At 44.1% G+C, this 115,343-nt stretch carries 101 protein-coding genes and 1 riboswitch (2 of these 102 only partly in view); of the genes, 17 read left to right on the top strand and 84 right to left on the bottom strand.

The genetic code is table 11. From position 1 onward, the window contains the following. From MKY54_RS21545 to MKY54_RS21590, 10 genes are all read right to left on the bottom strand, one after another. Positions 1 to 21: the beginning of a stage V sporulation protein AB gene (locus MKY54_RS21545; RefSeq protein WP_036676132.1), read on the bottom strand. 405 nt of this gene lie to the left of the window's left edge; 21 of the gene's 426 nt are visible here — the first part of the coding sequence; it begins with the start codon at positions 19 to 21; its stop codon lies off the left edge, out of view. A 2-nt stretch (positions 22 to 23) separates the two neighbouring features. After that, positions 24 to 680 carry a stage V sporulation protein AA gene (locus MKY54_RS21550; RefSeq protein WP_036676129.1) on the bottom strand — a complete coding sequence of 219 codons (657 nt, stop codon included), beginning with the start codon at positions 678 to 680 and terminating at the stop codon, positions 24 to 26. A gap of 225 nt (positions 681 to 905) precedes the next feature. Then, positions 906 to 1,949, bottom strand: coding sequence for an arabinogalactan endo-1,4-beta-galactosidase (locus tag MKY54_RS21555; RefSeq protein WP_339187864.1), 1,044 nt, complete (start codon positions 1,947 to 1,949; stop codon positions 906 to 908). A gap of 5 nt (positions 1,950 to 1,954) precedes the next feature. Beyond that, positions 1,955 to 2,833 carry a carbohydrate ABC transporter permease gene (locus MKY54_RS21560; RefSeq protein ID WP_036676128.1) on the bottom strand — a complete coding sequence of 293 codons (879 nt, stop codon included), beginning with the start codon at positions 2,831 to 2,833 and terminating at the stop codon, positions 1,955 to 1,957. A 27-nt stretch (positions 2,834 to 2,860) separates the two neighbouring features. Beyond that, positions 2,861 to 3,751 carry an ABC transporter permease subunit gene (locus tag MKY54_RS21565; protein ID WP_036676126.1) on the bottom strand — a complete coding sequence of 297 codons (891 nt, stop codon included), beginning with the start codon at positions 3,749 to 3,751 and terminating at the stop codon, positions 2,861 to 2,863. Between the two features lie 234 nt (positions 3,752 to 3,985). Then, a complete protein-coding gene (locus MKY54_RS21570) occupies positions 3,986 to 5,704 on the bottom strand; it encodes a sugar ABC transporter (RefSeq protein ID WP_339187867.1) in 1,719 nt (572 codons plus the stop codon). Between the two features lie 107 nt (positions 5,705 to 5,811). After that, a complete protein-coding gene (locus tag MKY54_RS21575; RefSeq protein WP_339187869.1) occupies positions 5,812 to 7,452 on the bottom strand; it encodes a response regulator in 1,641 nt (546 codons plus the stop codon). A gap of 18 nt (positions 7,453 to 7,470) precedes the next feature. Continuing rightward, entirely contained in the window at positions 7,471 to 9,216 is a 1,746-nt protein-coding gene (locus MKY54_RS21580) for a histidine kinase (RefSeq protein WP_076127421.1), read from the bottom strand. 139 nt (positions 9,217 to 9,355) lie between these two features. Further along, complete coding sequence (locus MKY54_RS21585) at positions 9,356 to 12,877, bottom strand: glycosyl hydrolase 53 family protein (protein ID WP_339187870.1); 3,522 nt, start codon at positions 12,875 to 12,877, stop codon at positions 9,356 to 9,358. Positions 12,878 to 13,122: 245 nt separating this feature from the next. Further along, the gene (locus MKY54_RS21590) at positions 13,123 to 14,079 is read right to left on the bottom strand and encodes a DMT family transporter (RefSeq protein WP_076104422.1); all 957 of its coding nucleotides are present in this window, start codon (positions 14,077 to 14,079) and stop codon (positions 13,123 to 13,125) included. A 126-nt stretch (positions 14,080 to 14,205) separates the two neighbouring features. Continuing rightward, positions 14,206 to 14,354: riboswitch (FMN riboswitch) on the bottom strand. Between the two features lie 209 nt (positions 14,355 to 14,563). Between MKY54_RS21590 and MKY54_RS21595 the strand changes: the two genes are divergently transcribed. Next, complete coding sequence (locus MKY54_RS21595) at positions 14,564 to 15,736, top strand: substrate-binding domain-containing protein (protein ID WP_076281418.1); 1,173 nt, start codon at positions 14,564 to 14,566, stop codon at positions 15,734 to 15,736. 206 nt (positions 15,737 to 15,942) lie between these two features. Beyond that, complete coding sequence (locus MKY54_RS21600; RefSeq protein WP_076192328.1) at positions 15,943 to 17,445, top strand: N-acetylmuramoyl-L-alanine amidase family protein; 1,503 nt, start codon at positions 15,943 to 15,945, stop codon at positions 17,443 to 17,445. Positions 17,446 to 17,493: 48 nt separating this feature from the next. On the opposite strand, the gene MKY54_RS21605 is transcribed toward MKY54_RS21600, so the two are convergent. From MKY54_RS21605 to MKY54_RS21620, 4 genes are all read right to left on the bottom strand, one after another. Further along, positions 17,494 to 17,898 (bottom strand): VOC family protein, encoded by a 405-nt coding sequence (locus MKY54_RS21605; protein WP_076127416.1) that lies wholly within the window; start codon positions 17,896 to 17,898, stop codon positions 17,494 to 17,496. Between the two features lie 23 nt (positions 17,899 to 17,921). Then, complete coding sequence (locus tag MKY54_RS21610; protein WP_076278362.1) at positions 17,922 to 19,394, bottom strand: carboxylesterase/lipase family protein; 1,473 nt, start codon at positions 19,392 to 19,394, stop codon at positions 17,922 to 17,924. A gap of 19 nt (positions 19,395 to 19,413) precedes the next feature. Then, entirely contained in the window at positions 19,414 to 20,568 is a 1,155-nt protein-coding gene (locus MKY54_RS21615; RefSeq protein WP_076127413.1) for an AI-2E family transporter, read from the bottom strand. A gap of 243 nt (positions 20,569 to 20,811) precedes the next feature. Then, a complete protein-coding gene (locus tag MKY54_RS21620; RefSeq protein WP_076127411.1) occupies positions 20,812 to 21,171 on the bottom strand; it encodes a (2Fe-2S) ferredoxin domain-containing protein in 360 nt (119 codons plus the stop codon). A gap of 149 nt (positions 21,172 to 21,320) precedes the next feature. Here MKY54_RS21620 and MKY54_RS21625 point away from each other — a divergent pair, with 149 nt between their 5' ends. The 3 genes from MKY54_RS21625 to MKY54_RS21635 all read left to right on the top strand — a co-directional run bounded on the left by MKY54_RS21625 (position 21,321) and on the right by MKY54_RS21635 (position 24,400). After that, positions 21,321 to 22,907, top strand: a complete 1,587-nt coding sequence (locus MKY54_RS21625; RefSeq protein ID WP_339187878.1) for an AraC family transcriptional regulator — start codon at positions 21,321 to 21,323, stop codon at positions 22,905 to 22,907. 103 nt (positions 22,908 to 23,010) lie between these two features. Beyond that, complete coding sequence (locus MKY54_RS21630; protein ID WP_339187880.1) at positions 23,011 to 24,027, top strand: ABC transporter substrate-binding protein; 1,017 nt, start codon at positions 23,011 to 23,013, stop codon at positions 24,025 to 24,027. A gap of 142 nt (positions 24,028 to 24,169) precedes the next feature. Further along, the gene (locus MKY54_RS21635; RefSeq protein WP_076127617.1) at positions 24,170 to 24,400 is read left to right on the top strand and encodes a hypothetical protein; all 231 of its coding nucleotides are present in this window, start codon (positions 24,170 to 24,172) and stop codon (positions 24,398 to 24,400) included. A gap of 6 nt (positions 24,401 to 24,406) precedes the next feature. Here the strand turns inward: MKY54_RS21635 and MKY54_RS21640 are convergent, their stop codons facing one another. The 9 genes from MKY54_RS21640 to MKY54_RS21680 all read right to left on the bottom strand — a co-directional run bounded on the left by MKY54_RS21640 (position 24,407) and on the right by MKY54_RS21680 (position 36,279). Continuing rightward, positions 24,407 to 25,504, bottom strand: a complete 1,098-nt coding sequence (locus MKY54_RS21640) for a GerAB/ArcD/ProY family transporter (protein WP_076127405.1) — start codon at positions 25,502 to 25,504, stop codon at positions 24,407 to 24,409. A gap of 37 nt (positions 25,505 to 25,541) precedes the next feature. Further along, positions 25,542 to 26,747, bottom strand: coding sequence for a Ger(x)C family spore germination protein (locus MKY54_RS21645; RefSeq protein ID WP_076184080.1), 1,206 nt, complete (start codon positions 26,745 to 26,747; stop codon positions 25,542 to 25,544). Continuing rightward, positions 26,744 to 28,255 (bottom strand): spore germination protein, encoded by a 1,512-nt coding sequence (locus MKY54_RS21650; RefSeq protein WP_076184083.1) that lies wholly within the window; start codon positions 28,253 to 28,255, stop codon positions 26,744 to 26,746. Before MKY54_RS21650 ends, MKY54_RS21645 begins: the two co-directional genes overlap by 4 nt. Positions 28,256 to 28,414: 159 nt before the next feature. After that, on the bottom strand, positions 28,415 to 29,440 hold the full coding sequence (locus MKY54_RS21655) for an iron-hydroxamate ABC transporter substrate-binding protein (RefSeq protein ID WP_339187884.1): 1,026 nt from the start codon (positions 29,438 to 29,440) through the stop codon (positions 28,415 to 28,417). 132 nt (positions 29,441 to 29,572) lie between these two features. Continuing rightward, positions 29,573 to 31,198 carry a helix-turn-helix domain-containing protein gene (locus tag MKY54_RS21660; protein ID WP_076192280.1) on the bottom strand — a complete coding sequence of 542 codons (1,626 nt, stop codon included), beginning with the start codon at positions 31,196 to 31,198 and terminating at the stop codon, positions 29,573 to 29,575. A gap of 144 nt (positions 31,199 to 31,342) precedes the next feature. Continuing rightward, complete coding sequence (locus MKY54_RS21665) at positions 31,343 to 32,383, bottom strand: NAD(P)/FAD-dependent oxidoreductase (RefSeq protein ID WP_076129508.1); 1,041 nt, start codon at positions 32,381 to 32,383, stop codon at positions 31,343 to 31,345. Positions 32,384 to 32,425: 42 nt separating this feature from the next. After that, positions 32,426 to 34,141 (bottom strand): ABC transporter ATP-binding protein, encoded by a 1,716-nt coding sequence (locus MKY54_RS21670; protein WP_339187885.1) that lies wholly within the window; start codon positions 34,139 to 34,141, stop codon positions 32,426 to 32,428. Positions 34,142 to 34,183: 42 nt separating this feature from the next. Further along, positions 34,184 to 35,221, bottom strand: coding sequence for an iron ABC transporter permease (locus MKY54_RS21675; protein WP_076129507.1), 1,038 nt, complete (start codon positions 35,219 to 35,221; stop codon positions 34,184 to 34,186). Beyond that, positions 35,221 to 36,279, bottom strand: coding sequence for an iron ABC transporter permease (locus MKY54_RS21680; RefSeq protein WP_076129506.1), 1,059 nt, complete (start codon positions 36,277 to 36,279; stop codon positions 35,221 to 35,223). Before MKY54_RS21680 ends, MKY54_RS21675 begins: the two co-directional genes overlap by 1 nt. 213 nt (positions 36,280 to 36,492) lie before the next feature. On the opposite strand from MKY54_RS21680, the gene MKY54_RS21685 reads away from it, so the two are divergent. Continuing rightward, positions 36,493 to 37,500 carry an ABC transporter substrate-binding protein gene (locus tag MKY54_RS21685; protein WP_076276692.1) on the top strand — a complete coding sequence of 336 codons (1,008 nt, stop codon included), beginning with the start codon at positions 36,493 to 36,495 and terminating at the stop codon, positions 37,498 to 37,500. An 88-nt stretch (positions 37,501 to 37,588) separates the two neighbouring features. Here the strand turns inward: MKY54_RS21685 and MKY54_RS21690 are convergent, their stop codons facing one another. The 13 genes from MKY54_RS21690 to MKY54_RS21750 form a co-directional block, all read right to left on the bottom strand. Further along, the gene (locus MKY54_RS21690; protein ID WP_042190339.1) at positions 37,589 to 37,810 is read right to left on the bottom strand and encodes a hypothetical protein; all 222 of its coding nucleotides are present in this window, start codon (positions 37,808 to 37,810) and stop codon (positions 37,589 to 37,591) included. A 46-nt stretch (positions 37,811 to 37,856) separates the two neighbouring features. Continuing rightward, the gene (locus MKY54_RS21695; protein WP_339187889.1) at positions 37,857 to 39,833 is read right to left on the bottom strand and encodes an ABC transporter permease; all 1,977 of its coding nucleotides are present in this window, start codon (positions 39,831 to 39,833) and stop codon (positions 37,857 to 37,859) included. Next, positions 39,823 to 40,590, bottom strand: a complete 768-nt coding sequence (locus MKY54_RS21700; protein WP_339187891.1) for an ABC transporter ATP-binding protein — start codon at positions 40,588 to 40,590, stop codon at positions 39,823 to 39,825. The genes MKY54_RS21695 and MKY54_RS21700 overlap by 11 nt, the downstream gene beginning before the upstream one ends. A 133-nt stretch (positions 40,591 to 40,723) precedes the next feature. Beyond that, positions 40,724 to 42,139, bottom strand: a complete 1,416-nt coding sequence (locus MKY54_RS21705; RefSeq protein ID WP_339187893.1) for an MFS transporter — start codon at positions 42,137 to 42,139, stop codon at positions 40,724 to 40,726. Between the two features lie 199 nt (positions 42,140 to 42,338). Continuing rightward, entirely contained in the window at positions 42,339 to 43,343 is a 1,005-nt protein-coding gene (locus MKY54_RS21710; protein WP_076129500.1) for a helix-turn-helix domain-containing protein, read from the bottom strand. A gap of 165 nt (positions 43,344 to 43,508) precedes the next feature. Further along, entirely contained in the window at positions 43,509 to 44,612 is a 1,104-nt protein-coding gene (gene cheB, locus MKY54_RS21715; protein ID WP_076220075.1) for a chemotaxis-specific protein-glutamate methyltransferase CheB, read from the bottom strand. A gap of 41 nt (positions 44,613 to 44,653) precedes the next feature. After that, positions 44,654 to 46,252, bottom strand: coding sequence for a methyl-accepting chemotaxis protein (locus MKY54_RS21720; RefSeq protein WP_076129498.1), 1,599 nt, complete (start codon positions 46,250 to 46,252; stop codon positions 44,654 to 44,656). Positions 46,253 to 46,460: 208 nt separating this feature from the next. Continuing rightward, on the bottom strand, positions 46,461 to 47,123 hold the full coding sequence (locus tag MKY54_RS21725; RefSeq protein ID WP_076278374.1) for a response regulator transcription factor: 663 nt from the start codon (positions 47,121 to 47,123) through the stop codon (positions 46,461 to 46,463). 37 nt (positions 47,124 to 47,160) lie between these two features. Further along, positions 47,161 to 50,091: a PAS domain S-box protein gene (locus MKY54_RS21730; RefSeq protein WP_339187898.1), complete on the bottom strand. Its 2,931-nt coding sequence runs from the start codon at positions 50,089 to 50,091 to the stop codon at positions 47,161 to 47,163. Positions 50,092 to 50,187: 96 nt separating this feature from the next. After that, entirely contained in the window at positions 50,188 to 50,943 is a 756-nt protein-coding gene (gene sigF, locus MKY54_RS21735) for an RNA polymerase sporulation sigma factor SigF (protein ID WP_036676059.1), read from the bottom strand. A gap of 11 nt (positions 50,944 to 50,954) precedes the next feature. Continuing rightward, positions 50,955 to 51,410, bottom strand: coding sequence for an anti-sigma F factor (gene spoIIAB / locus MKY54_RS21740; RefSeq protein ID WP_036676058.1), 456 nt, complete (start codon positions 51,408 to 51,410; stop codon positions 50,955 to 50,957). Then, positions 51,407 to 51,760 carry an anti-sigma F factor antagonist gene (gene spoIIAA, locus MKY54_RS21745; RefSeq protein WP_036676057.1) on the bottom strand — a complete coding sequence of 118 codons (354 nt, stop codon included), beginning with the start codon at positions 51,758 to 51,760 and terminating at the stop codon, positions 51,407 to 51,409. Before spoIIAA ends, spoIIAB begins: the two co-directional genes overlap by 4 nt. A 175-nt stretch (positions 51,761 to 51,935) precedes the next feature. Then, positions 51,936 to 53,072, bottom strand: coding sequence for a D-alanyl-D-alanine carboxypeptidase family protein (locus MKY54_RS21750; protein ID WP_235219379.1), 1,137 nt, complete (start codon positions 53,070 to 53,072; stop codon positions 51,936 to 51,938). A gap of 374 nt (positions 53,073 to 53,446) precedes the next feature. Between MKY54_RS21750 and MKY54_RS21755 the strand changes: the two genes are divergently transcribed. Next, complete coding sequence (locus tag MKY54_RS21755) at positions 53,447 to 54,460, top strand: serine hydrolase (protein ID WP_076310281.1); 1,014 nt, start codon at positions 53,447 to 53,449, stop codon at positions 54,458 to 54,460. Between the two features lie 110 nt (positions 54,461 to 54,570). Here the strand turns inward: MKY54_RS21755 and MKY54_RS21760 are convergent, their stop codons facing one another. The 9 genes from MKY54_RS21760 to MKY54_RS21800 form a co-directional block, all read right to left on the bottom strand. Continuing rightward, a complete protein-coding gene (locus MKY54_RS21760) occupies positions 54,571 to 55,902 on the bottom strand; it encodes a pyrimidine-nucleoside phosphorylase (RefSeq protein WP_036676056.1) in 1,332 nt (443 codons plus the stop codon). A gap of 161 nt (positions 55,903 to 56,063) precedes the next feature. Beyond that, positions 56,064 to 56,882 carry a purine-nucleoside phosphorylase gene (locus MKY54_RS21765; RefSeq protein WP_036676055.1) on the bottom strand — a complete coding sequence of 273 codons (819 nt, stop codon included), beginning with the start codon at positions 56,880 to 56,882 and terminating at the stop codon, positions 56,064 to 56,066. Positions 56,883 to 56,931: 49 nt separating this feature from the next. Further along, a complete protein-coding gene (gene deoB / locus MKY54_RS21770) occupies positions 56,932 to 58,110 on the bottom strand; it encodes a phosphopentomutase (RefSeq protein WP_076276683.1) in 1,179 nt (392 codons plus the stop codon). A gap of 242 nt (positions 58,111 to 58,352) precedes the next feature. After that, on the bottom strand, positions 58,353 to 59,246 hold the full coding sequence (xerD, locus tag MKY54_RS21775; RefSeq protein WP_339187903.1) for a site-specific tyrosine recombinase XerD: 894 nt from the start codon (positions 59,244 to 59,246) through the stop codon (positions 58,353 to 58,355). Positions 59,247 to 59,405: 159 nt separating this feature from the next. Next, positions 59,406 to 59,639: a DUF4227 family protein gene (locus tag MKY54_RS21780; protein WP_339187905.1), complete on the bottom strand. Its 234-nt coding sequence runs from the start codon at positions 59,637 to 59,639 to the stop codon at positions 59,406 to 59,408. A 163-nt stretch (positions 59,640 to 59,802) separates the two neighbouring features. Beyond that, on the bottom strand, positions 59,803 to 60,267 hold the full coding sequence (locus tag MKY54_RS21785; protein WP_036676051.1) for a Fur family transcriptional regulator: 465 nt from the start codon (positions 60,265 to 60,267) through the stop codon (positions 59,803 to 59,805). Positions 60,268 to 60,357: 90 nt separating this feature from the next. Next, the gene (spoIIM, locus tag MKY54_RS21790) at positions 60,358 to 61,008 is read right to left on the bottom strand and encodes a stage II sporulation protein M (protein ID WP_036676050.1); all 651 of its coding nucleotides are present in this window, start codon (positions 61,006 to 61,008) and stop codon (positions 60,358 to 60,360) included. 82 nt (positions 61,009 to 61,090) lie between these two features. Beyond that, complete coding sequence (locus MKY54_RS21795; protein ID WP_339187908.1) at positions 61,091 to 62,290, bottom strand: endonuclease Q family protein; 1,200 nt, start codon at positions 62,288 to 62,290, stop codon at positions 61,091 to 61,093. Next, positions 62,281 to 62,853 (bottom strand): NUDIX hydrolase, encoded by a 573-nt coding sequence (locus MKY54_RS21800; protein WP_076308426.1) that lies wholly within the window; start codon positions 62,851 to 62,853, stop codon positions 62,281 to 62,283. The genes MKY54_RS21795 and MKY54_RS21800 overlap by 10 nt, the downstream gene beginning before the upstream one ends. A gap of 77 nt (positions 62,854 to 62,930) precedes the next feature. Here MKY54_RS21800 and MKY54_RS21805 point away from each other — a divergent pair, with 77 nt between their 5' ends. Continuing rightward, positions 62,931 to 63,104, top strand: coding sequence for a hypothetical protein (locus MKY54_RS21805; RefSeq protein WP_162636775.1), 174 nt, complete (start codon positions 62,931 to 62,933; stop codon positions 63,102 to 63,104). A gap of 1,720 nt (positions 63,105 to 64,824) precedes the next feature. Here MKY54_RS21805 and MKY54_RS21810 read toward each other — a convergent pair. Further along, positions 64,825 to 65,952, bottom strand: a complete 1,128-nt coding sequence (locus tag MKY54_RS21810; protein ID WP_339187911.1) for a tripeptidase T — start codon at positions 65,950 to 65,952, stop codon at positions 64,825 to 64,827. 94 nt (positions 65,953 to 66,046) lie between these two features. On the opposite strand from MKY54_RS21810, the gene prli42 reads away from it, so the two are divergent. Then, a complete protein-coding gene (prli42, locus tag MKY54_RS21815) occupies positions 66,047 to 66,148 on the top strand; it encodes a stressosome-associated protein Prli42 (RefSeq protein ID WP_094872112.1) in 102 nt (33 codons plus the stop codon). Between the two features lie 70 nt (positions 66,149 to 66,218). Here prli42 and lipB read toward each other — a convergent pair whose 3' ends face one another. The 5 genes from lipB to lpdA all read right to left on the bottom strand — a co-directional run bounded on the left by lipB (position 66,219) and on the right by lpdA (position 72,094). After that, entirely contained in the window at positions 66,219 to 66,938 is a 720-nt protein-coding gene (gene lipB, locus MKY54_RS21820) for a lipoyl(octanoyl) transferase LipB (RefSeq protein ID WP_076184128.1), read from the bottom strand. Between the two features lie 55 nt (positions 66,939 to 66,993). Then, the gene (locus MKY54_RS21825; RefSeq protein ID WP_076193183.1) at positions 66,994 to 68,364 is read right to left on the bottom strand and encodes a dihydrolipoamide acetyltransferase family protein; all 1,371 of its coding nucleotides are present in this window, start codon (positions 68,362 to 68,364) and stop codon (positions 66,994 to 66,996) included. A 145-nt stretch (positions 68,365 to 68,509) separates the two neighbouring features. Then, positions 68,510 to 69,496, bottom strand: a complete 987-nt coding sequence (locus MKY54_RS21830) for an alpha-ketoacid dehydrogenase subunit beta (protein ID WP_036676034.1) — start codon at positions 69,494 to 69,496, stop codon at positions 68,510 to 68,512. A 3-nt stretch (positions 69,497 to 69,499) separates the two neighbouring features. Beyond that, positions 69,500 to 70,531, bottom strand: coding sequence for a thiamine pyrophosphate-dependent dehydrogenase E1 component subunit alpha (locus MKY54_RS21835; protein WP_076184133.1), 1,032 nt, complete (start codon positions 70,529 to 70,531; stop codon positions 69,500 to 69,502). Positions 70,532 to 70,672: 141 nt separating this feature from the next. Further along, positions 70,673 to 72,094, bottom strand: coding sequence for a dihydrolipoyl dehydrogenase (gene lpdA / locus MKY54_RS21840; RefSeq protein ID WP_076278383.1), 1,422 nt, complete (start codon positions 72,092 to 72,094; stop codon positions 70,673 to 70,675). 167 nt (positions 72,095 to 72,261) lie between these two features. On the opposite strand from lpdA, the gene MKY54_RS21845 reads away from it, so the two are divergent. Beyond that, complete coding sequence (locus tag MKY54_RS21845) at positions 72,262 to 72,567, top strand: DUF2627 domain-containing protein (protein ID WP_076129486.1); 306 nt, start codon at positions 72,262 to 72,264, stop codon at positions 72,565 to 72,567. A 242-nt stretch (positions 72,568 to 72,809) separates the two neighbouring features. On the opposite strand, the gene MKY54_RS21850 is transcribed toward MKY54_RS21845, so the two are convergent. The 3 genes from MKY54_RS21850 to MKY54_RS21860 are packed head-to-tail and all read right to left on the bottom strand — an operon-like array spanning position 72,810 to position 76,631. Beyond that, positions 72,810 to 74,669 (bottom strand): ABC transporter ATP-binding protein, encoded by a 1,860-nt coding sequence (locus MKY54_RS21850; RefSeq protein ID WP_339187914.1) that lies wholly within the window; start codon positions 74,667 to 74,669, stop codon positions 72,810 to 72,812. Then, entirely contained in the window at positions 74,650 to 76,383 is a 1,734-nt protein-coding gene (locus tag MKY54_RS21855) for an ABC transporter ATP-binding protein (protein ID WP_076184143.1), read from the bottom strand. Before MKY54_RS21855 ends, MKY54_RS21850 begins: the two co-directional genes overlap by 20 nt. Before the next feature lie 17 nt (positions 76,384 to 76,400). Continuing rightward, entirely contained in the window at positions 76,401 to 76,631 is a 231-nt protein-coding gene (locus tag MKY54_RS21860) for a hypothetical protein (RefSeq protein ID WP_036676022.1), read from the bottom strand. A 136-nt stretch (positions 76,632 to 76,767) separates the two neighbouring features. On the opposite strand from MKY54_RS21860, the gene MKY54_RS21865 reads away from it, so the two are divergent. Further along, a complete protein-coding gene (locus tag MKY54_RS21865; protein ID WP_036676019.1) occupies positions 76,768 to 77,337 on the top strand; it encodes a thymidine kinase in 570 nt (189 codons plus the stop codon). Positions 77,338 to 77,401: 64 nt separating this feature from the next. Here MKY54_RS21865 and MKY54_RS21870 read toward each other — a convergent pair whose 3' ends face one another. Further along, entirely contained in the window at positions 77,402 to 77,920 is a 519-nt protein-coding gene (locus tag MKY54_RS21870; RefSeq protein WP_076184145.1) for a DinB family protein, read from the bottom strand. A 347-nt stretch (positions 77,921 to 78,267) separates the two neighbouring features. Between MKY54_RS21870 and MKY54_RS21875 the strand changes: the two genes are divergently transcribed. The 4 genes from MKY54_RS21875 (at position 78,268) to sda (ending at position 80,098) form a co-directional block, all read left to right on the top strand. After that, positions 78,268 to 78,723, top strand: coding sequence for a hypothetical protein (locus tag MKY54_RS21875; protein ID WP_339187915.1), 456 nt, complete (start codon positions 78,268 to 78,270; stop codon positions 78,721 to 78,723). A 504-nt stretch (positions 78,724 to 79,227) separates the two neighbouring features. Then, entirely contained in the window at positions 79,228 to 79,347 is a 120-nt protein-coding gene (locus MKY54_RS21880) for a cyclic lactone autoinducer peptide (protein WP_139330034.1), read from the top strand. A gap of 21 nt (positions 79,348 to 79,368) precedes the next feature. Beyond that, the gene (locus tag MKY54_RS21885) at positions 79,369 to 79,704 is read left to right on the top strand and encodes a LytTR family DNA-binding domain-containing protein (RefSeq protein ID WP_036676016.1); all 336 of its coding nucleotides are present in this window, start codon (positions 79,369 to 79,371) and stop codon (positions 79,702 to 79,704) included. 220 nt (positions 79,705 to 79,924) lie between these two features. Beyond that, a complete protein-coding gene (gene sda / locus MKY54_RS21890; protein WP_081393959.1) occupies positions 79,925 to 80,098 on the top strand; it encodes a sporulation histidine kinase inhibitor Sda in 174 nt (57 codons plus the stop codon). Positions 80,099 to 80,279: 181 nt separating this feature from the next. On the opposite strand, the gene MKY54_RS21895 is transcribed toward sda, so the two are convergent. The 4 genes from MKY54_RS21895 to MKY54_RS21910 form a co-directional block, all read right to left on the bottom strand. Then, on the bottom strand, positions 80,280 to 80,588 hold the full coding sequence (locus tag MKY54_RS21895; RefSeq protein ID WP_036676014.1) for a hypothetical protein: 309 nt from the start codon (positions 80,586 to 80,588) through the stop codon (positions 80,280 to 80,282). A gap of 122 nt (positions 80,589 to 80,710) precedes the next feature. Beyond that, complete coding sequence (locus tag MKY54_RS21900) at positions 80,711 to 81,370, bottom strand: helix-turn-helix transcriptional regulator (protein WP_036676012.1); 660 nt, start codon at positions 81,368 to 81,370, stop codon at positions 80,711 to 80,713. A 997-nt stretch (positions 81,371 to 82,367) separates the two neighbouring features. Then, positions 82,368 to 88,841 carry a phosphodiester glycosidase family protein gene (locus MKY54_RS21905; protein ID WP_339187920.1) on the bottom strand — a complete coding sequence of 2,158 codons (6,474 nt, stop codon included), beginning with the start codon at positions 88,839 to 88,841 and terminating at the stop codon, positions 82,368 to 82,370. 117 nt (positions 88,842 to 88,958) lie between these two features. Continuing rightward, on the bottom strand, positions 88,959 to 89,876 hold the full coding sequence (locus MKY54_RS21910) for a LysR family transcriptional regulator (protein ID WP_076281398.1): 918 nt from the start codon (positions 89,874 to 89,876) through the stop codon (positions 88,959 to 88,961). Positions 89,877 to 90,040: 164 nt separating this feature from the next. On the opposite strand from MKY54_RS21910, the gene MKY54_RS21915 reads away from it, so the two are divergent. Next, entirely contained in the window at positions 90,041 to 90,790 is a 750-nt protein-coding gene (locus MKY54_RS21915; RefSeq protein WP_076129478.1) for an SDR family oxidoreductase, read from the top strand. 78 nt (positions 90,791 to 90,868) lie between these two features. On the opposite strand, the gene MKY54_RS21920 is transcribed toward MKY54_RS21915, so the two are convergent. From MKY54_RS21920 to MKY54_RS21970, 11 genes are all read right to left on the bottom strand, one after another. Beyond that, positions 90,869 to 91,159, bottom strand: coding sequence for a MazG nucleotide pyrophosphohydrolase domain-containing protein (locus MKY54_RS21920; protein WP_036676004.1), 291 nt, complete (start codon positions 91,157 to 91,159; stop codon positions 90,869 to 90,871). Positions 91,160 to 91,265: 106 nt separating this feature from the next. After that, on the bottom strand, positions 91,266 to 91,586 hold the full coding sequence (locus MKY54_RS21925) for a cyclic-phosphate processing receiver domain-containing protein (RefSeq protein ID WP_339187924.1): 321 nt from the start codon (positions 91,584 to 91,586) through the stop codon (positions 91,266 to 91,268). 99 nt (positions 91,587 to 91,685) lie between these two features. After that, complete coding sequence (locus MKY54_RS21930) at positions 91,686 to 92,054, bottom strand: type II toxin-antitoxin system PemK/MazF family toxin (protein ID WP_339187926.1); 369 nt, start codon at positions 92,052 to 92,054, stop codon at positions 91,686 to 91,688. A 3-nt stretch (positions 92,055 to 92,057) separates the two neighbouring features. Beyond that, a complete protein-coding gene (locus tag MKY54_RS21935; RefSeq protein WP_175618933.1) occupies positions 92,058 to 92,216 on the bottom strand; it encodes a hypothetical protein in 159 nt (52 codons plus the stop codon). A gap of 308 nt (positions 92,217 to 92,524) precedes the next feature. Beyond that, positions 92,525 to 93,883 (bottom strand): LLM class flavin-dependent oxidoreductase, encoded by a 1,359-nt coding sequence (locus MKY54_RS21940; RefSeq protein ID WP_076278389.1) that lies wholly within the window; start codon positions 93,881 to 93,883, stop codon positions 92,525 to 92,527. 31 nt (positions 93,884 to 93,914) lie between these two features. Beyond that, entirely contained in the window at positions 93,915 to 94,727 is an 813-nt protein-coding gene (locus MKY54_RS21945; RefSeq protein ID WP_076129474.1) for an ABC transporter permease, read from the bottom strand. Continuing rightward, on the bottom strand, positions 94,724 to 95,575 hold the full coding sequence (locus MKY54_RS21950) for an ABC transporter permease (RefSeq protein WP_076129473.1): 852 nt from the start codon (positions 95,573 to 95,575) through the stop codon (positions 94,724 to 94,726). Before MKY54_RS21950 ends, MKY54_RS21945 begins: the two co-directional genes overlap by 4 nt. 37 nt (positions 95,576 to 95,612) lie before the next feature. Next, a complete protein-coding gene (locus MKY54_RS21955) occupies positions 95,613 to 96,623 on the bottom strand; it encodes an aliphatic sulfonate ABC transporter substrate-binding protein (RefSeq protein ID WP_339187928.1) in 1,011 nt (336 codons plus the stop codon). 43 nt (positions 96,624 to 96,666) lie between these two features. Beyond that, positions 96,667 to 97,443 (bottom strand): ABC transporter ATP-binding protein, encoded by a 777-nt coding sequence (locus MKY54_RS21960; RefSeq protein WP_076281395.1) that lies wholly within the window; start codon positions 97,441 to 97,443, stop codon positions 96,667 to 96,669. Between the two features lie 408 nt (positions 97,444 to 97,851). Beyond that, complete coding sequence (locus MKY54_RS21965; RefSeq protein ID WP_339187930.1) at positions 97,852 to 98,628, bottom strand: RNA ligase family protein; 777 nt, start codon at positions 98,626 to 98,628, stop codon at positions 97,852 to 97,854. Positions 98,629 to 98,948: 320 nt separating this feature from the next. Next, entirely contained in the window at positions 98,949 to 99,422 is a 474-nt protein-coding gene (locus tag MKY54_RS21970) for a hypothetical protein (RefSeq protein WP_076184159.1), read from the bottom strand. Positions 99,423 to 99,804: 382 nt separating this feature from the next. Here MKY54_RS21970 and MKY54_RS21975 point away from each other — a divergent pair, with 382 nt between their 5' ends. Next, entirely contained in the window at positions 99,805 to 101,547 is a 1,743-nt protein-coding gene (locus MKY54_RS21975; protein WP_076129468.1) for an ATP-binding cassette domain-containing protein, read from the top strand. A gap of 230 nt (positions 101,548 to 101,777) precedes the next feature. On the opposite strand, the gene MKY54_RS21980 is transcribed toward MKY54_RS21975, so the two are convergent. The 14 genes from MKY54_RS21980 to MKY54_RS22045 form a co-directional block, all read right to left on the bottom strand. Further along, positions 101,778 to 102,497, bottom strand: a complete 720-nt coding sequence (locus tag MKY54_RS21980; RefSeq protein WP_076278395.1) for a hypothetical protein — start codon at positions 102,495 to 102,497, stop codon at positions 101,778 to 101,780. Positions 102,498 to 102,749: 252 nt separating this feature from the next. Continuing rightward, positions 102,750 to 103,565: a sporulation transcription factor Spo0A gene (gene spo0A, locus MKY54_RS21985; protein ID WP_036682806.1), complete on the bottom strand. Its 816-nt coding sequence runs from the start codon at positions 103,563 to 103,565 to the stop codon at positions 102,750 to 102,752. 198 nt (positions 103,566 to 103,763) lie between these two features. Then, positions 103,764 to 104,876, bottom strand: a complete 1,113-nt coding sequence (gene spoIVB / locus MKY54_RS21990) for a SpoIVB peptidase (protein ID WP_081387083.1) — start codon at positions 104,874 to 104,876, stop codon at positions 103,764 to 103,766. Between the two features lie 138 nt (positions 104,877 to 105,014). Further along, positions 105,015 to 106,742 carry a DNA repair protein RecN gene (gene recN / locus MKY54_RS21995; protein WP_076129654.1) on the bottom strand — a complete coding sequence of 576 codons (1,728 nt, stop codon included), beginning with the start codon at positions 106,740 to 106,742 and terminating at the stop codon, positions 105,015 to 105,017. Between the two features lie 46 nt (positions 106,743 to 106,788). Further along, a complete protein-coding gene (gene argR, locus MKY54_RS22000) occupies positions 106,789 to 107,238 on the bottom strand; it encodes a transcriptional regulator ArgR (RefSeq protein WP_036682813.1) in 450 nt (149 codons plus the stop codon). A 31-nt stretch (positions 107,239 to 107,269) separates the two neighbouring features. Next, on the bottom strand, positions 107,270 to 107,743 hold the full coding sequence (locus tag MKY54_RS22005; protein ID WP_232061423.1) for a hypothetical protein: 474 nt from the start codon (positions 107,741 to 107,743) through the stop codon (positions 107,270 to 107,272). 331 nt (positions 107,744 to 108,074) lie between these two features. Continuing rightward, positions 108,075 to 108,977: a TlyA family RNA methyltransferase gene (locus tag MKY54_RS22010; protein WP_248548420.1), complete on the bottom strand. Its 903-nt coding sequence runs from the start codon at positions 108,975 to 108,977 to the stop codon at positions 108,075 to 108,077. A gap of 45 nt (positions 108,978 to 109,022) precedes the next feature. After that, positions 109,023 to 110,927, bottom strand: a complete 1,905-nt coding sequence (gene dxs, locus MKY54_RS22015) for a 1-deoxy-D-xylulose-5-phosphate synthase (protein WP_339187937.1) — start codon at positions 110,925 to 110,927, stop codon at positions 109,023 to 109,025. A gap of 99 nt (positions 110,928 to 111,026) precedes the next feature. After that, positions 111,027 to 111,974 (bottom strand): polyprenyl synthetase family protein, encoded by a 948-nt coding sequence (locus MKY54_RS22020; protein WP_339187940.1) that lies wholly within the window; start codon positions 111,972 to 111,974, stop codon positions 111,027 to 111,029. Beyond that, on the bottom strand, positions 111,961 to 112,218 hold the full coding sequence (gene xseB, locus MKY54_RS22025) for an exodeoxyribonuclease VII small subunit (RefSeq protein WP_036682818.1): 258 nt from the start codon (positions 112,216 to 112,218) through the stop codon (positions 111,961 to 111,963). The genes MKY54_RS22020 and xseB overlap by 14 nt, the downstream gene beginning before the upstream one ends. Beyond that, positions 112,196 to 113,575 (bottom strand): exodeoxyribonuclease VII large subunit, encoded by a 1,380-nt coding sequence (gene xseA / locus MKY54_RS22030; RefSeq protein WP_339187942.1) that lies wholly within the window; start codon positions 113,573 to 113,575, stop codon positions 112,196 to 112,198. Before xseA ends, xseB begins: the two co-directional genes overlap by 23 nt. Before the next feature lie 11 nt (positions 113,576 to 113,586). Beyond that, on the bottom strand, positions 113,587 to 114,444 hold the full coding sequence (gene folD, locus MKY54_RS22035; protein WP_036682821.1) for a bifunctional methylenetetrahydrofolate dehydrogenase/methenyltetrahydrofolate cyclohydrolase FolD: 858 nt from the start codon (positions 114,442 to 114,444) through the stop codon (positions 113,587 to 113,589). 42 nt (positions 114,445 to 114,486) lie between these two features. After that, a complete protein-coding gene (nusB, locus tag MKY54_RS22040) occupies positions 114,487 to 114,939 on the bottom strand; it encodes a transcription antitermination factor NusB (protein ID WP_036682824.1) in 453 nt (150 codons plus the stop codon). A 257-nt stretch (positions 114,940 to 115,196) separates the two neighbouring features. Then, positions 115,197 to 115,343, bottom strand: the 3' portion of a protein-coding gene (locus MKY54_RS22045) for a DUF2273 domain-containing protein (RefSeq protein ID WP_036682825.1). The gene runs 87 nt beyond the window's last position; 147 of the gene's 234 nt are visible here — the last part of the coding sequence; its start codon lies beyond the right edge, outside the window — the gene reads right to left on this strand; the stop codon is at positions 115,197 to 115,199.

Raw genomic sequence — 115,343 nt, forward strand, 5'->3', positions numbered from 1 at the left:
CAGTGCTATGGGTGCCGTCATCTTCAGTCCTCCGTATTCTCTGATTGGTTTTCACTGCGGCGCCTCATCTTGCTGTATTCCTCATTGATGACATATTGGTCGATGTTCTTCTGATACAGATACATTTCCACTTCCAGCGGAGTAGGCTCCTCATTCCACTTCTTTTTAAATAAATGGTTGAAAAAAATGACCATCCCAAACCCGATGCCCAGAGAATAAGCAATCTGAAATATATAGGGATGCTCATCCCGATGACCCGTTAGCATCTCCACAATTCGAATTTGTACCTCCAGCATATTTACATCAGCATGAAAGTTCATAATTGTCAGAGCAGACCCAAAGAAAAGCAGCAGCCAAACTAAAACAAACATCGCCACCGAAGGTTTCCGTCTCTCCACCTGACTCTCAATCTGCACAATCGTCCTCCCTTCACCGATCGGTTCAATGTCCGCATTCGGTATAAGTTCATATATCCGGGGGATAACCATCAACAGATCAATCAAAATCAGATTGCCGTCACTTTGCTCCGGCTTCATTAAGAGAATTGTCTCCAACGACTCTTTCAGTTCAGGCTCCGCTATCAAAAAAGCAATATCACCCAACGTGACACCTTTACCCTTGGGAACCATCACCCGATTTTTAAGCTGTATATAGATGGTGGGAGCAGAATGTTGTTTCATCCGCATTCCTCCTAAAGGTTATGGTGAAGCTCAGGTCCAAGATAACGGTAGTATGGGAGTAAAGCCTTATTTTTACTCTTGCTGCTCTGAATCAATTTCTTGAAATACTGAAATGTTGCTTGTTTATAGGTATCAGGAAAGGCTAACCCTTCTTCTGGAAATTAAAAAGAAGACAGCTCAAGGTAATTAACCTTAAGCTGTCTTCTTGTTTCAATCCTAAATACGTCAGAATTCGAGCGAATCCAATTTCCCTCCCGCAAAATCAAACAGGGTCAGATTGGACCAACCATTCTCATGTCCCACGGACCATTCCTTTTGCGAAGGAACCCAGGCTGGCTCCCAATAATAAAACCCGATACCTTTACCGTTAGGTATATTCTCAATAACACTAATAAAATCTTTCATATACTTAGTCTGTCCCTCTACTGTAGCCGGATAACCTTCATGCAGCTGCTTTTCCTCACTTACTATTAAGGGGAAACCTTCAGGTGCATTCAGCGTCCAAGGATAAGCTGTTTCAACAACAATAATATCCTTATTGTACCGCACCGCCAATTCATTCAGGTTAGATCGCAAGTCATCCAGCGTGCCGTGCCACCAAGAATAAAAAGATAATCCGATCACATCAAAATTTACGCCATGCTCGAAAAACAGATCATAAAAGTTACGGCTGGCTGGATGATCAGCACCACGGTCAATATGGATCATGATGGACAAATCAGAAGCAACAGCTTTTGCGCCCGCTATTCCTGCTTGAACCAGTGTAATGAACTGTTCCCATTGCTCCGTAGTATCCCACTCTCCATCCACCTTGCCTTCATTCCATAACATGCCTGGAGTAATCTCATTACCGATCTGCACCATGTCGGGCATAGTGCCTTGAGATTGCAAAAGCTCAAGAACCTCACGAGTAAACTCATACACGGCTGATGTTAAACCCGTAAAATCAAGATTCTCCCAAGCTTTTGGCTTCGATTGATTAGCAGGATCTGCCCATTTATCCGAATAATGAAAATCCAGCAGAAAGTTAAGTCCTGCTTCTTTAATTCGCTTAGCCATAATCAGCGTACGTTCTAGATTGCAGAAGCCGCCCGGAGGATCATTCCAAATCCGCAGCCGGATGGCATTCACGCCATTGTCCTTCAGAATGTAGAGCAAATCCTCAGCGTTCTCAACGGACTCTACAGCACCGCTGTAATACGCTCCTCCACCCTGCTCAATTTCATCCAGAAACGAGATATCCATTCCATTGATAAATGTGGTTGTCATCATTGCTACTCCTTTACAGAACCAAGTGTCATCCCTTTAACAAAATATTTTTGCAGGAAAGGATATACGATCAAAATTGGAGCGGCTCCGATAAATATTTGCGCGGCTCTCACCGTCGTCTGCGAGATCAGCTCCATTTCCTTTGGATTGATGCTCATGGAGCTCATATCCCGTTGAATGATAACCGTCTGCAGGAATGTCGCCAGTGGAAATTGCTTGGAATTATTCAAATACAATAGTCCATCGAACCAGGAGTTCCAATGGAATACCATGCTGAACAAGGCAATCGTAGCGATCGACGGCAGAGAAATCGGCAAGTAAATACTGAACAACGTACGGAAATGTCCGGCTCCGTCTATTAGCGAAGCCTCCTCCAGATCTTTTGGAATACCACGGAAGAAGTTCAGCATCAGAATCACCAAGAACGTATTTACCGCACCTGGAAGAACAAGTACCCAGAAGGAATCCATCAAACCAATCTTTTGAATCACAATGTAAAATGGAATCAATCCACCGTTGAACACCATACTGAAAACGAACAACCAAGAGTAAACATTACGGCCCTTGAAGGCTGAGTTTTCTTTGGACAACGGATAGGCTGCCAAAAAAGTAATTAAAAGTGTAAGTCCAGTCCCGAGTATGGTTCTTTGTACAGATACCCAGATGGAGTGTAGAAAGATCGGATTGTTTATTGTCTTTTTATAAGCTTCCAGAGAGAATTGCTTTGGCCATAACCCTACCAAATTGGCATCCGCTGCCGACTTCGCGCTAAAGGATACAGCCAGCACATGAATCAAAGGTACAATACACATCAGTGCGAGCAGGATTAGAAAGCAAGTATTAAACACGTTGAATATACGATAACCTCTTGTTTTGTAATACATAAGTTGTCTCCCTCTTCCTTTGGTAGATTAGAAAATGCGATATCCTGCCCACTTCTTAGCCAAACTGTACGAGACGAGAATTAGGATCATACTAATGGCCGACTTAAACAGTCCGATTGCCGTACCAAAGCCCATCTCACCATTCAGAATAGCCGTGCGGTACACGAAGGTATCAATAATATCGCCTTTCTGATAGACCAGTGGATTGTAGAGGTTAAAAATCTGGTCAAACCCTGCGTTCAATACATTTCCGAGAGCCAAGGTACCTACCACCACAACCATTGGCAATAGAGATGGCATTGTGATAAAACGTGTCTGCTTCCAGCGGTTAGCGCCGTCTATTTCAGCAGCTTCATATAATGATGGATTGATTCCTGCTAGAGCAGCTAAGAAAACGATCGTATTATAACCAAATTCCTTCCACACATCTGTGAGAATAACTGTGAACCGGAACCAGTTGTTATCGCCTAAGAAAAAGATTGGTTTGAAGCCCATGCTGCCTAAGATCTGATTGACAAAACCATCTGTAGCAAGCAAATCCAGCAATATCCCGCCGAGAATAACCCAAGATAAAAAGTGAGGCAAGTACACCAGTGTCTGAATAGTACGCTGTATGTATACCTTGCGAATCTCATTTAACAAAATGGCGAATACAAACGGTACAGCCAGATTGAAAATCATTTTTAGAACAGCAATAATCAATGTATTCCAAATGACCTGCATACTGTCATTACGTTCAAATAGATAACGGAAATTGTCCAATCCAACCCATGCCGAGCCTGAAATTTTCAGCCATGGCTTATAATCCTGAAATGCCATCACAATTCCGCCCATTGGAATAAAGCTGAAGATGATCAGGAATATCATCGCTGGCAATAACATCAAGTGAAAAGGCCATGTTTTTTTTAGTGTTCTCATCCTTGGTCCCCCATATCGTGTCAAGTTCTTCTGTAACCATACTCAAATTATAGCAACGCCCGAATTCCTCAAATAGCGGGCAAAACCAATATATATGGTACAAAAGCAATCTCTTTATCACATTGAAAAAAGAGGACTTCAAACGCAAACAGGGACCCTCCCTAAAGCCTAATGCTACGGCTGAAGAGACGGTCCCGTTTACTTCTTTTTACCTAGTCAAACTAAATCCAAACCTTATTTTACGCTGTCATACCATTCGTTAACTTCTTTAGTGATTTGATCGCCACCACCTGATTTCCAGGTTGCTACAAAGGAATCAAATGCATCCAGCGGTTTGTTGCCATAGATAATTTCATTAAACGTTTGGTTCTCAATTTTGTTCAGATAGTCCATCTTCGATTTCATAGTTTCGGTCGTAGGACCTGTGAACATATTCTTAAAGGATTTATCCTCTTGCGCCAGCAGAACTTTGGCAGCCGCAGGGGTATCTTTACCATAATTCACAGCTACGTCCTTCTCCAGACGGGTTGTTGGCTCTGCGCCATCTGCCAGGTTAAGGAGTGCTTTCATTTGGGCATCCGGGATCCGGGCACCGTCACGAACCAGCATATAACGAACACTATTCACATAACCGCCAGCAATTTTATCATTTTCGATCATCTTGCCGTTCGCGTCTAGCTCATAGTCATATCCTGCAAAAAGACCGTTATCCAGTTCACTGCCTGGCGTTGGATTAGCAAAGTTATCGAACAGATAGTTTTGATAAGTAAAGAAGGCTTCTGGATTTTTCATTTTCGTGCTGATCAAAGTTACACCGTTAGTGAATTGTGTGCCATGACGCATAACCTTTCCATCTGTACCCGCTGGAATTTCAATTGGAGCCCATACTGCATCTGGAGAGTTCTTCACGGTATCCTGAAGCGGCCAGCCGCTCATCCAGTAAGGACCCGGGAGAATCCCTGCTGTACCTGCAACTGCTGGTTCGGCAGTTTTGTTCTCATCCCAAAGAGCTGCTTCCTGAGGAATATAACCTTTCGCCAACCATTCCTTCAGTTTTTCAAGCCCTTGCTTCATGCCAGCATTTACTGAGCCGTATTCTAGTTTACCATCAGCATCTAGATTCCATTGCTGTGGCAAGGTTCCGTAAGCACCAAAGATCCAAGATGGATCGCCCATCCAAGTGTTCATTGTTGTTTTGAAGCCGATACTAAGTGGAGTTACCTTGTCTGGTGCCAAACCATCAGGGTTCTGATTCTTGAACGCATCCATCACTTTTTCCAGCTCATCGATCGTCTTAGGGGCTTGCATATTCAGCTTATCCAGCCAATCTTGGCGGATCCACAGAATGTAATCATGGTTATATGCATAATCGAGAACAGGCAGGCCCATTCTTTTGCCATCACGGCTGTATTGGTTCCAAACGTTAGGATCCTGTGCCATCGCTTCTTTCCAAGTATCTGAAGCATATTTATCAAACAAAGTTCCTACATCTGCATACATGCCGGAATCGATCAAATCCTGTGCAATAGTGTTGTCGGCTGTACCGATGGTTACGACATCAGGCATGTCCTGACCTGAAGACATGGATAAACGCAGCTTCGTACCAAATGCGCCGTTCGTATCTGTGATGGACCAAAGGGACTTAATGTTGATGCCGAATTTTTCTTTAGCCCATTTTGTAGCCACGTTATTCTCAATGCTTTCACCGTTTTTGAATTTAAGCTCAGGGTCCACGCCCCATGCGGTTGTAAATGTCACCTCAGGATCGTATTTATCCTTGTAGGCGTTTTCAGAATTGGAAGCTGTATTTGCAGTCGCTTCACCAGCTGCTTTATCTCCAGCAGTGTCTTTACTATTAGCAGCGTTATTGCCTGAACAGCCCGCAAGGCTACCCGCCAAAAGCATGCTCATGCACAGGAGCGGCAGCCATCTTTTTCTCTTCATCGCGCTCATTTTGTTCCCCCTTGGATTCCATAAGTGTTGGTTACTTTTTAATTATAGGGAACGACGCTGAGCCCGAATACGTCATTTAAACAAGGTTTCTGCACCTTTCTCAACCTCTATCCGTCCCGGAATTCATTTGGTGTCATATTGTAGTGTTTTTTGAACATCTTACTGAAATATTGCGGATTCTGATATCCAAGCTCAGAGGTAATTTCATAGATTTTTTTATTCGTATTTTTAAGCAGATAAAGTGCCCGTTCCATCCGCATCCGAATAATATAGTCCCCAAGTCCTTCCCCAGTCTCAGCTTTATAAATCTTGGACAAGTAGACTGGATGCAAATATACATGATCGGCAATGGTTTTGACGGACAGCTCATGCCCCGAATGGTTTCCTACCAGCTCATGCACCTGCTTGATAATATAACTTTTCGTATTCTGATCGCTTTCGGATAGCTCCTTCTGAAGCTTATCGAGCATATCAAACGCCCAATCTTTAAGCTTATCAAAAGAAACAATAATACTCTGCGTCAACAACGGATCTAAAGCGTATTGGTCGATCTTGGAGATGAACTGACCACTCTTATGCGCTATATACATAAATGCATTCGTTATCGATAGAAAGACCTCGTACAGATGTTCACTGGAAAACCGTGCATTCTCCATATCCCGGAACACGTCAGCAATTTTTTGCCTTGCTGTATCCCATTGTTTGGATTCCAGCAGATGAATGAGTGTAGGTGGACGATAAAGACATTCGAGCGATTTGATGCTGATCGTCTCCTGATGCTGGCGGTCATCCAAAAACAGCACGGAGCTGGATTCATCATGTGCTGCCAAATACATCGAGCTAAGACCGCTTCTATAGGCAGCCGTCATCCCCTCTGGAAAGGTGAACCACTCCGTTACAATCAGTGAAATCTCACCCTTGAGGTAATTGCTTACACTAATTCGGAAATTCGCGATCACCGCTTTTAGGATTTGCTGCCTTGCAGCTTCATAGTTAGCCATTTGCTCCAATTCCTGCTGTACTGCCGGCTTTAATTCAACAAGCAGAATCAAGCAATCATGCGGCGCTTTGCAGAACCAGACATGGAACTGTTCCTTAAAAATCTCCTCGGCAATGTTGCCGATCGCATATTCCATGAGAGAGACCGAATGGTGATCCATTGCGGCATAATGTTTACCCAGCTGAATCAGCAGCATCGCCGCTTCAGCATCCGGCTGGAAGGAGATTTCATATTCCTTCAGCTTAATGGCTAGTGTCCGCTCAGACAGCACCCTGCCGAGAAGCAATTCATGCATCAGATTAGCCCGCAAAACACTGTAATCGGCTTTGCGATTATACAGCAGCAAATGATATCTATCATGAGCTTCCCATTCGTCTTTCAAAGATTCAATCGCACTGGATACGCTTTTGATAAACTCATCATCACTTACCGGCTTCAAATTATAATCAAATGCCTGCAGTTGAATAGCTTTTTTCGCATATTGAAAATCGGAATAACCTGTCAATAAAATGGACCGAATATTTGGCCATTTCTCGCTCACGGCTTCAATTAATTGCAGGCCAGTCATTCCTGGCATTGAAATATCCGTAACCATAATATCTATAGCCTGCTGTTCCATAATTTGCAGAGCTTCAGCACCCGATGCCGCTTGATGCACCTGCTTTACCCCGATTTCAGCCCATGGAATAGTACGGGCTAAACTTTCCGTAACATAGGGCTCATCATCAACTAACAACAGCTCTATCATTCTTTCCCCTCCTAGATGTCATTCCATTTCATTGTCTGTGTAGGGCAGCAACCACTGCAGTGTCACCTGTAATCCTCCAAGCGGAGAAGGCGAGATGCGCAAGCCAGACGTCTCCCCAAAACGCAGCCGCATTCTCTGATGCACATTCCATAAACCGCAGCCCATTTCTTCATCCATCGCCCTGCTTAGTTTATTTTCCAGTTCTATAATTCTCTCTGGCGTCATGCCCTGACCATCATCCTCAACCGTAAGCGTCATTTCTCTGCCTGCACAGGAACCCGTAATCCGCACCAGTCCCTCTTTGGCGACGGGCTCAATTCCATGTATAACCGCATTCTCCACCAAAGGCTGCAGTACGAGCGGCGGAAGCTCTCTTTTGCGCATTTGCGGTGGGATATTGATCTCATAACGAAGTCTGCTCATCCTCATCTTCTGGATCTCCAGATAATGATTCACAAATTCCACCTCTTCAGACAGCGCAACCAAATCACGTTCCTGACGAGTGGTGTATCTGTAATATCGGGACAAATTATGCGACATCCCAACGACTGCCCCCATATTATCGAGCTTCGCCATACTTGTAATAAAGGAGAAGCAATTATAGAAAAAATGTGGATTTATCTGTGATTGAAGCTGCTTTAAGCGGGCTTCGCGAACATGGATTTTCTCCATCAGCACATTCTCGATCAGCATCTGAATCTGTTCTACCATACTGTTAAACCGGCCGGACAGGAAGCTGAATTCATTCTTCCCTTTAATCTCCACTCGCGCAGAATAATCCCCTTGCTTCAACCGTTGAAAGCCTCCAACCAATAACCTTATAGGCACCTGCACTTGAACATATAATAGATAGGCTACGAGACAGCTCATTAACAACAAAGCACTGATCGCAAAATAAAATAAACGATTAGAGGTCAGGATCGGATGTAGGATTTCAGTCAGCGGCATATAGTCGATCAAATACCAGCCCATTTTGTCCGAATAGACGATATTTACACTGTAGGATTCACCTTCTATTTTGACCGTGCGATTCTCACTAGGCTTCAGCTGGGTCTCTTCCAGCCTGTCTACCAATTCTTTAGCTAACACCTTGTCGGCACTGCGGTTAAAAATAAGTCCTGTTCCCTGCTTATAATAAAAAGGATCTCTTCTGCCATCACTTTTGAATTTATCCAGCATATCCTCTATGTTCCGGCTGTCGAACTCTACCTTCATAACCGTTTTGACTTTTTCCGGAGCGAATTCTGACATAAAAGGTGTAAAAGAAAACCATGAGAATACGAAGCGGTCACCCTCCTGCCCTTCAATCTTCTCCACATGCCAGCCCGACTTCACTTCCCGCTTCAGATCCTCATCTTCATATAACTTCGCATCATTTTCAGACACCATACGATGAATGGACGGGGAGTATAAATATAGCTTACTCTTCCAATTGGAGGAGCTTTCTTGAATGCTGATTTTGGTCTGAATCCGTTTGATCAGGTTTATCGTATCCAGATTCAAACGCCCTTTTTCCAGATAAGTATCCTTAAGGCTGAGGATATCAGGATCATGGATCAGCAGAATCGGCCACGAAGACAATAACTCCATATTACTTTCTACCTGATTCTGAAAAAAACTAAGCTGATTATTATTCGAAGTATTTAACTCCGTACGCAGCACATCCGTGGTCGTTTTATTGGAATAGAAGTAAAGGATGGTTATCGGGATCAGCATAATGACCATGATACTCACGATTTTGGTAAATAAATTATATCTATACACGTTCCTTCACTCTCCGGCTCAAATGTCATAGCCCCTATTGTACAAACAATCCCTACTTGCGAAAAGATAAATATCTAAAAAATGTGGTAAAGACAGGCCCTAACTGCCTTTTCGAGCACAGTTATTGCCTGTCTGCCTATTATTGCTGCAAAAGATTGAGTATGATGTAAGCCGCTTCAGCGCGTGTTGTATGGGCTTGCGGGCGGAAATTGCCATCTTCGAATCCATTGATAATCCCAGCCTGCGCAAGCGCTGTTATCCCTTCACTGGCATACAACGAGATCAGGTCTTTATCTTTAAAAGAAATAACGTTCACATCCGTCTGACCGTTCACTTTCTCCGCCAACTTAAGCGCACGGTATGAAATAGCTGCCATTTCTTCACGGGACAATTTATCATTCGGGCCAAAAGTGCCATCCGCATGTCCTTGTACAACACCCAATTTCCCAGCAGTATTCACAGCAGAGCTATACCACGCATCAAGGTTCACATCTTTAAAACTGCCTGTTCCTCTTTCTGCATTTAACTCCAGCGCGGACAGCAGCATGCTGACAAATTCAGCGCGTGTAACCTCCCCTTGCGGATTAAAGATCCCGTTTCCTATTCCTTGCACGATCCCTTTAGCCGTCAAGGATTCAATCGCTAACGTGGCCCAATCTGCTGCTTTTAAATCTGTGTACCCCACCTCTGCGTACCCCGCAGCATAAATGCTGAAATGACTTGGATTAAACACAATCTGTTCCGCGGTTGGGTTGTACCGCACAGCTTTGATAACTTCGAGTTTTCCATCAGCAAGTATCGAATAAACAGCAATCCGCTGGCTCTGCTCCCCGAGCTTCAGCTTGTAGTGGAAGGCTACCGATATTGCTCCTTTTTTGAAAACATCGATAGAAGTCCCGTCTACTGACACATGGATGTTATAGGCCGGGTAGTCTTTTGCTCCAGTTACCAATGGTGAAGGCAAGGTTGGCGTAGCTACCTGAACCAGTGAGAGCGTTAGTTCCTTAGCTCCCGTCTTAATAATTCCTGCACTAGCTTCCGTAGAAACCGTAACAGAGGCCGTCCCATATACAATTACTATTTGAGGATGTTTGCCCTGCTCTAGTATAGAACTCAACGGAAGATGAACGACTGCTCCCTTAAGCTCTCCCGTCGATGGCAGAACAGAAATAACCAGTTTTCCATCCGCCGGAAGCGTCGACAGCGCCTTATTGATATCCTCTATACTTAGCGTGATCTCAGCTATGCCGGAAATTCCTGCTTGTGCCTTCACCTGAAGTTGTCCTGCCGCTGTATGTTCGACCACTGCTTTATTTGCTGAATTTACAACGCTTGAATCTCTGACGGTGATGATAGGATCAGGATTAACCCCTGTTCCGGGTTCTTCACCAGTGCCAGGATTCCCTCCCGTTCCGGGTTCCTCACCAGTGCCGGGATTTCCTCCCGTTCCGGGTTCTTCACCAGTGCCAGGATTTCCTCCCGTTCCGGGTTCCTCGCCAGTGCCGGGATTCCCTCCCGTTCCGGGTTCCCCGCCAGTGCCAGGATTCCCTCCCGTTCCGGGTTCCCCGCCAGTGCCGGGATTCCCTCCCGTTCCGGGTTCCTCTTCGCCCCCCTCACCGGCCACCGGGGTTTTGAAGACATTTAATGAAGAGAGTGCATTCCCTGCAAAATCGAACATTGCCTGATTCTCCCAAGCATTTCCTTCGCCTACCTTCCAGCCTACACCTTGCACTGGAATCCAAGCTGGTTCCCAATAGAACAAGCCTGTTCCTTTACCATCGGGTACTTTGGACAATACATTCATTACTGTTTTGACCTCAGCCATTTGACCTGCAACCGTAGCTGGGAAGCCACTGCCGTCTAGCTGATCTTGGCGGGCGATGTTATTCTCAAAATTGTCGCCGTCCTCCAGCGTGTAAGGATACGCGGTTTCCGTCACAATCACTTCTTTACCATATCGTTTAGAGATATCGTCCAAGTTAAACTGCAGGCTATCCATCGTTCCGCTCCAATACGGATAAAAGGACGCGCCGATCACATCATAATCAAGATTCCGCTTCGTTAATTCGTCAAAGAACCAACGAAACATATCATTTTTGCCACCTTCAGCAAGATGGATCATAATTTTGATATCCTGACCTGCACCCTCGCTGTCTCTAACTCCCTTCACTCCGCTCTCCAGAAGCGGAACAACCTTCTCAAAAGCATTCTCTTGATCATAGGATTTGCCGTCAGGCCATAACAAGCCCCCATTAATCTCATTTCCGATTTGGACCATATCGGGTGAAGCTCCCTTTTCCTTTAGCTCATCCATAACATCTTTGGTATAGTCATATACCGCTTGCTTCAATTCATCATAGGAGTAATCCGCCCATGCTCCCGGCTTGTTTTGCTTTCCGGGATCAGCCCAGAAATCAGAGTAGTGGAAATCAAGCAACAGCTTAAAGCCTTTGGCTTTGACACGCTGCGCCATTTCCACAACATGCTCACGGTCATTATAGCCGCCAGCTTCCTGAGGATCATTCCATAAACGCAGCCGAATGTAATTTACACCCCGGCTTTTAAGAATATCCAGCAAATCCTTTTCTACTCCATTGTCGTAATACTTTCCACCGGCATCCTCAATCGCTTCCAGTGTGGAAATGTCCGCACCTTTTATGAACCCGGATTGCAGCACAAGCGGAGTAACCTGAATATCAGCTGTGGGTTGTAGGTCTGTCCCTGCAACTTTCCCCATTACGCTGTAAGTTCCTTCAACCGCGTACTCCGCTTCAGTAAGGTCATCCCAGGTTACAGGCAGCTGTTTGCTTGACCCATCTTCGTATATAGCCGTTACCGCTGATGGCAATAAAGCAGGCACATCCGTAATTGTGCTGACATTTATACTCTCAAATCCAACAATAGGCGTGCTGCTGTCACCTACTACTGTTACCTTCGCCACTGCCTTCTGCACAGTACCTGAGATAGAACCGCTTACTGTAAAGGTTCCGGGACGGGAATACTCTGCTGGAGGGATCACATCCCAAGCAACCTGAGCATCCTCCGTGTCAGAATTGCTATATACCACAGTTACAACACTTGGAAGCTCAGGGGCTTGCCCAATTTCCGTGTCCAACCGTACTGGCAGTACAGTTTGTATTTCACCCTGTGCCGGCTCATGCGGCGCGCTGGCTGCGGGAACACCCCAGACCTTCAGATCATTAATGGCTGCCCATTTTCCGCCGTTGATGCCGGTCAGGTTGACCCTTACATAAGAAACATTCCGCAGCTTAAAAGCATTGTACTGAGTTTGCTCTACACTGCTGCTCTGACTTTTGTCCACAACTGTTGTCCATACCTTATGATCACGTGATACTTCAATCGTATATTGATTAATGTAACTCCATGCATTCCAGATGACGGTTGCACCTGACAAATCATATGCACCTTGCAGATCTACTTCCAGCCAATGAGGAAAGCTCCCGTCATTCGCCGTCCAATGTGTGTTCCATTCATCGGAATCTACTGCGTTACCCGCTTCATATCCTGCAAGCTCACTATCGGATATAGCAGGCTTTCCTAGGGCAATATTCTCATCTCCTGCCGCTTGAGCAGACTGCCCAAACGTAAAAGGGGAAATAAGAAAGGTCAGAATCATAAATAATACAAATGATTTCTTCAATGTCTGCTTCCTCCTAAATAATTTAATCATGGATTATGTACTCAGCAGCACAGTCATTTTGTGCACTCCCTAATTGTAAACGCTTTATTAACTCTGCTATATGTTACGTTAGAAACATTTCAGCAGTTTTTGCAGTCGATTTGATCTAAGCAAGGAGTAAAATCACATACAAAAAAAAGATGATCCGAAAGCCATACGGCTTCGAATCATCTTTATATAGGTAGAACCATTCCACTTCAATCTGCTCAGAGCGTTTGTGGTTTGGACTGTTGATTAGATAAAAAGAATAAAGCGACCCAGATCAAGGCAAATCCGAGAATCTGCGGGATAGTGACCAGCTGTTGGAACACAATCCAGTTGATGATTACTCCCGTCATAGGAAAGCTGAGTTCAGCCAATGTGGCGAAGGAAGCTTTGGTCGTGCTAAGTCCTTTGTAATACAACAACATACTAAGAAGTCCTGGCAGCAAAGCTTGCAGCAATAGATTAACCGCAATAGCTGCCGATGCACCAAACCCGCCATGAATCTGCCACGGGGCACCTTCTAGCGTAGTAATAACGAAAAGTAAAGGAAGCGCAAGGATAAACCGCAGCGAAGTCACTGTCTCATATTTCATAGAACCGAGCAGATAACGTCCCATGACTGTCGATCCCCCCCACAGTGCAGCTGCTCCCAAGGCCATCAGACTGCTAACCCCAATAAAGTTATTCACATGTCCGAAAGGGATACTCCAGCCAAAGGTCAGCAGATAGGTTCCTACCAGCGCCAACACAATGAGTGGTCCGAAATTTTTTGGCAAACGTTCTTTAAGAATTAAAGCAGCGAGACCGATAGCGAATATTGGCTGAAGCTTTTGCAGTAACAGCACCGCATTCAAATCCCCACTGGAAAGTGCCATCGTAAATAGGATCGTCGCCCCGGCAGAGCCTCCCCATGAAACAATCAATAAAGCACCAATCTGGCGAAATCCAATTCCTTTAAGCTCCGCCCGGTGACGCCAAAGAACAGGTGAAGCAGCCAAGAAAAGCACCACATGCTCCAGAAGAACAATTTGCGAGGAGGTTAAGGATTTTAACAGGATGATACGAAAGAGCGGATCAACGCCCCATAATGCTGCACCAATCACAACGAGCCAAAATCCACTGCGTAGCGCTGATGTACTGCCAACCTTAGTTGATGATGAAGCTGTAACATTACTCATAATTTCCTTCTCCTTGTCGATACAAACCCTCGATAAGAGACCAAAAACCCCCGAATTACCAAAAAGGTAAACTCGGGGGCATTATCAATAAAGACGTACAAGGATAGACTCCTAGCGTCTTTATCTTATGATCCTCTCCCATCCGGACTTTACCGTCGGCTCTGGATTTACACCAGATCAGTCACTTCTCTGCAAGCAGAACAAGTGAGTCGCGGGCTCAGTTCGCTTTGAACATTACCGCCGGTCGGGAATTTCACCCTACCCCGAGAATCTTGTATTCCGTTGTTTTTTTCACAATCTCAGAATAAACCTCTTCTTGCCATTCGTCCAGTACTTTATGAAAATGTACACATTACTTTCATGTTTCGCAGCATTTTATTACATGTTTGTTCGTAATTGTTCTACTGCTTCATCCAAAAAACTTCTGTATAATGAAATTATGTTGATTTTTCCATAGTTTAGTAATCATGTCGAGGAGGTTGTTATGAAAGAAGCATTCTGGACGAAATTATTGTTCTCCATTTTTGCCGTTGGAGGAATAGCTTTTTTAGGATTCATAGGTGCTATAATTACTGCGCTTTACGGAGGACTGCTGTTTTATACCCCACTTGTGGCGATCTTAGCGATCGTATTAGCCATCTATGTTGTACTCATCATATTTAATGTATTGTCCCGAAGAACAAGCAATATTGTATTGTTATCTATCCTCGGACTTAGTCTGCTCGCGACCGCAGGATATGAGATCAAGCAAGCGTACGTCAACAGAATTGCCATGGTCGATGATCGGGAGGTTAATCTGCTACAGTATGAACCCTTTGCTGAGAAGACCAAAGCAGTGAATCTGGACGAGCCTTCTTCCTATCATATCGATAGCGATCTCCCAAGATTGGACGGCGCAACCGCACTTTATCCACTGTATTCAGCTTTCGTTCAATCTACTTATCCTGAGGGTTATTATAATCCGTATGATTTTCAAACAAGTCAAGTAATTTGCAGCAGCACGCCTGAAGCTTACAAGAGATTAATTGAAGGAGAAACCGATATTATATTTGTAGCGGCTCCGTCAATTGCACAACAAAAAGAAGCTAAAAGAAAAGGTGTCGAACTGAAGCTTACGCCGATCGGCCGCGAGGCCTTCGTATTTTTTGTAAACAAACGAAACGACGTAACCGGACTGTCCACCGCTCAACTTAAAGATATTTACGCAGGCAAGGTCACAAATTGGAAAGATGTAGGCGGAGCTAATAACCGAATCCGTGCTTTTCAACGACCTGAAGATAGCGGAAGCCAGACGATGTTGCAAAAGTTTATGAAGGACACTCCACTCATGAAGCCGCCTCAAGAAGACGTAGCGGATATTATGAGCGGTATCATTCAACAAACCTCCAGCTATCGCAACTATAAAAATGCACTGGGCTACAGCTTCTTATTTTACGCCTCAGAAATGAATCGAAACGGGGAAATAGCCCTGCTGGCCATCGATGGTATCCAACCAGACAAGGAAAGTATTCGTAGTGGACAGTACCCTTTGGCAACAGAATTTTATGCAGTGACCGCGGGAAGCGACAACCCTAATATTCAGTCCTTTCTGGATTGGATTCAATCTGCTCAAGGTCAGAAATTGGTAGAGAAAACAGGTTATACATCGTTAAAATAAAATCTCTTTAGCAAATGAGAGCTATCCCAAATGTTTGGGAAGGCTCTTTTCTAATTTTATACCGAAAATTTTCCTTTTTATCTGTTGTAGAGCGCAACTTTTGGAAACTATTGTCGTTTATACTTTATACGAGCCTTAAACGGCATCAAAGGAAGAAAAAGTAAGAATTGCTAGAGACCAATAAACGGGGATGGTAGGGATTGCAGATGAAAAAGTTTGGTTTTTTGGCGTTACTGCTGCTTTTGTTGGTGCTGGTTCATCCAGGAACTGGTTATGCCGGCTCTGCGGAAACACACATCAACCTAGACGGCAACGATCTTAAGATTTCAAAAGAAGCACAGGTACAAATTGTAAATGGCAGTGTAATGGTTCCTCTTCGTGTTGTTGCGGAACAGCTTGGTTATACCGTGAAATGGGATAATGTGACCAAGACGGCGATCATTGAGCAAAAGGGAACTACTTTAAAGCTGATCGTGGATAATACGATGGCAGAAGCTTCAGGGAAACAAGTCAAACTGGACAATCCTCCGTTTCTCAGTGGCAGCACAACCCTTGTTCCTTTAAGATTTGTTGGGGAACAGACAGGAACTACTGTCGGTTGGGACAATGTAACCAAAACCGTATATTTAACCTCTCCAGTACCTGAGATTGGGGGAAGCGATCCGGAAATTACGGTTCCACAACCCACTCCAACAGCACCTTCAGACAACGGATCAAACGGGAATACAGCAAATGAAGGGAATAGCTCAGTAGCTACAGTCACCAATCTAAGCTTCATCGATAACCAGCTGGTTATTGCAGTGAACGGCAGTATAAAACCTACCGTGTTCACTATGACAGACAAAGACCGAATTGTCGTGGATTTACCGAATACTGGCTTTGGAACCGACTTCCATCAGAATCTGTCCGTAGGAAAGAACCAAAGCGGACAGTTAACGGTTACTGACTATCCTAATGTCTCTGCCGTTCGCTATTCATTATTCAGCAGTTCCCCATCTACCATTCGGATCGTAATTGATCTAAACAGCGCTAATAGCTACAGTCTGATAAATGCTAATGATGGACTTATTATTGTGGATCTTAATGGGACTAGCGTTACGCTTCCTGAAACCACCTTACCAGAAGTACCGGTTATAACTCCTCCACCTTCTACCGGCAACACAGACAAGAAGATAATCGTCATCGATGCAGGACATGGTGGGAAAGATCCAGGGAGTTCAAGTGTTAACAAGCTTAAAGAGAAAGATTTCACCTTACCGACAGCACTGAAAATTGCAGAATTACTAAAGAAAGAACCAAATATCGAGGTTATACTCACGCGCAGTGGCGATACATACCCAACTCTACAGGACAGATCTAACCTCGCCAACAATGTAAAAGCCGATCTATTTATCTCTGTTCATGCCAATAGTATTCCGGCGGGCAGTAAAAGTAACCCTAGTGGCACAGAGACCTATTACACACGCAATGATAGCTTATTATTCGCTCAAACCGTTCACAAATACCTCGCAGTTGCTACAGGACTGCAGGACCGAGGGGTTCGTCAAGCTAACTATCATGTAACAAGAGAAACCAAAATGCCAGCAATATTATTAGAATGTGGTTACTTAAGCAATACCAAGGATGAAGCATTGCTGTTTACCCCGGACATCCAAAATAAAATAGCCGAAGCAGTAGTTTTAGGAATCAAAGAATATTTAGGTCGTTAAAAAAATGGGTGTCCCATTAGCCGTTTAGGCTGATAGGACACCCATCTTTTATTCAGTAGCAGTGTTCCAAACACTCATTCGTTCCCGCAGATTCGAGGTATGCAGCTCTAGCTGTATACCATCTGGATCTAGAAAATTGACCGTCCAGCCTATTCCCCGTTTGATTGGTCCTCTAATTATGGGCACATTCTGGGTTAGCAATCCTTGGACGGCTTCCTCAAAATGTTCCTCTGCAATACTAAAAGCAATATGGTCTACCCCAACCACATTATTTGCAATCGACATATAATCAGGCTTTTCAAGAAGACATATCCAGGCACTTCCCCATTCCAGATAAGCATCAGTTTTACCTCTATGAACTAGCTGAAGGCCCAGAATTCCTGTGTAGAAATTCAGGGAATTTGCTAAATTACTGACATTTACGGTCACATGGTTAAAACCTTCTACCTGCATCTTTATTCAGCCTCTCAATCTTCTTAAGCCAGCATAGTGACAATTCTTTTGCGTTTCTCTGACTCAGGATCATAAGCTACATGCGTATCTTCATCAAAGATCAAGGTAGCCCGTTCCTCCAGATTGTATTTCGGCCATACCCTCTCTGCTGTAGCCGGATTTCCTTGATGAGCGAAAGCAATCCAAGCGTCATGCATAACTTCAGCCAACTTCTGCATCGTTGGATTAATTTCTGCCCTAAGATGGGTTAGATGAGATAGATTATTAAAGGCATAAACGATTTCTGCACTATGCACAGCTTTATTTAACAAAGGATGACCTGGGATCGTGCCGTCAAAACGGTACATCCAGACTGGTGCATAATTCAATTGGTTTTCCGCCAGAGACACCGAGGTTGTCCAGAAGTAAAGATCCGTTAGAATTTCAGCTTGTCCCTCCCAGGTGGAAGAATAATGGTTAGCAATTTCCTTCAGACTCCCAGTACCCATCATCTGCTCCAGCGCCTTGAGTGATTCGTCAAAGTCTGCCTCAGGTGATTCTTCTCTGAAGAACAAGTTGCCCTCATCACGATTGGTTCCGATCAATAGCGGAATACCATGTGCCGATCCTTCTGCCACAGCCTGTGCAGGTTCTACAGGAAGTATATCCCCATCAATGACAGGCTGAAATAACATGCCAATTGAGCCACCCGTTAACTTTTTAGTCATTCTTGCGGCTGCATCGATAATTTGTTCAGAAGAAAATGTTTGCAGAAGACTGGCATCTCCATCTGGGGCAATCCCTAATTCAGCTAGCAGTGCAGCTGCAATGTACTTTCCTTGCTCGTTAGGCAGCGTCTGAGCAGCCCCACTTTGCATAATCGCGCCAGCGAACAACCCCTTCGCTGCTGGCATAGCCAAAAGGGCTGCGATACTCATACTCCCTGCTGACTCTCCGAATACAGTTACCCGCTGCGGGTCCCCGCCAAAAGCAGCAATATTCAGTTTTACCCATTCCAGCGCAGCAATTTGATCCAATAATCCTTGATTAGAAGCAAGCCCATGGCCAAATGGAGACAAATTCATGAATCCAAATGGACCCAGCCGATAGTTAATGGTCACTAAAATTACTTTGCCTCGCTCAGCGAAGCTTGTGCCGTCAAACTGCGGCTGACTTCCAGCCCCGGTCACAAACGTCCCCCCGTGAATCCAGAACATAACAGGCAGGGGCTCATCATGAACTGCTGGCGCCCAAATATTTAAATACAGACAATCCTCGGAATGAAGCGGCGTCTTGCCACCGAACCGAGTACCTCTCGTATCCGCTGGCTGATGACTAACTGGACCAAATTCAGAAGCATCTCTAATCCCATCCCAGGCCTCTGGTGGCTGTGGTGCACGAAACCGAAGTTCTCCAACAGGTGGGGCTGCAAAAGGGATCCCGCGCCAAATGTTCACGTCCCCCTCCTGTATTCCTTGAAGCTTACCGTAAGAGGTTACTGCTATTGGTCCTCCCATTACATTTCACCCTTCCACATTATTCCTTATTCTCTTCAATCTGTTTATATAAGCCGGATCGAAACCGGAACCATTCAAAAAGATGTGTAAATACCACCTTAAGTACCGCATAACCCGGAACTGCAAGGATAATCCCCAGAATCCCAAACATTTTACCTGCGAATATAATTACAAAAATAATGGTTATCGGATGAATCTTCAACGTCTTGCCCATGATCTGTGGTGAGATGAATTTTCCTTCAATCAGCTGAACAGCCGTCCACACGATAATCATCTTCAGCAGCATAAATGGAGAAGTGACCATCGCCACAATTAGGGCAGGTGTAATCGCGATTGCCGGGCCCAGATAAGGAACAACTGCTGTACAAGCAGCAGCAATAGCCAGAACCAGAGAGTACTCCAAACCAATGATTAAATAACCAATATAGAGCAGCAGACCAATACAGCAGCTGACTATAATTTGCCCGCGTATGTAAGAGGATACCTGACTGTTCATCTCCGACATGACCATACGAGTCTGCGGCTGCAGAGAAGTAGGTACAAACTTCAGAATATAATCCGGCAATTTTTTTCCATCGCGAAGCAAGTAGAACAAAATAAATGGCGTCGTTACAACCGCCAAGACAATCTCTGTAAGGGCTCCTACAAAGCTGCCAACACCTGTCAGGGCATTATTCAGAAAAGAACTGCCCCACGCCGTTATCTTAGATGTTATCTCACTAAGGTTCGTTCCGATACTATCTTGAACTTGCCCAAAGAACTCCGTTCCGGTCAGATCCATAAACCGTTCTTGAATTAATTCACTATACCTTGGAAAATTGTCGATCAATCCTGATAGCTGAGTCCGTATAATTGGAATGACCATAAACAAAACCAGCGTGATGATACCAGCAATCAACAAATATAGGATAATTATTGCATATACACGTTTTATTCGGGATCTTTTCTCCATCCGATCTACCAACGGATTCAGCAAATAATAAGCTATACCTGCCAGTAATAATGGTGCGGCCACGGTGTGCAGCAATACTGATATCGGCTTAAAAATAAACGGTATTTTGGAGAATACCAGAATATTAATTCCAACCAGCAGCATAATGAGCAGCACTACTACAAATTTATTATTCAGAAAAAATTTTTTGAACTTCTCTGGCCACACCTGCAGCCTCTCCATCGTACCCTCTCCCCTATAAACCATCATATATACTGTGTTATTTCATTCACTTTTTAATAGCATAGTCAACGTTAGCCCTGCAAGTCAAATTTGATGTCCTTAATTAAGCACACAGTCCTATTACGAGTCTGGTCATGATCCGATTCAATCATAATCCTCCCCTGTTTATAAATAAATAACCCTGCACGAGATATTCCTCTGTACAGGGTTAGAACCGCAGCTAAAAGGTACTCCCAAGCCTTGCTATTTTTTCTTTTTCCCTTTAGCGTCCTTTTCATTTGAAGCAATCAATTGTCCATCATAGGTGTATAACACGTGACCTTCAAGCTTCTCCCCCTGCAAATGTTTCCGCACTAATGATTTCGCCAGCTTAGGTGTAATCTCTTTGTACCACACACCTTCGGGATAAGCGATCACCACACAAGCATCTGAACATCTTCCATTACAACGGGTCACAGTCGTATGTATAAGACTTTGTGCGCCCTGCTTCTCAATCTCATCTTCTATCGCTTCAGCTACCTCTTCACCTTTGTGTTTCTTGCAGCTGCTACCGTTACATATTAATAAGTGACTTACAGTTCCTTGTAAATTCCAGGTCGTCATGGATGACTTCAACCCCTTCCTATCAGCTAACCCTATTCCGTTCGTGGATTATTTTAAACACTATCATAAGCATCATTATAGTCAATAGTAAGAAAGACTGTTATACTATAAATGAGAATGATTATCAATGAAAAGAAAGGGATTACTACATGCAGATCCAATCCGACGGGATGCCTTATTCATCCCATCCTTTTTATATGCCCCTTCGGGTCATCAGCTTATCGGGAATAACCAACTACACAGCCTCAAACATTTCTTCTACTAATTCCAGCCTTATGATAATCTGGGATGGGAAAGGTTTTCTTGAAATAGACGGTAAGCTACACAAGGTCATGGCCGGAAGCTTAATAGCCCTTAGTAGTTCTTCTTTATTGAAGATGGAACCTGAATTACAGTTAAAGGGGATATGGATTGAGTATTCCTCTATACCCCAGAGTAAAGATGAGGACATTTTTATAAATGACAACTCCCCTGTCCACCATGCCTCTACACGTTTGACAGCCTTGGCAGGTGAGCTTTACAGTGCTTGGATAGACGCTGATAAGCAAAAGCCGTTTAGGGTCCAGCAGCTATTCACCCAGTTCCTAGTGGAGCTTCATAGTGAACTGACATCCCGTAAAGAAAGATCAAGCAGTTGGATGGAGCAAGTGACGGAGTATATAGAAGCTCATTACAATGAAGATATCACACGGGATCAAATGGCTGCTTTAGCTGAAGTGAGCCCTGAGCACTTTTCGCGAGCCTTTCGCAAATCAATAGGTCTATCCTTCAGTGCTTATATTACACTCCTAAGAATCCGTAAAGCCCAGCAACGAATCCTGACCAGTTCCCCCAATCTGACAACACTGGCACATGAGGTTGGTTACGAAGAGGGAACTTATTTGAGCCGAAAATTCAAGCAGCTTGTTGGCGTTTCACCTACAGCCTACCAGAATAAGAATAAACGGGTCGTTGCCCTGAACTATAATCACACCGCTAGCCTGCGAGTACTGGAAATCATGCCTCAACTCGGGGTTTATTCCGAATGGCAACATAGCTTGGAACAAGTTCCCGCTTCCAAACAGCTTCAAATGAGCGAGGGCAAATTTTCATTACTCTATGACTCAGTAGCTGCGGTAAAGCCAGATGTCATTATCGGCTACAGTCTACCCGACAATAAGATTCTGACTCCTGTTGCTCCGGTTATTGAGCTGCCCTTTATGCAAATGAGTTGGCGAGAGCAATTTGCTCTGATTGCCGAGGTTGTGAATCGACGACAGCGTGCTGAACAGTGGCTAAGTCATTATGACAGACTTTGTCTTACTGCCAACGGGTTATTAAACCATGCAATAGGAATGGAGAGAGGTACGGCTATCGTGTGGGAGGTTAGCTCCCGATCCGCCTACTGTTTCAGTAGCAGCTTCGGCAGAGGTTGCCAAATTCTATACGGTGATCTTGGCTTCAAGCCCCCCTCCGTAATTATTGAAAAAGGGATCACCGATTCCGGCTATTTAGAGGCATCTATTGAGGATATCGTATCGTTTCCTGCTGACCATATTATTATCACCAGCATCCCTTCATCTTCTGAGGGAAGACAACGTTTTACTCGCCTACTACATTCTAAAGCCTGGAAGCAATTAGATGCAGTACGTAACGGACGGGTATATATTCTGAACCAAGGTGATATGTTCTACGGATTTGACCCACTGTCCTCACAGGCACAGCTTCAAGAATTGCTACGGGTAATGACATCATAAATTTGCATAAGCTGAGATCATATCCGTCCATAGTAAATACCCGGTGAAGCTTGTAAAGTTCTTATTGAGAATGATAATCAATATACATAGGAGGAATAACAAATTGCATAATCCAGGAAAAAATAGCACCAAACAATCCCATTGGCTTCTTTTTCCCCTCATGCTGGCATTAATTCTAGTCATATCAGCTTGCGGGAATTCCAATAATTCTGTGGGGAATACAGGCAGTAACACCAGCAACACATCATCGGCTACTACAGCACCTACCGAAACTAGTCAACCAACAGAAACTACGGAAACAGCTGCTCTAAAAAAGGTCACTACTATAAATGGTGATATTGAAATTCCTGTTCAACCTAAAAGGATTGTCGCTGAGGAATATCTGGGCAGTCTGATTGCGCTAGATACCATCCCTGTTGGTGCTCCCGGATTAACACTGGAGAATATGTATTTTAAGGAGGCACTTACTGGAGTTGCAGACACTGGAACTTACGGCAAAATGTCACCTGAAAAAATCATCGCACTTAATCCTGATTTGATTATTTCTGGACAAGCTGAAAGCTATGAAGCACTAAGCAAAATTGCTCCAACCATCGTTGTGCCATATGGTGATCTGAAAGATGCTCATGCCGAATTAACCTATTTCGGAGAACTCCTTGGTAAAGAAGAGGAAGCCAAAAGCTGGCTTGCAGATTACGACAAACGGATAGCTGAAGCTAAAGCCAAAGTAGACAAAGTACTCCCTGCAGATGCAACGTTTTCCATCATGGAAGACGGCGGCAAATCCATTTGGGCCTATGGCGATAACTTTGGCCGAGGCGGACAGCCTGTCTATCAGGCGCTGGGTCGCAAGCCCCCTACAGCTGTGGCCGCAGAAATTATGGAGAAGCAATGGGCGGAAATCTCTACAGAGGCACTCGCTAAATACGCAGGAGACTATATTATCTTAACTTCCAATAACCGTACAGAAACTGAATACAAAGCTGATCCAATCTGGAGTAGCCTACCCGCTGTAAAAAATGGCCATCTCTATGTATGGAAAGAAGAACGTTCCTGGTACTATGATCCAATTGCCGTGTTATCCCAGACCGAAGAGCTGGCTGCTTGGCTTACACAATAAAATGCGCTTAAATTAGAATCCCCTACTGCTTCCAACAACATTGGAGCAGTAGGGGATTTGTTATTTCTTTTGACTACAAAAACACTCAAGAGGTAATAATACATTTAGCCTAAGGTTAATCTAGCAAATGGAGTTGATCATTATGAAATTACTATCACTATATTTCATGCTTGCTTTTATGGGGTTGCTGATGGCAGTAATCATCGACCTTTTATCAGGAGAAACCCTCACCGCTTCAATGCGGACGATCTATGACTCCTTTGCAGCTACAAGCATACAGGAATCAATAACTATGCTCGTTTTTATCTCCTTACCTTTTGTTAATACAATTACATCCTCTATCCGAAATAGAAGCAATAAATCCATCAAATAAAATAAACTAACCTATGCTTCCTAATTTTCTGCGGATGTAATGAACGATAAACAAGAGAATAGGTACAGCGGCACAGAAATACGGCAAAATATATTTCAGAAATATCCTTCCTTCGTCCATATGTATCGGATAATTCGCTGAACTAATAAAAGCCCCGAACAAAACAACAATACCAACGGGAACGGCGAGCTTCCTGCTGTCTTGCACCTTGAATAGATCTGCAGTGACTACCATTGCAGCATAGCAATATACTGACATTTTAAAAAATACTCCAATGATTAAGGTTAAGAGCACAAGCGCGTCCAAACGTTGAATGAAATTAGCCAGGTTTACTAACGTTATCGTAGTGAACATCGGAAAATTGGCTCTACTGTAGATTTCTGTTCCTAGAACGGATATTTCGATGGCATGGGTAAAACTGAGTAATAATCCGCATAAAGTCATTGCGATGATTCCGGTTCTTTTTGCTACCTTGGTTTTTTTGATATGAGGTAAAATCGTAGTGAAACATACCATCTCCCCGAACGGAAATAGCCATATATTCAGATAGGCTGATTTTAATGCATTCTTCCAATCCGAGGCCTGTAACGGAAACAAGTTATCTAGTTTTACAAGTCCGGCGGCAATAACCAAAAAGCAACTGGTCAAGCCCAACAATATTATAATCAACATATAAATCTCAGCCGCCCGCGCAAACACCTCAATCCCCTTATTTAAGATGTAAATTACCGCAACAACCATCATTGCATAAATGATGAACACGGGTGTTCTGTCGTAAGAAGCAGCTATTAACAACTCACCTGATTCATGCAGATTTCGGGAGCCATTGAAGAGAAGGATTGGAATGTATGTTAAGCTTAACGGCCAGCCTATAACATTGCCCAGTATCTTTCTTGTATACCCGCTAATAATCATGCCCGGATATTGCCGGTATAAATAAACATAAATTAAATACAAAAGAAGTCCACCGGGCAAAGCTAACAGAATAGCAATCCAGACAGCATGGCCACTTTCAAGTCCAATCGGTACCACAAGGGCCGTTCCCAATTCAAACAAAAAAATCAAAGCAAATAATTGACTCGCGCTGATGGTTTCTTTTTTCATAAAGTGGCCTTCTCCCACCTTTCTCAACTAAACCCTGTCATTTTTCCTTTAACAATTGCGGCTCTAATCTCATTCCTACACTGCGAATATATGCCTCCACAGAAACGTCGACTTCCGCTTCCGCGAACACTGACTCCCAATCGTCCTTAACAGTCTCCCATGCTTTTGGATTTGTGCGCTTCAGTTCATTCCCAAAATTGAAAATATCGCATTTCATAGTTTGAGCAGCCTGTAAGGCTTGGGTTATTTCCTGTTTAGTTTTAAGAGCCACTTGTTGTTCCAATTGAACGATTACCTCTCTATCACTTAGCTCAATATAACTCTGAGTCTCATTAAGTGTCCCCTCTTCCACAACATTCACATGAATGACGGGTACTTTATTGCGGAGTTCAATCTTAATTTTTGTTTTTGAATAATTAATGTTCACAGCTATCGAATCTTTAGCCTCATCTGAATCTACATTAATACTGGTTTCATTAATCTCGTTCTGTACCCACAGTGCCCCCCGGGCAAGAGGTCCATCCAGCCATCCCTGAAGAACCCCTTTTTTCAATACGCTTAGCCCGCTCATTGTGACAAGTGCTTTTACTTGAGTTTGCTCCATCCCGGATTTTTTAGTTCCTTCTTCAGCGTCTCCAAGAATTCTGGCTCCGGATATCACCACTGACCCTTCCCCACTGATACCATTAATTAGCTCAAAAACATTGATATCCCGGCTTTCTCCATATATTCTAGCGGTATTTTTACTCTTTTTAATAATCCCAATTGCAGGCAGGCTTTCTACGGGAAGCAATAGTTTCAGAATAGAGGATGCTTCCGTATCTCTGGCTACAATAACATTCGTGTTGAGCCGCAGCTCATGGGACCTTTCAAAGATGTCAAAAATCCCATCAATACCGCTCTTCACTGTAGATTCGCCTAAAACTAATAGCTGCGTGTGTGCAAAAAACATCTGTCTTGCCGCCTTTTTTGAAGTCTTGCGAAAAGCGCCAAAGATCGTACGGTCCGTAGAAGAATAAATAGTGACCGTGGGTTGTCCGGTGCTAGCTCCTGCACTTGTAGCTGTTGAGGATGGATTCACAATCTGAAAAGTAACATGATATTCCTCTTTATTCGGCACTTTATCCACACCTATACCGGTCACAATGCCTAAATTGTTTAACTCCCGACTGTTCCAGCAGCTTGTCAGCAACATTAAGCAGCATATACAAATAAATGAACGCATCATCCATCCGACCTTCATTTGCCACTCCCCGGCTTTCCATCATTCACCTTAAGTCGAGTATTATTTTTTTGGCTAATAAGACGCGGCCGAGTTTTCATATATTTCAAGGGCACACGCAAGATCGCGTCCTTCTGATTCTCAGCGATAAAAGGACCAAACGGAGACATATAGGGAAAACCCAACGATTTCAAGCTGCACATATGAGCAACCAAAATAAAAGTAAAGATCGTTATTCCATAAAGCCCCATAAAGGCTGCGATAAACATAATGATGAAACGCAAGATGCGTATGGAAAGAGCCATATTAAAAGCAGGAGTAGCAAAGCTGGATATTCCTGTAAGTGAAACTACAATAACCATTGCAGGAGAGACAATACCGGCTTGTACGGCTGCCTGTCCTAACACTAAGCCCCCAATGATCGATACAGTTTGACCTATAGGGGATGGCATACGAATTCCTGCTTCACGTATAATCTCAAAAGTAAATTCCATCAGCATAGCCTCAATAAAAGCCGGAAATGGAACCCCCTCCCTTTGCGAAGCAAAATTAATAAGTAGGGCTGTTGGGATCATTTCTTGATGAAAATTCAGAATCGCAATAAAGAGTGCTGGGCCAAATAACGAAATAACAAGGCAAATAAATCTCAATAATCGGATCAAAGTCGTAATATCATAACGCTGGTAATAATCTTCTACGGCATGTAAAAACATAAAAAAGGTTGTAGGTGCAATCAGCACAAACGGGGTCCCGTCCACAAAAATAGCAACTCGTCCTTCTAAAAGATTTCCTGCAACACTGTCAGGACGTTCCGTATTATATAATGTTGGGAATGGGGAAAAGGGAGTGTCTTCTAAAAATTGCTCAATGTATCCAGATTCCAGAATCCCGTCTATATCAATGCTTTGCAGCTTAGTTCTGAGCTCCTGTAAGGTATTATCATTGACGATTCCATGAATATACATAATAGATACATTCGTTTGCGTGACGTCACCTATCTTCATCGACTCTACCCAGAGATTAGGGCTTTTTATTTTCCTGCGCACCAGAGAGATATTCGTCCCAATAGATTCTGTGAAACCTTCCTTGGAGCCACGAATGGCTACTTGAGTTGTAGCGTCCGATACCGTTCTAACCTCACCGCCGCTTGTATTCCCTCTGATAGCTTCCCTTATCCCGTTGACCCAAAGAATGGTATCTCCAGAGAATAAAGCCTCAAAAAGCACATCCCAATCTTCAAGCGTCTGTTCTTCTCCGATTCCTCTCGCCACTTCTTTCATATACAAAAAGATATCTTCAGCGGATTTTACCACCGGGTGTTCTTCACTTAGTTTATCAAACGACATCGCATGCTCCACAAACTCGTTGACCCTCAATTTTTCTATTAATCCCTCAATATATACGGCAGCTACCTCAACCTGTGTGGTTATGGATTTAATTCTACGAATAACAATATCAGGGCTATGGCCAAGCCTTTCTTGAAGCTCTTTAAGATTATCGTCCAAAATAGTAGAGTTAAAGGGATCCATCATTAACACCTCCTGCTCATACTATTTGTTCTACACCGCTTTTTTATGCAACAAATGGAATCTATAACCTCGCTTAACTTGGAATATGAACACGCAAAAGGGATGTCCTTGAGCTACTATAGCTCCGCGAACATCCCCTTATACTCTTTTGAAATTAACTTATTGAAGAGACTTCAGCAACGTAACTATCTCATCCAGTTGCTTGTCCAGCGCATAAGCATCGGAGAGATAATACGTTTTAAGATCGTAGGTGAATACATGACCCGCCTTAACAGCAGGTAGGCTTTGCCAGAAGACACTGTCCAGAATGTCCAGCTTATCCTGCTCCACACCACGGCTGAAGCCTTGGAAGATATAATCAGCTTCTTCTAAGTACTCGGGCAACGCTTCGAGTGAGAGGGAAGCCCAGCCTTCTTTAAAGGCTGCCTCTTGGACAAGATCAGGTGCATGCAGCCCCAATCCGTTATATATAATCTCTCCACCACGCCCATATGACGAACCATATAAATACAGCTCTTTACCGGCAATTTCAAAGATCGCCACTTTTTTATCAGCTGCGATCAGATCAGCCAATTCCGCTTTCTTCGCTTCCAGCTTCTGATTGAAATCCGCCACCCACTTTACAGCCTGCTGCTCCTTGTTCAAGATTTTCCCGATCTCGATCAATCGTTCTTTATAGTCGTATTTGCCCCAATGAATAAAGACCGTTGGAGCAATCTTAGAGATTTGCTCATAGGTATCTTCCTGATAAGTGATAATCAAGTCCGGTTCGAGGCTTGTTATTTTCTCCAGGGACACCGTCATGTCATCGCCTACAACTTCTACACCTGTCAGCGCCTCTTTGAAATATGGATGGTTCAGGATGTCATTCCCGGCAACGGCAATGGGCGTCACGTCAAGCGTCAGAAGATCACCAATAAAGTCTTGTACCGGGATCACAACTCTTTGTGGATTGCGTGGAATCTGCACCGGGCCTTTATCGCTTTCGTATGTCCAGTACTCTGCATCAGCAGCCGGCTCCGAGCTGGCAACTACAGAATCATTAGTGCTTTTAGCCACTTCGGCCGACGTGCTAGCTGGAGCATTCCCCTGATTAGCTGCTTGTCCGCATGCGCTCAACAGCAGCACCAGCGTAAGCATAACGGCTATCATGCTTGTTTTTCCTAACGATATTATTTTGTACAATGTAAATCCCCCTTGAGACTTTATATTATTATGATATTGATAATCAATATCATTTAGATCTTTGTTTAATATACCGTCTCCGCAGGAAAACATATATACACGCTAATACATCAATTTTGCTATGGACGATTGTCAGCTTAAATTATGGCCGGTTAACAAATCTGTCTGTATCTCCAATTGGCGTTCGAGCGCAAGCCCTTCGCTGCCCCAAAATTCCTCAAGCTTCAGGTAATATATGCGTCCATTCCTGAATGCTGGAAGATTGCGCCAAACCGCACTTTTACTAATCCGTTTACGCGTCTTCGACATCCAGTCCTCTTGTCCTGATACGACCACAAACATATGGTCAGCCGCATATATTGGCAATTCCGACAGTGAGATGCATAAATGATCATTCCGCTCCAGAACATCTGACCTTACCTTGTCCGGTGGAGTTAACCCCAGCATTGGATACAGATTGTACACCCCGCGGGCTGTATGATTCCAGATATAAATACTGTTATCTTGCCTAATCTCATACACCGCTACCGTTTCACCAGATTCAATTAGTGAGGACAAGCGCTGCTTGGACAAATCTATTTTCAAATGATAGTGCCTTATCCATGCCTCTGCCCGCTCCTCTTCACCCAGCAGTCTGCCGAACAAACGAATCTGTTCCAGGCGGTCCATTTTATCACACTCTACCGTAACGAGTGGCCCCAACTTCTCCATGCATTTAAGCTGACGGGGGCTCAGATAGGTTGGTGCAATAACTAAATCGGCTTCCAGCCCAGGCCATTCCGCTTCCTCCGGACATCCCTGCAGCTCAAATGATCGTACACCCGCCAGTTCCGGCAGCAAAAGCAAGGAGTAATTCATCACATCTTCTTCAACTGCGACAGGCTTCACACCCAGCGCAAGTAAATCCCCTAAAAATTGCAACGCTACTATCCGCTTCGGTTTGGGACGCAAACGGAACTCTGTTGGGGTCATCCCGGTGACTTGCTTGAATTTGCGGCTCAGATATAGTCCATCTGTATAGCCTACTTTTTGCGAAATTTCCTGTATTGTTGCTTTGCTGGACATCAAGTGTTTTTTCGCTTTATTTACTCTTAAATGAGCTACATATTCGGTGAAGCTCCAACCCGTCTGCTTGCGGAACCATACTGAGAAATAACGAGGATTGAAGCCCATTATTCGAGACATCATCTCCCGCGTAATCTCCCTTTGGAAATTCTGGTGGATATAAGAGAGCATTCTGAAATATGAACTATCCGTAATGTCTGCTTCAGCGTCAGCCTCTACGACCAGTTGATGTAGCTGATACAGCAAGGATTGAATTCTATCTGCCTGTGCTTCTAAATTATTGGCAGCAACGTCTTCCAATTCGCTGAATAAGCGAGTTATTTTATTCGTCGTACGTATAGGTAAAATCCCATTGACCGGAAAAATTTCACGGCAAAGTCCATAGACCAATTCTTGCTCCGTGCTATTGCTTAGCCCATATACCTCATAGGAAATTGCTAGAACAGAGATAACAGTCTCTAATGGAGCATTAATTTGATATGTCGCACCTGCGCTTAGAAAAAGAATTTCACCATTTTTAAGAGATACTGTCTCTCCTTCTATGGTTATTTGAATGATAGCTTCTATTGGTGTCAGGAAGAGTGGGGACTGGGCAATTTGGGGTTTACTGATGTGACCGCCACCGCATTGGCGTTTCCCTACCTCTTTTAACAGATAAATTCTATGAACCGGGTTATTATTTGATAGCTTCATTCCTGCTCCCTTCCAGACTGCTAGACTTAATAACCCATAAAATATAAAGCAAGCGTATAAGGTTTCTCTCCGCTCGAAATGGATAAGATCCCCTATACGCCTTATATAAAACTTCAGATTTTATGGTTTGAGAAGCCTCTATCCTTAGTGGTCGTCAACGACTCCAAGCGCTTTATTCTTCTCTTTGAACCGTTCATTGTGAGAAGATACGTAAGCGACTTTGGCCGCGGTTGGGTCTATGTACAGCTTAGCGCTATTAAGCGCCAGAGCCGCATCAGTGAAAGTACCTGCGATCAAACGAACCTTGCTTGCATAATCCACAAAGTCACCTGCTGCAAATATACCCGGAAGATTGGTCTCCAGCTTATCGGTTACATTCGCACACCACTCGCCCATATCAAGACCCCATTCTTTTAACGGACCAAAATCGCTTTTCAGACCATGATTCACAATGACAGCATCCACTTCAAACTGCTCTGTTTCACCTGTCTCTATATGACTGATCGTAACCTGATCTATCGTTTCACCATTACTGCTGTGTAATTGGCTTACTGCATATGGCGCACGGACATTGACTGAGGATTCCTTCATCCGTACAATGTTTTTCTCATGCCCGCCAAACTGTTCACGACGATGTGCAATCGTCACACTTGCAGCGATAGGCTCCAATTCATTCGCCCAATCTACTGCGGAGTTGCCTCCACCGGAGATTAGCACTCTTTTACCGCGGAACGGCTCCAGCTCTTGAACGGTATAATGAAGATTTGTCACCTCATAACGATCTGCACCTTCAATTTCAAGCTTTGCCATCTGCAGAATTCCGTAACCAATGGCCAAAATGACTGTGCGGGTCCAATGTTGTTCCCCAGTAGAAGAGGTCAGGATGTACGTTCCATCCTCTTGTCTCTCTTGATTCATAATTTGCTGACCCAGCACAATAGTCGGATCGAAGGTTTGAGCCTGCTCCTTGAGCTGACCGATTAGTTGATGACAAAGAGTTGGGGTTACGCCTCCTACATCCCAGATCATTTTTTCGGGATAAATAAGCATTCTTCCTCCGAGCTCATCCTTCGCTTCAATTAACTTTGTCTTCAAGTCTCTCATTCCGCTATAAAAAGCTGTATACATCCCAGCAGGTCCGCCACCAATAATGGTTACATCGTATAATTCCAGTTGTTTATTCATTGTGTCCCTCCAAAATTATATTCTAGTGATCCCTTCAGCTACTTAAGCTCCAAACTGCGCTTCATGCAATCGGCTGTAAATTCCGGCAGTCTGCAGCAGTTCCTCATGCTTACCTTGTTCTGCGATGCCACCTTCCGCAACGACAACAATCCGGTCCGCATTTCTGATCGTTGCAAGGCGATGAGCAATAACAAGTGTTGTGCGTCCCTCAGACAACTCTGCGAGCGCCTCTTGTATAGCGGACTCCGTTTCAGTATCCAGTGCAGATGTAGCTTCGTCCAGAATGAGAATCGTCGGATTCTTCAAGAACATCCGGGCGATGGACAACCTCTGCTTCTGACCGCCAGAAAGCTTGACGCCTCTCTCTCCGATCATTGTATCCAGCCCGGCGGGCTGAGATTTAATCAGTTCTTCCAGCTGAGCGCGCCCTGCAGCCTCCCAGATTTCTTCATCGGAAGCTCCCAATCTGCCGTAAGCAATGTTCTCACGAATAGTTCCGTCAAACAGGAATACATCTTGTTGTACAATCCCGATATGGGAACGAAGTGATTCCAACGTCATGGAGCGAATATCTATTCCATCAATAGAGATGTTGCCTTCGCTTACATCGTAAAAGCGTGGCAGCAAGCTGCAAAGTGTTGTCTTACCAGCACCGGATGGACCCACAAGCGCAACGGTCTCTCCTGCTGAAATCGATAAGTTCACATGGGTTAACACCTTTTCTTTATCACTATAAGCAAAAGCTACATCCTGGAAGGTTATATTCCCTGACAGATGAGACACTGGCTTAGCGTCTTTTGCGTCATCAACATCCGGCTCCGTCTCCAGCAGTTCAAGATAACGTTTGAAACCAGCGATCCCTTTAGGATAGGTCTCGATGACCGAATTAATCTGTTGCAAAGGTCCTAAGAAGACATTAGACAACATCACAAAGGCAATAAATTCACCGTAGGTCATCTGCTTCTGGATTACAAAATAGGTTCCGCACACAAGAACGAATAACGAGACCAGCTTCATGAGCACAAAGCTAAAGGATGAATTCCAAGCCATAATTCGGTAGGTCATTAGCTTCGTAATACGGAAGCGTTCGTTATTAACTGCAAAGCGGGAAATTTCATGATTCTCATTAGCAAAAGCTTGCACAACACGGATCCCGCTTACATTGTTCTCTACGCGTGCGTTATAGTCAGCAATGTCCGCGAACATGATGTGGAACGCTTTTGACATTTTGCGACTGAAGTACATGGATAAATAAATCATCAGCGGGACAATTACAAAGGTCAGAATAGCTAATTGCCAATTAATGCTAAGCATGATACCGAATACACCCAGCAGCGTCATCACTGCTATGAATAAATCTTCAGGACCATGGTGGGCAATCTCACCGATATCCATCAGATCATTTGTCATCCGTGAGACCAAATGGCCTGTTTTATTATTATCGAAGAAGTTGAAAGAGAGCTTCTGTACACGATCAAACAGCTTTTTTCTCATATCCGACTCGATATTAATCCCCAGCTTATGCCCCCAATAAGTGACGACAAAATGCATAAAGGCGCTGACGATATAGATCCCCAGCAAACCGAGGCAAGAATAGAGAATCCATTTCCAATTCCCACTTGGCAGCATATCATCCACTACCCGGTTAACGGCCAGCGGGAAGACTAGTTCCAGCAGTGCAGCAGCAATAGCACAGGAGAAGTCAAGAATAAACAATCCCTTATAGGGTCTATAGTAAGCAAAAAAACGACGCAACATTGTAAAAATTCGCTCCTTCCGGTGAGTGACCATCTTCTTTCATCAAGATTTAGTACGGGCTAGCAAATACAAAAAGTATGGCGCTCCAATTACAGCAACAACGATTCCAGTGGGGATCTCAGATGGCTGTAAGATCCAGCGTCCAATGGTATCCGCTATAATGACTAGCAGTGAGCCGAGCAGCGCTGAGGTTGGCAGCATGAGCTGATGTTTGGGTCCAACTAGTCGTCTCGCCAAATGGGGGCCGACAAGTCCGACAAAGCCAATCCCGCCACTCACAGCAACACTTGCCGCAGCTAGACCAACCGCAGCGGCAAGAAGCCGGAATTGTTCTTTGGTTACAGCAGCCCCAAGTCCTACGGCTGTCTGTTCACCCAAATTAAGGACGTTCATTACCCTTGCTTTATAGATGACATACGGCACAAGAATTACGATCCATGGTAGTAAAGAAAGTACAAACTTCCAGCTTGTGCCCCAAATACTCCCGGCAAGCCAAGTAGCCACAAACTGATACTTCTCCGGATCCAGCCGAAGAGTCAGCACGATCATCGCTGCACTCATTCCAGCTGCAACCGCTACACCAGTCAGCAACAGGCGCATGGGTTTTATTCCTTCATGCCGTTTATAAGCTAAGACATAAATCAAGGCAGCAGTAATTGCCGCACCAACAAACGCTACCATAGGCAGCAGATACACCGGAGCCGCGGTTGCCGTTGGGTAAAAAGAAATTAACAGCATAACCATAATTCCTGCGCCAGCGTTAATCCCTAAGATGCCGGGGTCGGCCAAAGCATTACGAAAGACGCCCTGCATCACAGCTCCGGATACAGCCAAACCTGCGCCTATCAGAACGGAGATCACAATACGCGGTAACCGAAATTGAAACAAGATTAACTCTTGCTTATCCGTCCCTTTACCGAATAACGTATTAAGCAGCTCCATAGGTGTCAAACGTATGTATCCTGTATTCATACTAATAATAAAAGCAATAACAATCAGTACAGCTAAAATAATCATTATAACTAAGCCACGTTTATTTTTGGCGGCTTGGAAGGAATCGAATGAAGTTTTCTCTATCATTACAGTTCCCTCCTTTCTTTACGTGCAAGATAAAGGAAGAAAGGTACACCGATCAGTGCAATAATGGCTCCAAGCGGCGTTTCATTAGGGGGATTAATCATCCGTGCTGTTAAATCTGCAAATACTGCAAGCAGACTGCCGAGAATAGCTGAACATGGAATGATCCATCTGTAATCCACACCTACAAAAAAACGGGTCAAATGGGGAATGATTAGTCCAATGAACCCAACGGCTCCTACTACGGCAACTGATGATCCAGCCAGAATCAATACAATTAAAGTCCCTGCCAGCTTAACAAGCCCTGTGCGCTGGCCTAGCCCTTTAGCAACATCGTCACCTAGGCTGAGCATTGTAATCGACCGGGATAATACCATAGCTCCTATTAACGCTGCTCCTATCCAAGGGAACATGACTTTAAGCTGAATCCATTTCGTCCCAGCCACGCCTCCCGCATACCAGAAAGCCAAATCTTGCCCAATGTGAAAATATAAAGCTACCCCTTCACTCAGCGCTGACAGCAGTGCACTAAAAGCAGCACCCGCCAACACCAGACGTGCAGGAGTCAGCCCTCCCTTGGCCAATGATCCGACCCCATACACAACCCCAGCCCCTACTCCGGCACCAACGAAGGAATATAGGATCAAATACATAAACGATAAGTTCGGGAAAAATGCAAAACAAAGCGCCAGCGCAAATCCTGCGCCTGAGTTAATGCCCATCAAACCTGAATCTGCGAGTGGATTTCGGGTCATCCCCTGCATAATGGCACCCGCAACTGCAAAGCTGGCCCCTATCATGGCCCCGCCAAGTACACGGGGTAATCGTAATTCCCTAATAATCTGATGATCCATGATCTCCGGATTAAAGTGAAACACGGCTGCCCACACCACAGAAAGTTTAATATCAGCCGCTCCGAAGGAGACTGAAACAGCGATACCTAGTGCTAATAGTACCAGACCGCCAACCAAGATTAACGTGGCAGCCCAAGGACGTGAACGGAACTCTTGTATGGCTGACCCTTTATTAGGTCTAATCTTGGAAGATATCTGTTGATTCATGAATGCCACCTTATTTCTATGAAATTGATTCTCATTATCACTATGCTATTGTAAATGAGCCTTCCTAGGTTTGGCAATAGATAGATTTAATAGGAGGCATTTATTTTATTGCATTGACAGGAAATCTAGGATTTGATAAAGTTCAAATTGAAAATAATAATGATAATGATTCTCATTATTATTTGTTGGTACATATATATAGGGAGGTTTATCATGCTAAAAAGAAAGACCCTCTTCCCCATCCTGGCACTCATAATGTTATTGTCTGTATTTGTGACAGCTTGCGGGGGAACGAACAATGCTTCATCTAATAAACCAACAGCAACAACAGAAGCAACTACAGCACCAAGCACTGAGCCAACGGCTGCTCCTGAGGCTTCAGCTGCTGAAATGCGTAGCTATGAAACCACTAAGGGTACTGTACAGATACCTGTAAAACCACAACGGATTATTACAGATTATTATGGTGGGGAGTTGCTCTCCGTAGGAGCAAATGTAGTAGGTGTCGAACCTAGTACCTTTGATAATCCCTTCTTGAAAGACCTGCTCGCAAATACACAAGATGTCGGTGCTCCAGTTAACGCCGAGAAAGCTCTGGAACTTACACCTGACCTGATCGTCGTTATGTACGATGATAACTACGATGCTTTATCCAAAATTGCTCCAACCATTCATATTCCATACGGAACCGCTACAAATATCTATGAAACTGTTAAACTGTTCGGTGACATTGTAGGTGTGCCTGACAAAGCTGAACAATTTATTGCTGACTTTGAGAAAAAGGCTGCTGAAGGCCGCGAGAAGCTTAAAGGTGTCGTAAATGAAAATGATACTTTTGGAATCTATGAGCTGACTGATAAAGGTGAGCTATGGACCTTCGGAAATAATGCTGGCCGTGGCGGACAAGCCCTTTATAACGCACTTAAGCTAAAAATGCCTACTAAGAACAGCAACGACAACCAAACGTTGCAGCTGTCCATGGAGCTATTGCCCGAATATGCTGCTGACTACATGTTCCTCACCACTTATGATCCTGACAAAAAAGGGGATAAGCTGAAAGAACTGAAGGAATCTCCAGTTTGGAACGGACTTGATGCTGCGAAGAACGATCATCTATTTTACAATGATTTTGATACCTACTACCGCTATGATCCGATTGCGATTACCGCACAGATTGATCTGTTCGTAGATATGATTCTTGAACGCAACGGTAAGAAATAAACATAGGCACATACAAAAACACCCCTCTTTAGGCACTGTCTAAAGTGGGGTGTTTGGCTATACATAAGAAGTTTCTGTTAAATTTATATCATCTAGTATATTCATTATACTCATCGGTGTTATTTAGTTTTTTGTACATATACTCATCATTTTTAAGCTTATAGAGCTGCCCCATCCCCGCAAATACGAAAAACAGCACCAAAATTAATCCATACGCATAGGTGAATTCACCAATATAAAAGCAAGTGACTATCGCAACAAGGGTCAAGATCATTAATGCGACTGCAATTCTGGAAAAAATCTTTTTCAAATGGAATCCCCCCACGTTTTGTGCACCAATATTATCATATTTGGGATTAAATTGAAATCTCTTTTTGGTCTATTAAGGGAATATCGAGTAGCTGAATATGTGCCAGCATATTGCGAGTGTATATTTTGGTGTATATACGATAAAAGAGGACTTGAAATAAAAGATACGCTCCGCCTACTAACAAACAAAACCACATCGGCTCCAGAGCTGCAGACATTTCAACCCTGGAAGAACTAACAACATAAAAAGAAGACAATGCAATACCTAATGCATACGGGAGAAAAAACAGCACTTTTAAAGGGCCGCCTATAATGCGGGCCACGTCCTTAGAAGTAATTCCAATCTTGTTCAGCTTCCTGAATTTGATCCGCTCACGCTCTAAATCGGTCTGAATACTGAAATGCAGCACTATCCCGGAGGCGCCGAAAAATATTAAACCAACAAATGAAATTACGAAGATTCCAAATCGGCCAGACTCCTGTAACTGTAGATAGTCACTTATTCTAGACTTCGTAGAGAATACGAGGGCCTCTTGCCGTTCATTGCCATACCAGGACTCTGTATTGTCTTTGTTATATTTGGCTAAAGCGGCATTTAACTTAGCATCTATATCCGCAGTTTTTTTCCAATCCTTAAAATTCAGGAGCTGAAGATTACCGATCGCTTTTTTATTTTCCGCTTTCAGCGCCATATAATCCTCTTCGTTTACAATGATATGAAGACCATTCATTAGATTCGGCACAGGGTTAAATACCATGTCAAATAGGATACCTTGTGAATACAGCGTATGCTTCCCCGCAGCAAGCTTCATATCAAAAGTGGGCATTTCCGGTCTTTGATTCTTCCACTCTTCTCCTTGTGCAACTATGGCCAGATTTAGAAAGTGATCTTTCTCCACATGATAATCAGTGCCGATTAATGCGTTTATATTCTGGTCCAGAAATATTTTGAAATTAAACAAGTCGATATACTCCAGCTTTTGGTGTGAAAGCAGCGGCGTGGCGCCATGATCCGTGATCTCGCTTAGTATTTTTGGTGAGATGCTATTTTTTCCGAATACTTCTGAATAGGCAATATCATATGGATTGTTTGCAATCGGAATATCCTCAGCATTCCAGGTCAAATAAAAAATAATCCCGCTTAGAGAAATCGTGATGAAAACGAGGAAGGTGATAAGAGAAAGCACTATTTTGGAGCGACCAAGGGTATAGATCAAATTGGAACTAAACAGCAGGTGCTTGTGATATGCTCTGCTTGATCGCGATATAAAAAGTTTCAACCAGTCCCCAAGTCCTGACAACAGCAAATAAACGCCTAACATACTAATTCCCAGATTTATTAACATCATGCGAGCATCGGAAGGGTTGTAATGAGTGAGCATATTATAAACGGAGATTCCCAAGAGCAAAACTCCGATGACCCCGGTGATTTTCCCATGAATCAGGTTGCGTTCTGCGGTTCTGGACTCTTTTAAAAGACGTAAAATACTGTATCGCAAAGTTAGTAGCAAATTGACTGCAATCACAACTATGTAAATCACCGCGAAGAATTTAATGGTATACAGATAACTATCCGGCGTCAGTATAAAAGCACTGTCCCCAATATTTACAAACAGCGAAACAATCAAGAAAAAAATACCCGAGAAAACTGTCCCTGCACCTAAACCAGTGAGAATCGAGGCTAAAGCGATCATGCTATTCTCGAACAAAATGATTTTGCGGATATTGTGGCTTGTCATTCCAAGTACCATTAATAGCCCAAAGTCGCTTTTTCTGAATTTTAAAAAGGCCATTTGAGCATATACAATAAACAGAACAGCAAAGACCCTTATCACCAAAAAAGGAGCATATAAATTACCTGACACCATCCCATTCACTTGATAAGGGTCATTAAAATCAGGATTACTGTACAGCGAATAAAATGTAAAAAAGATCATGACCGTAAAGCTGCTGCATAGGAAAAATAACAAATATCTTCTAAGATTCGCCTTAAATATCTGAAATGCCATTCTCCTAAAGGTCATCTTCTCCCCCTCCAATAAAGGCCAGGTTCTCCAGAATCAGATCCAAAAATGCTCTGCGCTCTTTATTCTCTCTAGCAATCTCTAGTAGAGCCTTCCCATCTTTGATAAAAAGCACCCGATTACAATAGCTGGCCGCAAAAGGATCATGTGTGACCATCACTATCGTTGCTCCTTTTAGAGTGTTGAGCTTGGCGAAGGTCTTCATCACCGTATTCGAGGATTTGGAATCCAAATTCCCTGTCGGCTCGTCCGCAAAAATCACATCTGGATGATTAATAATCGCCCTGCTGATCGCCGCCCGCTGCTGTTGCCCCCCTGAAACCATATAAGGATATTTGTCCTTCACCTCATCGAGATCAAATAGCGATAACATCTCATCTGTCTTGGCATTGATATCTACTGCCTCTTGTTCATCCAGCACCATGGGCACCATGATATTTTCCCGTAGGGTCAGACTATCCAGCAGATTGTAATCCTGAAAAACGAATCCCATACGCTGCCGGCGAAAAATCGCAAGCTCGTTCTTGGGCATCTCACTTATACTAATATCTGCAATTCTTACAACCCCACTATACTCCGAGTCTATTCCGCTTAGTATATTTAAAAGTGTTGTTTTCCCGCTCCCCGAGGGTCCCATAATCGCCACAAACTCGCCGCTATCCACACTAACACTAATCCCGTTCAGCGCTCGAAACCGATTCGTTTTACCTTTGCCTTTATATTCTTTCGAGAGATTCTCTACTTGCAGTATGGACATCCTGGCACCTTCTCATTGATAAGTTTGGAGTGAGTTACATTAAATGGAATTCAATCACTCGGTATTACTATAAAGCTAAGAAGAGCGTTCGTTTGTTAGATTGCTCACAGCGTAAAAAAGCAGGATACCTCCTCTATAATTTCCGCTCCCGCAAAAAACAAAGGCAAAGAAAACCAGTAAAAGCAAGTCCTCCGATTGCTGCTAATGAGAAGGAAAACGCCCTTACATAATCCGCTAGATCTGCTTCCAAAAGAGAATGCTTTAGCGAAGCGGAGAATAAAATACCGATTAACGCCACTCCTAACGAATTTGCAAAATACATAAAGGTAGTGATCAAGCCTGAACCCGTACCCGTGATCTTTGTGGGTACTGAACTAAGCGTAACGTTGACTAGAGGTGTAGTAGCCATTCCGAGACCGAAACCATATATCAATAATAGTAGGATATTACGAGGGTCTAGCAGCTGCGTAACGTCCACATTTAGCTCTAACATAAGCAGCAGACTACAGCTCCCCATCATCAGCGCTCCTATCTTAAGTACACTCATCCCCCATCTTTTGACCATTCGAGAAGAGATTAGGGAAGTCAGAAAAAAGCCTATCCCTATAGGCAAGAAAACCATACTGGTATCTTGAACACTATAGTGCAAACCAAATTGCATATAATAGCTCAAAATAAAAAAGAAAGAGAACATACTTAGATAAAGGACAAGAACGGTTGCCAGACCAGCGCTAAATGTTCGATCTCTGAAAATAGACAGATCGACTAACGGTAACGTCCCCTGCTTTCCCTTTCGATTTTCAACCCAGATAAAAGTAAACAACACGAAAAGAGCTAACATTAGACAGCCAAAAATCCACAACGGCCACCCTTGTTTTTGTCCCTCTGACAACGTATAGATCAACAGGAACAAACCGATCAGCAGAAGGAAGCTTCCAGTCCAATCAATACTGTGCGCCTGCTCAGCCCGTGTTTCAGGTACAATCGGCATTAACAGCAGGACGAGAAGTCCAAATGGCACATTGAAAAAAAATACTGTCCGCCAACCGAGATCGAACGGATTCCAATTCACAATAGTACCTCCGAGGATGAATCCGAATGCAAATCCAATGCCAATCATTGCGCCGTAAATGCCGAAAACAAGCCCTTTTTCCTTTGGCAGAAAGCTGACCTGCAGCGTAGATAGAACCTGAGGTTGAATAAGCGCCGCAGCCAATCCCTGCACAATCCGAATAACAATCAGAAGTGCCGGATCTGAGGTCAATCCGCCTAACACTGCCATGACCGTAAACCCGCTCACCCCGATCATCAACATCCGTTTTCTGCCGTATATATCCCCAAGCTTTCCGCTAATAATCAACGCCACAGCTAATCCTAGCGAAAATCCGGTAACGATAAGCTGTGCTTCCGAAAAGCTTGCGTTCAAGCTATATTGCATAGATGGAAGCGCAACTTGAATCATATAAGTATTTAATGAAATAAGTAATGTTGGCAGTAAAATAACCCCCAGCGCATACCACCTGCGTGAATCTACTTGTTGTTGTCCCATTGTATGACCACCTTTTTATCTGCAATCTATGAAATTATTATCATTTAGAGTGGTCTTTTTCTCTACCTGTTAAGGGAGGTTCACTCCTTGATAAGGGAGCAAACACAAAAAAACCTCAAGCATGCAGAAGATAACGTTCGATTCCGAACCCTATGTTCTAACACCTGAAGCTTTAAGCTTTCTGCATTTACAAATCTTCCTACAGCCTGTTTCGTTCCAAACTCTGTTGTTCGATACGTTTTAAGTATTCGCTTGGATTGCAGCCATAATGCTTACGGAAGGTCGTCGTGAAATTGCTGACATTGCTATATCCGACCGAAACAGCTGTTTTCCCTATATTCAAACCTTCAACCTCCATATACCAGAGCGCTTTCTCCATCCTTTTTATACGTACAAGCTCGAAGATCGTCATGCCAAATAATTCGCGGAAGCCTTTTTTCAGCTTGAATTCGTTGATACCTACCCGCTTAGCCAACTCACGTATAGATAACGGTTGTTCGAAATGGATTTGCACCAATTCATGTACCCGCTTCAGATTAGTAATATCATCATGCCGCAGCGTCATACTATCGCTAATAGAACCGTAACCATCAGACTCACCAAACAAAGCAATAAATTCAAGGGCTTTGCTCTCCATATATAAACGTCTCAATGTTCCATGATAGGTACAGTGGATCATTTCGGAGACACATTTTCGGATTGCCGCAGTATCTGGATAACGATCAATATTTCCACGATGATGTCTAAGCCAGGTTTCCATTTGCTGTGTCTCCGATAAATCTCCGGCGTAATTCAGCAGTTCACTAGGAGCAAACCGTATTTCCAGCAATTGATTGGGGACACCTGCTTTTTTCTCTTCATACACCTGAACATCCTCTAGAAAAAGGACATTGCCCATTTGTTTATCCGTGTAACTTTCCTTGCCGTTCCATTCGCAATAGATTTCTCCGCTTAGATTATAGCTTAGTTCAAACAACGGACAAGCTTCTTGAATGTGGAGCTTCATATCCTGTTCGTAAGTTATGTCCGTATACATAATCTCCATACCTGGACGAATCCGTGTACGGGTGACGCTTCCCTTACCAATATGTGAAGGAATAGTAAGCCGTTGTTCCCATTGGTTATGTTCAACATGCCCCTCTATCCGTTCTGTAAATTGATCAAAAAGATCATGAATTTCCATATTCAATATATTTAAAGTCATCGCAAAACTCTCCTTCTTCGCTCCTTGTATACGATGAGTTACATAATCTCTACTCTTGCTCCGTAAATGATAATTGTTATCACTTGAAAGTGTCAACATGAAACACAAAAAAGCATTGGCGGATTTTATCCTGCCAACGCTTTTTTAGTAGTAAAATAAGACCGTTCAAACCGATGGAAATGCATCCCTCCGGTATCTCAGCTCCCCCGTAACCTCCATAATCTTCGAGGCTAACAAATGCGAGGGCAGCTCGTAATCCACACAACCCAGCTTAGCGGCTGCTTCAGGCATTTCACTTTCAATAGAAGTTTCTTGCGATTCTACTAGCGTTGATTGGGCGCCAGCGTGTTTGGCAGCCAGCATCCCTTTAGCGCCATCATTTCCCATTCCGGTCATTAGGATTAAATGCTGCTGTAGACCAGTTAGTGCAGATATAGACTCAAACAAGATATCTACCGAAGGACAGTGTCCATTCACTGCAGGCTTTTTCATAAGTTTTATTCTGAGATCCTGCCCCTCCTGAATAATGGTCATATGAGAATTACCTGGAGCGATATAGACGGTTCCCCCGAGCACCGATTGCTTGTCCTTGGCTTCCACCACCCGTACACTTGAGAACCGATTCAGTCGTTCCGCCAATGCTTTTGTGTACTTAGGTGGCATATGTTGAACAACCAGCAGGGGATACGGGAAGCTCGCCGGGAGCGAGGAAATTAAGATTTCTAATGCCTTCGGCCCCCCTACTCCGCATCCAATTCCCACGATCTGCTCAATAACTTCTGTACATCCACTCTTAACGTTGTTTTGTTTCTCTTGTCGAGCTTTCACTTTAGAGATGTTTATATTGTTAAGAATAAGAGTTCTTAAAGGAATTTCAGCGGCTTTCTTAATTTTGAATAATAACTCATCTTTTATGCTGTATAGACCAGGTCCATAAGATTGAGCCGGCTTAGATATGAAATCCACTGCACCATTTTGTAGAGCAGTAATGGTTGCTGTTATTCCATCCTTTGTAGCGGAGCTCAAGATAAGTATAGGTGTTGGCCGCTGAGACATTATGCTTGTGAGTGCTACCAAACCGTTCAATTCCGGCATTTCTATATCTATAGCCACGACATCGGGCCTGAGTTTTTGAACCATGCTGATCGCTTCGGATGCATTTCGAGCTACTCCAATGACCTCGAGGCTTGAATCCTCCGAAATTAGGTTCGAGATCTGTTTACGCATGGTTACTGAAGCAGCTACAACGAGCACCTTTATTTTTTGCACTACTTCTCCTCTCCTATCAATGATAATACCCCTGACACTGTTTATTTAACTTTAAAAATAGATACCAGACTATTTAACTCTTCTGCTAGCTGAGCCAAAGCATTGGCGGTCGTTGCCGTTTCACTGCTGCTTGCCGCCATTTCTTCAGTTGCGGCGGATATGCTCTCAATTGAGAACATCACCTCAGACGATTGTGCGGCCTGTTCTTCACTGGCAGCTGCAATTTCTGTTACTTTATGAGCGGTATCGTTCACCATCGTAAGGATATGTTCAAAGGCTTCTCCATTTTTTTGTGAAAAAGCTACTCCTTCTACTACAGCATTTACACTGTGCTGCGTATTCTTCTGCATTTCTTTGATAATGCCCGTGATTTGTTTCGTAGCCCCACTGCTCCGCTCAGCTAACTTTCTTACTTCATTCGCAACAACGGCAAAACCTCGACCTTGTTCACCTGCGCGGGCCGCTTCAATCGCTGCGTTTAGGGCAAGCAGATTTGTTTGTTGGGCAATATCTTCAATCACCGCGATAATCTCACCAATCTTATCGGAGTCTTCCGCAAGTCTAGACATTTGTGTATCCAGTACTGCCATTCCTTGTACGGAGTTCTTAACCACGATCCCTCCATCTTGAGCAATACGCATCGTTTGATCTGAAAGCTCAGAAGCCTGTTCAGCACTCTGGGCTACTGAATTAATCGCCGCAGATAATTCTCGGAACAACTCATTCATCGTTTGTGCTGCACTAGCTTGACTCATACTTCCACTGGCTACTTCCTCTGTACTAGCTGAGATTTGCTGTGCAGCAGCTGAGACACTTTCCGCAGAAGACGAAATGCCGCTAACAGTGCGTCTTAGGTTCAGAACCATTTCATTAACAGAATAAGCTAGCATTCCAATCTCGTCCTTAGATTCCAGATTCGACGTTTCGCTTAAATCACCATTAGCCACTTTACCTAGCAGGCGCATTACTTGATTTAGAGGCCGTGCTATGATCTGCGATATTAGAAGACCCAGACCAATACTGATGAGCAGCGCAACAATAGTAACGCTAAACGTAATCAAACGAGAGGACTGATAAAGGTCATTGGCATTAACAATCGAACCTTGAGCCTGCTTCATATTGATGTCTATTAATTTTTGCAGAAAGTTAGTCAGCTCTGTTGTGGCTGTTTGCAAATCACTTTCGCGCAAATAATTTGTATATTTTTCATTACTAATATTTGTTTTATCAATTTCAATAGTATCATCAAGACTTGTGATATAACGTTGCCAGATCTCAGGATAATCTTTCATTATCGCCAATTCTTCTTCCCTCAACGCAGTCTTGCTATATTTACCCATGATCTCTTCAATACTTTGAACGTTTTTATGTATTTTATCTTCGTATTCTTTCTTTTCTGCCGCTGTTTTAGCCATCGTGTTTATATCACGGATATTGATTCTATTTGTTAAAAATAGTTCATTCGCTTCTCCCAGATAAGCTATAGGTGTTAAGCGATTTTCGTACATGTCCACGATAGAGCGGTCCATCTTACTCAAATTCGTAATTCCATAGAATCCTACAAAGCACAATATTGCGGATACTAACAGAAATGCGGAGATTAACTTCACTGCTGTCCTTAAATTATAAAACCACTTCATTTTCCTCAGCCCCTCATTGGCGTTAATCATTTTTTAGTAATTCTTAGGAACTATTTCATCATATACGGTAAGCAGATTAAGGTAACCGAAAAAAAATAGCGCGACCACGCAAAAATATTGCGTCGTCCCGCAAAAAAAGCGCAGACCAAAAAATCCCGCCTCACAGCACCGTGAACGGGATTTTGATCTATTTGTTTGTTACGAATTTTCATAGTGAATTGTTGAAATCGGACTCCTTCAATATGCCCAGTCGTTTAGCTTTTATTGCCGCTTCAATTCTTGATTTCACATTTAGTTTTTGGAACAGACTCGTTAAACTGTATTCCAGCGATCGTTGACTCATAAGTACAATCTCTGCTATTTCCTTGTTGCTTTTTCCTTTTGCAATCTCTGTCAGCATTTCATGCTCTTTTTTGCTTATCTTCGGGTTTGCTTGGTCAATATTAACCTCCATTCCTTTAGGTGATACTTTTCTTAACTGTTTAACTAGGGTATGAGGCAAAATGACATCTCCCCTTAAAGCACAACGCACTGCTGCAACCAACTGCTCTCTATTGGTCGTTTTTGAAATAAATCCAAACAAACCCGATTCGATCATCAAGTTGAATTTGTTTGTAATTTCGTATCCGGTATAGATTAAGATAATCGCGTCTGCGTTTATTTTTAAGACTTCCTTCGCCAAATCAATCCCATTCCCATCAGCGATATGAAGATCAAACAGCATCACGTCAAACGTATGGCTACCCACCATGTTAAGCGCCTCATGGGCTGAATTGGCTAGGGTAACCTCCATATCTCCCTCTTGTTCCAGTATCATCTTAGTCCCTTCCATGACAGAGGGATGGTCGTCCACTAACAAAATTCGAATCATGCCTAATACACCCCTATCCCCTTATTATGCCCCATGATTAATCTGCAGGTATGGATATAAAGACAGCTAATCCCTTATTCTCTGGCGAAAGAAATCGTATGGTTCCATCCATACTGCGAACCCTTTCTTTCATCCCATAAATCCCCATGCTCTTAAGAGAATCCTCTCCTAAAAGGCTCATTCCAATTCCGTTATCTTCATAATCCAAAAGCACCTGTTGCCCTTCGCTAGCTAAGGAGATACGTACTTCTGTGGCACAGGAATGTTTAGCTGCGTTAGCCAAAAGTTCCTGCACAATACGGTACAGACCTATTAGAATCTCGTCTTTTAACTTATGCTTGAAAGCTGTTGACTCAAAATAAATCTGATAGTCGTTCCGCAGCTGAGCAAATTCAAACAACGTCTCAAGTGAGGAAGCAAGCCCCTCATTGATTAATGCTGGTGGCCTAAGCTCATTGCAGATCATCCGCAGTTCATAGATAACATCGAGTAAACCTTCTGTGATCTGTTCTAGCTGTTCCTTTAGTTCCCCCGTAACGGATTTATCACTTAAAAAATTATCAAGCTTACGATACCAGATGATCTGTTCTTGAAGTGCTGAATCATGTAAATCTTGAGCCAGCCGTTTGCGTTCATTCTCGGATAAATTAAACATAAAGCGCAGCAACCATGTCGGAGCTTGCTCGGAAGCCGCTAACTCAAGGTCCTTAGTTAGATCTTCTATGAGCAAAAAATTATCAAATAGCACACTAACATAACGGGTAATCGTCTTCAGCCACACTCGAACAGAACCTATTTCTAATAAAATAGACTTCTCATTAATGGATAGAATATAGCTTTTTCTTCGGAACTCTCCGATCTTCAGTGAATAGCCCCGCTCGGTCTCAATAATCTCGCATATTTTATCATGGTTATCTTCAACTTCAACCATACAAATATTGGTAACCCGCAAGACCTCTCTAACTTCTTTCAGTAATCGTTGTTCCATGTGACTGATCTTCATCGCACCAAACAAATCTTGCGAGAATTGATCAAGACTCATCTGTAAGTTGAAATACCTTTCCTCGCTGTTCCGAATGATCTGCTCTGTAAGCTGTCTTTCCACCTCAATTTTTTTTCGATCACTGATATCCCTAAAGATAGAGATACATGCAACCTTACCCTTGTATAGAATTGAGCTAGCTGTTACTTCTACATCGATAATAGATCCATCTGACCGCACGACCTTTTGTTCAACAGGAGCTAATATCCGATTGGGTCCATAATAGATTTCACGCATCCGATCTCTAGCCAGCGTTATATAGTCCGGGTGGGCCCAATTAAAAATAGAGGTGCCAATCAATTGATCCTCACTACAAACTCCAAACAATCCTAAACAGGAAAAATTCACATAAAGGAATTTATATTCACTATGGAGTACTACCGCTTCAGGTGACATATCAATAAGCAGCCGATTGAGTTCCTCGCTTTCTCTAAGTTCACTCTCCATCTGGACCCTTTTTGTAATGTCTCTCGCTACGATCACAATACTAACTACTTCTCCATCCTCACCAAGAACAGGTGTACCCAAGCATTCCAGGTCTATAATGTGACCTTTGATGTGAATAAACCGATTGTAAAACATCTTACATACTTTTGTCCGAAAAATATCCAAGATCTGTTCCCGCAACACTTCTTGTTCATCAGGATGAATATACTCCAAAATAGTTGTGTTCTTTATTGAACCTACAGGAAGACCAATAATTTTCTCACAAGAGGACGAAGCAATAATGAAGTTCCCTTGCTGATCCAGAACCCCAATCATATCCTCCATATTCTCTGTAATAAGCCTGTACTCCGCCTCCCGCTGAGCCAGCCGCTTTTCTACCTCCACAGATGCAGTGGTATCTCTTGCGATAACAAAGGTACCCACAATTTGATTGTTTTCATGTACAGGGATGTTTTTCATCGACCAATGGTTAACTAATCCATTCTCGCGGACAGAAGTAACCGTATAATGCTGCAGAACTCCGCCAACCGTTTTCTCAAAATAATCAGACATCATATGCGAATTCTCTGCGCCAAATAAATTCACAATGGATAAGTTCTCTCCGAATCTATTAAAAGCTTCTCCAGTAATTTGCTCTGCCGCTGGATTGATAGCCACAATGCTGCCCTGCATATCCAATTCACACACGATATCTGGATTATGGTCAAACAGGGATTTGTAGCGCTGCTCGCTTTTTAATAGAACCTCTTGCATCTGCTTTTTTTCCGTATGATCGATTAAGATCCCATTGAGCCGTACCACTGCCCCTGTCTCATCCATACTGGGAATGATCCTGACTTGGACCCATCGGAGTTCACCGCTGGCATGGATGATCCGATATTCACTGAGATTGCTTATTCCTTGCCCCACTGTAGTTATAATCTCTTGAATTAAAGGCCGCTCTTCTTTAGGAGCAATTCTTAGCCAAAAGTCATCTTCCTTCGCCTGTTCTGGTGAATATCCCGTGATATTGAAAATCGCATCCGATATGAATAACATTTTCCGTGATACGTAATCGTAAGACCAAATCGCCACATCGATCGTAGCAAACATCTGCTGATACAGAGAAAAGCTACTCTCTAACTGGGCTTGAGCATTTTTTTGTTCCGTGATATCTATGATGACGCCATCTATTCGACAAACCTTATGCTCTTGATTAAAAACGGGCGTGCCTATACTTTGAACCCACTTCAGCGCTTTTGCAGGTAACTGCATACGATACTCAAGATTACATAGGTGACCAGAGTATAATTTATCTATATAAGCATCAAACCGTTCAAGATCCTCACCGTACACATATTCACGTAAAAAATTGGGGTTATGCGTTAAAGCATGATCTGAACAGTCCACCCATTTCTCCAAAACATTCGACATTGTCAGCAAATTCGCTTCCATGTCAATAGACCATGAGGTCATATCCTTGTCGCCAAGTGAATGCATATTGAGATTCCCTCCACATAAAAAGCCCCCCCTTTTCGGGGCGGCTTTTTCTTCCTATTCGCTATTTCGCAAGCGTCTTTACATTTTAGCCATTATCTACTGAGCAATCTGCTCGCGGATATTCTGCAATATTTTCTTCTCCAGCCGGGATACCTGCACTTGAGAAATCCCAAGGCGACTGGCAACCTCTGACTGCGTTTGGTCACGGTAATACCGAAGATAAACAATCAGCCGTTCACGCTCGCTGAGACCTCCGATAGCCTCATTCAGTGCCAGCTTATCAAACCAGCGTTCCTGTGATTCGTCAGCGATTTGATCAATCAGTGTGATCGGGTCGCCATCATTCTCGAACACCGTCTCGTGAATCGAGGTCGGTGGCTTGTTAGCTTCCTGAGCAAATACCACTTCTTCAGGGGTAACCCCCAGTGCCTCAGCAACTTCACCGATGGTAGGCAGACGGTCCAGCGTCTTAGACATTTCATCCTTCATCTTGCGGACCTTATTAGCCATCTCCTTAAGAGAACGGCTAACTTTCAAGGTTCCATCGTCGCGAAGGAAACGCTGAATCTCGCCAATGATCATCGGCACGGCATAAGTGGAGAATTTGACCTCATAGCTGAGGTCGAACTTATCAACGGACTTCAAGAGCCCGATGCAACCGATCTGGAACAAATCGTCAGGTTCATACCCGCGGTTCATAAACCGCTGCACTACCGACCAGACCAACCGGATATTGCAGCTAACTAGTGTGTCTCGGGCAAGATTATCTCCGGCCTGACTGAGCGCGATAAGACGTTTGACCTCCGCATCGTCCAAATAGGTCGGCGGAGCTTTTTTTGACTCTGCATCCATGGCTCCAACCCCTAATTGTATAAAGCTTTTTTCGAAACGATGGTTTTCTTCATTGAGATCGAAGTGCCGTGTCCCGGTTCACTAGTGACTTCAAATTCATCCATGAAATTCTCCATAATGGTAAAGCCCATGCCCGACCGCTCCAGCTCTGGCTTTGAGGTATATAGCGGCTGTTGTGCCAGCTCCAAATCCTCAATGCCCCGTCCCTGATCCTCAATGGTTAAATGTACCGTTTCGTTGTCCAGCGAAGCTGAAATAGTCACAATACCTTCCGGATCACTATCATACCCATGAATAATACAATTGGTGACCGCCTCCGACACGACTGTCTTCAGATCATTCAGCTCGTCCATTGTAGGATCAAGCCTAGAAACGAACGCCGCTACAACTACACGCGCGAATGATTCGTTCTCCGAGAGTGCAGCGAACTGCACGTTCATGAAGTTACCAGCCTTACCATTTGTCATAACGCAACCTCCAAATCCGAGAGTGCAGTGCTCTCGTCGTCATATAGGGGCATGATCTTGAACAGGCCTGACATTTCCAGAAGTCGCTTCACAGGTGCCGTTGCATCACACACCACCATTTTGCCGCCTTTACTATGGATCAGTTTATACCTTCCCAGAATTACGCCGAGACCCGAACTGTCCATAAACTGCAGATGCTTAAGACTAAGGATCAAATGCGATACCTGACCCCGCATAATCGCTTCATCCATATCCATTCTTACAAAATCGGCGGCATGATGATCGAGTTCCCCAGATAAACGGACAATCAGCACACCCCTGTGATGCTCCATTTCCACATTAGAATTCATGCTTGCCACTCTCCTCTTCGTTGCTTTGAAAACTTGGCCTTAAGAGACAGTACCCATTCTCTTCAAGGACAAGGTTTCTACGTGGCAAATCAGGAATCCTGCCTCACGACAAAACTAGAAGAAAACCCCTATGAATCTACAAAGCACATGGGCGCAATCTACAAAAAAGCTCTTTTTAATCCATGCCGAACATCGAGCCTGTTGTACGTTTAAAGAGCTTCCACCAGCCTGCTTTTGCCACAGCTTCCCCTGCTTTAAGTTCATACTCTTTAATCACTTGGGTTCCTTGGTAGACAACCAGCTTGCCTATGGACTGGCCTTCAGCCACTGGTGCCTTCACGCTTTCTGGAAGTACTAGTTCGTGACGAATGCCTTCTTGCGTCACACCTTTTTTCAAAAGAACACTATACGTCTCTTTCGCCGTAATCGGCAGCTCGGACTTCACACCCTTCTCAATCTTAAGGGTACCGATAGCGTCCCCTTCTTTGTGAATAGTGTGGATCTTATATTGCGAAAAGAGATAGTCAAACATGCCCGACACTTCACTGTTACGTGTCTTCGTGTTCGGCTCACCCAGCACAACAGCAACAGCACGCAGACCGTCTCTTGCAGCCGTAGCGGATAAGCAGAATTTTGCTTCAGCGGTATATCCTGTTTTCAGTCCATCAGCGCCTGTATAGAAACGTACAAGCTTGTTCGTGTTTACCAACCAGAATGGTTTGGTGGAATCCTTACGCAGATAATCCTGATAGGAACCGGTATATTTGATAATTCTATCATGCTTTAAAAGCTCCCGGCTAATTACCGCAATATCGTAGGCTGAGGAATAGTGATTAGCAGCTGGAAGACCGTTGCAATTGGCAAAGTGGGTATCTTTCAGACCCAGCTCTTCCGCTCTTTTATTCATCAGATCGACAAAAGCGCTCTCCGAACCCGCTATTTTCTCTGCCATTGCCACAGATGCATCATTACCGGAGGCCATAGCGATGCCTTTGAGCATCTCATCCACCGACATTTCTTCACCAGGCTCCAGGAAAATTTGCGATCCGCCCATCGATGCGGCATATTCACTCGTGCGCACCTTATCCGTCAGTTGCAGTCTTCCTTCATCCAGTGCTTCCACCGTAAGCAGCATCGTCATAATCTTCGTAATACTTGCGGGAGGCAGCTTATCATGGCTGTTCTTCTCATAAATAATAGTGCCAGTGCCTGCATCCATCAAAATCGCAGAACGCGCACCAGGCGCAAGATCTACAGCGGCAGCATTACTGCCAGAATCCTTGCTTTTTTCCTCAGCATAAGCACCTGACATCGGTCCTAGAACCGACACAACGATACAGAGCACAAGCACAGCAAAACGCATTTTTCTCACAATGGTTCCCCTCCTGAACGTTAACCTTCATATCACAGGTACTGTGTTCCAGTTTCGTCAGAAAGGGTGGGAATTATTCCATTTCCAAGTAAATAACTATAATAATTTATCGCAAGAAGTAATGATGTTGTCAATAAAAAAAAGCCCAGCAGCAGTTGCAGAGCATTTTTATTATAGGGGAGATCAAAAGTTAATTCAAATTTTAAGTATTTCCAATTTTTCCGTACTCAATTAACCTCCCTTTAAAGGAAAATGTAATATTTTAACGAATGGTATTTAAGAACTTAACTGCTTATAGAGGAGTGAATATACAGATGAACCACCTTGCAGATTGTATTGAAGCAGAAGCTAAACAGAACAATTTCTCTGGTGTAGTGCTGGTACAACAACCTGATAAAAAAGTCATCAGCAGTTGTTACGGTTATGCCAATAAGTCGGATAAGCGCGAAAACAATGTTCATACTCGGTTCGGCATTGCTTCCGGGTGTAAAATATTTACCGCGATCGCTGTCTGCCAGCTGGTCGATCAGGGATTGATTTCTTTTGAAAGTAGACTATTAGATTATCTGAAAAAGGTAGAGTTCCCTCTCTTTAGTCCCGACATCACCATACATCAGCTGCTTACGCATAGCTCGGGTATTCCGGATTATTTTGATGAAACAATTATGGATGATTTCGAGGATCTGTGGAAGGCACGGCCTATGTACACCTTGCGACAGCTTGAGGATTTTGTGCCGATGTTCCGGACTCTTCCCATGATGTGGACCCCTGGCGAACGTTTCCACTACAATAATGCCGGCTATATCGTGCTAGGCCTTCTGGTAGAGAAGCTGAGTGGAATGTCTTTTTCCGATTATGTAGAGCAGCACATCTTTAAGCCTTGCGGAATGGAGCAATCCGGTTACTTTACGTTAGATGCCTTACCTGCCAACTGTGCACTAGGATACATAGAGGAAGAGAACGGAAACTGGAGAACCAACATCTACTCAATCCCGGTAAAGGGAGGCGCTGACGGTGGAGCTTTCGTCGCTGCCCCCGACATGCAGCTATTCTGGAGCGGGTTAATGAACCATACATTATTGAGTCCAGTACTCACTTCATTATTGCTTACTCCCCATGTACATGTGGATGGCGAAGGCTATTATGGTTATGGTGTATGGATTACCCTCCGCGAAGAAAAAGTGTTCAAATTTCACATTATGGGCTATGATCCCGGTGTTTCCTTCCGGTCGGCTATCTATCCAGCTAGTGGCGAGGCTGTGGTCGTATTATGTAATACAAGCAGCGGGGCTTCGCTGATATTCAATAAGATTAATAATCAGTTATAAATATTGCACCATTGAGCAAAACGCAAAGAAGCGACCTTCCCGTTATGGGAGGATCGCTGCTTTGTTGTTTGTTTAAGGCCATAGCCATGACAATATTTATATTGCCTAGGCTAGTACCGTGTTACCCCATCTTTAGTAACAAGTGCAAATACCAAAGGTTGGGCAGGAACAGGTTCAGAAGTGATACGGTAGGCTTCTAACACCTTACCTTCAGCTTCCTCTACTTTCTTCTCACTGGCATCATTGATATGCAAGACTGCAAGCGTCTCGCCGATCTCTACAGCATCTCCAACCTTTTTAGAAAGTTGAATCCCCACAGCCAGATCGATTACGGATTCCTTAGTTTCACGTCCAGCTCCAAGCAGCATAGCCGCAACGCCAATTTCCTCGGCCTGAATCCCTTCTATGAACCCTTTGGTTTTTGCTTTCACTTCAATGAATCGCTTAGCCGTAGGGAGCTTCTCCGGAGAATCAATTTGCGATACATCTCCACCTTGTGCCTTCACGATTTGTTTGAACTTCTCTAGCGCACTGCCATCTTCAATATGCGTCATAAGAATCGAACGTGCCTCCGCTTCATCCTTGGCTTTGCCGCCAAGAACAAGCATCTGACTGCCCAGAATAAGACAGACCTCCTGCAGATCCTTCGGACCGTGACCCTTCAAGGTCTCGATTCCTTCCTTAATTTCCAACGCATTTCCGATCCCGTAACCAAGCGGCTGGTCCATATCACTGATAATCGCAACGGTATTGCGACCCAGATGCGTTCCAATGTCAACCATCGCCTGAGCGAGTGCTATAGAATCATCCAGCGTCTTCATAAAAGCACCGCTGCCTGTTTTGACATCCAACACGATCGCATCCGCACCTGCTGCAATCTTTTTGCTCATCACAGAGCTTGCAATAAGGGGGATGGATTCAACTGTTGCAGTTACATCCCGAAGGGCGTACAGCTTTTTGTCTGCGGGTGTAATGTTACCCGACTGGCCGATCACGGCAGCCCCGATCTCCCCTACTTGGTCAAAGAAACGCTCACGAGCCATCTCGATAGAGAAACCACTGATGGACTCCAGCTTATCGAGCGTGCCTCCAGTGTGCCCAAGTCCGCGGCCGGACATCTTCGCTACCGGTACTCCAGCAGAAGCTACCAAGGGTGCCAGTACTACAGTTGTTTTATCGCCCACTCCGCCTGTGGAGTGTTTATCAACCTTAATGCCTGCAATTGGGCTAAGATCTACTTGATCGCCGGACATCGCCATTTCCATCGTTAGATCGCCGGTTTCCCGCGCGTTCATGCCTTGGAAATAAACAGCCATTGCCCATGCAGAGAGCTGATAATCAGGCACTTCACCTTTACTGTAGCCCTGAATTAAAAAGGAAATTTCCTCACGACTCAGCTCTCCACCATCTCTTTTTTTCTGAATAATATCTACAGCTCTCATATTACACCTGCACTTCACGGACAATTGCGTGAGCAAGTCCGATAAATTTTGGTCTAGTCAAATTAGTTACCTTCATTATCTGTTCAAACGTCAATGGCTCAAGCTCATTCACTTGTGTCATAGATTGGACCTCCCAAAAATTCATAATGCAGTACCCGAAATTACATTTTCGGAATAAAGCCCAACACCAGCTTCAGGAAACGCTCACGCACACGATCTGCAGTTTCCATAACCTCTTCATGGTTGAGCGGTTGATCCAGAATTCCCGCAGCCATGTTAGTAATACAGGAGATACCCAATACCTCGATACCTGCATGCCGGGCAACAATGGTTTCCGACACAGTAGACATGCCCACAGCGTCAGCCCCTAGATGACGAAGCATTACGATTTCAGCAGGTGTTTCGTAGCAAGGTCCCAGCAGACCTGCATATACGCCTTCTTTGAATTCGAAATTCTGCTGCGCTGCCGTTTCCTTCGCTACCTTGATCAGGCGGCGGCTATAAGCGGTTGACATATCCGGGAAGCGCACGCCCAGTGCAGGATCATTAGGTCCTATTAACGGGTTCCGTCCCGTCATATTCAGATGATCCGTAAGGAGCATAAGATCGCCCGGCGTGAAATCTGTGTTCACTCCACCAGCAGCATTAGTTACTAATAGGCTGGCTATACCAAGTTCTTTCATAACCCGAACAGGGAATGCCGTAACCTCCGGTCCATAACCCTCATACATATGAAAGCGGCCCTTCATCATCACGACACGGCGTCCTTCAATCATACCGATCAGCAGTTCTCCCTCATGCCCTTCTACAGTGGACACAGGGAAGTGAGGAATCTCATCATATGGAATGCTGATTCCATCGGTGATCAGGTCTGCCAGCACACCGAGTCCTGAACCAAGGATCAATCCAATTTCCGGAGCCACCGGACATTTGTCTTTTATATAAATGGCTGCTTCTTGAATTTCTTTTTGAGTTAACATGCTATGGATGATCCTCCTTAATGAATGTTGTGGCGCAACCCACATTCTTTTATTGCAGTTTCGCTAAAAAGCTTGTCCCATACTGCGGCGCCTTCGCACCGAAATTATCAGCAATGGTTGCAGCAACATCCGAGAAGGTCTCACGAATACCCAAGCTATCTGGATGCTTAAGGCGTGGGCTGTAAATAAGCAGCGGCACATATTCACGAGTATGATCTGTTCCACTATGGATTGGATCATTCCCATGATCTGCTGAAATAATCAACAGGTCATCTTCACCAAGCGTGGATAGAATTTCAGGCAACGCCTGATCGAATACTTCCAGTGCATGACCGTATCCTTCCGGATCGCGGCGGTGTCCATATAAAGAGTCAAAATCCACCAGATTCGTGAACAGCAACCCGTTGAACGGTTGGCGAAGCTGCTCAATGGTAACTTCGATACCATGTTCATTGCTCTTCGTAGGGTAAGAAGCTGTAACCCCTTCACCTGTGAAAATATCGTTGATCTTTCCTACCGCGATAACATCTTTTCCGATATCAGCCAGCGAATTCATTACCGTTGGTTCCGGTGGTTTCACGGCATAATCATGGCGATTCGAGGTCCGTACGAACTTTCCTGGTTCGCCAACATATGGACGAGCAATAACGCGCCCTACGGAGAATTCAGGAGCCATAGTTAGCTCACGGGCGATTTTACACGCGCTGTATAGCTCTTCCAGTGGAATGATATCTTCATGTGCCGCAAGCTGGAATACACTGTCCGCAGAGGTGTACACAATCCAAGCTCCGGTCTTCATCTGCTCTTCGCCATATTCAACTAAAATTTCCGTACCGGAAGCCGGTTTATTACCGATCACTTTCCGGCCAGTTGCTGCTTCGAATTTCTCAATCAATTCTGCCGGAAATCCATCCGGATACGTATTGAATGGAACCTCAATTTTCAGCCCCATCAGCTCCCAGTGCCCGGTCATCGTATCCTTACCTACAGATACTTCCTGCATCTTGCCATAATATCCAGTTGGTGAAGCTACAGGTTCAAGCGGCGACAGCGGAGCAATATTAGCTAATCCTAACTGCTGAAGGTTAGGCAGTTTTAATCCGGGAACACGGTTCAAAATATGGCCAAGCGTATGCGACCCTGCATCACCAAAATTCGCAGCATCTGGAGCTTCTCCGATACCTACACTATCCAAAACAATAAAACCAATTCGTTTAAATGAGGACATATTGTCTTCACTCCTTTTTTAATATAGATCGTTCGTTCATTCGTTTGCACCAACAAGAAGAAACGGCTGTACCTTCTCCCGGAAGTCAGACGCTTCCGTAGCTAGCGATACAATGTATCGCCTGTCAGGTATCCGTTTCTGCCAAAGGATAACCTGTGGAAAATTACCCATTCCCCAGTCTATCCTATAAGTATGATTCCATCATAACTATCTTACTCACAAAAAGCATCTTTGAAGCATGATCAGCGAGCTCTGGGATGATGGCTCTCATATACTTCCTTCATATTCTTACGCGCGATACCGTTATAAATCTGAGTCGTCGAAATATCAGCATGACCCAGCATTTGTTGTACGGAACGCAAATCCGCTCCACCTTCCAGTAAATGGGCGGCAAAGGAATGCCTAAGCGTATGCGGTGTAATATCCTGCTCAATGTTTGCTTCCCGAGCGTATTTTTTTATGATTTTCCAGAACCCCTGGCGGGTTAAACGCCCACCTAGGCTATTCAGGAACATGGCCGGCTCCTCCTGATGATCACGAAGCAGCTTGTCCCGCATAAGAGAAGTGTAAGCTGCTACACTCTCTGCAGCAATGGTTCCAATGGGAACCACTCGTTCCTTGCCCGAAGTCCCTGTACAACGCGCAAACTTCATGTCTGTATGCACATCGTCTACGTTAAGAGAAATTAATTCAGAAACCTTTATCCCCGTTGCGTAGAGCAATTCCAGCATAGCCTTATCGCGCATCCCTTGTGCTGTACTCACATCTGGAGCAGCTAGCAGCCGCTCAACCTCCGAAACCGCAAGCACCATAGGTGGCTTCTTATCGGGCTTCATGGTTTCCATGTCCAGTGTTGGATCCTGCTCAATTAAACGTTCCTTCAGCAAATAATGAAAAAAGGCCCGCAGGGACACCGCGTTTCTGTTGAGCGTTGCAGTGGCTCTTCCCGCTCCGCGTAAGGAGCCAAGATATAACATCACATGAGATCTTCGGATTTCTTCGGGCTGCTCACCCCCCCGCTCTTCAGCAAACTCTAGAAACTGCGATACATCCCTACCGTAAGATTCCAGTGTATTCGGGGACAAGCCTTTATCTCCGGACAAATAATGTAAAAAAGGCTGCAAGTGTGACTTCATTATTTCACGCTCCTGTCCTGGCGCAGCTACTCTTAGTGTCTTCCTGCAGCACATTCAGCATGAGGCTTCAGCAGATGTGTACACAACTCTTACTCTGCATAAATCCACCCTAGCTTTCTTCGACATTCTTCTCGCTTGTTCCTGCTTCCTGCGTAGCTTTCATTCTCCGAACCAGTAATAGAAACGCAAGCGCTGCCGTGCATCCAGACCATCAACACCAACCTCGGCGTGATCAAATGCCCGAACAGCGGTGCCTTCAGGAATTCCATAATTCTCTATCGGACTGAGCCATTCCCCTAGCCAGCTCATAGCATAGTAGAGTAAATAGCTTAGAGCCACAAACATGATCATAAAATACAGCTTACGCACTGTTTTGGGCACAGAAACAATCATAAGGACGCCTCCTATTACATATAAATGAATTCTGCTCGTCCTTCATTTTATGCTCCAAAAAAGGCTGATATGTATGGCTCTAATAGACTAATCATTTAAAAAGCCCCCTCCGGTATAGGAACCGGGGAGGACTTGTGAAGTTAATTCTTAATATAAGATAACTTTAGGATGGATTTCCGTCTGTATTGTTCTTATCAGTACAGCGGTAGCAAATCCCATGGAAATCAAGTCTATGATCAAGCACTGTGAAATTAAACTCTTTCTCCAGTCGCTCTTCCAGCGGACCGAGCCAATCCTCGCGAATCTCATCCATACTGCCGCATTGCACACAAATTAAGTGATGATGATGATGCTTCGCAGTATCTGTTCGCAAATCATACCGGGCTACACCGTCGCCGAAATTGATCTTTTCTACGACATGAAGCTCACTGAGAAGTTCGAGGGTACGATACACAGTCGCAAGACCGATCTCGGGAGCTTTCTCCTTCACGAGCATAAATACGTCTTCCGCGCTAAGATGATCTTCCTCATTCTCCAGCAGCACTCTTAAGGTCGCTTCCCGTTGGGGTGTAAGCTTGTATCCTTGGGATTGTAACTGTTGCTTAATCTTGTCTATCCGTGCTTCCACCTGTCTCCCTCCCCCTTGGATAATTACCGCACCGGTCTTCAAACCACTTCTTCCATTATAGGGGGTGTCGCTTTCAGAAGTCAAACGCTTTTACTGCACAGTCAAGGTCGTCACCGCTTGTACAAGTGAAGGCGTGACCCAACGCATCATGGTTGGTGTAACCCAGGTCTCAAAACATGAAATACCCAGGATCAAAAGCGCCATCACAAATGACAATATAGTGTACATGGTAAAAGGACGAGTCACTGGCGTCCGGCGCTGTCCCATCACCCGGCTGCGGATCATCTGCAAGGAAAAAGCTATCGCAGCTGCACTGCTAACCAGCAACACAGGGATCAGCACCAGATTATGTGGAGCCACAGAGACTAACGCGAACAACATCCCATGCCAAGAATATTGACTGACCAGACAGCCAACCGTAAAACCGATCAGTACCCCTTTTAAAAAATCAAGAATCAAAATTCCCGGCAGCCCAATGACCGACAGCCCAAGAATCCAGATCAGTCCGATCCATTTCAGATTCAAGGCCGCTATACTCCAGTACGAATCAGGTGCGGCTGGCAGACCTTGCTGATCAACCGTAACAAAGAAATTCCCCAGATAATCCCCCAGCTCCTGCTGCTGATCCATCGTAAGCGCACTAACGATAAGAGCTCCAAACACAACACCTACCAGAAATAATACGCCGACAAAAATATACAGAGGCGTCTGTTCCTTCATCATCAGCCGTAAATTACGCATTTGGGACGTTCCCCTTTCCGGTTACATGTTACACCATATGAGAAAACGTCCCGCGATATGACTTGTCCTTCAGGTAATGACTCTACTTTCTGGGCTGAACCACTTTACCGTACGTCCCGCCACCGCCTGCTGATAGCTCCAAAATTCCAGAGCGGGCCTGGACGATCATCGACGCCAGATCCGCACCTACAACGCTGGCAATTTCCGCTTCACCACAACCATGTAAAATGTTCATCTCAGTTCCAAACGCTTGCAGTAACGCGTTCATCTTCGCCTTCCCTAACCCCGGGATAAATTCAAGCGGAACCTGATAATGATAGGGTGGACGGTCAGCAGGCACTAACGGGGTCTTGCGGTCCGCAATATCTAGGATCCGGTCGAAGACACCTCTAACCAGCTTAAGACTGCCGCAATATTGGCAACGGTCCGAGTTGACATAAGCCTCATCAATAATACTGCCACAGCCCCCGCAATAGCTCCGGTGGTATTTGCCAAGCCGCGGATTAAGTCCGAAATTAGCACTTACCTTCCGCCCATCTTTACGTTCCAGTGCAAGCCGCAGTTCAGCGAACGAAGGCCGTGCCAGCTCCATCACATTATACTCACGCCCTAACTTACCCAGTGAATGCGCATCTGAGTTGGTTAGAAACGTGAAATTATCCAGCTCAGAGAGATATCCAGCCATTTCGGAATCTGCACTCAGCCCAAGTTCAACCGCAGCTATGCGGTCCAGATCAAAGATGTCCGCCATACGCTCGGCAGCACAGCCGTACAAGCCCTTGTGAGGCGTGAAAATATGTGCAGGGATAAGAATGCCTCCCCGGCCGTAAATCTCATCCTGAAGCTCCCTAGCCGGAGCATACAGGCGTTGGGAACTTAGATTCACGTTCCGCATATAGCGGCTCATCCACGCACTAAAGTCGGTCATGCGTTCCACGTCCGGCATGTAAGCGAGCACATGGCACTCTTTTCGCCCTGGCTCGCGGATTTCAATCTCTGTTCCCAGAATGATCGTAGTCCCTCGGTAAGCAATGCCTCCACCTTCAGCTAATGTCATCTCTCCAGATTCCAAAGACCGCTGAATATCCCGCAGGACGCCAGGTGAATGACTATCTATAATACCGATCATTTCTAGTCCTTTGCGCTCTGCAGCTTCTTTGGCAATGCCCGCAAAGGTAAGCTCGCGGCTGCCGCTAATTTTGACAGCCTGACCTTCCGACGTTCGCCCAATATGAACATGCAAATCGCAATAGAAACTCTTCAGTTCAGTTGTTAATTCCATTGGCCTGTCAGCGTGTATAGATGCCAAGCGTACACTGCCATCATCGTTTTTGCATCCGCGATGCGCCCGTCAGCCATATATTGATACGCTTCGTCCAGGGTAAGCTCCGAAACCTCTAGAAATTCATCCTCGTCCAGTGACATGTCCCCTGGTTGAGCGTTAGTAGTCACATACAAATGAATAATCTCATCGGCGAAGCCGGGAGAAGTATAGAAAGATTTAAGCAATTTCAGATCTCCACTGTGAAATCCAGTCTCTTCCTGAAGTTCACGACCAGCCGCAACTAATGGATCTTCACCTTTATCCAGCTTCCCAGCCGGAATTTCTACCTCAGTGCGTTGCATGGGCTGACGGTATTGCTCTACAACAAGCATTTTGTTGTTGTTTAAAGCAAGCACCGCTACGGCGCCGGGATGCTTCACAACTTCACGTGTCGCAGTATTTCCATCAGGCAGTCTCACTGTGTCCACCTGCAAAGATATAATCTTCCCATCAAAAACTGGCTGTGTAGACAATGTCACTTCATCAAGCTCGGGTTTGCTGTGCAAATGTTGTTCTCCCATAAAGTTTCTGGTCTCCTTTTTCTCTATTGTGCATACGGTGTATTATAGCAAACTTAAAGGGAAAGAAGGAATTTCAGATGAATGAAATCTTCAGCCGTACAAGCTCATCCGCAGTGATGATGGTAGGTAAGCCGGAGGAAATAAAGGCCATCTTGGCTGGATGGATCCAGCAGTATGGGCGCGATATGCCCTTGGCATACATTCTTTCCCTGCACGATCAATCCGCAATTCTTCCGTCCAAGGCAGGATGAATTCATCCTCTCCTTTGGGACTTAGCCATACATGTTCACGCAACTATAGGGGTGTCTCAAAAGCCATGAAATGGCTGCTGGGGCACCCCAGTCTTTTTGCGTCGCCCCGATTAGGGGGAATTGCGCTTAGGCCGCTGGTATTGGGCACAGGTTGATTGATTAAGCAACTAATGGGCTTACGATGCTGGCATGTGACACAACTTGTTGATCGCTCACCATGCTGGCGTCAGACACAACTTGTTGATCGCTCACGATGCTGATATCTAGCACAAGTTGTTTGATTAGGTTGCTATTGCGCCTACCTTTGTACGCTATCGGACTCGGTTGACCTTAAACACACCTTTTCCGCACTTTTGCTATGCTATCGGACCCCAGTGACGCTATCGGCACGAAAAACACACTATATGCTCCTCTTTATAAGGAATAGCTGCTCTCGTGTCCGATACTCTTCTCAAATGGCGATAATTTTGCTTTTAGCGTCATCTGGGTCCTTTCGCCTCAACAGAGGGGGCGGACTTGGCGCTGTCGCTCTCTGCCCATCGGAAATGACTCGCGCTATCGGACTCAGTTGACCTTAAACACACCTTTTCCCCACTTTTGCTATGCTATCGGACCCCAGTGACGCTATCAGCACGAAAAACACACTGTATGCTCCTCTTCTTATGGAATAGCTGCGCTCGTGTCCGAAACTCCTCTCAAATGGCGATAATTTTGCTTTTAGCGTCATCTGGGTCCTTTCGCCTCAAGTGAGGGGGCGGACTTGGTGCTGTCGCTCTCTGCCCATTGGAAGTGACTCGCGCTATCGGACTCAGTTGACCTTAAACACACCTTTTCCCCACTTTTGCTATGCTATCGGACCCCAGTGACGCTATCAGCACGAAAAACACACTATATGCTCCTCTTCTTATGGAATAGCTGCGCTGGTGTCCGTTACTCTGCTCAAATGGCGATTAATTTGCTTTTAGCGTCATCTGGGTCCTTTCGCCTCAAGAGAGGGGGCGGACTTGGCGCTATCGGTTGTGTCTCTGTGCTATGTGATGTGTCTCAGTACTATCGAATGTGACTCGTTGCTGACTCTGCGCTGTGTAATGTGTCTCTGTGTTATCGAATGCGACTCTTTGCTGTGTGTGACTCGCGCTATCGGACACAGCTGCACTTAAACACACCTTTTCCCCACTTTTGCTATGCTATCGGACCCCAGTGACGCTATCGGCACGAAAAACACACTATATGCTCCTCTTATTAAGGAATAGCTGCGCTCGTGTCCGAAACTCTGCTCAATTGGCGATAATTTGGCTTTTAGCGTCATCTGGGTCCTTTCGCCTCAAAAGAGGGGGCGGACTTGGCGCTATCGGACACAGTTGCACTTAAACCCACCTTTTCCGCACTTTTGCTTTGCTATCGGACCCCATTGCAGCTATCAGCACAAAAAACACACTATATGCTCCTCTTCTTATGGAATAGCTGCGCTGGTGTCCGATACTCTGCTCAAATGGCGATAATTTGGCTTATAGCGTCATCTGGTTCCTTTAGCCTCAAGAGAGGGGTGGCATCCGAGCATTCCGGAAATTTCTACTTCGAGACTCGCCAAAAGCAGCGTTAGAGGTCGCATGACTTTTTTGGATTGCTCTAAATATAGCTACACTAACTCGACATAAAAAATACAGAGCAGCAATCCTCCGTTACGGTAGAATCGCTGCTCTGCTGTTTTATAAGGTGGTTAGCCCTTTACGCTCTCTTTTACAATATTCACAACGAGTTCAGCCACTTTAACGATATCTTCGGCTTTAATCCGTTCCTTGGTAGTATGGATATGTTCATAACCCACTGCAAGGTTAACAGTCGGAACATCTAGACCGTTGAACACGTTAGCGTCACTACCTCCGCCAGAGTGGAACAGACGTGGAGTAAGCCCCATAGAAGTAATGGCCCGCTGTGCAAGCTGCACTACCGGATCATGTTCATTAAAGCTAAAAGCAGGGTAGATGATTTCACTGAGGAATTCGCATTCTGCGCCGTATTCCCGCACAGTTGTCTCGAGTGCTTCGCGCATCGAAGCGATTTGATCGCCAACCTTCTCCTGCACAATACTGCGTGCTTCTGCATCCAGCTGGACGTGATCGCACACTACATTCGTTGGGCCGCCGCCAGCGAACTTTCCAATATTCGCTGTGGTTTCGTTATCAATACGACCCAGCTTCATGGCTGCAATCGCTTTGCTAGCGACTTGAATTGCGCTGATGCCGTCCTCTGGGTTCACGCCAGCATGAGCCGATCTCCCAAAGATTTGCATCGTGATTTTAGCCTGTGTCGGTGCTGCCACCGCAATCGCTCCAACTTCACCATTGGAATCAAGCGCAAAGCCGAAGTCTGCATCCAAGTTGCTTGGTTCCATCGAACGTGCGCCCAGCAATCCAGATTCTTCACCCGCTGTAATCACGAATTGAATCTGACCATGCGGAAGCTTTTGCTCTTGGATCACTCGAATGGCTTCGAACAATGCAGCAAGTCCTGCTTTATCATCAGCTCCAAGAATCGTAGTGCCATCACTTGTAATCCATCCATCTGAACCAAGTGTAGGCTTGATATTTTGTCCGGGAACAACCGTATCCATATGGCAAGTGAACAGAAGCTTTGGAGCAGCTCCTCCATTCTCAGCTGGCCAGGTAATGAATAGATTACCTGCTCCATGTCCGGTTCTTTCCTGGGAATCGTCTTCGAGCACTTCTAAACCCAGTTCGTTAAACTTACTCTTAAGGACATCGGCAATCTGCCGTTCATTTCTTGTTTCGCTATCAACTTGGACAAGTTCCATAAACTCCTGAATCAATCGGTCTTGTGAAATCACTGGACTTCCCTCTCTTTCGTGAATACGGTACAATGGTTGTACGGCATTACCATCTTCATGTTAATAACTTAAACTAAATCTAAAGGAGTTACCCATGCAACGTAATAAATGGTTCAAGATCTTCATCTACGTCATGTTGTTTGCCATGATTGCCTCTACGCTCTTTATGGTTATCGAGCCGTTCCTTGCAGGTTAAACATTGCTCAGGAAGCATTAATAATAGCGGCTAGGAACTCCTTGCCGCTATTTGGCCTGCACGTTTGTTCCTAATCAACCGTCGCCATATCACAGAAAGTATCCATCAGCTCTTCATATGGGAAATGTTTCAAGAAGTATGGAACCAGCTCTCTAGCCACCTCTTGAAGCTCAAATCGACGACCTGCACATTCCTCTAGAGAAGTTATCCCAAAATCGGTGATCCCGCATGGAATAATCCCTTGAAACCCGCGCGCCGCAATCCCCTCAGAAATGTTAAAAGCAAAACCATGACTGGTAATAAAACCTCTTCTAAATTTACTCTTATTAAACTTCACACCTATAGCACAGATCTTCTCATCGCCAACCCATACTCCGGTGTACTCCGGTTTACGATCTCCGGCAATACCGTAGGATGCCAAATAATCAATAATAACAGCCTCCAGACTGCGCAAGTACCCATGCAAATCCACTTTGCCATCTTCTCCGAGCTTAAGGATCGGATAACCTACAAGCTGACCGGGTCCGTGATATGTAATATCTCCTCCGCGATCGATTTCAAACAGCGCGATTCCTTTTTCTTCGAGCTGCTTTTGATCCAAGAGAAGATGTTCAGGATGATTTTGTGAACCAATAGTATAGGTAGGCGGATGCTGCAAAAGAATAAGTCTCTCCGGCTGCTCGCCAGAATCAATGGCATGCACACTTTCTTTTTGCAGCTCCCAGGCCGTCCCATACTCCATAATAGGGTCATATGAAATCTGCAGCTTACGAATATCCGAATTATTCATACCGTCAGGTCCCCTTTTTCAGTCTCATGCCTGCACAGTTTGGCTCGTTATTATTTTAGTAAAGTTTCGTATCCGGGGTATATCCTTCAATATTATCCTTGACGCGTTGCAAGAAACGACCACAAATGACTCCGTCCAGAATCCGATGATCGAGCGACAGACAAATATTAGCCATTGATCGCACACCTATCATATCGTTAATGACCACAGGTCTTTTTACAATCGATTCAAATGTTAAAATCGCTGCCTGTGGATAGTTAATGATTGGATAAGAAAGAATGGAGCCAAACGAGCCTGTATTATTTACAGTGAAAGTCCCTCCCTGCAAATCTTCCAGGCTCAGTTTGCCTTCGCGTGTTTTTTGTGCCAATTCATCAATCTCACGAGCCAACCCAGCGACATTTTTCTGATCAGCCTTCTTAATCACAGGAGTGATAACCGAATCTTCTGTACCTACCGCTAACGAGATATTGATATCACGTTTGACAATAATTTTGTCTACAGCCCAGACAGAGTTCATAATCGGGTAATCCTTAATCGCACTCACAACAGCCTTCATCATGAAAGCCAGATAGGTTAGATTGATACCTTCTTTACGCTTGAACTCATCCTTATGTTTATTGCGCAGTGCGACCAGATTAGTCACGTCTACCTCAATCATTGTCCAAGCATGCGGAATCTCAGAGACACTTTGACGCATTCTTGTAGCAATTGTATTCCGGATTGGCGTTACATCAATCAGGTATTCAGAACTGCTGCCTCTGCCACCCTCAACTTCAATTGTTGGAATACGAGGAGATTCGCTCAAGTGTAGACCCGAATGGCGAAGTGGCTCTTCTGCCTTCTTCTCTTGGGCTTGAACGAACTGTGGAGCAGGCGGTTGTGACGCCATTGGGGCAGGCTGGCTAGCAGAAATCGAAGCTGCAGATCTAGCTCCGCCGCTTTCGAGGAAAGTCAGCACATCCTTACGGGTAATCCGACCACCCATACCAGTACCAGCAACTAAAGTCAGATCGATGTTATGTTCAGCAGCCAAAGTCTGTACCGCAGGAGAATAGCGTGCACGCATCATATCGCCAGCAGTTGAAGTCGCACTTTGTCCTGCAACATTATTAGAGGAATTAGCTGCAACTGTGTTAGTGTTAGTCACGTTTGCAGCAGCAGATGCAGTCACAGGCACGGCTATACGACAAATGACTTCGCCAACATTGACAACCTGGCCTTCTTCCGCCAATAGTTCACCCATAACTCCATCTATCGTTGAAGGTAATTCAGCATTTACTTTATCTGTAATAAGCTCACATATTGGTTCGTATTGCTCTACCGGATCGCCCGGTTTCTTCAGCCATTTTCCGATCGTCGCCGATACTAGCGATTCCGCCAGCTGCGGCATGATCACGTCAGTCAACTTTTGGTTGTCAGACATTTTTTCACTCCTTAAAAGTTTTACGAAGCATTGACTCTTAGAAAGACTACATAGTAAAACTTGCTTCGTAAGCATATTCTTAAAGTTTTACGAAGCTTCGTCAGCATCACCTGAGTTTTAGGAAGCTTCGCATCTACTCAACAAATTAATATTGTGCCAGCCGGAGCATTTCCGCCTTCACTTTTTCTTTACTTAGCATGAAAAACTTCTCCATTGGCGGGCTGATTGGCATCGCCGGAACATCGGGACCACAAAGACGGAAGATTGGTGCATCCAGCTCGAACAGACAATGCTCAGCGATAATGGCCGCCACTTCGCCGCCAATTCCGCCTGTTTTATTATCTTCATGCACAATCAATACCTTACCAGTCTGACGGGCAGCAGCAATAATCGCATCACGATCCAGCGGTTGCAAGGTACGCAGATCAAGAATATGTGCTGTAATTCCTTCCTCGCGTTCCAATTCTTCCGCAGCCTGCATAGCAAAATGCAGCGGGAGACTGTAGCCAATCACCGTAATATCCGTTCCCTCACGCAGCAGATTAGCTTCGCCAATTGGAACGGTGTAATCCCCTTCCGGCACTTCTTCCTTGATCAGCTTGTAACACTTTTTGTTCTCAAAGAAAAGCACCGGATCAGGATCACGTACGGCTGCCTTCAGCAATCCTTTAGCATCATAAGCGGAGTAAGGCGCTACAATCTTCAATCCAGGTGTACCAAAGAAAATCGATTCTGGACACTGTGAATGATACAAACCGCCGAACACCCCGCCGCCAATAGGAGCACGAATGACAACCGGGCAACTCCAATCGTTATTTGAACGATAGCGGATTTTAGCCGCTTCACTGATAATTTGATTCGTCGCCGGAAGCATAAAGTCGGAGTATTGCATTTCAGCTATTGGTTTCATTCCGTACATAGCTGCTCCGATGGCTACACCAGCAATGGCTGATTCAGCGAGGGGTGTATCCATAACCCGCTCTTCGCCAAACTGTTCCTGTAGACCTTTAGTTGTGGTAAATACGCCGCCTTTGAGACCAACGTCCTCACCAAGCACGAACACGGAATCATCGCGCTCCATTTCTTCCTTCATCGCGAGCCTGATGGCATCGATATATTCCATTATAGCCATGGTTTATGCCCCTCCTTTGAGGTCGGAATCACTGTATACATGCAGCAGTGTGTCTTCCGGTTTCGGGAACGGAGCATTATCGGCATACTCGATAGCCGCTTTAAGCTCAAGATTGCATTCAGCAGCAAGATCTTGTTCTTGCTCGTCACTCCACAATCCCAGACCGATCAAGTAATTACGGAATCCTGCTACGCCGTCCTTCTTCCAGTTCTCATCAACCTCTTCTTTGGTCCGGTAAGCCAGATCATTATCTGAGGTGGAGTGTGGAGACAAACGGTACATCATCGCTTCAATCAGCGTAGGACCTTCACCCGCGAGGGCTCTTTCCCGCGCTTCCTTAACGACACGATAAACCTCAAGCGGATCGTTTCCGTCTACACGCACACCAGGAAATCCATAACCCAGTGCACGGTCGCTAACCTTGCCGCCTAACTGTTTATGAACAGGAACAGAGATTGCGTACTGATTGTTCTGGCACATGATAATAACCGGCAGCTTATTCACTCCGGCAAAGTTACACGCTTCATGAAAATCCCCCTGATTGCTGGAACCTTCACCGAAGGTTACAAAGGAGACGAATTTCTTCTTCTGCATTTTGGCCGCCAGAGCAAAGCCAACCGCATGAGGGACCTGCGTGGTTACAGGGCTTGACCCTGTCACAATACGCAGACGTTTACTGCCAAAGTGACCCGGCATTTGCCGCCCACCACTGTTTGGATCTTCTGCCTTAGCGAATACGGACAACATAAGTTCGCGTGTAGTCATACCCACTGAGAGCACGAAAGCATAATCGCGGTAATAAGGTAAAAAATAATCATTTTGCCGGTCCAGCGCGAACGCCGCCGCCACCTGACCCGCCTCCTGGCCTATACCGGAGACATGAAAGTTGATCTTGCCAGCGCGCTGAAGCAGCAGACTGCGCTCATCGTATTTACGAGCGAGCGACATATATCTGTACATATCGATGACCTGGCCGTCACTAAGTCCAAGCTGCTTATGTCTGTTAATCGTTTCTACAGTACCTTGGGGTTCCATAAAGAGATACCTCCTTATTCATAAAGCCTGAAGTCTTACAGGAATTAAGACCAATTGTGCCCTGATCTTAAAACCTGGTACTAAGACTTGACTTGAGTATATTATAATCCCTTTCTACCCAAAAAGAAAAGCTAAGAAAAACTAAAATCCAATAGATCTTCCATCCACAGCTAACATTGCTTCTCCGATAATCTCCGAAAGGGTAGGGTGAGCATGTATAGCTTCACCAATCTCCCAAGGTGTTGCATCCAGAAGCTGTGCCAAGGCCGCTTCTCCAATTAGATCCGTCACATGAGGACCAATCATCTGCACACCAAGAATATCTCCACTGCTACGATCAGCTACAACTTTGACAAATCCGTCCTTCTGGCCATATACAATTGCCTTACCAATGGCCGAGAATGGGAACTTGCCAATCACTACATCATGTCCAAGCTCTTTAGCTTCCTTCTCGGTGTAGCCCACACTTGCTACCTCAGGCCGAGTATAGACACAACGTGGTACTAAATGTGTATGATAAGGATGTAGCTTCTCACCAGATAGATGGTTAACCGCCATTATCCCTTCATGACTGGCTGCATGAGCCAATTGAAGCCCACCGATGCAGTCGCCAATGGCATAAATATGCGGCTCTGCCGTCTGCATACTAGCGTTTACAGCAATAATCCCTTTGTCAAAGCGAATGTCTGTGTTTTCCAGACCAATATTCTCGATGTTGGCCACTCTGCCTACGGATACAAGCAATTTTTCTGCCGTTAGGCTTTGACTTTGCTCTCCCTTACGGGCTTCGATCGAAATTCCATCCTCCGTTACCTGGCAGGTTGCAGCATCCACTGTAGTTTCAGTCAGTACCTTAACCCCACGCTTTTTCAACAAACGTTGCAGTTCCTTAGCTATCTCTTCATCCTCTTGAGGCAGTAACTGACCTGCCGCTTCAACCACAGTCACCTGCACTCCAAAATCAGCCAGCATTGAAGCCCATTCGACCCCAATTACACCGCCGCCCACAATAATGATAGAGGATGGGAGCTCTTCGAGTGTGAGAGCTTCATCACTGCTAAGAATCACTTTCCCGTCTGGTTCGAGACCAGGCAATACTCGGGGGCGTGAGCCCGTAGCGATAATAAGATGGCTGGAAACTACTGTTTCCATCTCCCCATCTTCCAGTTCCACAGCTACAGCACCGCTGCGCGGAGAAAAAATAGAAGGACCCGTTACGCGCCCTTTACCTTTGACAACTTGTATTTTATTTTTGCGCATCAAATATTGTACGCCTTGATGAAGTTGCTCAACTACAGCTTCTTTGCGTTTCTGTACCTTTGGGAATACCAGCTGTACACCGCTTGTCTCAATGCCATAGCTCTCGCTCTCATTGATTTCAGCATATACCTCTGCACTACGGAGCAGCGATTTACTAGGAATGCAGCCCCGATGCAGACAGGTTCCTCCCAGTTTGTCCATTTCGATGACGACAACGGACTTTCCAAGCTGTGCAGCGCGAATAGCCGCCACATACCCTCCAGTACCTCCGCCAAGTATGGCCACGTCACATGAAATTGTCATGATATGTATCCTCCAGTCATTACACGTAAGTTCATTTTACTTAGTATATTGTACTCTCTTTTTGCTCTATTACAAAACTTATAAACGTCATATGCAAATGGACTTTTTCTTGCTAAAGCGTTATCATATGGGTGAATCTAAAGGGCTAAGAGGGGTAGGAGACACTTATGAAACTGTTAATTTCACGCTTCATTGCCATCCTTATTCTTGTGTTTCCGGGCTTAATAGCAATGAAGGGCTTCCTCATGATGAAGGATGATATTTTTGATTACATATCCATGCATGGTGATGATTCTGTAGTGCCCCACTTTGCTTGGCTGCATTTCGGTGGTGGATTGCTGCTCTTCGCAGCTGGCATGACTTTCCTTGGTGGCTGGATTCTGGCTAGGGACCGTAAGAAGAATTACGTAGGTCCAAGGTTCAAGGAGAAGCAAAAGGCGAAACAAGCCGGAACGCAGGAAACGATCTCTTAAGAGGCTATGCTGAACTTAGGATCAGCTTTTTCATCTCATCATTTATTCACCTGATCATCTGAATCTCGAATCGCACACAATCAAGCCTTAATACCCTGCTGATTGTAATTTGTACAATAGATTTCCCCACATTCAAAGCCTCCCAGTTCACCCGATCTGGTGCTCGTTATCTATCATAAATAACATAAAGGCGAGAACTTCATGGACGCAATCTGCGCTCCCTGAAAATTCTCGCCTTTTTCTTAAATACCCGCCTTATCAAGCGCCTCTTTCCGCCGCCCCTGTACCAACTCGCTGTACAGTCCGCCTTGCTTCAGCAGCTCTTCATGAGAGCCTTGCTGCAATAATCTGCCGCCCTGAAGCACAAGAATTCGATCAGCTGCACGTATCGTGCCAAGTCTATGAGCAATGACGAAGCTCGTTCGCCCTTTCATCAGCGCCTGCAGCCCTTCCTGAATCTTGATCTCGGTCACTGTATCAATACTGCTGGTTGCTTCATCAAGCACAAGCATAGAGGGGTTAGCAAGAATCGCTCTCGCAATGGAGAGCAGCTGCTTCTGCCCTTGGCTTATACCGCTGCCATCCGCCGAGAGCATCCGTTCATAACCTTCGGGCATTCGCATAATAAAAGAATGGGCATTGGCCAGCTTAGCCGCCTCTTCAACCTCTTCATCGGACGCATCCAGCCTCCCGTATCGGATGTTATCGCGGATACTCCCTTTGAACAAAAAGGAATCCTGCAATACAAAGGCCATATGACTTCTCAAGCTTTCCCGCCGAATCGAAGTGATATCTAAGCCATCCAGCGTGATTTTCCCCTGATTAGGATCATAGAAACGGGATAACAGCCCAATTAGCGTTGTTTTGCCTGCACCGGTAGGTCCAACTAAAGCGATCATCTCGCCAGGCTTCGCTACAAAGCTGATATCCTGCAGCGTGTTAGAACCTCCATCATAAGAAAAGGCTACATTTTCAAACTTCACCGCACCCTGTACAGTTTCAAGTGATTTGGCTGCACCTTCATCTTTAGCCTCGGTCTCTTCGTCCAGCACTTCAAACACCCGCTCGGCCCCTGCCACCGCTGAGAGCAAGGTATTCCACTGATTCGCTAAATCATTAAGCGGACGAGTAAACTGGCGGGTATATTCCACGAATACGATGATCACACCCACTGTAATCGACCCACGGATCGCAAGCAGACCACCAATTCCTGCAACTATGGCGAAGCTGAGATTATTAAGACCATTCATAAGCTTGGGGATGAAACCAGAAATGGACTGCGCCCAGTAGCCTGACAGCATAATTCGCTTGTTGCGTTCATGAAAACCAGAGATGACGCGTTCCTCTTGTGAAAAAGCCTTGATAATCCGTTGTCCGGATAAGGTCTCCTCAATATAACCGTTAAGCTCCCCTACATTGCGCTGACGTTCTTTAAATAGTGGGCCTGTACGGCGTGTAATCCAGCGTATGCCTAACAACATCAAAGGCACTACGAGGAATGTGAGCAGCGTCAACAAGGGACTAAGCCACAGCATAACCCCTACGGTTCCTAGCAAGGTTAAGACACTTGAAAATATCTGAATAGCCGAGCTATTCAACGTAGAGCTGACGTTCTCGATATCATTGGTAAGACGGCTCATAATTTCCCCCTGCTGTCTCCGATTAAAAAAGGAAATAGGCAGACGGTGTAAATGGGAGAATAGCTCCGTGCGCATCCGTAATACAGTTTCTTGAGCAATTTCGATCATCCATATGTTTTGCAGCCAAGAAGTCAGAGAATAAAAAATGTACACACAAGCAAGGCTTGTCAGAAAAACAACCCATGATCGCCCGCCGGTACCTTCCAGATAATTATCCACCGCTCTGCCAATCATGTATGGCCCCAGCAGCGCTAGCGCTGAGCTGAAGACAACCATGATCAGTACAAGAATAAGCTTGGCTTTACGCTCAGCTAGATAACTCCAGATCCGGATCAGCGTCCCTGACCAATCCTTCGCCTTTGCTTTGGGTTTGCCGCCAGATGCTGTCCCTAGACTTCGTCCCACGCCAAGTTCAAAATTCGGTTTAGGATGACGAAAAGGTTCAATTAATGCTTTGAACATGCTGCTTCGCCTCCTCTACCTGTGATTCATAAATCTTGCGGTACAGCTCGGAGCTTGCCATAAGCTCCTTATGCGAGCCTTTGCCAATTAATCGTCCCTCATCCAGCAACAGGATCAAATCGGCTGATGCCGTTGAACTGATTTTCTGAGTAATCAAAAAGGTTGTACAGGAGATATCCTTTAGCGCCTCCAGCAAAAGCCCTTCCGTAACCGCATCAAGGGCACTGGTGCTGTCATCAAGGATCAACATAGCCGGTTTTCTAACAAGTGCACGGGCAATCGTTAACCGCTGCTTTTGTCCGCCGGAGAGATTAACCCCTCGTTGACCAAGCATCGTGTCATAACCATCTGGCAACCCTTTTACCGTCTCGTGAATTTGTGCAGCTCCCGCTGCTTGTTGGATTTGTTCCAGTGTGGCGTGTTCATTGCCCCATGCAATATTATCGCGAATTGATCCGCTGAAAAGCTGCAATTCCTGAGGCACATAACCTATCGATTTCCGCAGTCTGGAAATATCGATATCAGCACTTTTTTCACCGTCAATCCAAATGGTGCCGTCTGTCTCTTCATACAAGCGCGGAATCAAACTCACGAGTGAGGATTTTCCTGATCCGGTCGCCCCCATAATCGCTACTCGCTCACCAGCAGCTACTTCAAAATGAATGTCCTCCAGGACAGAGATATCACTATTAGGATACTTAAAGCAAACGCCTTCAAATTTAACGTGGCCCTGAATCGGCTCACCTTGCAAAGTCCCGCCTTCACGAACTCCAGCTCCCGCTTCCATAACTTCTGAAACACGTTGAGAGGAGGCACGAGCGCGGGAAAACGTTACAACAAGACCAGAGATAGCTGATAACGCTCCAATTGTTCGCAAGGAGTAATTAATAACAGCAACAGTCTGACCCAAAGTAGCATCCCCGCTGGAAATGGCTATCCGTCCAAACCATAAAATCGCCAAAATCGCCGCATTCACAATAAGCATAACAAAAGGCATCGTCGTCTCAGTCAAACGCAAGGCAGACACTGTTGATCTCATCAAATTCCCGCTAAATACCGTGAAACGTTCAATCTCATACCCCATACGCACAAATACGCGGATCAAGCGAATACCCGTAAGGTTCTCCTGAATCACGCCATTAACTCCGTCTAAACGCTGCTGGACCGTACGAAATAACAAGGAAGCTTTTCTCATAATCCAATAGAGGAAAAAAATCAACAAAGGTAACGCCACCGTCAGCAGTAATCCCAGCTTCACATGAACAACTAACGCCATAATCACACTGCCTACCACAACAAGTGGCACCCGTGTCATAAAGCGCAAGCTCATAAAAATAGTATCCTGCAGCTGTGATACATCGCCAGTCAGACGGGTAATCAGTGACGAAGTAGCAAAACGATTAAATACTTCATACGTAAAAGACTGTACCTTTTCGTACAATTTGTCCCTAAGATCGAACGCAAAGCTCTGACTTGCATGGGCAGCAAAAAAAGAACTGAGTACCCCGGCTGTAAACGCAACTACCGCGCTGCCGATCAATACACTGCCCCACAGCCATACTACAGAGGTATCTTTTTCTCGGATCCCCAAGTCAATGATTTTGGAAATGATCAAAGGCTGTGATAATTCTACCGTCAATTCAATGAGCATCATTACAAGGGCAGCTATTGCAGCTACCTTATATTTTTTGAGAAAAGAGAAAATCAAAGCCATTCGCATACCCTCTTTTTCTATTCGTACAGTGCATCCCTTAACCGAGTTGACATCGTGGAAGCCTGTCCAGTTTTCAGTATTGCTCGACGCAGTGCTTTATTACTCCGATTCAATTCCACCAAATCCGCCATCATTTCTTCCAGCAAGCTTTCAGTGTCACTGGATAAATCTCCATTCTGCTGCAAAAGAGCTAACCGTTCCTTATATTCGTCTAATCTTTCAGTCACACTTATTACTTCCTTTCCCATCTCTTATTACCTCTTATCATACCACATCCAATCAATCGCAATGTTTTCACTGGATACATCTGATCCGAATATGATACTCTAATATGGTCGCATTTTTAAGATATAATCAATGTTTTTTACGAAAGGATAGATGGAAGTGGCACAATTGTTTTTCAAATACGGAGCAATGAACAGTGGTAAATCTATTGAGATACTCAAGGTTGCACATAATTATGAAGAGCAGGGGAAATCGGTGCTCATTTTCACTCCATCCATAGACGACCGGGACGAGGTTGGTTTTATTTCTTCTCGTATTGGGCTTCGGAAACAAGCAATCCCCATCGATGAGAACACAGATATTTATAATATCGTCAGCAGTAACCAACCTAAACCACACTGTGTACTTATTGATGAATGTCAATTTCTAAGCAAGGAATGTATTCTCCAGCTAGTGCGTATCGTTGATGAGCTGGGCATTCCGGTAATGGCCTTCGGACTTAAAAATGATTTTCAGAATCAGTTATTTGAAGGCAGCAAATATATGCTGATCTACGCTGATAAAATTGAGGAAATGAAGACGATCTGCTGGTTCTGCGAGCGCAAAGCTACTATGGCTCTACGAGTAGAAAACGGCAAGCCCGTATATAGCGGCAAGCAAATCCAGATTGGTGGCAATGAAGCTTACTATCCGGTATGCCGCAAATGTCACAAGAATCCACCGCTATAGCCGTGTATAAAAAGCATCCCAAAGCCATAAAGGCTATTGGAATGCTTTTTTGATTAAGAAGATATTACCCTAAATATCTTTCTTTAAGAATATTCAAATGATGATGGTCATGTCCAATCATAATGCAGGCCTGAGCTCTCGCAGAAAGAGTAGCCTCGTTAACTATTCCCTTCCGGATCCATGCTTCCTCCGGCAGAGTTTCCATTAGGAGTAATGTCGATTCTCGAACAAGCTTGTAGTGGGCCAGCAATGCTTTTAAAGTGTGCGCTTCGAAATTGGCGGTAAGTACATAGTCTTTCTCTTCAAAACCCGGTAGTGGAGTCGTATCCCCTCTGGCGATGCACAATAAACGGTAGGACATGATTCTTCCGGTATCAGCCAGATGTCCGACCATTTCCTTGATACTCCATTTCTCCGGAGCGTAACGATAGTCCCCTTGTTCTTCCGTAAGATTCGAAATAAAAGTGCAAATCTCATCCGTCTGCTCTCTAAAAATAGTAATCATGTCTCCTTCAGCTGGCACTAAATCGACATATTTTGATAATTCTTTGAGATACTCACTGCTTTCTGGACGTCGATCCATGTCTAAACCCCTCTCATTTTGAATTTTTTTGAAAAAATAGGAGGAAAATTATACTGTAGTTGTTGTATTTTAGCTCATTTTATACGATACTTGCAATAATAGGGTTGGTTAAACTAGAAGTCATCGGGAGTGTCGGCATGCTAGATTTTATTCTTTTTATGATATTTTCAATACTAGAGACTTATGCAATGTTTTTTCTGGCTTTCAAAATCTTCAAAATTGATCTATATCATAAAGAGATGGTGTTTGCTAGTTTTATTATGGGCTTTTGTTCTTATACAATTAGGATCAACTATGGGATTTTTCCATTAGATATTTTCTCACAATTTGCACTAATGTTTTGTTTTATGTGGATGTTATTCCGGATTCATCCCTTCTACGCTTCAATATTAACCGGGATGGCCTATCAAGCTTACTCGGTGATTCAAGCCAGTATTGTGTATCTATTAAACTCTGTAATCTCCATGCCTCTAAATACTTCGGACCCGATTACAAAAAACATAATGACAATGCAGATTTTATCAGCATTAGCCGCGATTCTCATTGGTATGTATGTGGGCTATAAACGTATTGGATTTGACTTTGTACCTGATAAACCCGATGTAAAAGTCAAACCAACAACTAGTGAAAAAATATTATTCGCTCTTAATCTTCCTACAGTAATTGTCGTTACTTTATTCACCTACTTTATTGAATCTAATTTCTTTTTCTTGATCCCAATTTTCTATGGGGTAATATTATGGGGATATCTATATTTCTCATACAAAAAGGACAGAAATAACTATGAGTCATTTAGCACTTAAAATTGTTGAGGTCATTAAGAAAAGTAATCCAGAGCAATCGCATTCAATTGAAATGATGCATTATGCCCTTAGCATTATTCTGAATACTTTATTCATTATTATGACTTCTTTATGCATTGGCGGGCTCACTGGACAGCTAAAGGAAACATTCTTAGCCTTATTCAGCTTCATGCTCCTAAGAATGTCATCTGGTGGTGTGCATTTAAAATCCGCAAGAGCCTGCAATATTGTATCTATCTTTATCTGTTCACTGATCCCTCATATAACTTATCTAATACATAACCATTTGATTTGGATTAATCTTTTTTCTTTACTTGTAATGATCTTATGTGCTCCGAATCCTGATGCTAATGCCCAAATCCCCAAAGAATGGTATTTGGGTTTAAAGCTACTTTCCATAATTCTGGTTTTTTTAAATTTTCGGCTCCATTCGCCTGTCATTGGATTGGCATTTTTAGTTCAATCCTTTACAGTCATAATCCCATTACAAAGGAGGACAATCAGATGAAAAAAAACTTAGCTCGTTATGCTTCTAACATTTTAGGTACTTCTGCTACTGTTTTTGCAACAATTCTGAAACCATTTGCTCACAGCCCTGAGATTCCAAAAGAACTGCGCAAGTAATTAAACAAGGATGGGGAAACGATGCGTGTCTTACAGAAAGACGGTTCCTCTAGTGATATTCTAGAGGAAGATATATTGTATTTCTCGAATTATAAGAATACAATATTCGTCCATACGAAAGAAGGCGAATTTATTCTCCCCACCACGCTTTCCGATCTTTCCGTAGCGTATGAGGGTAAGGGATTCGAACGCCTTGACCGCAGCAATGTCGTCAATATCAACAACATAGAAGGCTATGATCCCGGGCGGAAGATTGTATGCTTTAATCAAGGTACGCAGTTCACTACTGTTTCGGAATCCAATGAACCTCGCCTTAAGAAGTATCTTGCTTCACAAAAGAAAAAACCGTCAGAATAAAATTCAGTTTTTTAATAATCCCGGCATGTTCACGCATGCCGGGATTATTTTATTAAAAATTGAAACTTTTTAGCAATTTCCTCAAAATCGCACATTATGCCATAATAATCCTCAAATGTAAAGATAAATTCGTAGGATGAATGACAGGAGACGGATCCTATTCCAAATGATACCATATAGATAAACCTATAATAAAAACAATTAATGATGGAGGATCATAATGAATTACTATTTTCATCCCTCTCCACGGCCCTCATCTCTGGAATCTATATCTGACGAGGATTTACTAAGAATCTATGAGCTAGCGGTTGATGCCCATGCGTTACCGGATTTCATTGAAATTATTAAAGAGATCATGAGAAGTAGAAATCTCATAGATTCTGAAAGTATATAACATCCCCTTCCCCATTAAATTCACACTGACGCATGGTACACATTTTTCTTCAGCTTCAACCAACAATAAACTCCTTAGGTCGCCTTAAGTCAACTACATTAACATAAAAAAGGTAGAGCCTCCGCGGCCCTACCTTTTTTATATGCACATATGATGGTTAATCTGAGATAAAAATAATGCTCTATTCTGTAATTTCTGTTTTGAAAACATTTTCCAATTTGCCGCCGAGTCTTTTCTTCAAGGGAACTTTAATATCTCTGCCCAATTCTTTAAAGAAAGTTTCAACATCACATTTCACATTTTTTGCAGTTGCGATTACCGCACCATCACCAACAATGTTTTGATTCGCTTCAAGAGGAACATCAACTTCGATGTCATACTTTTTGGATAATGTCTTGATGTAACGTGCGAAGATCTCCAGCAATTCCTCGTTATTAAAATTCTCTATAGCGACTTTGCCCTTGCTGGTAAACTTCATGTTAATTTTCATTATTAATATCCCCTTTTCTGTCAAACCATTTTTAGTTGTTAGTTTATGGATCAAGATGAATAGATGGCTGCAAGAAAGGGCAACATTCATTCATTTTTGAGATCATTAGCAAAAGGCATACATTATTTATAAGCACCCTTTATTTGTTGTACTTTAAACTGAGTAAATTCTTTAAGTGCTTGTATGACCTGATCCTGTTCCTCTTCCTTCAGTTCATAAACGCACTCCCGTAGCCACTCGCCAAATAGAAAGGCTTGACGCCCTTTACGGGGGCTCTTTCTTAAGGAGTCAAGGTTACCCTCAAACTTATCGTTCAGGACATCGGTCAGATTGTATTTCTCAATCTTCTCTATTACCATTCCTGCCCCATATTCCGTTTCGTAAACTATAACTTCATTCGAATCAAAGGAAACGTACGATGTTTCTTTCCCTTCCTTCGCTCTGAATTCCTTAAGCTTGTTAAAGGCTGTCTCGTAGATGTAATCTTGAGACTGTTTGAGCTGTGGCAGCTCATATCCTTGCTTCAAGGTCTTGATATATTCAATATCTGGCATATAATCTGCCAAATGGTACATCCGATTCTTCAGATCCGTTCCAAGCGCTTCAATGATCTTGTCCAGATTGTCTTTAAGCGGAATGCTCTCTCCACGTTCGATTTTGCTAAGCTGTGAGTAACTTATACCGCTCTTTTCTTCCAGTCCTCTTAAGGTTAACCCTCTCGTCTTTCTGATGTGCCGAATGAAATTACCCAGCTCATCGGGATAGTTCTCAAAATCATTCATGGGAGTCACCTCCCTACTATCATAACACAACATAACAATTTGTGTTGGCTAATAACAATTATTCCTTGTTTTTACTTGCCTCTGAAGAGTAATTCCCAGTATTCCACACCCAATATAACCCTATCTTTACAAAATACCGGAAAAAGACTCGGCGCCCGTCTGTAAGGATTTGGAATATGTTCGTTACTCACCTCAGTTTTACTTTCTGCTTAAGCCCTATTCATCTTCTTGGTCTTACCTTCCACTTTCTGCTCACTTTACTCACCTGGCTCAACTAGCTCACCTTACTCACCTTACTCACCTTACTCACCTTACTCACCTTACTCACCTAGCTCACCTAGCTCACCTGACTCACCTAGCTCCACTTGGCTCACCTTGCTTACCTAGCTCAACTAGCTCACCTAGCTCACCTAGCTCACCTTACTCACCTAGCTCCACTTGGCTCACCTGACTCAACTAACTCACCTAGCTCACTCAATTCTACCTCATCGGACCGAGGAGACCTTATTAAGCTGATTTCAGCCATTCTGCTCATCTATCGGACTCAGATGCAGCTATTCATTAAAATATATTACGATTCCGGGCAAAAGTATGACAATAAGAGCTATGGAGTCCGAAAATTTGGAAAAATGGACCAAAAAGTTAAAATAGCGGCAATACAGTCCGTTACGATTCCAAACCATCGAGGCTATCTGTTAAAACAAACTTTCTTGATAAAAGTAGCTCGTCCGAGCCGAACTTACCAAGTGGGCATCGCTGTTGGCGTACTTTAGCTTTAGCGTTCCTCAGCGAGCGTGTCTTAGCCTGCCTCAGCAAGCGTGCCTTAACTTTCCGTTCTCCATTTTCCCTTCTCCAATCCTTTGTGTCTCACCACCTGTTTTTACTTTTAATTCGCTTTCCCCCTCTGTGTACATGCGTGCGTACCCTGCACATATCCAACTAATCCAATTATCAAAAAAACAGCCAGTCCCCATCAACCTGAGACTGGCCACAATCATTACTCCATAACACTCAGCAGGTTGAGGATCATCTGTGCACTTTCAGCACGTGTTCCGTTTTGGTTCGGTGCAAATTGTCCTTCAGCCCGTCCTTGCATCAGACCAAGTCTGTACACTTCGCTGATTGCCTCTTGAGCCCACTGTGGAGCATAACCAATATCGTTGAATGCCGAAATGTTACGGCTAGCTACAGATACATTACTCTTCGCGTAAGCATATGCACGAGCCAGCATTGCAGCCATCTCCTGGCGGGAAATCTTCGCCTCCGGTTCAAACTGTGAAGCAGTCTGGCCGTTAATCACTCCTGCTTGTTTGGCTAACCCTACTGCTTCTGCATACCATTTATCTGCAGGTACATCAGCGAAAGCAGGTTCCGCTTGACCTTTCAAGCCAAGCGCACGAACTAACATCGCTGTGAACTCCGCCCGTGTAACCGCACGGTTCGGATCAAATTGGTCCGCAGCAACACCTTGTACAAATTGTTTTGCCGCAAGCTGCTTCACAGCAAGGTAAGCCCAGTGATCGGACTTCAAATCTTTGAATGTTTTATCAACTTCTAAAACAATGTATTTACTAAAATGACTGACGGCAGCAGATAGATAACCATTCGTCCATGTACTGCTCATATACTCTAATTTACCCACGTCTTCGATAAAATAAATACCTAATAAGCTTCGATCTACATCTGCACCGACCTTATATGAAATCATAATCGGCTCTGCAAACTGTCTTAACGAGAAGGACTGATCATTTTGTGTGAATATGCTAAGCGACCATTCCCGCAGATCACTTTTCGCCCGCAATTGTGCACCCGCAAGTGCACTTGCACGAGCCAACAGATCCACTGCTGTATTATCAGCTACAGGTTTCAGCCGTAGCGAAATCGTACTCTTGGCAAGAGCCTCAGCTGAGATTAGCTTACTTAGTTCTGCCAGTACTGTAGCAGGAATCGTAACGGATAAATCCTGCATAACCACTCTAAGCGGTGCGTGTCCAAGCAGCTCTGCTGCATTGCCTGGCAAAAGTAATTCCGTAATCGCCCCATTAACAGAAACCACAACTTCACCTTGAGCATTCTTGCTCTCTGACAGTTGAGAAGCCGTTATGGTGACTACGCCCGTTTGTGCTGATGCCGACGGCGTTGGTGTCACCGCAGGTCCCGGCACCCAAGCACCCGGCGTTGATGTTGGCTCTGGACTTGGTGTCGGTGTTGGTGTTGGTGTTGGTATCGGTGTTGGTGTCGGTGTCGGCGTTGGTGTCGGCGTTGGTGTCGGCTCTGGGCTTGGTGTCGTACCCGGCGAGCCCTCAGTCACTATCAGAATATATTCAGTGCTCAAACCGTTATAAACAGCGCTGACTTTTGTTGTACCAGCACTCAGAGCATGAAGTTCTCCAGCCTCACTAATCATTGCAATGGAATGATCAGATGTATCAAAGATTACTTCCTCGAACAATTCTTGCTTGCTGCCGTCACTGTATACCGCCTGAACAACAACGGAGCCTTTACTTCCTTGTTCCAGCGAATCCGGCCCATCCATTGTTATTTCTGTAAGAATAGGTGCTTCATCATTTGTTACTATAAGGTTATACTCCGAGGCGAACTCCCTATAGGTTACTGAAATCACAGTGGAGCCTTTCTGATGAGCCTGAACTAAACCCTGTTCATTGATCGTAGCAATATGCTCATTCGAGCTGAAATAATGAAGTCCATCTAATATTGCGGTACGTTTTCCAGATGCGTAGACAGCTTCTGTTACAGATTGGTCGACTTCTTCCGGTTTAAGCTGTCTCTTTCCCTGAAGCTTAATTGCTTGCAGCGCATCTACAGTTATCGCACTTTCGGCAAAAATATTCGGGTAACCTGCCACTGTGACTCTTATCTTAGCTGTCCCTGGCTTCAATGCAGTAACCAAGCCATTTTCATTTACAGTAACTACTGATTCTGCCGGATCAGGAACGATGGACCAAAGCTTTGTCAGATGATTAGCCTCATCCGGCCCCACCTTAGCTTGCAATTGCAGGCTAGCCCCAGGCTCAAGCTCAACAGCAGTTTGATCCAGCGTAATGGATTCCGGAACCAATTTGCCGATCACTAAACGGTCAATCTCAACTCCGTCTACTGTTCTTGCGGTAACCGTAATCTCGTTCTTCTCAATCTCAACAGCCGTATAGATTTGCTCATCTTCGTCATATATTTTTTCCTGCCAAAAACGTGGTGTCAGCGCATAGAACTTAGGACCCGAGGAACCGCCGATAACATACCGAGTGCCTTCGCCTTCTGCAACCTGTTTACCCTCCTTCATTGGAAAAGTTCGCAAATAGATATGATCATGACCGTTCATCACCAAATCTACGTTGTGCTTATCAAAGACCGGAACCCACTTCGCTTGTACCTGCTCATTCGAATAGATGCTGCCGTACGGTCCTTGATGGAAAAAAATCACCTTCCACTTTTTATCTGTAGCGGAAAGATCCTGATCCAACCACTCGGCCTGTTCAGTGAACGGACTACCTGAATGCTCTGTATTCATAACCACAAAGTGCGTATCCTTAATATCAAAAGAATAATTCGTACCTTTTACGCTCGCCGCACCGTTTTGCGGGTTATTGAATTGCGCCAGATAATCCCCATCTCCATTGGTTCCCATCACTTCATGGTTCCCGATAATCGGAACAAGTGTGGTATTCATCAGCTGCTTTTGAGCTGCATCAAACCACCAGTTCCACTGCTCTTGTTCAAAGCCCTTATCCACCATATCTCCAGCATGTACCAGCATTTCCGCATCCGGCATATACGCGTAAGCCGCTTCAATCGTATCTCCCCAAAGACCAAAACCAGCCTTAGAATCTGCTTGGGAATCTCCGATAAACAGGAATTTTGTAGAAGTGTCCTCACCACCACTTGTAACAAAAGCTCCTTGCTCACTTACATTTGACTCGCCATCACCCACACGATATACATATTCCGTTCCGGGGGTAAGCGCAGTGGCCTCCGCTTTATGAACTCGCATCGCTCCGTCATTGTTGGTGTTGTAAATTGAACTGCTGCCGGTAATTTTTATTACATTCGCAGCTTGAAAGCTTGTAAACTCCGCTTTTTTCACAAGTTCTACTACAGTATCCATGGTCAACGGTTCTGTCTGCCAAGTGAACTGGCGAGAAGTTGCTGCATCTTGGCCCATCGTAACATTAACATTACGCGGAGCTGTAGTAGCGTCATATGGAGCAACCTTGAACGTCATTACAGGACTATAGGTATTTCCTTTTACCGCCTGCAATTTAAAAGTTCCTTCTGCTGAAGTGACAAAGTCAGTAGTTAGTGTTCCACTTGCCCCTGAAGCAACACCTTGTACCTCCACTCCATCGAACAGCAGCTTTGCTCCTTCAACGACACTTCCATTCAGATCTTTTACCGCAAAAGATGCATCAAAGCCCTTCGCAAGATCATAATGGTTCCAAGTGAGCATCAACTGTGTCTTCACAACAGATTCAACAGCTGCTCCAATAAAAGAAATAGGAACTCCAGTACCCTCTGTAGAAGTTACCGATCCGGATGTATTTTCAATTACAAAAGCTTTGCTAATATCTCCAGCCAACTGCTCCTGAGTGTAGGGACCCACAAAATCATTTCGAACTGTATATTGAATTTGCCCGATGAGATCCGTATCTCCCAGATTGGAAGAATTGATATTCGTTAAGTTAAGACGCACAGTGCCCAATGCCGGATCAATGATGGACTCCACTTGCGTTTCTGATACCTTATTCCCCCGAATTACCTGCAAATCTTTAACTGCAGCCGGATTAAAAGCAAACGTAAGATGTCCTTCCTTCAGCTTGCTCGCTTTCTCTGCCGTTACGTCCAAAGTGTAAGTGTTGCCGGCATATACTACTTCTGGTGTTTTGTACACATAGAACGGAGAGCCCAAATTTACTGTAAAATACCATTCTTTTATCGTCTGGTTACCGCTTAAATCGCGAATGGCAACTTTTACTTTATGACGGCCTTCTGTCAGTGGAACCTTTGGTTTATAAGTAATCTGACCTTTTGGAGGATAAAAGCCATGCTCCACTAATTGATCGTCCACATATACTCGTATTTTGTCAGGATCGATTAAGGTCGTTCCCGGATGCACTACTGGATCATAAGCATCATCCTCACCATTGACGGAAAGGGTCGGTGTAGCTGTTTTGACAATTTCGTTCACGCCGGGATATGCATCTTTAAGAATAGAAGGTATTCTGTCCTCCTCTAGCGGGCCATAAATGGCACGAATATCATCAACGTAAATAGCTCCCGCACTCTTATTAAGATTGCTTGTCTCCATATAGCGGACAGGCATATCCATCGTTAACGGGGTGGTTTTCCCCTTAGGAACGGATACTTCGACGTATTTCCACCCCGTCCAGTTCACACCATTTACCTGATCAGTAAAATCCACAGGCACTGCCGCATTATTGCCATCCCGAATCTGTCCCCGCAGCCAGTGCTTTTTGCCATCTCCGTAGATCCACATACTGATCTTCTCAGGATACCCCGGAATCTGAATCCGATTGGCGGTTGAGCTTGCGGCTAAATAAGCACCGGATGTGCCTGTTTTATTAACAAAATCATATTCCAGCTTCAAGGCTTTGTCCCCGTTGCGGACAAAATCCAGATCCGACACTTCCTGAATCGCCACGCTGTTAGCTGCTGCACTAGAGGCTATATATTTATCAATGCCATTCTCAAAATCCTCCAGCATTACAGGCGGTAACCCCACATTTACTTCAAAAGAGGTCTCAACGTCCCTGTATTTAGCATAAATCTTTCCGTTTTTCCCGTTCTCACTCGTCGCCTGAAACAGACCCTTCTCGTCCACGGTTCCGATCTCGCCCTCAACCCGCCATTCGAAGCTAGGGTTGTCAGCTTGAATCACTTGTCCATTACGTAGCGCCTTCACAGTTAATTGTGCAGCAGCACCTGAAGAATAAGTTTTAATTTCATCAGGAAACCTAAGCTCTGTAAGCTTATCTACAACCTCAATTTCAGCACTGCCTTTGACTGCCCCAGCCTCTACAATTACAGTTCCTGTGCCGGCAGTGATTCCTCCGGTGAAGACTCCGTTCGCATCGACAGTACCAAGGTTAGCGTCCACCTGCCAATTCAGCGTACCCGAATAAGGCGCCGGATGGCCGTTCTCGTCCACTCCTGCCGCTTTGAATATAAAGCTGGAGCCTTGCAAAATACGTTCCGTATTCGGCTGCACAACCAGCTTAGAAGCCGAAGGTTGCTCAGGGGCTGTATTGACAAGCAATAAACCGTTACCGGTTTTACGCTCGTAACCATCTGAGCCCTGATTCATCATTCGGACACCAGATGTACCCGGCATTCTGGCCACAAAAGTAGAAGAACCGCCACCATCCAGATTCATGGCGTTCACTACGCCCATATCCTTCAGAATGTTGCCAAGCTCATCGGTATCTACGCCCTCACTAAAACCTGGCGATCTTCCATCCACTTCGAATAAAACGAGACTTCCATCCGCTTTTGTCCCAATGGCTGTCCGCGGATGAATTCCTAAAGGCCCTACACCTTGTTGAACTACTCCGTCTTTTACCAGCGGTCCTTCGCCGCCAATAGCTACCTTCACATCATTCCATTCTCCGCTGAGCGCAAAGCTGGCAGTAACGTTATCGCCAACCGATAACCCTTGCAGAACAGCACGGGACGTACCCTGGGCAGATAAAACCACTTTTCCTTGGGAAAGCGGCGTATTGCCTTGATTGTTGCGGATTTCAGATACCTTCAGCTTCAAGGTCTGACCGCTTTTCACTTCTCCCTCGACAATATCTAGAACAACCTCGTCACCCTCATTGGTTGACTTTGTAGTTGTATTATAATCTTCCGTATAAAGAACCAGCTCATTCGTATTTCGATAACGGTTGATGCTGGTCAGATTGGTTGTTTTTCCATTAATCGTTACGTTTTTGGTCAGCTTCGGCACCCCATAAATCGAGCTGCCATCTTCTTTTAAACCGAAAGTAAAAGCTGAAATCGAACTGTTCAGGATTACACCCTCATCCATAAATAACCCATTAGGAACACCCGTAGCAAAACCGGAGATTTCATAAAAATCACCGTTAATCCCTGCGATCACTCGGTTTCCAGGTGAATCCGCATACGTGGCCATTTCTGTAATGCCCTTCATACCGTATACCTTTCCATCCTTCTTACCTGCCCGCAGCTCCAAATTTCCTTGTTGCGGGTTGAACTCCACTGCATGTATCTTTTGTAAACCACGTTCATTCTGGAGATCCATCCAGGTATACATCGCCCCAGGTGCAAGCTCTGTTTGGCGAACATCAATAACGGTTCCGTAGTCTGTTGCTGGTAAATCAGAGATGGAAGCGCGAACAATTGCCCCCGGTTGTAACAACGAAATCAACAAAACAAAGATAACAACAACATTAATTTGCCTTAGATACCTTCTCACTGTGTTGACATCCTCCCCACTTGGCTGTCCTAATATCGATCTGAGCTTGGACAACATCATAGGGTTAATATTAACTAGGAAGCGTAAAGGTTAGATAAAATTTACCAAGGCATACTGTTAACTTCGTCTAATCATTTCATCAAATTCATGCTTTAGCCTGTTGATAAATCTTCGGGCGGTCTGGGAGGTCTGTTTTGAAGCAGAGACAATAGCTCCTGAATATTTCGCACGGGTATCTGGTGATCGTAACTCGATGGTTTTCATGAAGGCAGAAGTCATCTCTGATATTTTAAGAAACGAATAATCCAGACCAATTGTGATGGCCAGTCCTTCTGCAACTGCATTCTCAATCGCCCGTGTGTTGTTACTTACAAAAAGCAAATTGATCGGCCCATAGCCAGATAAATATCGCTCTACATAGTCCTTAATGTAAGGATCATCGTATAAAACTAACGTCTGCCCCACTAACTGATCCGGTGTAAGGATTGAATTCAGGGCTAGCGGTGACTGTGGATGTACACCAACTACAATTTTTCCTTCCATTAACCGTTCAAACTTAACCCCCTTATATGTGTCAGGCATTCCCTCCGGTGAGACCATAAGTCCAATGTCCATTTCATCCTGAAGTACATTATCCAGAATTTCTTTGGGTCCTTTTTCAAAAATCTCTATTTTCACATTTGGAAAATCCGCCTTAAAACTAGAGATTACCTTCACCATCAGATGCATGGGTCCAGGTATCGTAGCAATTTTCAAATGACCACTTAACGTATCGCTGTAAATCTGTGCCTCTTCTTTTAATTCATTTACTTTCATCAGGACTTCATTTGCTTTGCTAATAATGGTATTTCCTTCTGCTGTGGGAACCGCCTTTTGCCCACGCGAACGGATGAACAAAGTAACTCCCAGCTCAGCCTCCAGCATGGTAATGGACTGACTCATTGCGGATAGAGTGATATGACGATTCTGAGCTGCTTTGGTTAAAGAACCAATCTTTGCGACTTCTACAATATTCTCGCATTGCTCTAAATTCATTTGAATCACCCCTTAAGTTAATCTTTACTTAATAACTATTAAATTTACTTAAATTTTAATTAATTTAGACAAGTGTTACAATGTAAATAAGTTAGTAAGTAACCATTTTTACTATATCAACTTTCATTTCTAGTATAACTATATTTCTTGAGGAGGAAACTCAAATGACAGACAAAAGAGTAGCCGTAATAACTGGTGGAGCCAGTGGAATCGGGAAACAAACCGCCATTAAATTTGCAAGTAAAGGTGATCAAGTTGTCGTTGCCGATTTCAATCAACAATTAGGTGAAGAAACGGTAGCACAAATTATTAAAGAGGGTGGCGAAGCAATTTTCGTCAAAACAGATGTTTCCAAATATGAAGATGTCGAAGCGCTGGTTCAAAAAACTGTAGATACTTATGGAAGAATTGACGTTATGTTCAACAATGCCGGGATCGGCCGCGTCACTCCTGTACTAGACCAAGACCTTAAGGATTATCACAGTGTCATTAATGTCAATCAGCATGGTGTAGCCCATGGGATTATCGCTGCTGGTAAAAAAATGCGTGAGCTCGGCATCAAAGGTGTGATCATCAATACAGCTTCTGTATTTGGATTCCTAGCTTCCCCAGGTACATTCGCATATCACGCTTCTAAAGGTGCGGTCATTATGATGACTAAATCCGCAGCACTTGAACTTTCGGTTCATGGCATCCGCGTGCTTGCCGTTGCTCCAGGCGCTGTAGATACGCCAATTATCCAAGGATATAAAGATCAAGGAATGGTTGACCAAATGAAGAGCAAAGTAATGGGTAACAAACTAACATTACCTGAACAAGTTGCAGACACTGTATACTTGCTCTCCTTACCAGAAGCTAGTGCAATTAACGGTAGTGTTGTAATGGCTGATGAAGGTTATGCTTCATTTAAATAAAGTTTAGGGTGAAAAAAATCCAAGGCTTCCCTCGAGGGAGGTCCTTGGATTTTTTTAAAAGTATTCAATAGATACACCCTACTCCCAAGTCCTCTGTTCATTAATCTCCAGCTTACGTTTAAACGCCTGCTCCAGATCAATACCAAGTTTATTGGCCAGATCAAAAATATTCCACACCACATCGTACATCTCGTATCCCAAGTTTTCTTTCCGCTCCGCATCTGGATGAAAAGATACCGACAAAACCTCTTTGGACAACTCCCCAACCTCAGTCATTAAGTACAGCATTCTCTGCTCAATGGTGCTGGTATCAAACCCTTTGATTTCACTGAACTCCTTAACATACTGTTGAAACTCTGCTGCATTCATTTCCTTACGCCTCGCTTTTTGGTATAAAGTTATGTAAAGATTAACACATCTCTTAGTCCCATCAATCTCCACTATACTTATTGACTGTTATGGGATAATAGTAAATTTATATATCCTTCTTTATAAAACCTCTGCGTTGAGCTGCCAATAAGGTCTCGTACATATCTCTTCTGCCTACAGGATTATCCGTATGATGATAAATCTTATTCGCCCTTAAACCATGCTCACAAAAGTATTTCACAAAATCATACCCGTTCTTTAGTTCAATTCCCTCGGCGTCTTCACCTAAATCATGATCAAGCGTAAGGATGTTCACTTCATTATTTTCGAAAAGTTTAACAGCGTCTTCAAATGTTCTTGCCAAGGTAAACCCTTCTGGACAGTCTCGTAAGTCATCAAGATAAACATTTATCATATCGAACCTCATTTCTTCATGACGTCCTTATCTAGTGAACAGTATCCTCCAGCTTTATGGTACAAAAAAACACTTCGTTGAAGAAGTGTTCTTCAAAAAATTATGTATAATTTACCAAAATCCATCCCCTGAATCGAGGAATTCCATTAATTTTTTCTTAACGTTCTTTAAATCGATTGGGTTTAGTTGACCGATGTAATCAGATGAATTAAAGGAGGAGGCCTCCGCTTGGGCTACGCAATTCACTTTTGCAAATGAACTTTCCCCTAATCCGCAGTCTCTTCCTTTAAATAATGGAATTTTCCACTTATCATACTTTCCTTCAAAATTTTTTATTTTAGAGTGGGTCAATGCAACGAAAACAACAAAAATTGGTAATCCATCAATAATTTCCACTATTGCGACTGGTCTTATTTCGGTTTCTCTTGTTTTTGGATAATCTACTTCATACCAAAAAACTTGCCCGGCTTTTAGATTCATCTATTACTTCTTAAATTCCTCAAACCATTTTTGTTGGAGACGGTTATCAGAGTCAATTTTAGCCTTTCCATCAACTACATTCAAACGCGGTACTTTCGATTTGAAGTTAGGATGTTCAGACAATGAGTTAGGGATATTTTTTTTCTTTTGTACAAGACTCATACCATTTTCCTCCTCCTTCTCACACATTTTAGAATGACACCTCCCAAGCATTTTATTGCTTGGTTTAAGCATATCCGTCTTTGGTATGGTTTAGACCAGTATACCAATGCAGCTGCAAACACTGTAGTTGTGCTCTAATACTATTTAAGTCTATCACAATATTTACCATATATAAACCTTATTGTAGGGCGGTAAACATTTAAAATGTGGCATTTATAGAATGATTTTTTACAATTCAGATTATTCTATTATAACAAAAACACTCCTCTATTGGTTCTTCAAAAACCGATAAAGGAGTGAATCCAACCTTATTTACCAGCCCCTACTTCAGCCACTCTACGATTCTGGAAATGATGGATATCCGGACGCTCCAATCCTAGATGTTCACGAAGGGTACTCCCCGTATACTCAGTGCGGAACAAGCCGCGTGCTTGCAAGATGGGCACAACATGATCCACGAATTCATCCAAGTTGCCCGGCAGTACTGGTGGCATAATATTAAATCCATCGCAGCCGTACTCTTCGAACCACAATTGCATTAAATCTGCCAATTGTTCATAGGTTCCAACAAACTGCATATGTCCTCGTGCACCAAGCAAACGGCGGCCTAATTCTAATATCGATAATTTGTCCTTACGAGCCATATCCATAATCAGCTGAACCCGGCTTTTCATTCCATTTGATGCTTCTACTGGATCAGGAATCTCAGGCAGCTGTCCATCTACTGGGTATTCGGACAGGTCAAACCTCAACATGCCAGACAACATACCAACAACAGCGGCAGGAGGAATCAACTCCTGCAGTTCTTTATATTTACTTTGGGCTTCCTCTTCGGTCGCTCCAATGATCGGAGATAAGCCCGGCATAATTTTTAAGCTACCACGTTCACGGCCATAATCTGCTAATTTGGAATTGACGCTTTCATAGAAGGCCTTAGCCGCTTCAAGCGACTGCTGTGCCGTAAAGATCACCTCTCCAAAACTAGCTGCAAAATCTTGTCCTGGACCAGAAGATCCGGCTTGAATAAGTACAGGATACCCTTGAGGTGAGCGAGGAACATTGAGGGTTCCTTTTGTAGAATACCACTCCCCTTTGTATTCCACTTCTTTGATCTTCTTCGCGTCAGCAAATTGTCCCTTTTCGCGGTTGACGATTAAAGAGTCATCCTCCCAGCTGTCCCAGAGAAGCGTTGCCACCTCAACAAATTCACGTGCCATTTTATACCGAAGTCCGTGCTCTGGATGCTCCGGCTTCCCATAGTTATAAGCTTCCACATCAAGCTGGGAGGTGACAATATTCCAACCCGCTCGGCCTTCACTAATATGATCTAAAGAAGCAAATTTGCGAGCCACATTATAAGGTTCGTTATACGTGGTCGATACGGTAGCCGTTAATCCGAGTTTTTCTGTTTCTGTCGAAAGGGCTGACAACAGCGTCAATGGGTCCAGCATACCCGAAGCTGCTTGATCCGCACCCATCACATACAACAAATCCGCCAAAAACATCATATCGAACTTCCCACGCTCGGCGGTTTTTGCCAATTCGCGATAAAATTTATAATTGAAGATCTTATCCGCTCCCGATTCCGGATGACGCCAGCCATAATGATGATGTCCTGAATAATAAATAAATGCACCTAAATGTAGCTGATCTTTTCTGGTTCCCATAATGACCCTGCCTTTCGAATTCTAGAGTTCGTTAACCTTTGAATGTATCACGCCAATGCAGCCATCTTCTCTCCAGCAATCGAATTGCGGAATCCGAAAGTTTTCCTATCACTGCAAAGATTGAAATTCCAACGAATACTATATCTGTTTGCGAATAAGCTCTGGCATCCTGAATCATATAGCCTATCCCCGCACTTGTTCCCATCATCTCCGCTACGACGAGTACAAGCCACGATGCACCAAGTGATAAGCGAATACCAAGTAGAATATTAGGCATTGCAGCCGGAATAATCATTTTGCTAAGCAGCTGCCATCTTGTATATTGGAAAATACGGGATACTTCAACAAGCTTGATATCAACATTACGAATTCCTAGGAAAGTGTTCAGATAAACTGGAAAAAAAGCACCTAATGAAATCATTAGTATTTTAGAAAATTCACCTACACCAAACCACAAAATGAATAACGGAATAAGGGCAAGTAATGGAATCGTTCGAAGCATCTGTAAAGATGGATCCAGTGTACGCTCTACCAACTTCCCAAGTCCTGTAGATAAGCCAAGCAGCAGTCCAGTAGCAGATCCCAATAAAAAGCCAAGCCCTGCCCGATAGGCGCTAATCCCCAGATGTCGAAACAGCTCACCGCTAGCTATTAAAGAAAAGAACTGCGCAATAATGGTAGATGGAGCAGGCAATGTCGTCGCAGAGACTAGATGGAGCGCAGCTGCCACTTCCCAAATCACCACTAGAGCTAGAGGTACAATCCAACCATGCAGTTTTTTTGGAATCCAGCTTAAACCATCGTCGTGACGCTCTATTTTATTACTGGATAGGTGATTGCTCATGATCCTTTATCTCCTCTATAACTGTCCTGCCATCTTAGCAATCTCGATTCCAACAGCTTCACTAATGAATCTGACAGTTTACCTACTACAGCAAACACGATGATCCCAACAAATACCACTGTGGTCAAAGAAAACGATCGCGCGTCATTGATTAGATAGCCAACACCTGAGCTAGAGCCCATCATCTCCGCTACGACAAGTCCAAGCCAAGCTATGCCCACAGACAAACGGATACCTAAAAAGATGTTGGGCAGTGAGGCTGGAATAATTAACTTACTCACCATCTGCCATTTACTGAATTGCAGTACTCTCCCAACATCAAACAACTTGTTGTCCACCGAACGGATTCCTAGAAATGTGTTCACGTATAATGGGAAAAATGAACCTTTGGCAATCAACAATATTTTTGAGGTTTCACCGAATCCGAACCACAAAATAAATAGTGGAGCGATTGCTAAATGGGGCAGCGTGCGCAGCATTTGCAGCGACGGATCCAGCAAACGTTCTGTTTTGTATGAGAAGCCTACCCACAAACCCGCCGCTAAGCCAAGCCCTCCCCCAATTAAGAAACCAAGCAGTGCCCGCCAAGCAGATATGCCTAAATGTTTCGCCAGCTCACCGGACGCGGTCAAGCTAACCAGTTCCCGCCATATTTCACTTGGCCTTGGCAGCAATATAGGATTTAACTTTCCCATCGCTCCGGCTATCTCCCAAATCAGGAGTAAAGCAATTGGTAAGATAAGTCCAAGCAATACATTCGTCGTTTGGATGGAAAGTCCACGCTTCTTTACTGGATTCTTTTTATGGATTAGTGGCGAGATCACAGCTTTTTCAGCACTGAATTGCATGTAAACAACCTCTTTTCTACATCTGTGGTTTCATCCGTTACTTCAAAGGTTCCTTCAGTGCTGCTTCAATATATTGATTGTCTGTTATTTTAGAAACTTCAATCTCTTTACGGATGTTCTTAATATTAAATTGAAAATCGGCTGTCTTCTGCAATTCTTCAACAACAGCATCACTAATTGGAATGTTGATCATCTGGGAACGTTCAAACGTACCTTCGATTACCGCTGCCGGAATGTTCCGCTCAGCTGCATATCTTTCAGTCGCTTCAGCGCGATTATCTGTCTCCCAAGCTATAGCTTTGTTGGTTACTTTTAAATAAAGCGTAACTAGTTCTGGATATTTCTCTGCGAACGCTGAACGGGAGATCACAAAAGAAGGAGATAAGACACCCAATTGCTCACCATCCGTCAAAACCTTCCCTTTACCGGTCAATGCGTTTAGAGTAATATACGGATCCCATGTAGCCCATGCATCAACGCCACCGGTTTCAAATGCAGGTTGTGCTTCATCAGGCTGTAGCTGGATAATCTCAAAATCTGCTTCTTTAAGACCTGATTCCTCAATACCGCGATAAAGGAAGTTGTAAGCATTGCTGCCTTTTGTAACAGCTATCTTCTTGCCTTTCAGATCCTCCAGTTGCTGAGCAGTACTACTACCAGGTACAAGAAGAGCAACGTTATTCGTACCTTCTAATACTTGTGAGATAATCTTAATAGGAATACCCGCAGCTTGGGCTGCGATCACCGGCATGTTACCAAGAGTCGCTATGTCCAACTTATTAGAAGCGATCGCCTCTGTCATTGGGGGTCCACTTTGAAATTCCGTCCATTCTACTTTTACGCCCAGCTTATCAAATTCTTGCTCATACCATTTTTCCTCACGGGCTTTACCAAACATCCCCCCGCTGCCCTGCACGCCAATCTTAATGGTCACACCTTCATATTTGTTGGCGTCGTTCTTTCCTGCACTCTTTTCATTCGAAGCGCAGCCTGTTGCAAATACAGTCAAAACAAGCATAAGAAGTAGTGAATTACGAAATAATTTCATGGATCATCTCTCTCCTTTTTATAAAAAAATGGACTCTCTTTATCTAGATACCAGCTCCAACATCGATTGCCGGTTCTTCTACTTTCTCAAACTCACTCAGAACCAGTCGACGTAATTCTTGGAAAGAAGTACTGGATCTTTTTCGCGGAAACGGTAAATCGATGGGAAGAATATTGCGAATATGCCCAGGTCGGGGATTCATAATGACTACCCGCTCACCCAGGAATACAGCTTCATCCAGATCATGAGTCACAAATAACATAGTCGTCTTATTGCTCTGCCAAATATCAAGAAGTACCTCTTGCAGATGTGATCTAGTAAAAGCGTCTAGTGCGCCAAAAGGTTCATCGAGCAATAATACATCCGGATTACGGAGCAACGCCCTAGCAATAGATACTCGTTGGGCCATCCCGCCTGACAGCTCACGTGGATAGGATTTCTCAAAACCCTTTAACCGTACAAGTTCAATCAATTCATCTACTTTTTTGCGAACCTCTGGATTTTTAAGCGATAAATTTGCTGCAATATTATGCTCCACCGTCAACCACGGAAAAAGTCTTGGTTCTTGAAAAATAAATCCCTTCTCAATACTCGGACCGTCGATCTGTTTGCCATTCAGTAGAACCGCGCCGCTATAGCCCGTATCCAGTCCTGCCACAATTTTTAGCAAGGTACTTTTTCCGCAGCCGCTGGGACCTATAATCGTAATCAACTCGCCTTTTTTCACCTTCAGCTGAATATTACTTAATGCGATAACATCACCTGCAGGCGCGGCGAATACTTTATTCAAATGTTCGATAACCAGTGTTTCCTTCGACACTCCATTCACCCTTTCCGATAAATTTAAACTAAACTATACTTATGTATTTAATAGGTATTCAGAGTAAAAAAAATAATGAAATCCTCTAAAGAACCTTATCCGATTATTCAACTAGGTTTAATTTACATCATCTTATCAGTGACATTCCTCACATGTCAAACATTATTTGCCAAATGGGTGTATGTTTTGTGAAGTGGGGAGGTTTTGCGAATGGCAAGGACATGGTATTAGTTATAGCCGATAGGGATTTATCTAGTTGGAGTTCAAAACTGCACAAAAAAATACCGCATATTTATTGGTTTTGGACCAATGAATATGCAGTATTTTGAGGGCTGTTCACAACCGCCATCTCTTAAGGAACCTTATGCTAAATTCTGAAAATATCAGCATTGATAATAATTCCAACTATTACTTTCTAAACGTTCTTTCATAATCTTCAAACCGTATTTTTCTAATTTGTTTACGATCCGTTGTTCTAACAATGATTCCTTCTGATTTGCCTGATGCGTCGATGCCTACTTGCGTGTTTTCGAATCTTTTTAAATAAGAATAAGTACTCTCAAGAGAAATTGGAAACTCGGAACCCTTTGTGGTTTCAAGAAGTGGTGCAGACTGCAAATCAATACTTTCAATAAATCTCTTCTTCTCAATTTCATCATAAAATGGTTGATTTCCGTGATCACGCCACACCGCAATTTTCTCCTGCGATAACTCAAGAAGTCTATATAATTCATCCTTATTCAAGGAGAACACATCAAATACACGATACCCTTGAGTTTTTCTGTCAGAATAGTTCTTGGATGCTTTAGTTTTCCCTCCATAAGATTCCTGATAAATTACGGTTAATGCCCAGTCACCCTCAGGAAGGATATCTGCAATTACTTTTTCTGCTAACGGCTTAAGAAATTCCGCAATGTTCCCATAAGGATTACCGATTCTATCTCCTTTTGCATATAACAATTCTTCTCTGGAACCAATTAGATAATCAACTTCGTTATCATCATTTTTTAATAAAATGATCCTTGAATTTTCACCATCTACTTTTTCGCAAACAAAAACATCATCTAATTCTGCGAAGCCTCTTGACTCCGTTAAAACATCATTTAACCGACCTCGTTCACCTAATTGATGATATGTAAGAATGCTTGGGTACTTTGTTAAAGAATTAATTTTCTTTAAATCCATAAACTATTCTCCCACTTTCAAATTCACTTTATATGACTCTTGTTCTTATAAACATAAACAAAGATAGCCAAGGAATATTTTACCACTGATTACGTGTTCACGTGTTATTCCTGATGGGATTGTCATAAAGAGTTCTCCTTATTTGTTTACCAATTTAACTTTGAAGATAAGTATCATCATAATCTACGTAAACATTGTTGATTACGCATGAAGGCTATACGCAAAGAAGGTTCTTATATGTATTTTCAAGTGATACTCATGTAATAGAAAATCAGCAAAATAAGAATATGTAAATAGTAGTAAACACCAATAAATCTTCTTTAATAATCTGATTCAAATATTGTTTCGTTTTTATCATTTGAGAAAATAATTTTTAATTGAGCAGTCGGATTCCAAATCCTACTATCTTTTATAATTAGATATTTCCCACCTGTATATTCATACTCACGAGTCTTACTGTCAATCACCACTGAAAATGTTTTAGCATCTTTTAAAACTTGCGTATTATTAATTACAAGGCCAATTGAACCTTTCTCTAAACCACCAATAGCTATCTCATCTCGTATCATAGCCGTAGATTTAGTATAGTCAGAAGCGCTACGATAAATATAAATATAGGGCAAGCTAAAAATGTAATATTCCTCGTCGTTTAACTTTTGTATAGATACATAATCCAAATTTTCACTTTCGATAAATTGATCTAATTCTTTTTCATTGATTGCATTCCAGCTACATCCTGACAAAAAGAAGAATACACAAAAAGATAGTATTACATATCTCAAATGAAATTTCATATTCCCTCCATAATTAAATATTACACTTAGATTATTTACATCTGTAGCTATGATTCTCCTTAATAAATTCAAGCATGTACGTATCTAAAATAACAAAGGATTTATCCTACTAATTCCACTATAACATTAAATGGAATATTTTCCGCAGCTTATCTTCTACCAAGGCAATCAATTCCGAGTTGTAGCCATTAGGTATTTATAGGTTTTATGACCATAATTTATTAGTCTGTAAGATTGTATTATCAGATGATTTTGATACCTTTAATGCGAAATGATTGAAGTTGCTTGTAAACAGTGTTACTCTATCAACGGTAAACTCAAAATCTGTACTCTTCAATACATCTTATAATAGTCACTATTTTTAGTTAAGAAAGGTAACACTATGATAAAAGTTGATAACTTATCCTTCGCATTCCCGCAAAAAGAACTATATAAAAACATTTCATTTACGCTTGAAGAAGCACAACATTGCGCTTTTATAGGAACAAGCGGCAGTGGTAAAAGTACACTGATCGATATACTGATGGATCCAGAAAAATATTTGTTCGAAGGCAAGCTAGAGATGGACCCCACCTGCAAAATTGGATATGTAAGTCAGTTTTCGCAACTAGACAAATCTAAAGAAACAACCGTTTTTGAATATATAGGAGAAGAATTTATTAAGATACAAAATGAAATAACAGCGATTCTCACTGAAATGGAAACATCATCAGATATTGATTCATTACTCGAAAAGTATCAATTAGCTCTAGATGCCTTTGATTTAATGGATGGAAATGATTTTGAAAGCAATATTAATAAGAAACTAAATTTAGCCAACCTCTTGAAGCTAAAAGATGTTAGGGTATCCGACCTAAGTGGTGGGGAATTCAAGCTTATTCAAGTGATGAAGGAAATGCTGACTAGTCCAGACTTAATGATTATGGATGAGCCCGATGTATTTTTAGATTTTGAAAACCTAAATGCACTTAAAAATCTGATTAATGCTCACAAAGGAATATTGCTAGTTGTTACGCATAACCGTTATCTATTGAATCATTGTTTTAACAAAATTATACACCTTGAAAACATGGAGATCCAAGAGTTCGATGGGCGATATATTGAGTATAACTTCTCATTACTTCAGACGAAAATTGAGTTACAAGAAATCGCAGTCGCTGAACAAGAAGAAATAGAGAGATACGATAACATTATTGATAATCTTAGAGCGATCGCAACCTATAATTCAGAAGCATCTAGAGGGAGAGCGTTAAAAGCTAGGGTTAAGTTTCAAGAAAGATTGGAAGCGCGAAAAATTAAAGCGCCATTCGTTGATATTAAGCAACCAAAAATCAGTTTTGGTGTGGACAATGAATTTGAAGAAGACATCACTGTTTTAAATGTGAATAATTATAGTGTTTCCTTTGATGAGTTGATTTTAGAAAATGTTAACTTTGAGATGAAACCTACAGATAAAGTAGCCCTTATCGGTCCAAACGGTACCGGGAAAACGACTTTACTCCGAGATATCTTTAAAAATAATCATGATTCAATTGAAATAAATGCTGATATTAAAGTGGCTTATCTTTCTCAGCTTCAAGACGAAGTGCTAAAGGATTCTAATACCATACTAGAAGACTTCATCGATGCTGGGTTTGCAACTTATGACGAGATTAGAGCACATCTTTCAAACTATGGCTTTGAAGGAGAAATTCTTACTCAAAAGATAGAATCTTTATCTGGTGGCGAAAAAAATATACTGCAATTGGCGAAAGTTTCTGCTAGCAAAGCAAACTTATTGCTTCTTGATGAACCGACAAGCCATTTAGACACCTATACACAAATCGCACTGGAGAAAGCCATTGAAGATTATAAAGGTGCAATTCTCATGATTTCTCATGATTTCTATTCTGTAGTAAATGGTATGGATTATGTACTAATCATTGACGAGAAGACGATTAGAAAAATGAGTATGCGAAAATTCAGAAAGATGATTTATGCCAGTCATTTTGATAAAGATTATTTAGAAAATGAACAAAATAAAAAAGCAGTTGAAATGAAAATAGAATTAGCTTTAAAAGACAATAATTTTGAACTTGCAAAAGGTATGGTTGACGAGCTAGAAGAGCTGATTAAGTTACTTTAAATTCCAACCTTCTGAATGAAAATGATTACAAGAACGATGAAATAAAATGTTGGTGGAAAAGTATCCACATTAAAGACACTGATGAATAGATCTCAGTGTCTTTTTACTGCATTGATTTTATTGATAGCTCATGCCGGGACAGTGGTTCACTTATCATTAAAAATCTTTCCCAACACATTTTTTGCCAAACTTCTCTTCATCTCTCTGGTTGATATAACTATAATGAAGTATCATGAGAAATTTTTATCAAAACAGTCTTTGGTCTCGCATATAATTTTATACCATTGATAACCATAATCCGATAATTTTGGTAGGATCAATAATTTGTTACCACAGCGGATACAATTATTTTCTGATAAATTTCCGTTCTTGTAGTCCGCTAAGTAACCTTCTGCTAGTTCTACTTCCTTAATTATATTTTCTAGAGCAACATCGCTTATATCAAAAGGTGTCTTATCTCCTCTATTTGCATAAATAGAGCGTGAAAAAGCTCCAAATCCACCAACCAGTTCGTGGTGATGGGTATTAATCCGTCCCCCACCTCTCTCAAATAATTTGATCATCGGTTCATATATATCTGGAAACTGCAATGCGATATTGTCGCGCGCATCAAGCAAAGAGCACCAGCGTAAATAATGTATACTTATTAATTTCATAAGCATAATATCAATTTTATTAAAATTCGGACACGTTTCTAAGAAAATGTCCCACTCATTTTCCTCCATCTTAAAACCTAATAACATATCCATACCTATGTATATACTTGCTGCTTCCTTAGAGATAAACTGCAAAAACACGCCGACTCTACGGTAATACTCTGCAATCAAATTAGCATCTGCTTCATATTCACCTCTAGACCTTACTTCTTCGTATCTTTTTTTTGAAATTCCAATGTATAAATTCGCATCAATATTCTTAATTCTTTCAACACCTGATTCGTAATAATTCATGAAGATTCCTCCGACTTAACTCACAAATGTAGTTCTATATATTCTGATAGAAGAATTGGTTTATCTAACCAGCTGGCCCGATTGTTCTAAGCCCCTGCTTGAGTTTCACCATTTATAAGATGGCTAATCTTTAAATAAAAACAAAACCCAATAAACCATTTAGGTTTATCGGGCGAGATTTAAAAAGTTTATCGGTTCAAAACAAGTTTATCGATTTTATACTGACTGTACCACGCACTGCCCCTAACCCTTTCAACTAACCTTATGCTCAATCCGCAGCTTGTCGGCTACCATGGCAATAAATTCCGAGTTAGTAGGCTTAGATTTGGAGATATTAATGGTGTAGCCGAATAAATGGCTAATGGAGTCAATGTTGCCACGTGTCCAAGCGACTTCAATCGCATGGCGGATCGCGCGTTCTACGCGTGAAGGCGTGGTTTTGAACTTCTCAGCGATTGCTGGGTAGAGCGTCTTCGTAATCGCACCAAGGATCTCGATATTGTTATATACCATGGTGATTGCTTCACGCAGGTACTGATAGCCCTTGATATGCGCTGGGACACCGATTTCATGGATGATCGAGGTAATGTTAGCGTCGAGGTTCTTGCCCTTAGAGAGCGGCACTACATTCGATCTGGACGTCGACGAATAATTGTACATGTTGGAGGAGGAGCTCATGCTGCCTTGAGAGCCGACAAGCTGACGTACACGATTTGCCAGGACCTCCATATCGAACGGTTTCAAAATATAATAGGATGCACCAAGCTGTACAGCTCTTTGAGTGATGTTCTCCTGACCAAAAGCAGTCAGCATGATGATCTTCGGTTGAGGATTCAGATCCATATCACGTAGACGTTCCAATACACCTAGGCCGTCTAAATGCGGCATGATGATATCAAGAATAAGAACATCGGGAATTTTACGCGCTTCGCTAAGCATTTGAAGCACTTCTTCACCATTATAGGCGATACCCGTTACGGTCATATCTTCTTGCTCAGAAATGTACTCGGAAAGCAAATTCGTAAATTCCCTGTTATCATCGGCCAACAACACTTCAATATTCTGCACTGGCTGCTTCCTCCTTAATTATATCTGCTATTCGAAAATAACATTTTTTTCTTGTCTCTTACGTTTTCGACATGGAGATCGAATTCCCTTCTGTCGAAAATTATTTTTCTTTATTTTTTTTCTGCGTTGGATTATAATTAAATATTTTATCTCAATGTTCGAGGTTCTTCGTAATCGTTCGACAAAAAAATCTTAAGGCTAAACCGCCTTAAGATTTAATGAATACCTATTCTCCTGTTTGGTCACACCTGAATCTTGAAGCATCCATTCGATGAAGCACCCATAACCGGACTTAGGATCATTTACAAATACATGAGTTACGGCTCCGATGAGACGGCCATCCTGTACGATAGGACTTCCGCTCATGCCTTGAACGATACCGCCTGTCTTATCGATAAGACGTGGATCGGTGATCCGCAGCACCATTCCTTTAGTGGCTGGCGTTTGCTGATGTGCTACATGAATGATCTCAACCTTAAACCGCTCCACCTGCTGTCCGTCAACTACAGTTAGGATCTCAGCAGGACCTTCCTTGACTTGATCGCTCATCGCCACGGGGATAGGTTCTTTGTAAAGACTGTGCTCGGGATTGGAGCTCATTTTACCGAAGATGCCGAAGTCAGTATTGCTCTCCACATTTCCAAGCACTTGGCTTTCTTTCAAAAAATGCGCTCGTTTCTCGCCCGGATCGCCATCCTGGCTTTTGGATATGGAGGTGACACTGGACTGAACGATATGACCACTGCCTACAACAATTGGAGTACCGGTATTCATGTCTGTAATCACATGTCCCAAAGCTCCATATACACCTTGCTCGGGAGCATAAAAAGTTAATGTGCCGACACCCGCTGCTGAATCACGAATGTACAGGCCTAACCGCCACACTTTGTCATGAATGTCATACGCGGGCTTTAGCTTAGCTGTATGCTCTTTACCTCCGCGTTTGAAGACAATGGTCAAGGGGTTATTCGCTTTACCAGCACGATCCACCAGCTTGGCCACCTTGGACAACTCATCCAATTTCTCACCATTCATGGAGATCATCAGATCACCCGGCACTAAACCGCTGACCTCTCCTGGGGAAAGCTTAGATTTCTCGGATACTTCAATCAGATGATGACCAACAACCAAAACACCTGCTGATTTCACTTTCACACCGATCGTTTGACCTCCCGGGATCACCTTAAGCTCGGAATGAATTCCTTGTGCAGTCACCTTGGCTGGTTCACCTTGCAGTGGTGCAGCAGAACTTAGATTTGTTCCCGTTATGCCCGATAAACTAAGAAAGAAGGCAAATAAAAGGCCTGGCATTAACTTCCTGAGGTTAGGCTTCAATGGCTGTCACGCTCCCTTTTGCTTCTTTCGCTTGACGAAAAAGGTGGTCGCCAATTGCGTACCTATAAGATAACCTTGCCCCCAGGCTTTTATTACTGTCAATCATTGCTCCGCTTAGCTTGTTGCAGCCTTACTTGCCTCGGCCAGATTAAGCATTTCCTGCGAGTGGTGCAATGTTTTTTCGGTAATTTCTACGCCACCCAGCATCCGGGCCAGCTCCATTACACGTCCATCGTTCGTTAAAGATTCCACTTCAGTCATGGTTCTTCCATCCTCAACCTTTTTGCGGATTAAGTACTGATGGTCAGCCATACAAGCCACCTGCGGCAAGTGAGTAATGGAGAACACCTGACAGGTAGAGGACAGCTTAAACAGCTTATCTGCGATGGACTGAGCAGCTCTGCCGCTGACACCAGTATCCACTTCGTCAAAAATCAGAACTGGAATTGCATCATGGCGCGCAAAAATACTTTTCATTGCCAGCATAATACGCGACAGCTCACCACCAGAGGCGATTTTGCCAAGCGGTCTCAGGGGTTCGCCCGGGTTAGGGGATATCATAAATTCTGCGCTGTCTATCCCTTGTCTTGTGAGGCGAATACGCCGACCATTGTATTCGACTCCACGCGGGTCCTCCAGCCTGTCCAATTTGACCTGCAACGAGGTTCTTTCCATTTGAAGGTCTTTGAGCTCACCCTCCACTTGGGTGGCCAGATCAGCAGCACAAAGCTTTCGTGCTTCACTTAATTCCGTAGCTGCTTCCATTAATACAGACAGCAACGAATCGCGCTTCGCCGTCAGTTTCTCCAGATATTCATCTTTATTCTCAAGCAAATCAGTTTCCCGGTGAATTTGTTCATAATAAGCCAAAATCTGTTCTACACTTTCTCCATATTTACGTCGGAGTCCAGTGATCAAATCCAGACGATTCTCGATTTCTTCAAGTCGCATCGGATTGAACTCGATATTTTCCCGGTAATCACGAAGCTGAAAAGCAGCATCCTCTAGCTGGTAATATGAGGACTGCAGCTGTTCGAGCACTGTTCGCAGACCCTTCTCATCGTAACGAACTGCATCCTCAAGTCTGGAAATGACATTACCGATCGATTCCAAGCCTTGTCTGTCGTAAAGCAGCTCATATGCACCCGATACGGAATCCATCATTTTCTCACTGTGGGATAGTTTGACCCGTTCTTCGGTAAGTAATTCATCTTCTCCCGGTTTTAATCCGGCGGATGAAATTTCTTCAAGCTGAAAACGATATAAGTCAAGCATTTGGTATGCCTTCTGGCTGGATTCCTGCAGCTCTCGCAGCTCTTTCTCCACCTTCGCGAAGGCAGAATACCTTTCCTGAAAAACTGCCTTTAGCGGACCAATAATCGGTTCTCCGTATGTATCCAGCAGTCCCAGATGCCGTTCCGCCTTCAGCAAGTTCTGGTGCTCATGCTGGCCGTGTATATTAACCAGCTGCTCGCCGATCTCGCGAAGCATGGTAAGATTGACCATCTGTCCATTTACACGTGATGTACTTTTACCTTGAGAGGTAAGCTCGCGTCGTATAATAAGATGCTCCTCGCGCTGGGCCTCAATGCCAAGACGCTCCAAAGTCTCCCAAACGGGATGACCGCTTGGAAGACTGAAGAGCGCCTCCATCTCCGCTTTTTCACAACCATAACGAATGGAATCCGCTGAACCGCGGCCTCCAACAATCAATCCAAGCGCATCAATAATAATGGATTTACCTGCCCCGGTCTCCCCCGTAAGCACGTGGAAGCCAGGATAAAAATGCACATCTACCGCCTCAACGACGGCAAGATTGCGTATAGACAAGGTTTCTAACACTAATAGAGCACCTCCGAGAAGATGACAGGCATCTGATTAATTATAATTAAGAAATATAACCCATGATTTGTGAAATTACAGTCTTGCTGTCCTCAGGTAAACGGCAAATAATAAGGATTGTATCATCACCAGAAAGGGTTCCCATAATTTGCGGCCAGTCAATATTATCAATTAAAGCAGCGACAGAGTTAGCCGTACCTGGTAAACATTTCATCACCACAAGATTAGCCGAGGAATCGATCTGTACAAAATTATCCACAAGAACGCGCTTAAGCTTCTGAATGGGATTGTATCGTTGATCCGTTGGAAGTGAATATTTATATCTTCCATCATCCATGGGTACCTTGATGAGCAGCAGCTCTTTTATATCTCGAGATACTGTGGCTTGGGTAACTTGAAAACCTGATTCACGCAAGGCTTCCACAAGCTCGTCCTGTGTCTCGATATCCTTTTGTGTAATAATTTCACGAATCTTAATATGTCGTTGTCCCTTCATTGTTGCCTCCTGGTATATAAAAAATATGGACTCAGTTTGATTCTCCGTCGTCTTTGCCAAGCTTAATTACATGGATCGATGCTGTTGCTACATTAACATATAGAACGCCGCTGCATTCCGGATAGATCAGCAGGTAGGGAAGCAAGGTATCACGTAAGCCGCTGCCAGTGAAATCCAAAGGCTTGCGTGGTCTGGAAAGGATAACTAAATATAACGAGCCTTCCTCTTTTGTCGCCACATAATCTATAAATAACCGGCTATACATCTGCGCCCCATTTACGTTGAAAGATAAGGGGATTTTTAATTTCCCTCCAACGACCTCATATCCTTCATCCTCAAGTATATCAATAGAGGGATGTGGAATAATCACTTTATTGAACGGAATCTGATCCTTCATAAAAGAACGCGGAGAACTCTGCAGCCATACATATATCCGATATATTATAAAAATCGATAATGCTACCCCAATAAACGCCATAACGACCTTGTCAGAGCTACCCGCCACTATCAATCACCTCGGTGATTTATTCGCGTGAAGCCCTGGTAAATCCTGCTTCTAAGCTGTCTTTTTATAAGCTTTCCGCATAATTGATATTATTCGCTAATTCAGCAATTTACAATTACAACGAGCACAGTAAATCCAAAAAAAGATTCAAAATATAAAGACCCGGATTTTATACCGGGTCTTTATTTTAATAAATTCAATCCCTTTGAGCAAATCTGCTCCCTCAATCTTAACAGATGAAGAGGAATTTTCAAGGTTGAACTCTTCAGACTTCCCGCTCAAAAAAAACACCCCGCTGACCATTTGAGGTTGACGGGGTGTTCATAAAGCTCTAACGGCGCGCGGAGTTTCCATGAGTAGAACTCACATTAAAAGTACCCGTAGCCTGCTTAATCACTTCATCAGCAAGGGATGGAAAGTCCTCCACTGGAATGACTGCTGCAACAGCAGCTGCCGGCTGTACGGATGATTCTTCGCCTTCCGCCACTTCTGGCGTCAGTCTCCAATGAGCAAGAAACTCAATATTGCCTTCCCCGCCTGTAATTGGCGAAAAAGTCAATCCATGGAGACCGAATCCTAACTCTGCAGCCATAGTCAGTACATTAATCAAAACCTCTTTATGGACAGCGGAATCACGAATCACACCTGATTTTCCAACCTTCTCACGTCCAGCCTCAAATTGCGGCTTGATGAGTGCAGCGATATCTGCTGGACGTTGCAGCAAGGCTTTGAGGGGTGGGAGAATTATTTTTAAGGATATAAAAGATACATCAATACTGGCAAAGTCCGGAACAGGACCCTGCAAATCTGTAGGTGTCGTATACCGGAAGTTCGTACGCTCCATAACGCTCACTCGCTCATCATTCCGCAGTGACCAATCCAGCTGGTTATAGCCAACATCAATGGCGTATACATGGCTTACACCATTCTGAAGCGCACAATCTGTGAAGCCGCCAGTGGAAGCACCAATGTCCAGCATGTTCCGACCGGTAAGATCAATATTAAATTGGCGAAGAGCCTTCTCCAGCTTTAGGCCTCCACGACTGACATACGGATGCACAGAGCCTTTAACCTTAAGGGTAGACTCCCGCGAGACCTTCATGCCAGCTTTTTCAATACGTTCCTCATCCGCGAGCACCAAACCTGCCATAATAGCAGCTTTAGCTTTCTCCCGGCTTTCATAAAAACCTTGCTCCACAAGCAGTACATCAATCCGTTCTTTACGGTGTTCCATGGTCATCTCCCGATCGTTCAAGGGTTACTAATTTCCGGCTTCCACTTAGGAAGACGAAGTCGTTTTGTAATTATAAGCACTTAGAGCCATCATGGACTTGATACGTGCACATAACGCTTCTACGGTAAGACCTGTTTGCTGACGTTGTTCTTTAATGGAGCCATGCTCCACGAAGATGTCGGGCACACCCATCAGATGTACACGAGCGTCATAAATTTCATGCTCCGCGTAGAACTCCAATACCGCACTGCCGAGACTTCCCGCTTGGCAAGCCTCTTCAATAACAACCATATTGGTTCCAGCATGAGCCAAATCCAGAAGCATGGAATTATCAAGCGGCTTCAGGAAACGCGCATTCACAACGCCCACCTGAATCCCTTCCCGCTTCAGCAAATCAGCGGCTTCTTCAGCCACTTGAACCATAGGACCACATGCCACTACAGCATATCCTTCTCCTGTACGCAGTCGTTCCCATGATCCTATAGGAAGGGTATGCAGTTCAGCGTCCATTACCACACCTGTTCCATTAATACGCGGATAGCGGTAAGCAATTGGACCGTCATTATATTCAAGTGCCGTCTTCATCATATGACGCAGCTCATTCTCGTCTTTTGGCATCATCATAACCATATTAGGGATATGGCGCATAAAAGCAACATCGTACACACCCTGATGAGTCTCACCATCCGCACCCACAAATCCAGCACGGTCAATAGCGAACATAACATTGGCGTTATGGCGGCAAATATCATGGACGATCTGATCATAGGCACGCTGCATGAAGGTAGAATACACGGCGTATACCGGCTTCATCCCTTCCATAGCCAAAGCTGCACACAAGGTTGCCGCATGCTGCTCTGCAATCCCCACGTCAATCATACGATCCGGGAATTCCTTCGCAAAAGGAAACAAACCTGAACCGCCTGGCATCGCAGGGGTAACTGCAATCAGACGCGAATCTTCACGTCCCAGCTCAATCAGTGTACTACCAAATACTTCGGTGTACATTGGAGGACCTACAGCTTTAAGTGCCTGACCTGACTCAATTTTGTAAGGGGAAATAGCATGCGATTTATAAAAATCAGTCTCAGCCGGTTTGTAGCCCTTGCCTTTGGTCGTCAGCACATGCACAAGCACAGGACCCGCCACGTTATCTGCTTGATGGAAGGTGTCGATCATTTTCTCCAGATCATGTCCATCCACTGGCCCAAGATACGTAAAACCAAGCTCTTCAAACAATACTCCAGGAACCATCATATATTTAAGACTGTTTTTTAATTGTTCAGCGGTTTTCGCTAATCGTCCACCGATGGCCGGAATCTTCTTAAGCAGCCCTTCAACCTCGTCTTTGGCACGCAAATAATGACGGTCCGAACGAATTTTGCTTAAATAATTGTGCATCGCCCCTACATTCGGAGCAATCGACATTTCATTATCGTTCAAAATGACCATCAGCTTGCGCTTCTCATGACCAATGTGGTTAAGCGCTTCAAAAGCCATCCCGCCGGTAAGCGCACCGTCACCAATCACGGCAATCACCTTGTTGTCTTCGCCTTTTAGATCACGAGCCATAGCCATCCCCATCGCTGCCGACAAAGAGGTGCTGCTATGTCCAGCCTCCCACACATCATGTTCGCTTTCAGAGCGCTTAACAAAGCCGCACAATCCCTGATATTTGCGCAGGGTATCAAAGCGTTCTTGACGGCCGGTCAGTATTTTGTGGACATAGGCTTGGTGGCCAACGTCGTAGATCATTTTGTCACGAGGACTGTTGTAGCAATAATGTAAGGCCAGCGTGAGCTCCACCACCCCCAGATTAGAACCGAGGTGCCCGCCGGTTGCTGTAAGCTTCTCAATCAGAAATCGTCGAATCTCCTCTGCAAGAGTAGTTAATTCTTCGACTGACAGTGATTTCAGTTGTTGTGGATCATTTATTTGTGGAAGCAGCACGAATAGTTCCCCGCTTTCCTAGATGTTGTAAAATATATAAAAACCATTATAACACAAACGAAACGGCTGTCGAAATACAGCCGCTTCGAAAGTTCATACTTAGTGATCACGTGCCATTAAATAATCTGCAATTTCCAGCAGGCGCTGGTTGTCGTAAAAACCGCCATTCAGCACAGCATTTCGGGCTGCTTCTGTAAGCTGCTTCACCTCAGCACGAGATTCCTCCAACCCAATAAAATAAGGGTAGGTTACCTTCTGCTGCTTGATATCGCTGCCTGTTTTTTTGCCAAGCTTTCCTTCATCACCAACCAAATCAAGAATATCATCCTGGATTTGAAAAGCTAGTCCGATGCTTGTACCAAAATCACGCAGAGCTTCAAGCTGCTTCTCTGTTGCCCCTGCGATACGTCCGCCGGCTAACAACGAAAAGATAATTAAATCTCCGGTTTTATGCAGATGAATATACTTCAACTGCGCAAGATCTGTTAGTCCTTGCTCGCCTTCCATATCTGCAATCTGACCGCCGACCATGCCGCGTGGACCTGCCATTTCCGCCAGATCCTCCACTATGGATAAAACATTATCAGCAGGAATGCCAAATTTACGGGAGGCTTGTACCACACTATAAAAAGCATGGGTCAAAAGCGCATCACCCGCAAGAATAGCTGATGCTTCACCAAAGACTTTATGATTCGTCAGCTTGCCGCGCCGATAATCATCATTATCCATGGCAGGCAGATCATCATGAATCAACGAGTAGGTATGTACCATCTCAATCGCAGCTGCAACAGGCAAGGCTGCTTCACGGCTGCCTCCCAGTGATTCACAAGCAGCGATCACAAGCAGCGGCCGGAGGCGTTTGCCTCCTGCCATTAGCGAATACTTCATCGCTTGCTGTAAATTTTCTGGAACCGTCCAAGTTGCGGGAAGAATAGTCTCAAGCTCATGTGAGAGCAAATCACTTATCGACGCGATGTAATCCTCCAGCGGCTGCCGCATGCTTTCACTTGCGGAGCTTCCCTCCAGATCATTCTCAAAGCGATTCATCGGCGTCCCCTTCCAGACGTGCACCAAACGGCTTTTTGCGCAGTTCTCCGTCCTCTTGGGTAATCATTTCGATCTTACGCTCTACTTGTTCCAGCTTGCTGCCGCAAAGCTGCGACAGCTTCATGCCCTGCTGAAATAAATCGATGGCCTTCTCCAGAGGAACGTCGCCGTGTTCAAGCTCACGAACGATTTCCTCCAGTCGGTCCATAGCGCCTTCAAAATCAAGTTCCGCTTCCTTCGTCATCGTCTTTGCCATCCTCCTTCATCCCCCATACTTGGCAGTTCAGCTGTCCGTCATTCATCTTTATCACCACAAGATCGCCAAGCTGTACTTCAGTCAGCGATTTGATTAAATGTTCTTCCGCCTCGTCATACACTAGGCTGTAGCCTCGTGACATTACTTTAAGCGGGCTAAGCGCATCCAAATGGCGGATCTCCGCCACATAGCGAGATCGCTTCTCCTGCAAACGAGCCTGCATAGCGCCCATTAACTCACGGCGCAGACTGTCTGTGAGCTGACGTGCTGCAGCAACACTGTCGCGCGGATGGAACCGCTGCAGACTGTGATGCAGCACCGCCTTGCGCTCGCGGGAACGGCTGAGCCGTGCATCCACTGAGCGCTGGAGCCGCTCACGCAGCATGTCCAGCCGCTGCGTGTGCTGAATCAGCGTGCGGCGCGGGCCTGCCAGCGCCAGCGAGCGCTGCAGCACCGAGTGGCGCTCGCGTCCACGCTGGGCGCGTTGTTGCAGCGCCTGGCGCAGCCGCTGCTGCAGCTGGCGAAGCTGCGCAGCTAGCTCGCCGGCGTGAGGCACGGCCAGCTCAGCGGCCGCTGTGGGCGTAGCCGCGCGGAGGTCGGCGGCGAAATCGGCAATCGTGAAATCGGTCTCGTGGCCGACGGCCGAGATGACCGGAATCCTTGATGCCGATATCGCTCGCGCGACTTCCTCCTCGTTGAATGCCCACAGCTCCTCCAGCGAACCGCCGCCGCGGCCGACGATAAGCACGTCGGCTTCACCCATGGCGTTCAGCGCACCAATCGCCTTCACTATCGAAGGCGCAGCGCCTTTGCCTTGCACCAGTACGGGATAGATTACAATAGCTACCTGCGGAAACCGCCGCTGAAGCGTAATCACAATATCTCGTACAGCTGCTCCTGTTGGGGAAGTAATCACACCAATACACTTCGGGAACCGCGGCAACGAACGCTTGCGAGCTTCTGCAAAAAGGCCTTCTTTTTCAAGCTTGCTCTTCAGCTGCTCATAGGCCAGATATAAACTGCCAATCCCATCAGGCTGCATATGTGTGGCGTAGAACTGATATTGCCCATCCCGTTCATAAACGGTCACATTACCTCTGGCAATTACCCGAGCGCCTTCTTTCGGAATAAAGGGTAGCCGCTGGTTATGAGAAGCGAACATAATCGCTTTAATGCGGCTGCTCTCGTCCTTAAGTGTAAAATACATATGCCCGCTGCCATGATGTGTAAAGTTGGATATCTCTCCGCGAATCCACACATCCGAAAGTAAATTATCCGAGTCTAGCTTCATGCGGATATAACGGTTGAGTTCTTTGATCGAATAAACCTGCCGCTCTGCCGCCATGAATCTTACCCCTATTCCAGGCCGTGACGGCGTTTAGCCGCAATCAGCGTGTTGCTCATCAGCATTGTAATAGTCATCGGACCAACCCCGCCTGGAACAGGCGTGATGTATCCGGCAACTTCTTTTGCACTTTCATAATCAACATCACCTGCGAGTTTACCGTTATCCAGACGGTTCATGCCCACATCGATGACAACAGCACCCGGCTTCACATAGGAAGCATCAATGAAATTAGCTCGTCCGATCGCTACAACCAAAATATCCGCTTGACGGCTAATCTCTTGCATATTAGCTGTACGGGAATGGCACATAGTTACGGTAGCATTTTCGCGTTGCAACAAGAGGGAAACTGGCTTTCCTACAATATTGCTACGACCAATTACAACGGCATGTTTACCTGCCATACCTGTTCCTGTACGTTTGATCAGTTCGATTACTCCTGCAGGAGTACATGGAAGAAGACTGTCAGCACCGATGACCAGGTTGCCTACATTGACAGGGTGAAAGCCGTCTACATCCTTTTCCACGGAGATTGCATCAATAACAGCCTTCTCCTCGATATGCTTAGGCAATGGGAGTTGAACCAGAATTCCGTCGATATCATCGCGTCCGTTTAGCTCTGCTACCAGTGCCAGAAGTTCTTCTTGAGAAGTGGATTCATCCAATTTATGCACTTCCGAATGGAATCCTAAGCTGATACAAGATTTCTCCTTATTGCGAACATAAACCTGAGATCCCGGGTCTTCACCTACTAGAATAACAGCCAAACCGGGCTTTACGCCGCGTTTCGCCAGTTCAGCAACCTCTTGGGCAATGCTAATACGAATTTCCTCGGATACTTGTTTACCACTGATGATTGCTGCTGTCATGTTAGTCTCTCCCCTTTTATATACTTTACTATGGTTTATAAATTAAGAATGGTCAGCTTTAATAGTATCTATCTCTTGGATCATCTTGCCGAGTACTCCGTTAACAAACTTCCCGGAATCATCCGTTCCAAAATGCTTGGCCAAATCGATCGCTTCATTCACCGCAACCTTCGCAGGCACATCATTGGCGAACACCATTTCATACGCTGCTAAACGTAGAATCTGACGATCCACACGTGACAGACGGCTCATTTGCCAGCCCTTCAGGTAATGTTCAAGTATATCGTCGATCGCTACCTTGTGCTCCCATACCCCATTCACATGCTCTACCACATAGTGTTTAAGCTGAATCTCGTCCGTGATTACACGTTCGGTTTCATTCTCTTCTGAGGCTTCCTCGAGCAGCATTTCTACAGCTTCCGCGCTTTCCACATCGTTCATTTCCATCTGATACAGGCTTTGGACAATAATCTCTCTAGCTATACGTCTTTTCATGTGTTCCTCCTAAAATCTTATATCGCATTAAAATATTCACTTGTACTGCAACAACGTCTACGACCCAAATATCGCTTCACACTTATTCATTCTTTCCCTATTCCTGTGAGGATTATTGCACAAAGCGAAGATACCTTCAGAGGAAGCTCGCAAATATACCTATCCCTTGTCGCAAAAAAACCGCAAAGCCTTTCTTCCGGGGGCAACGGACAACACAAACTTACGGTTTCCTGCTCCGGGAAAAAGACTATCGCGGTTCACTTAAAGGGACGCCAGCGTCCGGATAATCGCGAAACCAACTCCTGCCATTGAAACAGGGGCGCTTGCGCGGTATCCTTTCTTTTGCCGAGCGTATATCCGATGAACACTACCAGTGCAAAGAACAGCATATCCCAAAAACCGCA

Source organism: Paenibacillus sp. FSL P2-0121 (assembly GCF_037975345.1).
GTDB classification, from domain to species: domain Bacteria; phylum Bacillota; class Bacilli; order Paenibacillales; family Paenibacillaceae; genus Paenibacillus_AQ; species Paenibacillus_AQ odorifer.

Excerpts from the sequence above, each read along its gene's own strand:
- MKY54_RS21665 (WP_076129508.1), bottom strand. The coding sequence starts at position 32,383 with ATGAATAAACAACTGGAATTATACGATGTAACCATTATTGGTGGCGGA.
- MKY54_RS21610 (WP_076278362.1), bottom strand. The coding sequence starts at position 19,394 with ATGGGAGGACCAATAGCAGTAACCTCTTACGGTAAGCTTCAAGGAATA.
- MKY54_RS21845 (WP_076129486.1), top strand. The coding sequence starts at position 72,262 with ATGAAACTGTTAATTTCACGCTTCATTGCCATCCTTATTCTTGTGTTT.
- MKY54_RS21755 (WP_076310281.1), top strand. The coding sequence starts at position 53,447 with ATGAACCACCTTGCAGATTGTATTGAAGCAGAAGCTAAACAGAACAAT.
- MKY54_RS22020 (WP_339187940.1), bottom strand. The coding sequence starts at position 111,974 with ATGAATCGCTTTGAGAATGATCTGGAGGGAAGCTCCGCAAGTGAAAGC.
- MKY54_RS21795 (WP_339187908.1), bottom strand. The coding sequence starts at position 62,290 with ATGGAATTAACAACTGAACTGAAGAGTTTCTATTGCGATTTGCATGTT.
- MKY54_RS21700 (WP_339187891.1), bottom strand. The coding sequence starts at position 40,590 with ATGTCCATACTGCAAGTAGAGAATCTCTCGAAAGAATATAAAGGCAAA.
- MKY54_RS21725 (WP_076278374.1), bottom strand. The coding sequence starts at position 47,123 with ATGATTCGAATTTTGTTAGTGGACGACCATCCCTCTGTCATGGAAGGG.
- MKY54_RS21710 (WP_076129500.1), bottom strand. The coding sequence starts at position 43,343 with ATGACTTTAAATATATTGAATATGGAAATTCATGATCTTTTTGATCAA.
- MKY54_RS21750 (WP_235219379.1), bottom strand. The coding sequence starts at position 53,072 with ATGTCAGGTGCTTATGCTGAGGAAAAAAGCAAGGATTCTGGCAGTAAT.
- MKY54_RS21695 (WP_339187889.1), bottom strand. The coding sequence starts at position 39,833 with ATGACCTTTAGGAGAATGGCATTTCAGATATTTAAGGCGAATCTTAGA.
- MKY54_RS21635 (WP_076127617.1), top strand. The coding sequence starts at position 24,170 with ATGAAATTACTATCACTATATTTCATGCTTGCTTTTATGGGGTTGCTG.
- MKY54_RS21675 (WP_076129507.1), bottom strand. The coding sequence starts at position 35,221 with ATGATAGAGAAAACTTCATTCGATTCCTTCCAAGCCGCCAAAAATAAA.
- MKY54_RS21575 (WP_339187869.1), bottom strand. The coding sequence starts at position 7,452 with ATGATAGAGCTGTTGTTAGTTGATGATGAGCCCTATGTTACGGAAAGT.
- MKY54_RS21590 (WP_076104422.1), bottom strand. The coding sequence starts at position 14,079 with ATGAGTAATGTTACAGCTTCATCATCAACTAAGGTTGGCAGTACATCA.
- lipB (WP_076184128.1), bottom strand. The coding sequence starts at position 66,938 with ATGAATAATTCGGATATTCGTAAGCTGCAGATTTCATATGACCCTATT.
- MKY54_RS22010 (WP_248548420.1), bottom strand. The coding sequence starts at position 108,977 with ATGGAACACCGTAAAGAACGGATTGATGTACTGCTTGTGGAGCAAGGT.
- MKY54_RS21780 (WP_339187905.1), bottom strand. The coding sequence starts at position 59,639 with ATGATTGTTTCTGTGCCCAAAACAGTGCGTAAGCTGTATTTTATGATC.
- MKY54_RS21835 (WP_076184133.1), bottom strand. The coding sequence starts at position 70,531 with ATGGAACCCCAAGGTACTGTAGAAACGATTAACAGACATAAGCAGCTT.
- MKY54_RS21730 (WP_339187898.1), bottom strand. The coding sequence starts at position 50,091 with ATGCATTCACTTGGCGACAAGGATATGACCTCATGGTCTATTGACATG.
- MKY54_RS21560 (WP_036676128.1), bottom strand. The coding sequence starts at position 2,833 with ATGTATTACAAAACAAGAGGTTATCGTATATTCAACGTGTTTAATACT.
- MKY54_RS21595 (WP_076281418.1), top strand. The coding sequence starts at position 14,564 with ATGAAAGAAGCATTCTGGACGAAATTATTGTTCTCCATTTTTGCCGTT.
- MKY54_RS21880 (WP_139330034.1), top strand. The coding sequence starts at position 79,228 with ATGAAAAAAAACTTAGCTCGTTATGCTTCTAACATTTTAGGTACTTCT.
- MKY54_RS21930 (WP_339187926.1), bottom strand. The coding sequence starts at position 92,054 with ATGAATCTAAAAGCCGGGCAAGTTTTTTGGTATGAAGTAGATTATCCA.
- MKY54_RS21605 (WP_076127416.1), bottom strand. The coding sequence starts at position 17,898 with ATGCAGGTAGAAGGTTTTAACCATGTGACCGTAAATGTCAGTAATTTA.
- MKY54_RS21965 (WP_339187930.1), bottom strand. The coding sequence starts at position 98,628 with ATGGATTTAAAGAAAATTAATTCTTTAACAAAGTACCCAAGCATTCTT.
- nusB (WP_036682824.1), bottom strand. The coding sequence starts at position 114,939 with ATGAAAAGACGTATAGCTAGAGAGATTATTGTCCAAAGCCTGTATCAG.
- MKY54_RS21645 (WP_076184080.1), bottom strand. The coding sequence starts at position 26,747 with ATGAAGGTCGGATGGATGATGCGTTCATTTATTTGTATATGCTGCTTA.
- spoIIAB (WP_036676058.1), bottom strand. The coding sequence starts at position 51,410 with ATGACAAATGGTAAGGCTGGTAACTTCATGAACGTGCAGTTCGCTGCA.
- MKY54_RS21565 (WP_036676126.1), bottom strand. The coding sequence starts at position 3,751 with ATGAGAACACTAAAAAAAACATGGCCTTTTCACTTGATGTTATTGCCA.
- MKY54_RS21860 (WP_036676022.1), bottom strand. The coding sequence starts at position 76,631 with ATGGGAAAGGAAGTAATAAGTGTGACTGAAAGATTAGACGAATATAAG.
- MKY54_RS21950 (WP_076129473.1), bottom strand. The coding sequence starts at position 95,575 with ATGCAATTCAGTGCTGAAAAAGCTGTGATCTCGCCACTAATCCATAAA.
- MKY54_RS21895 (WP_036676014.1), bottom strand. The coding sequence starts at position 80,588 with ATGAAAATTAACATGAAGTTTACCAGCAAGGGCAAAGTCGCTATAGAG.
- MKY54_RS21980 (WP_076278395.1), bottom strand. The coding sequence starts at position 102,497 with ATGAATTATTACGAATCAGGTGTTGAAAGAATTAAGAATATTGATGCG.
- MKY54_RS21760 (WP_036676056.1), bottom strand. The coding sequence starts at position 55,902 with ATGAGAGCTGTAGATATTATTCAGAAAAAAAGAGATGGTGGAGAGCTG.
- MKY54_RS21975 (WP_076129468.1), top strand. The coding sequence starts at position 99,805 with ATGATAAAAGTTGATAACTTATCCTTCGCATTCCCGCAAAAAGAACTA.
- MKY54_RS21935 (WP_175618933.1), bottom strand. The coding sequence starts at position 92,216 with ATGAGTCTTGTACAAAAGAAAAAAAATATCCCTAACTCATTGTCTGAA.
- MKY54_RS21555 (WP_339187864.1), bottom strand. The coding sequence starts at position 1,949 with ATGACAACCACATTTATCAATGGAATGGATATCTCGTTTCTGGATGAA.
- MKY54_RS21830 (WP_036676034.1), bottom strand. The coding sequence starts at position 69,496 with ATGGCTATAATGGAATATATCGATGCCATCAGGCTCGCGATGAAGGAA.
- spoIIAA (WP_036676057.1), bottom strand. The coding sequence starts at position 51,760 with ATGAATTCTAATGTGGAAATGGAGCATCACAGGGGTGTGCTGATTGTC.
- MKY54_RS21765 (WP_036676055.1), bottom strand. The coding sequence starts at position 56,882 with ATGTTAACTCAAAAAGAAATTCAAGAAGCAGCCATTTATATAAAAGAC.
- MKY54_RS21825 (WP_076193183.1), bottom strand. The coding sequence starts at position 68,364 with ATGTCTGACAACCAAAAGTTGACTGACGTGATCATGCCGCAGCTGGCG.
- MKY54_RS21625 (WP_339187878.1), top strand. The coding sequence starts at position 21,321 with ATGCAGATCCAATCCGACGGGATGCCTTATTCATCCCATCCTTTTTAT.
- argR (WP_036682813.1), bottom strand. The coding sequence starts at position 107,238 with ATGAAGGGACAACGACATATTAAGATTCGTGAAATTATTACACAAAAG.
- folD (WP_036682821.1), bottom strand. The coding sequence starts at position 114,444 with ATGACAGCAGCAATCATCAGTGGTAAACAAGTATCCGAGGAAATTCGT.
- MKY54_RS21915 (WP_076129478.1), top strand. The coding sequence starts at position 90,041 with ATGACAGACAAAAGAGTAGCCGTAATAACTGGTGGAGCCAGTGGAATC.
- xerD (WP_339187903.1), bottom strand. The coding sequence starts at position 59,246 with ATGAAGTCACACTTGCAGCCTTTTTTACATTATTTGTCCGGAGATAAA.
- MKY54_RS21800 (WP_076308426.1), bottom strand. The coding sequence starts at position 62,853 with ATGGGAGAACAACATTTGCACAGCAAACCCGAGCTTGATGAAGTGACA.
- MKY54_RS21805 (WP_162636775.1), top strand. The coding sequence starts at position 62,931 with ATGAATGAAATCTTCAGCCGTACAAGCTCATCCGCAGTGATGATGGTA.
- MKY54_RS21900 (WP_036676012.1), bottom strand. The coding sequence starts at position 81,370 with ATGAATGATTTTGAGAACTATCCCGATGAGCTGGGTAATTTCATTCGG.
- MKY54_RS21910 (WP_076281398.1), bottom strand. The coding sequence starts at position 89,876 with ATGAATTTAGAGCAATGCGAGAATATTGTAGAAGTCGCAAAGATTGGT.
- MKY54_RS21670 (WP_339187885.1), bottom strand. The coding sequence starts at position 34,141 with ATGTTGCGTCGTTTTTTTGCTTACTATAGACCCTATAAGGGATTGTTT.
- MKY54_RS21945 (WP_076129474.1), bottom strand. The coding sequence starts at position 94,727 with ATGAGCAATCACCTATCCAGTAATAAAATAGAGCGTCACGACGATGGT.
- xseA (WP_339187942.1), bottom strand. The coding sequence starts at position 113,575 with ATGGCGGCAGAGCGGCAGGTTTATTCGATCAAAGAACTCAACCGTTAT.
- MKY54_RS21615 (WP_076127413.1), bottom strand. The coding sequence starts at position 20,568 with ATGGAGAGGCTGCAGGTGTGGCCAGAGAAGTTCAAAAAATTTTTTCTG.
- MKY54_RS21650 (WP_076184083.1), bottom strand. The coding sequence starts at position 28,255 with ATGGATCCCTTTAACTCTACTATTTTGGACGATAATCTTAAAGAGCTT.
- MKY54_RS21850 (WP_339187914.1), bottom strand. The coding sequence starts at position 74,669 with ATGTTCAAAGCATTAATTGAACCTTTTCGTCATCCTAAACCGAATTTT.
- MKY54_RS21660 (WP_076192280.1), bottom strand. The coding sequence starts at position 31,198 with ATGAAGCTATCAAATAATAACCCGGTTCATAGAATTTATCTGTTAAAA.
- MKY54_RS21855 (WP_076184143.1), bottom strand. The coding sequence starts at position 76,383 with ATGGCTTTGATTTTCTCTTTTCTCAAAAAATATAAGGTAGCTGCAATA.
- MKY54_RS21640 (WP_076127405.1), bottom strand. The coding sequence starts at position 25,504 with ATGAAAAAAGAAACCATCAGCGCGAGTCAATTATTTGCTTTGATTTTT.
- sda (WP_081393959.1), top strand. The coding sequence starts at position 79,925 with ATGAATTACTATTTTCATCCCTCTCCACGGCCCTCATCTCTGGAATCT.
- MKY54_RS21550 (WP_036676129.1), bottom strand. The coding sequence starts at position 680 with ATGAAACAACATTCTGCTCCCACCATCTATATACAGCTTAAAAATCGG.
- spoIVB (WP_081387083.1), bottom strand. The coding sequence starts at position 104,876 with ATGCCAGGCCTTTTATTTGCCTTCTTTCTTAGTTTATCGGGCATAACG.
- MKY54_RS21685 (WP_076276692.1), top strand. The coding sequence starts at position 36,493 with ATGCTAAAAAGAAAGACCCTCTTCCCCATCCTGGCACTCATAATGTTA.
- MKY54_RS21680 (WP_076129506.1), bottom strand. The coding sequence starts at position 36,279 with ATGAATCAACAGATATCTTCCAAGATTAGACCTAATAAAGGGTCAGCC.
- MKY54_RS21875 (WP_339187915.1), top strand. The coding sequence starts at position 78,268 with ATGTGGATGTTATTCCGGATTCATCCCTTCTACGCTTCAATATTAACC.
- MKY54_RS21620 (WP_076127411.1), bottom strand. The coding sequence starts at position 21,171 with ATGACGACCTGGAATTTACAAGGAACTGTAAGTCACTTATTAATATGT.
- MKY54_RS21720 (WP_076129498.1), bottom strand. The coding sequence starts at position 46,252 with ATGAAGTGGTTTTATAATTTAAGGACAGCAGTGAAGTTAATCTCCGCA.
- MKY54_RS21570 (WP_339187867.1), bottom strand. The coding sequence starts at position 5,704 with ATGAGCGCGATGAAGAGAAAAAGATGGCTGCCGCTCCTGTGCATGAGC.
- spoIIM (WP_036676050.1), bottom strand. The coding sequence starts at position 61,008 with ATGCGTAATTTACGGCTGATGATGAAGGAACAGACGCCTCTGTATATT.
- deoB (WP_076276683.1), bottom strand. The coding sequence starts at position 58,110 with ATGTCCTCATTTAAACGAATTGGTTTTATTGTTTTGGATAGTGTAGGT.
- prli42 (WP_094872112.1), top strand. The coding sequence starts at position 66,047 with ATGCAACGTAATAAATGGTTCAAGATCTTCATCTACGTCATGTTGTTT.
- MKY54_RS21925 (WP_339187924.1), bottom strand. The coding sequence starts at position 91,586 with ATGAGGTTCGATATGATAAATGTTTATCTTGATGACTTACGAGACTGT.
- MKY54_RS21600 (WP_076192328.1), top strand. The coding sequence starts at position 15,943 with ATGAAAAAGTTTGGTTTTTTGGCGTTACTGCTGCTTTTGTTGGTGCTG.
- lpdA (WP_076278383.1), bottom strand. The coding sequence starts at position 72,094 with ATGACAATTTCATGTGACGTGGCCATACTTGGCGGAGGTACTGGAGGG.
- MKY54_RS21940 (WP_076278389.1), bottom strand. The coding sequence starts at position 93,883 with ATGGGAACCAGAAAAGATCAGCTACATTTAGGTGCATTTATTTATTAT.
- MKY54_RS21870 (WP_076184145.1), bottom strand. The coding sequence starts at position 77,920 with ATGGATCGACGTCCAGAAAGCAGTGAGTATCTCAAAGAATTATCAAAA.
- MKY54_RS21920 (WP_036676004.1), bottom strand. The coding sequence starts at position 91,159 with ATGAATGCAGCAGAGTTTCAACAGTATGTTAAGGAGTTCAGTGAAATC.
- MKY54_RS21955 (WP_339187928.1), bottom strand. The coding sequence starts at position 96,623 with ATGAAATTATTTCGTAATTCACTACTTCTTATGCTTGTTTTGACTGTA.
- xseB (WP_036682818.1), bottom strand. The coding sequence starts at position 112,218 with ATGACGAAGGAAGCGGAACTTGATTTTGAAGGCGCTATGGACCGACTG.
- MKY54_RS21970 (WP_076184159.1), bottom strand. The coding sequence starts at position 99,422 with ATGAAATTTCATTTGAGATATGTAATACTATCTTTTTGTGTATTCTTC.
- sigF (WP_036676059.1), bottom strand. The coding sequence starts at position 50,943 with ATGGATGCAGAGTCAAAAAAAGCTCCGCCGACCTATTTGGACGATGCG.
- MKY54_RS21885 (WP_036676016.1), top strand. The coding sequence starts at position 79,369 with ATGCGTGTCTTACAGAAAGACGGTTCCTCTAGTGATATTCTAGAGGAA.
- MKY54_RS21705 (WP_339187893.1), bottom strand. The coding sequence starts at position 42,139 with ATGGGACAACAACAAGTAGATTCACGCAGGTGGTATGCGCTGGGGGTT.